Here is a 100,495-nt window from a genome sequence, read left to right as displayed (position 1 = left end):
AGATCCCCACCCCGAACACCACCGTCACGATCAACCTGGCAAACGACGGCTCACGACTGACGATCCCACCGATCGCGGCAACCCTCATCGCCGCCTGAATGACTCACAACAGGTTGACAATCACCGCCGATGCCGATTCGGAGTAGCGGATCTGGAGGGGAGCGGCCGGCCGAGCGGGATCGGTCAGACGGTCGCGCGGAACCTCCGCAGCCGCAGGCTGTTGGCCACCACGAACACCGAGGAGAACGCCATCGCTGCGCCCGCGATCATCGGGTTGAGCAGCCCGGCCGCGGCCAGCGGGAGCGCCGCGACGTTGTAGGCGAACGCCCAGAACAGGTTGCCCCGGATGGTGCCGAGCGTGCTCCGCGAGAGCCGGATCGCGTCGGCCGCCGAGCGTAGATCGCCGCGGACCAGCGTGAGGTCGGAGGCCTCGATCGCCGCGTCGGTGCCGGTGCCGATCGCGAGGCCCAGGTCGGCGGTGGCGAGGGCGGCAGCGTCATTGACGCCGTCGCCGACCATCGCCACCACGCGCCCCTCTGCCTGCAGCCGGCGGACCACATCGACCTTGTCGGCGGGCATGACTTCGGAGATCACCGTCTGGGGGCCCGGGTCGATGCCGACCTCGCCGGCCACCGACGCGGCCACCGCCGCGTTGTCCCCGGTGAGCAGGATCGGGGTGAGACCCAGCTCGCGGAACTTCTCGATGGCCTCGGCGGAGGAGTCCTTGATCTGGTCGGCCACCACGAGGACCCCGCGGGCCTTCCCGCCCCAGCCCACCGCGACAGCGGTCTGGCCAGCCCGGGCGGCCTCGGCCAGGGCCGTCTCGAGCTCCTGCGCCAGCGGCATGTTCCGCTCAGCCAGTAGGGCGGGACGGCCCACGACGACCACCTCGTCGTCGTCGGCCCCGGAGGAACCATCGACAGCGGGCTCCGCGGCCGCGCGCCCGGGACCAGCGACAACGCGCCCCGACACCCCCAGACCCTCGTGGTTGGCGAAGTCCGCTACGGCCGGCAGGTCGCCGACCTCCTCGCGCGCACCGGCGGCGATGGCGCGGGCGATGGGGTGCTCGGAGGCGTCCTCCACGGCCCCGGCGCGGCGCAGCACCTCGGCTCGATCCTCACCGGTCGCGACAGTCGTAGAGACCAACGCGTGCCGACCGGTGGTGACGGTGCCGGTCTTGTCCAGGACGATCGTGTCGACCTTGCGGGTGGACTCCAGGACCTCGGGGCCCTTGATGAGGATGCCCAGCTGCGCGCCGCGGCCGGTGCCGACCATCAGCGCCATCGGCGTGGCCAGGCCGAGCGCACACGGGCAGGCGATGATGAGCACCGCCACGGCCGCGGTGAACGCCAGGGCGGCGCCGCCGCCGGCGAGCATCCAGAACGCGAAGGTCGCCACGGCCAGCACCAGGACGACGGGGACGAAAATCCCGGAGATACGGTCGGCGAGGCGCTGTGCGGCGGCCTTGCCGGACTGGGCGTCCTCCACCATCTGCGCCATCTGCGCGAGCTGGGTGTCGGAGCCGACGCGGGTGGCGCGCACGGTCAGGCGGCCGCTGGCATTGACGGTGCCGCCCACCACGGCGTCGCCGGGACCGACCTCGGCGGGCACGGACTCGCCGGTGACCATCGAGGTGTCGACCGCGGAGGCACCGTCGACGATCTCGCCATCGGTGGCGATCTTCTCGCCGGGGCGGACGACGAACTCGTCGTCGACCTGCAGATCCTCCACCGGGATGCGGGTCTCCACACGCCCGCCATCAACACCCCCGCGCAGAACGGCGACGTCCTTGGCGCCCAGCTCGAGCAGCGACCGCAATGCGGCGCCTGCCGTGCGCTTGGACCGCGCCTCGAAGTAGCGGCCCAGCAGGATGAAGGTGGTCACGCCGGCCGCGGCCTCGAGGTAGATGTCGCCGGCGCCGTCACTGGGCGAGAGGCTGAACTCGAACCCGTGGGTCATCCCGGGCATGCCCGCGTGGCCGAAGAACAGGGCGTACAGCGACCAGAGGAACGCCGCGGACGTGCCCAGGGACACGAGCGTGTCCATGGTGAACGCACCGTGGCGCAGGTTGATCGCGGCGGCGCGGTGGAACGGCCACGCGCCCCACACGATGACCGGGGCGGCCAGCGTCAGCGACAGCCACTGCCAGTTGGTGAACTGCAGCGCCGGGACCATGGCCATCGCGATCACGGGGATCGACAGGACGGCGGAGATGATGACACGCTGGCGCAGCTCGTCGACCCGGTCGGGCGCGGCGGTGTCGTCGGTGGCGTTGCCGGCGTGGCCGGTCGACTGCCCGGCGTCGGCCGCGGAACCGTCAGCGCCGGGCGCGGACGTGCGGGGCTGAGTGTTCCGGGGACGCGGCAGCTGTGCGTGGTACCCGGCCTGCTCGACCGTGTCCAGCAGCAGCTGCGGCTGCAGCCCCTCGGGGATCCGGACGCGCGCCTTCTCGGTGGCGTAGTTGACCTCGGCGGTGACGTCGTCGAGCTTGTTGAGTTTGCGCTCGATCCGGTTGGCGCATGAGGCGCAGGTCATTCCCTCGATCTGCAGCTCGACGAATGTGGTCCCGGCGGGGGCCGCCGTGTCCCGGCTGTCGGTGGTGGTCATGGTGTGCTCACTCCTGCGCTGTGACTGTGTACCCGGCCTCGTCCACGGCGGCGCGGACCGCCGCGGGATCGACCGGGTCGGAGGAGACGACGACGAGGCGACCCGACTCCAGATCGACCTCGACCTCGGTGACTCCCGAGATTTCCGAGACCTCCTCCGTCACGGAGGCGACGCAGTGGCCGCAGGTCATGCCGGAGACGGTGTAGGTGGCAGTGGCGGACATGGTGTTCTCCTCGTTCGGGTGGTGGGTGTGCGGTGACTTTTTGGGGCCCGCGATCGGTTGGCGCGGTGATCAGGACCTGACCAGGCGGGCGATGGCGGCGTTGGCCTCGGCGAGCTTGGCCTCGGCTTCCCCCGGGCTGCCGTTCTCGATGGCCCCGGCGACACAGTGTCCGAGGTGCTCCTCGAGCAGGCTCAGCGAGACGGACTGTAGGGCCCGGGTCATGGCGGAGACCTGCGTGAGGATGTCGATGCAGTACTTGTCCTCCTCGACCATCCGTTGCAGCCCGCGGGCTTGTCCCTCGATGCGGCGCAGCCGCTTGAGGTGGTCCTCCTTGTGCGGGGTGTATCCATGCTCGGCCATGCCGCATACGGTACCCCCCTAGGGTAGGTGCCGCAAGAGTCGATCGCGTTCTCCGACGAGCGCTCCGACCCCCGGCACCGGTTTTCAATCCGGCCCCTGCTGTTTATGGTCGGGACAGCGTCACTTCCGATGTCGATCTGGAAGGAAATGCCATGCCGAAGACAGACAGCGACGGGAACGCGAAGGACAGCGAGCTGCCCTCGACGCTGCAGCGAAGCGACCAGAAGGCCAAGGACACCTTCGCCAAGGCCTACGACTCGGCGCAGGAGGAGTACAGCGACGAGTCCCGTGTCGCGCGGACCGCCTGGAGCGCCGTCAAGCACACGCACGAGAAGGTGGGCGACCACTGGGAGCCCAAGGACGGCAAGGGGCCCTCGGATTCACGCTCGGAGAGCGGCGGCCCGAACCCCTCCGGAGAGTCGAAGGGCGGGGTGGACGCCAACGCCAGCAAGGACCACCTCTACGAGCAGGCGCAGCGGCTCGACATCGAGGGCCGCTCCGACATGACGAAGGACGAGCTCGTGGAGGCCCTGCGCAAGGCCAACGACCGGAAGACGAGGGAGAGCCGAGACGACTCGTGAGCCCGGCAGGAGGAGGACCGCCCCACCCCTGCCCCACCGAGGATGTGACCACAGGATGAACCACGACAGTGACCGGAAATCTCTCTCTCGCCGGCTCGGTGGCGCTGGGCACGGGGGTCATGATCGGCGCCGGCATCTTCGCGCTGGTCGGCCAGGTCGGCGAGCTGGCCGGCGGGTGGATGCCGTGGGCGTTTCTCGCCGGCGCGGTGGTCGTGCTGTTCAGCACGCACTCGTACATCCGGTACTCGGCGACCAACCCGTCGTCCGGCGGAATCGCCATGCTGCTCAAGGCCGCGTACGGCCCCAGCGTGGTTGCCGGCTCGCTCTCCCTGTTCATGTACGTGTCGATGATCCTCGCCGAGTCCCTCCTCGGCAGGACCTTCGGCACCTACCTCCTGCGCGCCTTCGACGTCAGCGACCCGGGCATATGGGTTCCGGTCCTCGCCGTTCTCGCCATCGCCTCCGCCGCCGCCGTGAACCTGGTGGGCAACCGACTGGTGGAACGCTCGGCCATGATCACCGCCGCGGTCAAGATCGGCGGGATCGCCGCGCTGGCCATCGCCGGGATCCTCGCCACCGGCGTGGGGTCACTGTCCCGGCTGGTCGACGCCGGGGACCGCACTCCGCCGGATCACGGGTGGGCCGGATTCCTGGCCGCCGTGGCGTTGACGATCCTCGCCTACAAGGGCTTCACCACGATCACCAATCACGGCGCCGACCTGCGCAGGCCCGAACGCAACCTCGGCAGGTCCATCCTCATCTCCATCGCCCTGTGCACGGTGCTCTACCTCCTGATCGTCGTCGCGGTCAGTGGGAGCCTGAGCGTGCCGCAGATCGTCGAGGCCCGTGACTACGCGCTCGCGGAAGCGGCCGCGCCGCTCTTCGGCCCGTGGGGAGTGCGCCTCACCGTGATCGTGGCGGTCGTGGCGACCCTGTCGGGACTCATCGCGAGCCTGTTCTCCGTCTCGAAGCTCTACGACATGCTCCGGGACATGGGGCAGGCCCCGGGGCTGCCGGGCCGGGAAGGCCATCAGTCGCTCTACATCACCGCGGGCCTGGCGATCCTCATGGCCGCCTTCTTCGACCTGTCCAGGATCGCGGCCCTCGGCGCGATCCTCTACCTGACGATGGACATCGCCATTCACCTGGGCGTCATCCGCCGACTCCGCGACGAGGTCGACGCCACCGTGTGGATCCCGTGCGTCGCCATCGTGCTCGACCTGGCCGTACTGGTCCCCTTCGTCGCCCTCAAGGCGGGGTCGGATCCGCTGACCATCACCCTGACGGCGGGCGTCGCCCTCGCGATCTTCGCCGCGCAGTGGATCACCGTCAGGCGCCGCGGCGACGACGATCGCGAGGGGGACGAGCACGAACACGCCGGGGCGTGAACGGCGCGCCCGTCAGTCGCGGTCGCGGTGCCTCGCCTCCGCACGGTCGGGAAGCAGATACTCGGCCGACACGGCGGCCGCCGCGGAACCCACGATCACCAGCACGAATCCGACGATGGCGACGTACGGCCCATAGGCGACCGACGCCTCGGCGGACAGCCCCGACAGGATCGGGTCCGCCGCCCCCGTGGAGCCGTACAGCACCCACATGAACGCGAGGTGGGCGATGAGGACCAGCCCCGCCGTCACGGCGTTGAGGATCGCGAAAATGCCGAGCCGGGCCACGAGCGTGACCACGGTGAGGAAGGACAGCGCCACCAGGCCGAGGAAGTTCACCGGGGTGATCTCCCTGAGCCCCAGCACCTCGGGCAGCACGAGGCCGGAGAGCGACTGCCCGCCGCCGGTCACCCACGGCAGGTAGAGGCTGAGCAGGGCGATCGCCAGACCGACGAAGGCGACCGGGGCGCCGATGCGGCTCTGGATGATCGGGATCGCCTTCTTCCTCCTGGCCGGCGCGCCGTCCGTGGAGGCCACCGGCTCGGGAGCGTGGGTCGCGTGAGCAGCCATGATGATCGCCCTTCCGTGTTGCCCCACACGCGGTATGTGAGGTACATCACAGAGTATGTTGATATGACACCTTTTGCTACCCCTGCGGCTATGAGTTCTCTGAGTTTCCGGCCCGCCGCACCAGACGGATCGGCTGCCCGTCCTTCGGGAACGGCAACGACTTCATGTCCATCGGGGCCGTGTAGTCCGGGTCGACGTGCCACTCGAAGGTGCGCAGCAGGTGATGCAGCACGAGTGAGACCTCGGCGCCGGCGAAGTGCATGCCGATGCACTTGTGCACGCCGCCGCCGAACGGCTGCCACGCCTGGCGGTGAACCTTGTCCTCCCGGCGCTCGTCGGAGAACCGGCCGGGGTCGAAGACCTCCGGATCGGGCCAGTACTGCTCGAGGTGGTGGGTGAAGTAGGGAGCGACCGCCACCATCGTCCCCGCCGGGATGAAGTGCCCCAGCACCTCGGTGTCCTTGACGGCCGTGCGCGCGATCGTCGGCACCGGCGACACCAGGCGCAGCGACTCCTTCATCACCAGGTCCAGCGACCGCAACTGCGAGAGCTGTTCATAGCTGATCGTGTCGCCCGGAATCGCCAGGGACTCCTCGCGACACCGCTGCTGCCACTCCGGGTGCTGGCCCAGGTACTGCATCATCGTCGAGATGGTGATGGTGGACGTGTCGTGCGCGGCCATGAGCAGGAAGATCATGTGGTTGATGACGTCGTCGTCGCTGAACCGCTCGCCGTCGACCTCCACCCGGCACAGCACGGAGAACAAATCGTCGCCGTCGCCCGCCCGCCTGGCCGGCAGGTACTCGCGGAGGAACTCCTCCACCCGACGTCGGCCGACCAGGCCGCGGTGCCAACGCCCGCCCGGGACGGGGTACCGCACGAGCGCGGTCGCCGCCTGGACACAGTCGATGAACGCGGCGTTGACCTGATCGAGACGCGCCTGGCTGGCGCCGGGGGCGCCGCCCATGAAGACCTCCACCGCGAGGTTCAGCGTCAACCGCTTGAGCCGGGGATAGACCTCCACGCGCTCCCCCGGCTGCCACTGCTCGACGGCGGTGCGGACCGCCGGGTCGATCGCTGCCGCGTACCTGGCGAGGCGGTCGGAGGTGAACGCCTCCTGCATGAGGCGGCGGTGGGCCATGTGCTCGTCGAAGTCCAGGAGCATCAGGCCGCGGTCGAAGAACGGCCCGATGAGGAACTGCCACGCCTCGCCGTTGGCGAACGCCTTGTCCCGGTTCTGGAGGACCACTCCCGACGCCTCCGGCCCGAGCAGCGCCACGATCCTCGTCCCGAACGCGCGGAACCACGAGACCGGCCCGTACCGGTGGTAGCGCTTCTCCCACAGCCGCATGGGATCCCGCAGGTAGTCCAGACCGTGACCGAGGAGCGGTAGACCACCGTCTCCCGGGACCGGAGCCAGCCCACTGTCCGTCGGTGCCTTCGCCAGCGTTCGTGTCACGAGCATCCCCTGACCTCCGGGTGGAGACGTCCGTTCGCGACGGCCCCACCACCTGTCTGACAGACGGTCCTGTCAGTTTGGAACGAGTTTGAATCAGACAGGGGGCCCTGTCAAGATTGAGGGATGAACGCGACCCCGCGCCGCTACCGAGGCGTCAGCGCGGAGGAGCGGCGCGCATCCCGCCGGCGCCAACTCCTCGACGCGGCCCTGGAGCTCGTCGGCACCCGCGGTGTCGAGCGGACGACGATGACGGCGATCTGCGCGGAGGCCGGCCTGACGGAGCGCTACTTCTACGAGAGCTTCACCGCCCGTGACCAGCTGCTCCTCGCCCTCGTCGACGAGATCGCCGACCAGGTCCGTACCGCCGTCCTGGCCGCACTCTCCGACACCGAGGGCGACGCCGCGGCCAGGGCCCACGCCGCCCTGGCCGCCTTCGCGGCACTACTCACCGACGACCCCCGCAAGGGACGGGTCGCGATCATCGAGTCGGCCACCGTCCCGACCCTCCGCCAGCGCCGCCACGAGCTGTACCGCGACTTCGCGGCCCTCGTCGTGACCCAGGCCCGGACACTGTTCGGGGACCGCGCCCTGCCCACCCCCCGGGACGAGATCAGCGCCCGCCTCCTGGTGGGCGGCCTGGGTGAGCTCATCACCGCCTGGCTCCAATCCGAGACCAGCGCGAGCATCGACGACATCGTCGACGAGGCGACCCGGTGGTTCACCGTGGGCATGCACGCCTGACCCGCCGGCCGACCACAGTCGACGACTTCCCCGCCGCTACGCCGCCCACCGGGCACGGAACACGTCCCGGGGCAGCGGATCCGTCCACCTCCCCGTGGCGGCGAGATCCGCGGTGAGTCGGCCGATCTCGTCCGCGGCCATGACACCCCGCTCTCCCTCGACCGCCAGAACGGTGCGGTCGTCCACACGGTCGATGTAGGGGTGGTTGGTACTGGTGGCGCACACCAGACACGGGCGCGTGTGCGCCCGCCCCAGGCGGACGCCGGGCAGGAGATCGGTCAACACCGCCAGCGCGTCGTCGACGTCCGCGGAGGCGCCGCCGGTCCGCACCCAGGACGCGATCTCCTCGGCGGAGCCCAGGGGCGTCTCGCGCACACTGCTGCCGGCGACCTTGAGGTACCAGCGACCGTCCGGGTACCGAACCGGCGACATCACCACTCCGCCGAACTGCTGCGCGCCGTCGCGATGCTTGAGATACATCGTCGCGGGCAGGTCGATCCCGCCCGGATCGTCGACCTCCACCAGCACGACGGTCGCCCCGAGGGTGAACAGCTGCAGTGGCCGCGGCAGCAGGCCGGAGGCGTTGACGGCGGCGCCGAGCGCGAGCACGATCGACCGACCTCGCAGTCGCACTCCCCCGGCCGTGACGACCACCTTGTCGTTGTCGTTGTGGTTGTTGTCGTCGTTGTTGTCGTCGTCATCGCCGCTGTCATCGCCACCCCCCGCGCCGCCCTCGAGCGCGACCACCTCGTCCCGGACGAGTACCGCCCCCGCCGCCGACGCGGCGGCCAGTTCGGCACGGACCAGCGCCCGCGGGTTGACGATCATCCCGCCGGGTTGCACCACGCCCACGTGGCCCGGTTCGAACCGCACCGCGGGGTACCGCCGACGTAGGCCCTCCTCGTCGAGGAGGTGCACGTCGACGCCCAAGTCGCGGGCGTTGGCGGCCAGGACGTCGCGGTCGAACCACTCCCCGGCCGCGTCACCGGCGGCGTCGGCGGGGTTGACCGAGAGGCACTCGACGCCGGTCGTGAACTCGACCCCCGTGCGGCGCGTGAGCTCGGGGAACCGGCGGATCGACCGCGTGGTGAGCATCCCGGTGACCACGGGGATCTCGAGAACGTGGCACATCCGACCCTGGTCATAGTGCCCGGCCCACGTGCCCTGATGGTCGGCGAAGCCCGCGGGCTCCTCGGGGCCGATCACCAGGACGGAATCCCCCCGCTCGGCCAGGTGCCGGGCGGTCGCGGCGCCGATCGGCCCGGCGCCGATGACGATGTGGTCGTAGGTGGGATCGGCGGTCATGGGTCCCCTGGACGGTCGCTGAGCGGGTGGACTGATGCTGCGAGTGCATCACACTTAAGTCATCACAGTGTGCACTTAGGGCGAGGTAGTCTCAACGAAATCCACCAGACCGGATCCGGGGGCGCGAACGTGGAGCAGGAACCGCCGACCCGGCCGCCCGCGCCGAGACCGGAACGGCGCCGGGTTCGCGAGGGCGGCCGGAGCGACCGCGTCCGTCGCACCGTCGGGGAGGCGGTCCTGTCGCTCCTCGCCGAGGGGCGGTGGCAGTTCTCGATGTGGAGGTCGCCGAACGGGCGGACGTGAACCGACGGACCCTGTACCGGTGGTGGCCGACCACCACCGACCTCGTGGCCGAGGCCCTCGACCAGCATGTCCTCCGGGTTCCCGTGCCGACGTCCGGGGACTGGGAGGGCGACGTGCGGGACTTCGCCCACGCCCTGGCCGCGTTCGCGGCCGACCCGGTGGAGCTCGCCACGGGCGCGCTCCTCGCCACTCGGTCACATCCCGAGCTCGCCGACGTGGTCACCGCGCGCTACCAACCCGCCCTGGACGCCTGGCGGCAGATGGCGTCGCTGGCGAGCGCGCGCGGTGACCTCAACCCCGACCTCGATCCGGACACCGTCGTGACCACGCTCGTGGCACCGCTACTCCTGACGCCGCTCATGAGCGGCCGCCCGCTGCCCCCGGACGCCGTGGACCGGGTGGTCGACGTGATTCTCGCCGCCACCCGGCCGCGGTGACCAACCGCGCTGACGGGCGACGCACGACCGGAGTGCCCGCCGCACACAGCATTCACTTAGACTCTGCTCAACTTCGTGAGCCAGAACACAATCAGTCCGGGGGGACCGTGCCACTTCGTCGAACCGCGATGCGCGCAGCCGCATTCGCCACCGCCATCGCCACCACCGTCGCCGGAGGGGCCCTGGTCGCCCCCGCCGCCGGAGCGCAGGGATCGTCCAACGACCCGGCGCCCGCCTTCTACCAGCCGCCGGCGGACCTGCCCGAGACCTCCGGCGAGCTCATCAAGACCGAGCCGTTCCCGCTGGCCGGAGCGATCCCGCCGATCCCCGGCGCCGAACCGATCTCCGACGGCGCCGGTCCGCTGTCCACCGACGCGCAGCGCATCATGTACACCTCCGTCGGGTCGCGCGGCCAGGCGATCGCGGTCACCGGCGCCTACCTGCAGCCGCGCGCACCGTGGACCGGGCCCGGTTCGCGTCCGCTGGCGGTCGTCGCGCCGGGCACCCAGGGCCAGGCCGACCACTGCGCGCCGTCCAAGACGTTCCAGACCCTGGCCGGGGTGCGCACCGACCCGCCGGGCGTCGGGTTCGGGTACGAGCTCATCCAGGCGTACGCCCTGCTCGCCCGCGGGTACGCCGTCGCGATGACCGACTACGAGGGCCTCGGCACGCCGGGCCTGCACTCGTACATCAATCGCGAGTCCCAGGCCCGTGCCGTCCTCGACCTCGCGCGCGTCGCGGCGTCGGTGCCGGGCGCCGACATCGCCCCGGACGCCCGCACGGTCTTCACCGGCTACTCCCAGGGCGGTGGCGCCGTCGCCGCGGCCGCCGAACTGCACCCGCAGTACGCGCCGGAGGTCAACCTCGTCGGCACCGCCGCGGGCTCTCCGCCGGCCGATCTGCTGGCCACCCTCGAGCAGGTCGACGGGACCGCGATCGCCGGCGTGATCGGCTACTCGCTCAACAGCCTGCTCGACGCCTACCCGGAGATGGGCCCGCTGATCGACCCGTACTTCAACGACCGGGGCCGGGCCATGCTCGCCACCACCGCCGACCAGTGCATCGGCGAGACCGCCGTCCAGTTCTTCCAGCAGCGCACCACCGCCTACACGGTCTCGGGCCGGTCGGCCGGCGACATCGTGCGCTCCGAGCCGGTACTCACGGGATTCCTCGAGCGTCAGCGGATCGGCCGGCTCGCGCCCACCACACCCGTGCGCGTCCTCTCGCCCGTGAACGACGACGTCGTCCCCGGCCACCAGTCCCAGCAGCTCGGTCGCGACTGGTGCGCGCAGGGCGTCACCGTGGAGATGGTCATCGACCCGATGCCCCCAGTCGCACCCGGCCTGGTGATCGGTCACGCCGCACCCATGCTCACCGGCCTGGAGGGCACTCTGCGGTATCTCGATGACCGCGTGGGCGGCGTCCCGGCGCCGAGCAACTGCGGGACGTACTGAGGCCGACTGCTCCGTGGGCCCGGCCCGCCGGGCCCGGCGTCGACAAGGCAGTTCCGCACACATTCGCCGAGAGGCAGGTGTGCGGAACGCTCTTGTCGATGCGCCCCACCGCGCACCCCCACCCTTGCGCAAGCAGGTTGCGCAATCCGGTTGTAGACTCGCCGGAGTGACACCCGCCGACCCGCCCGCTGGACCACCCGCAGACCTGACCGCTACCCCGCCGCCCGACATCGCCGCCCTGGCCGACGACCTCCGCCACGCGCTGCGCCCCCTGTGGCGACGGTTCAACTCCCACCGGACGTTGTCGATGGGCAAAGTCGGGATCCTGTCCCACCTGGAGCAGCGCGGGCCGCTGGCCGCGACCGACCTGGCCGGCCTCGAGCGGATCAGCCACCAGGCCGTCGCCAACGCCGTCCGTGAGCTCCGCGACCTGGGCCTCGTCTCCCGCAGCCCGGACCCCGCCGACGGCCGACGCACCCTCGTCACCATCACCACAGACGGGTGCGAGCAGCTCCGCACCGAGCGCGCCGCGGGCCAGGACTGGCTGGCCCACGCGATCGCCGACCACCTCGATGACGCCGAGCGCGACCGTCTCGCGGCCGCGGTCCCCCTGCTCCGCCGCCTCGACTCCGAGGACGCCCGGTGACCCCTCACCGGCGCCCGGCGCCCCGCTGGTTCGTCCAGGCCCTGGTCTACGCCGCCCTGACCAGCTCGATCGTCAGTTCCCTCGGCATGCTGCTGGTGCCGTCGGTCTCCGCGGAGTTCGGCATCCCCGTGAGCACGGCGCAGTGGATGCTCACGGCCAACCTGCTCGTCGGCGCGGTCGCGACCCCGATCATGGGCCGCCTCGCCGACGGCCCCCATACCCGGAAACTGCTGCTGACCAGCCTCGGTGTGATCTTCCTCGGCTCGATCATCGCCACCGTCGCGCCGAACTTCACCGTCTTCCTCGTCGGCCGCGCACTACAGGGACTGCTCTACGGCACGGTGCCCATCACCATCGCCCTGGCGCGCCGACACCTCACCTACACCGCATCGCAGCCCACCATCTCGACCCTCTCGGTCACGGTGTCGGTGGGGATGGGACTGGGTTACCCGCTCACCGGCATCCTCGCGGCGACGTTCGACCTGCGGGCCGCGTTCGCCTTCGCGGCGCTGTTCGTGGCCACCGCGGCGTTCGGCGTCTGGCGCTTCATCCCCGCGGGCCCCGATCCGCTCGCGCCCCGCACGCCGTTCGACATCGGCGGGGCTCTACTGCTGGGCGGCGGGCTGGCCGCGCTGCTCCTGTGGATCTCCGAGGGGCAGACCTGGGGTTGGGGGTCCGCGACGGCGCTCGTCGTCCTCGTGGTCGCGCTGAACACGCTGCTCTTCTGGATCGTGCACAGCATCCGCACCCTTCATCCCCTGGTCAACCTCCGCGTGGTCCGCCGGCCGGAGGTCCTGCTGGCCAACGCCACCGCGATCGGCCTGGGCACCGCGATGTACATCGGACTGTCCATCGCGAGCCTCGTGGCACAGGCACCCGCCGACACCGGCTTCGGCCTGGCGGTGCCGCTGATGTGGGCGGGCTTCATGATGGCGCCGCTGTCGGTGGGCAGCCTCATCGCCAACCGCACGGTCCGTGCTCTGTCCCGCCGCTACGACATGGCGGTGTTCCTCCCCGTCGGCGCGGCCGTGATGACGGTGGCGTCGGTGCTGTTGTGGTTGCGGCACGGCGACTTCTGGACGCTGGCGATCGGCATGTTCCTCTTCGGCGCCGGGATCGGCTCGGGTTACGCCGCGATGCCCGCGCTCATCGCCCGCAGTGTGGCAGTGGACCAGCTTGGCAGCGCGGTGAGCTTCAACCAGGTGCTGCGCACGGTCGGTGGTGCGGTCGGCGCGGCCCTGTCGGCCGCCGTCCTCGCCGCGCACCCCTCCGACTCCGCGTACTCGACCGACGAGGGCATCACCATGGCGTTCGGCGTGGGTGTGATCTGCTGCGCGACAGTGATGCTCGCGTTGGTGCTCCACGCCGTCACAGGCCGACGACGACGACGAGCCCAGCAGTAGCCCCGGCGTCCCGCATTATGCGCGCGATCGCACTCGGGCATGCGCGTCGGAATCGACCGCCCCCGCGGGTCGGAGTCAGGCCCAGGGGGTCGTGGCCTGGAGCACCGCTTCCTGCAACGCGCTGGTACGCAGTGCCGTGACGGTCTGGTACTCGGGGTCGGCGACCATCTCGCTGAACGCGGCGCGGCTGGGGTATCGGACCAGCAGAACGGCATCCCAGTCCTGGCCGGTCTCGGCGACCAGGGCTGTGGAACCGTCACCGGCGTAGAGAACCTCAGCGCCGTAGCGGGGGAGGAACGTCTCGTTCAGCGCCGCGGCGTACTTCGCGTAGTCCTCACGCCCGCCATCGGCGAACCGGAGCAGGTTCAGCATCACCACCGGGCCGCCGGGGTCGTCGGCGAGGAAGCGCTTGAGGTCTCTTCCTCGGGGATCGATAGCCATCAGGCGAGTATCTCCTCCAGTCCCGCCACGGTGGCGCGAACGGCCAACCTCACTTCTTCTGCCGACGGCTTCCGCCGTGCCAGTCCTCCTGCGTGCCGACCGTGTCTGCGTCGACTCCGAACGCGGCGAGCTGCGGCTTCTCGCGCAGGCTGCGCTTGAGCTCGGCGAAACCCGGGAAGCGGGCGAGCCCCACCACGTGGTCCCAGAGCTCGGCTGCCGAGTCCTCGTGTGGCAGCCGGCTGATCACGGGTCCGAAGAAGGCGACGCCGGTCGGTGGTTCGAAGTGGATGATGGGCGTGCCCACGTCCTTGCCCGTCAGCGAGAGCGCCTCGTCGGTCTCCCGGCGGATTTCGGCGTCCCACGACTCGTCATCGACGGCGTCCGCGAGCTCGATCGGTAGACCAGCGTCGGCGAGAACCAGCTCTGCGAACTCGCTCGTCCCGCGCCGCTCACGCTCTTCGCCTTCGCTGCGGTCGTCGCCGGCGTCCGGAGCGGTGTCGAAGATGCGCGCCCCGAAGGCGGCGTACAACGGCGCCATCGCCGCCCGGCCGTGCTCGGCTCGCGCTCGCGCCGCCACTCTCAGGAGCCGCAGCCCGGCGGTGTGGCCGGCCTCGTACTCAGGGGGGAAGTGCGCGTCGTAGTCGACACCGGCGTTGACCAGGCGCAACGAGATGAACCGCCAGTCGACCGTGTAGTCGCGCTGCGCCTGCACCTGGCGCACCCACTTGCTGGTCATCCAGGCGAAGGGGCAGACCGGGTCGAAGTAGAAGTTGATGTCGGCGTCCATGCGCCCACCCTAGCCAGGTGTTCCGGCCGCGCAGCCCGCTGGCGCATAGCATGGTGCAAACCCGGTGACCAGGAGGTCTCTGCATGACCGACACACCCGACCATCGCGAACAGAACCGGGGCGACGGGCGTGGGCTCCGCCGCCCGCAGGCGATCGTGTTCGATGTCAACGAGACCCTGTCCGACACCACGGCGATGGCGGCCCGGTTCTCCGACGTCGGGGCACCCGGCTCGATGTATCCCCTGTGGTTCGCCGACCTCCTGCGCGACGGCTTCGCCCTCACCGCCGCAGGCGCCGCTCGCCCGTTCGCTGACATCGGCACCGGGCTCCTGCAGGTCATGCTGTCGGAGGTGGAGCTCGACCGACCTCTCGACGAGGCGATCGAGCACATCATGAGCGGGTTCGTCGGACTCGACCCCCATCCCGACGTCGCCGACGGCGTCACGGCGTTGACGGAGCTGGGGATCCGATTGGTCACCCTCAGCAACGGCTCGACACAGGTCGCCGAGAAGCTCCTCACGTCAGCCGGTGTACGACGCGACTTCGACTTGCTGCTGTCGGTCGACTCCGCCGGCGCGTGGAAACCAGCCGCCCCTGCCTACGAGTTCGCACTCGAACAGTGTGCCGTTGCCCCCTCGGACGCCATGCTCGTAGCCGTCCATCCCTGGGACATCGACGGCGCCCACCGGATCGGTATGCGAACGGCATGGATCAACCGCACCCACGGCGTGTACCCGCAGCACTTCACCAGGCCAGACCTCGAGGTCACGGACATCACGCAGTTGGCCCGCCGCCTCAGTTGAGTAGAAACCCCCCGGTCCGCGGCTCGGACTGACGAAACAGGCTACGCCGGGGCCGGCTTTACTCCGGCAACCCTCTTGTCGCGTGTGGCCCTCTTGATGCGTGGGACGAACGCATCGATCTCATCTTGGAAGAACGGCAGGTAGAGGCACAGCATCACCCCGCCGTAGATCGACAATTCCACGAACAGACTGAATCCATCGGTGACAAACACAACGAGTCCCAGATGGAAACAGAGGCCGCTGATCAGCGCGATCCAGCGCGTGTGCGCACACCACAATCCGACTGCCAGGAAAGCCTCTATCACGATGGAGGCAATTGATACCGCCATCAGGAACGCCGGTGCAGGATCGACGCCGATGAAAGTCCGCCACAGACCATGCTGGACCATGGACGAATACAGCTCCGAACCCGAGAGGTAGGTCTCGTTGATCTTTGTGAGCGCGGCGAAGGCATAGACGATGGTGAGTTGGAGTTTCAACAACTGGGGAACATTGACACCCAGGACAAAGATCGCGCAAATAACGATCATCAAATAGGTGTGATGATTGTAGAAATCCAGTGCAGTGATGAACACGAGGAAACCGATCAGCATCGCCATCGCGGCTCGGCGGACTCCTCTCCCGAGGATGAAAAAGACTGCGGCAAACACCATGACCGCGCCCAACGGAAGTGCGACTGCGGCATGATCCGCAAGGCCGATCCCACCATCTGTGGAGATCGACCCCCTCGCCGTCAATTGGAGAGCCTTGACCGCGGCGAGCACGCCGAAGGCAAAGCGGAAGACCGTCAACACGGGTAGACCCTCTCGTGTCTCAACAAGCCGTCTTCCACCCCGGATCGAGCAACCGACATCAGGTCGGGATTCTGTTCGCACAGCATCCGGGGCACATCGTCGCTGTAGGCGATGGCCCGGGTTATCCGCGGCAGATCGTCGAGGCTGAGGTCCCGCTCCGAGCCGTCGGCGGCCGCTCCGGTGTATCCACCGGGGTCGACGGCGCTGAACATCTGCCAACTGAAGGGTAATTCGACTGTGGGCATCGATCCCTCGCCGGACCATCGCACGGTCAGCAGCAGAGCTGGGAGCGCGAACTGAACTGCCACGAATGCCGCTACCAGCACCTTCGTCAGCCCGGACATGACGACGAATCGAGAGACAGAACCTGGCGACGCGCTCACCAGCTGATGCGCTCCGGGCGGGCGTCGGCGAGGATCTCCGCCCGGTCGTCCGCCAGCAGGAAACCCTCGGCGATGAGCCGGTCGGTGGCCTCCTCATAGGCCTGTAGATACTCGTCCCGGCCCGACCACCGCTGACGCAACTGCTCCTCGGCCACCTCCTCCGTGCGTCCGAGGAGCATGCAGAACGGCGCGGACTGCGGGTACGGGGAGCCGACCAGCTTCTCCACCGGCGCCTCCACGGCCGGAGTCCGCACGCCACCGCGGCCGATGCCCAGATCGCCGGGGACCACCTCGTCGTCGTCGAGCTCGACCGGCGGTGCGGCAGGCGGTCGCGCCCCGCCGGCCACCCACGACACCAGGTGACGCAACGCGGCCCGCACGACGAACACCTGCTGGCCACTGTTGATGGCACCACCGCAGTCGACCAGGCCCGCCAGCTCTCCCAACTGGTAGGCGTCCGCGTGGGCCTGGCCTGCGATCTCCCAGGTGACGATGGACTTCGAGTCGGGCTGGCGCGAGCGGGCCGAGTCGAGCAACCCACCGAGGTCGCCCTCGGCCTGGACCACGAACACGGGGGTGTCGAGGTCGTCGCGCAGGAGCATGGTGGACGAGCGGACGGCGGTGGCGATGCCGGCCGCGCAGCCCCGGTCGTCGAACGGCAACGCGCCGCCGCCGCGGCTGTGCAGCAGGAAGCCGTCGAACACGCCGACCAGCGGGTGCACACCGTCGATGTAGGAGGTCAGGGCGATGGCCGACTGCGACTCCCCGATCGCGATCACCGTCTCCGGCACCAGCCCGGCCAGCGGGCCGTCCTCGCGGGCGTCGCGGCAGAAGCGGCCCACCTGGGTGACGATGTCGTAGGAATACGCATCCCCCGGGTGGTGGAGATCGCCGTAGCGCTCAGCCCGCTGCGCCCGCAGGCCGACGGTCTGCCCGCCCATCCCCACGGCCGCGTCGCCGCCCTCGACACCGATGAACTGCGCCGACACCCCGACCCACGCGTGGCCGGCGCGCACGATCTCGTCGGCGAGGTAGGTGTACTCCGGCGCGGCGTCCTGGCCGCCGCTGACGTTGAGCCACTCCACCAGCACCACGCCGCTGAACCGGGCGGCGTCGGGCCGACGGACCAGGACGCGGGTGGCGAACGGCGCCGAATCGGCCTGAGCCAGGCTCACCCGCCCGTCGGTGGGCAGCTCGCCGACCGAGTAGGACACCGCCTCACCGGCCGCCGCCCACTCCGACTCCGTGAAGCCCGCCGCGGCGAGATCCGGGCCCGGGCGGGCGGCCATGGGCGGCGCGATCCGCCCCTCGGTGAGTTCGGTGAACGTCGGCGTCTGGACTGGCTGCATGATCCCGATTCTCTCCCGACCGACGCCCGATCCGGATCCCTTTCGCGTCGCTACCCGCCGTCCGCGGCCGCGTCGTCGCCCGGCGAGGTGGACGTGGGCACCTGGGTGGGCGTGGAGGACGCCGGGGTGGTGGCGGTGGTCCTCGAGGTGCTCGCCGGCGATGACGTGGACTCCTCCGACGGCGACCCGGTCCGCGTACTCGAGCGAGCCGGGGAGGTCGGGGCGGGGGACGAGGTCGTCGCGCGAGGCGCGGGCGTGGACGCGACCGTCGGTGCCCCCGGCGCCGCCGGGGCGCTCCGGTCCCGCGGCGTGCAGTCCCCCAGGTGCTTGCTCGCCATCCACGCGGGGGCGCCCAGGGCGATCGCCTCGTCCGGACACGTCCCCAGGTAGATCGACACGTCCCCGACCCTGCGCCACCTGCCGTCCGAATACGCGACCCAGTAGGGGTCGCCCGACACCGCGCTGGCCATGACCGCCCACCCGGACCCGCAGTCGATGATCCGCGCGCCGCTGTTCGGGTAGAACAGGTCGGAGTTGATCACCCCGGCGTCGCACTCCGGTCCCGACACCTCGAGCAGCCCGGTGATCTCCGGCGCGGAGGAGCGGGGCATGAGTCGCGACATGCGGGGCGATGAGGGCGAGGTCGCAGGGGAGGACGTCGTGGCGTCGGTGGCCACCGGTTCCGAGCGGTCGCCTCCGGGGCGGACCAGCGCCACCACGCCGAATGCCACCACGAGCACGGCGGCGAGCGCCGCCACGGCAGCGATCAGCGTTCTCGAGGCAGCGAACTTGGGCAGTCCGGTCATCGCGCGTCTCCTGCACGTTCGGAGCCACACATTGTGAGGTCGTCTTTACTATATAAAGGGCCGCCGAGGGGGGCAACCGCTGTCACCCGCCCCACCTGCGCCGCCGCCGTCTCGCACCCCAGGGAAAAGCCGGACGATCCCCGGTGGCGGGCGTTCCTCGTCGTCGTCGCCCCTCTCCTCGGTACGGTGAGCCCGCGCCCATCCCCTCGCCCCACAGGAGGTCCCGTGACCGGTCAGGACGCCCCCACCCACGTGTTCGACGAGGCGGTCGCGCTGGAGCCGATCGGCGAGAACCGCTTCCGCGGGCGCACCCACGCCGCGTGGGCCAACATGGTCGGGCCGTTCGGCGGCATCACCGCGGCCACCATGCTGGGCGCGATCCTGCAGCACCCCGAGAAGCACGGCGACCCGCTCGCGCTGACCCTCAACTACGCCGGGCCCGTCGCCGAGGGCGAGTTCCAGATCGAGGCCCGCCCCGCCCGCACCAACCGCTCCAACCAGCACTGGTGGGTGGAGATGCGCCAGGGCGACGAGGTCGTCACCACCGCCACCGCGATCACCGGCCTGCGCCGCGAGACGTGGTCGGAGACCGAGACCGCCCCGCCGGCCGTCCCCGCGCCGGAGGAGCTCACCGCCGCGGCGTCGGACCGCGGCGTGCGGTGGGTCGACAACTACGACATGCGGTTCGTCACCGGCGGGTGGGACGACGTGGCCTCCGGTGAGGAGCAACCGGAGTCGACGACGACGATGTGGATCCGCGACGTCCAGCCCCGCGGACTCGACCATCTCGCACTGACGTCCCTGTGTGATTCGTTCTTCCCGAGGTCGTTCCTCCGGCTCGGTCGGCCGGTCCCGGCGGGCACGGTGACGTTGACGATCCACTTCCTGGCCACCGCCGACGAGATCGCCGCCCAGGGCACGGACTTCCTGCTCGGCAGCGTGCACTCGCACCGGTTCCACGGCAACTACCACGACGAAGCCGCGCGCCTGTGGAGCCGCGACGGCACGCTGCTGGCCACGGGCACGCAGCTTATGTATTTCAAGAACTGAGCATTTCAAGAACTGAGTTCTTCGAGAGCTGGAGGGGGAGCACCCATGTCCTCGACCCGACACCGCAGTACCCACGAGGTCCTCAACCAGGCGCCGCCCCGCGTGGACGTGGACGAGTACGCCCTCAACCCGGCACTGCAGGAGGCCGTCGCGGTGTTCTCGCCGCACGCCCGCGTCGAGAGGTTCCACGAGATCGGCCGCCACGTGGGCACCGAGCAGTACCAACACGACGCGGAGCTGGCCAACACCCTCACGCCGGTGCACCGCGCGCACGACCGGTGGGGCAACCGGGTCGACGAGATCGAGTTCCACCCCGCCTACCACCGGATAATGGAGTACTCGGTGTCCCGCGGGCTGCACACCTCGGCGTGGGCCGACCCGGGGCCGGGGGCGAACGTCGAGCGGGCCGTGGGGTTCATGCTGGTGTCGCAGATCGAGGCCGGCCACGGGTGCCCGCTGTCGATGACGCACGCGGTGGTCCCGTCGCTGCGGTTGAGCCCCGAGCTGGCCGCCGAGTGGGAGCCGGCGCTGCTGTCGACGGTGTACGACCCCGAGCTGCGCGACCCCGCCACCAAGTCGGGCGTGCTGTTCGGGATGGCCATGACCGAGAAGCAAGGCGGCTCGGACGTCCGCGCCAACACCACCACCGCCGAGCCCGTCGGTGACGGTGACTGCCACGTCCTGCGCGGGCACAAGTGGTTCTGCTCGGCCCCGCAGTCGGACGCGTTCCTCGTCCTGGCGCAGGCGCCGGCCGGCCTGAGCTGCTTCCTCGTCCCGCGGGTCCTGCCCGGCGGCGAGCAGAACCCGTTCCTCGTGCAGCGTCTCAAGGACAAGCTGGGCAACAAGTCCAACGCGTCCTCGGAGGTGGAGTTCGACGGCACCCTCGGCTGGATGGTCGGCGAACCCGGCCGCGGCGTGCGCACGATCATTGAGATGGTCGGCCGGACCCGCCTGGACTGCGTGCTCGGCGCGGCGGCGGGCATGCGCCAGGGCGTGGCCGAGGCGGCGTGGCACGCCCGACACCGGGCCGCGTTCGGCGCGACGCTGATCGACCAGCCCGCGATGGCCGCGGTCCTGGCGGACCTGCAGCTCGAGGCGGAGGCCGCGACGTGGACCGCGCTGCGCCTGGCCTCGGCGTACGACGACGACGAGTTCGCCCCCTACCGCCGGCTCGCCACCGCGGTCGCCAAGTACTGGATCTGCAAGCGCGGGCCGAACCACGCCTACGAGTCGCTGGAGTGTCTCGGCGGCAACGGGTACACCGAGTCGTTCCCGCTCGCCCGCCGCTACCGGGAGCAGCCGGTCCTCGCGGTGTGGGAGGGCTCGGGCAACGTCATCGCGCTCGACGTGCTGCGGGCGATGGCCCGCGAGCCGGAGTCCGTGGCCGCGTTCGACGCCGAACTGGCCGCGCAGCTGGGCGGTCACGAGCTGTACGACCGGCACGTCGAGCGGGTGCGCGCGCTGATCGGCCGCGCGGCCGCCGACCCGGGCGCCGCCCCCGGGATCGCCCGCCGTCTGGTGGAGGCGATGGCCCTGGCCCAGCAGGGCGCGGTCCTGCTCGCCCACGCACCGGCCCCGGTCGCGGAGGCGTTCTGCCTGGCCCGGCTCGGCGACGACCGCTCGGCCGAGTACGGCGCCCTGCCCGACGGCGTGGACATCGACGCACTGGTCGCTCGAGCCTGAGTCGGGCGGGGGCTGCCGGCCGGCGGTGTCACGGCCGGCGGGACTGCCGGCTGGCCGAGCCGCCGCCAGGGGGGCGGGTGAAAGAAACGACACCGCCGGTTTCGGTGATCGCGTGACAACTAGTGACGGCTGTCACACACTGGGGTCACCCGACAACGAGGTGCCTGATGTCCATCCCTGGTGATCCGCGGGAGAGGGTCTACCGACCCGGCCCGGCCCCACTGCGCTCCAAGCTGCCGGTCCTCGGCGGCACGCTCGAATACGTCCACAGCCCGTTGGCGACCATGGCCCGCCGCTATCGCGATCACGGCCCCGTCTCCGACCTGAACTTCCTCGGCGCCACGTGGACCGCCCTGATCGGCCCCGACGCCTGCCAGGCCGCCCTGCAGAACGCGGACAAGGCGTTCGCCAGCGGCCCCGGCTGGGGATACCTGGTGGGGCCGTTCTTCAACCGCGGGCTGATGCTGCTCGACTTCGAGGAGCACCACCACTACCGGCACATCATGCAGGAGGCGTTCACCCGTCCCCGGCTCGAGGGCTACACCCGCAGGCTCGCCCCGTTGGTCGACGAGGGCATCGGCGCCTGGGCCCCGGACCGGGCGTTCCAGATCTATCCCGCGCTCAAGACGCACACCCTCGACCTGGCGACCGAGGTGTTCATGGGAGGTGCCGAATACGCGGCCCCCGGGGAGCTCGACAAGGTCAACACGGCATTCGTCGACTGCGTCCAGGCCGCGAACGGCTATGTTCGTTCCACCGCGGTGCCGTTCACCAAGTGGGGCCGAGCGGCCCGGGGGCGCCGGCTGCTCGAGGAGTTCCTGCGCCGCCACCTGCCGGCCCGGCGCGCCAACCCGGGAGAGGACCTGTTCTCCGCCCTGTGCCAGGTGGCGGACGCCTCCGGCGGGATCGACGACGACGACATCATCAACCAGATGATCTTCCTGCTCATGGCCGCGCACGACACCACCACCAGCACGGTGACGTCGATGGTCTACGAGCTCGGCCGCGACGTCCAGTGGCAGGAGCGGCTCCGCCGGCAGTGCCAGGACCTGGGTCCGAACCCCACCATGGCCGAGCTGGAGGAGCTGCCCGATCTGGCGTTGGTGATGAAGGAGTCGCTACGCCTGCACCCGCCGGTGCCGGTGATGGCACGCAAGACGGTCAAGGACACCGAGATCCTGGGCGTGGAGATCCCGGCCGGGCGGCTCACCTCGATCATGCCGCTGTACTCGCACCACATGCCCGAGTACTGGACGGACCCGGAGATCTTCGACCCCGAACGCTTCTCCGACGAGCGGCGGGAGGACAAGTCGCACCGCTTCGCGTGGGAGCCGTTCGGCGGCGGGGTGCACAAGTGCCTCGGCATGATCTTCGCCAACCTCGAGTCGAAGCTGGTGCTCAGTGCACTGCTACGCCACTTCGAGTGGTCGGTCCCGCTGGACTACGTCCCGCCCATGAAGAACGACTCGCTGCCCTACCCCGCGGACGGACTGCCCGTCTCGCTGCGGCCGCTGGCCCGCGTCGCCGCGAACTGACCCCGCCGCCCGCCCGGCCTCCGCCGTCCAGAGGATTTCGCCTGTATCGCCCGAGTGGGTCTGAGCGAAATCCTCTGCTCGGCGATGATGCCGCGGCGGGGGGCTCGGCGATGATGCCGCGGCGGGGGGCTCGGCGATGATGCCGCGGCGGGGGGCGGGACGGCCGGCGGGACGGCCAGCGTGGCGGCCGGCACCGAGCAGCAAGTAGCGCAGAAGCAAGGGCCCGGGGGCGGTCATACCGCAATCCCGGACCCTCCGCTGGCCGACGACGCGTTCCCGCGTTCGACCTTCCGCCGGCCTAGTTCTCCAAGGCGTTGACCACGGTGAGGTCGCCGTCGGAATGCGAGACGCGGATGCGCTTCTTGTCGAGCTTGCCGACCGAGGTCTTGGGGATCTCGTCGACGAACGCGAACTTCTCCGGCACCTGCCACTTGGCCATCCGCTCGGCCAGGTGATCGCGCAGCTCCTCGACGCTCGGATCGGGCACACCGTCCTTGACCACGATCGTGGCCAGCGGCCGCTCGTCCCACTTGGGATCCGGGATGCCGATCACCGCGGCCTCGGCGACGGACGGGTGCTCGAGCAGGTAGTTCTCGACCTCGACGGACGAGATCCACTCGCCACCGGACTTGATGATGTCCTTGGCGCGGTCGGTGAGCTGGAGGAAGCCCTCCGGCTTGATGTAGCCCACGTCGCCGGTGCGCAGCCAGCCATCGTCGAACTGATCCGAGTCCTCCACCTTGTAGTAGCTCCCGGTGATCCACGGTCCACGGACCTGCAGCTCGCCGACGGACTCCCCGTCCCAGGGCAGCTCCGTGCCGGCATCGTCGACGATCCGGGCCTCGACGCCGGCGAGCAGCCGCCCCTGGGTGAGACGCAGCTTGAACTGCTCGTCCTCCGGCAGGGACGCCTTCGGCCGGGACAGCGTGCCGATGGGCGAGGTCTCGGTCATGCCCCACGCATGGGTGATATTGATCCCGTACTTGTCCCGGAACTTGCGGATCAGTTCCGCCGGGCAGGAGCTGCCGCCCACGACGACGGAGCGGAAGCTCGACATGTCGATGGGATGGTCGACCGAGTACGCGTCGACCGCCATCCAGATGGTGGGCACGGCGGCCGCGAGGGTCGGGCGCTCACTGGCGATCATCGCCGCGAGCGGCTCCGGCTGCAGGAAACGCTCCGGCATGAGCAGCGACGCCCCCACCATGAACGCGGCGTACGGCAGGCCCCACGACATGGCGTGGAACATCGGCACGATCGCCAGCACGTTGTCGTCGACCGAGATGTCCATGCCGTCCGACATGCACACCTGCATCGAGTGCAGGTAGATCGAGCGATGCGAGTAGACGACGCCCTTCGGGTCGCCCGTGGTGCCCGAGGTGTAACACATCGCGGCGCCGTCGTTCTCGTCCACCTCGGGCCACTCGAACTCCGTGGGCTGCGCGGCGAGGAGCGCCTCGTAGTCGTGCACCCGGATCCCCTCGGGGGCCTCCAGGTTCGCGGCGCCCCCACCGGTGACGAGGACATGCTCGACCGTGGAGAACCGCGGCAGCAACGGCTGCAGCAGCGGGATCAGGGTCGGGTCGACGATGATGACCTTGTCCTCGGCGTGATTGGCCACGAACTCGAGCTGATCCGGGAACAGGCGGATGTTCAGGGGGTGCAGCACCGCGCCCATCGACGGGATCGCCAGGTACGCCTCCATGTGCTCGGAGTTGTTCCACTGGAACGTCGCGACCCGCTGGTCACCGTCAACCCCGAGAGAACGCAGCGCATGGGCCAACTGTGCGGCGCGCTTGCCCAGGTCCCCGAAGGAGATCTTCCGTGGGCCCTGATCGGTCCAGGTGGTGATGACCGCATCGGAGTGGACGGTCGAGCCGAACTGCAGGATCGTGCTGATTTTCAGCTGCTCCGGCATCATCGTGCTGCGCATGGGGGCTCCTTGATCGAGGGGTGGCGTCTGTCACTCTCGGGACGAGACTACCTGCCGTCCACGACCTCCCCGGTCGATGTGCGACTACCCGTCGAGGTCGTCGAAGACGGCCTGGACGGTCCGCATCGCCGAGAGGGCCGCCGGCGCACCGCAGTACCCCGACGCGTGGATGACCGCCTCGGTGATCTCCTCGCGGGTCAACCCGTTGGTCAGCCCGCCGCGCACGTGCCCCGCCAGCTCGGCGTCCGCGCGCAGTGCCACGAGCATCCCGATGTTGAGCAGGCTGCGGTCCCGGCGGCCCAACCCGGGCCGGTTCCAGATGTTGCCCCACACGTTCTCGGTGACCACGTGCTGGATCGCCTCCGACGCCGTCCCGGCAGCCCGGTCCATGGCCCGGTCGACGAAGGCGTCGCTCATCACCTCGCGCCTGGTCGCGAAACCCTGCTCGCGCAGATCCGCGGCCGAAGGCCCCTCGCCTGCAGAACTCGTCGTCGTCGTCATCTCCACGGTCCTCTCCCACTGCCGACAGGTCTTGTGTCCATCCTCCCCGGACCTACGCCACCACCTCCGCGCGCCCTCGGCCCGCCCCGGCCAGACGCGGGGACGGCTCGGACGGGGGCGGCGCCGGAGGCACGCAGATGGGCGGACGCGGCGGCGGGTGGGATACCCTCGACAGGTCCGGCCACCAGCGTCGGACCCCGCGGCAACTCGGCGGAAGTCGGTGCGAATCCGACGCTGTCCCGCAACTGTGATCCCGTCTCAGGACGGGCGAGCCAGGTCGGCCGGTTCCGCGGCAGCCGTACGTACTGACCTCGGACGAAGGACGGTCGCGTGCAGCGGCCCAGGCCGCGGCCCGAGCTGTTTTCGTCCTCCGAATCACGGAGGATGCCATGCACCATCCACGAGCCCGCCGGGCACGAGCCCGCTCACTGCTGCTCGCCCCCCTGGCCGCCCTGGCGCTGGTCGCCACCGCGTGCAGCGGCACCGGCGGCGACGAGCCGGCCCCGGCCGACCAGACCTCCGCCGCGGCCGACGAGCCGCAGGCGATCGTCTCGCTGGCCCCCACCACCACCGAGATGCTCTACGCCGTCGGCGCCGGGGACAGCGTCGTGGCGGTCGACGAGCGGTCCGACTTCCCCACCGACGCCCCGGTCACCGACCTGTCCGGGTACACGCCCAACCTCGAGGCGATCCTGGCGTACGCCCCGGACCTCGTCGTGCTCACCGACGACACCGGGGACATCGTGGCCGGCCTCGAACGCTCCGGCGTCGAGGTGCTGCAGCTGCCCGCCGCGCAGACCCTCGACGACACCTACACCCAGCTCGAGCAGGTCGGGGCGGCCACCGGGCACATCGGCGAGGCCGCCGAACTCGTGTCGCGGATGCGTGGCGAGATCGACGAGATCGTCGCCTCGGTGCCGGATCGCGAGACGCCGCTGACGTACTTCCACGAGCTCGACGACACCTACTACACCGTCACCGACGACACCTACGTCGGCGAGATCTACTCCCTGCTCGGCCTGACCTCGATCGCCACCGGCGACGACCCCTACCCGCAGCTGTCCGAGGAACTCATCCTCGAGGCCGACCCGGACCTGGTGTTCCTCGCCGACGGCCAGTGCTGCGGCGTCACCCCCGAGGTCGTGGCCGAGCGGCCGGGCTGGGACGGACTCACCGCGGTGCGCGCGGGGCGCGTCCATGTGGTGGACGAGGACCTGTCCAGCCGGTGGGGCCCGCGGGTGGTCGACTTCATGCGCGAGGTCGCTGAGATCGTCACCGCGGTGCCCGATGCCGCGCCGGAGACCGCGGGGAGCCCCGCGAACCAGCCCGCCTCGTGACCCGCCCGTCGCCCCGCCACGCCCTGGTGCTGGGCGGGGCGACGCTGTTGCTGGCCGCGGCGGTCCTGCTCGGCACCCTCATCGGCCCGGCCGGCCTCACCCCGGGCGGCGTGGTGCTCGAGCTGGTGGGCCGGCTGCCGCTGGTCGACATCGACTCCGGGTTCACCGAGCGTCAGCAGGTCATCCTGTGGGAGATCCGCATCCCGCGCGTGGTGCTGGGCGCGATCGTCGGCGCGATGCTCGCGATCGCCGGGGCCACCTACCAGGGCGTGTTCCGCAACCCGCTCGCCGACCCGTACCTGCTGGGCGTGTCCAGCGGGGCGGGGCTGGGTGCCACCCTGGCGATCGTCGTGGGCGGCGCGATGGGCTCGGCGATGGTGCCGCCCGCCGCGTTCGCCGGGGGCATGATCGCCGTGCTGGCCACCTACACCCTGGGCCGCAGTGTGGGCGGCGGACGCAGCGAGGTCGTCATCATCCTCGCCGGCGTCGCCGTGGCGGCGTTCGCCAGCGCCATCCAGACGTTCTTCATGCAGCGCCACGACGAGACCCTGCGGCAGGTGTACTCGTGGATGCTCGGCCGGCTCACCACCAGCGGCTGGACCGACGTGCGGACCGTGCTGCCGTACGTGATCGTGGCGGTGGCGGTGATCGCCCTGTTCCGGCGCACCCTCGACGTGATGGCGGTCGGCGACGCCGAGGCCGCGACGCTGGGGATCGCCCCGGCGCGGGTGCGCCTGGTCCTCATCAGCGTGGCCACCCTCGGCACGGCGGCGGTGGTGTCCGTGTCGGGCCTGATCGGGTTCGTGGGCATCGTCATCCCGCACGCCGTGCGGATGCTCATCGGGCCCGGGCACCGGCTGCTGCTGCCGGTGTCGCTGCTGGTAGGCGCGGCGTTCCTCATCCTGGCCGACGTGGTCGCCCGCACCGCGATGAGCCCGGCCGAGCTGCCCATCGGCGTGGTCACCGCCGCGATCGGCGCCCCGTTCTTCCTCATCGTCCTGCGCCGCAGCAGGGGGCACATATGACCACCACGCCACCCACGTCACCCACACCACCCGCGGCGGCCGCGTCGGCCGCGCCAGTCGCTCTGGCCTGCCGCGACCTGCACGTCACCCGGGACCGCACGGCCATCCTCCACGGCATCGACCTCGCCGTGGACGCCGGATCGTGGGTATCCCTGGTGGGCCCCAACGGCTCCGGCAAGACGACCCTGCTGTTCGCACTCGCCGGGCTCATCCCCGCCGCCGGCCACATCGAGGTCGACGGGCTGACCCCGCGCCGCGCGGGTCGCCGCAGGGTGGCACGGACCGTGGCGATGATGCCGCAGCGCCCGGTCGTCCCCGAGGGGGTCACGGCGCGCGAACTCATCGGGCTCGGCCGCACCCCGCACATCGGCCGGTTCGGCACCGAGACCGCCGACGACCACGAGGTCGTCGACCGCGTCATCGACCGCCTGGACCTGCACGACCTGGCCTCGCGCACCGCCACGACGCTGTCCGGCGGCGAGCTGCAGCGGGTGGTGTTGGGCCGCTCGCTGGCCCAGGAACCGCGGGTACTGCTACTCGACGAGCCCACCAGCGCGCTAGACATCGGCCACCAGCAGCAGGTGCTCGACCTGGTGGACTCCATGCGCCGCGAGACCGGCCTGACCGTCGTGGCGGCGATGCACGACCTCACCTCGGCCGCCCACTACGGGCAGCGGCTGGTGCTGCTCGACCGGGGCCGCGTGGTGGCCGACGGCCGGCCCGAGGAGGTCCTCACCGTCGAGCGGCTGGCGCAGGTCTACGACGCGCGGGTGGAGGTCCTCGACCGCCGCGACGGCCGCGCCGTGTTGCCGCTGCGCGAGGCGGGGCCGGACCCCGCGCCCGGGTCGGCGCCCGGCGCGGCGCCGGGGGCGGGCGTCTGATGGAGGTCGTCCTGCTGGGGACCGGCGCCGCGGACGGCTGGCCCAACCCGTTCTGTCGGTGCCCGTCGTGCGAGGAGGCACGCCGGCTCGGCGTGGTGCGCGGCCAGACCTCCGCGCTTGTCGACGACGAGCTGCTGATCGAGTGCGGACCGGAGGCGCCCGGCTCGGCCGTGCGGCTCGGACGGTCTCTGGCGGCGGTGGGACATCTGCTCGTCACGCACGCCCACGCCGACCATCTCGGACCCCAGGTCCTGCTCTTCCGCTCGTGGGTCCCCGACGCCGGCGAGCTGGAGGTGGTCGGCCCCCCGGACGCGCTCGACGCGTGTCGGCCCTGGGTGGGCCCCGACGACCCGGTGCGCTTCGTCCCCGTCACCGCCGGCGACCGGCTCAGGGTGGGCGCGTACGACGTACGTGTGCTGCCCGCCCGGCACCGCGTGTTCCGTGACGGCGACGCGGTGCTCTACGACGTGACCGGGCCCGGCGGCGCCCGCCTGCTGTGGGCGAGCGACACCGGGCCGTGGGACGACGAGTGGTTCACCGCGCTGCGCGGCGCCCGCTACGACGCGGTCTTTCTCGAGGAGACGCTGGGCGACCGCGAGGAGATCTCCCCAGCCCACCTGGGCCTGGACCGGTTCGGGGCGATGCTCCGGCGACTCCGCGACGTCGGGGCGGTCGACGAGCGGACCGACGTGGTGGCCGTGCACCTGGGCCACCACAACCCGCCGCCCGACGAGCTGGCCGCGCGCCTGTGCGAGCACGGCGCGCGGGCCGGCGTCGACGGCGAGGTGATCAACCTCCGGACCGGGTGCTAGCTGGGGTCTCCGCGATGACCATCCGCACCAGACCCGCGAGGGTCGAGCCCATGAGGACGACGAGCCCCACGATGAGGACGGCCGATCCCGTGTCGGCGAAGGTCTGCAGCACGATCCCGAGGTAGACCACCGCCACGCCGGCCAGGACCCACACCATCAGCCGTTCGCCCTCCCGGTAGAGGCGTTGGGCGTTGGACTCGGTGATCTTCCCCGGGTAGTTGAGCACGTTGGGTGTGGTCGACAGCCGGGCGAGGAGAGTGCCGACGACCAGCATGATCCCGGCGAGCCAGAGCAGGCTGGACCTGCTGCCGAAATCGTCCGGCTCGCCGGTGAAGTCGAAATGCGTCGGCACCACCTCCGGCAGGGAGGGGTAGCGCCAGAGGACGAAGGCCGTCAGCACCACAATCCCGAGCAGCGACGCAGTACGCAGACCGCGGGTCACCGGTCCGGTCGCGTAGTCGGGGACGGGGCGGGTCCTGGCCATTGCGCCGAGGCTACCCAGGTGCTGGTCCGGGCTCTGTGTCGGAGTCGCGGGATACTCTCGCGGGAGTAGGTGGGATCCACCTACTGAGTCCTCACCGCCCGCCCATTCCGCACATTTTCGGAGGTAGCCGTGACCAGCCACTCTGCGTCGTCACCCCGCCCCCACTCGCCGGGAGAGAAATCCCGCGCCCTGGATGCCCGGACCGAAGCCGACGCCGGGATCGCGCTCGCCCGGTTCGAGGCGCTGCACCGGACTCGCGACGGCCACCGCCGTCGCCTGTCGCTCCAACCGCTGGGCGCCGATCCCACCGCTGCCGCGCCCGCGGGCTGGGCCCGGGACCGGTCGGGCATGCTCGTCGCTGCCGGGTCCACAGCCCAGCCCATGACCCGCACGCAGACCCTGCAGGATCGTCAGAAATTGCTGTGGCAGGCGGTGGCGAAGATCGTCGGCGCCGTGTTCTCGGCAGCGATCGGCGTGGGTATCGGCGGGGCCATCCTGTCGGGAATGGCGGGCTGAACCATGGGTTCCAGGGGGAGTATCGGCTGTTTCGGCGTGGTGGGGCTGCTCATCGTGGTGTCGATGATCATCAGCCTCATCGTCTTTCTCGTGGGGACGGCGGCTGCGCTGGCCGGGCTCGCCGGTGCCGGGTGGCTGTTGTGGTCCGCATTCTCGGATCTGAGCAGGCGCAGTCGGCTCGGCTCCGGATCCGACCCGCTGCAGGCCAGCGGCGCGCGGGCCCACGACATCGCGGCGGCCTCCCACACCGAGGCCCGCGAAGCGCTGTCCTCCACACTGGCCTCGTGGCACCAGCTCACCGTCACCCGGGCCATCGGCACCCCGCTCCAGGGCAGGTTCGACCGGCTCGAGCACCAGGCCTTGGCGGATCCGGCGTTCCAGGACCTGCTACTGCGCGCCGAGACCACCCACGCCGAGTCGGTGATCGCCACACCCACCACTGCGCCAGAACTCGCCCGTCAGACGGTGGAGATGGACCAGCTCACCGTCGAGATCCGCGAGGCCGTGCACAGGATGGGCCGCGGCTAGACCTACTCGGTCGGCGCCCACTCGCCGCTGGCTCCCCGTTCGAGGAGATCAAACGCGTCGTCGAGGAGAGCCGCCATGTCGGTCTCCGACTGCGGCCCCGCCGACGGGCTGGCGGCGGACGCGTCGTCGTCGCTTCGCCCGTCACCCGCGCCCGCCAGCGGCTGACACCGACCGTGGCGGGTCACGGACGCACCCACCGCCAGACAGAGGTCCACCATCACCCGCACCCGGAACCCGCTCGAGCGGGGAGCGCGGCGCTGCACCGCCTCGTAGAGCGGATCCAGAATGCTCTCGGCGTGAGCGCGCGCCTCGCTGCCCAGCAGCAACCCGATCTGCTCACCCACGAGCAGGAGGTTCTCGGCAGCGGACACGTCGTCGCCCGAGCGGGCGTGGAGCTCGTCGAAGACCGAGCGCAGCACCGCCAGCGGCGACATTCCCTCCGGCGCCTGCTCGACCTGCTCGACCCACTCGTCCACCTGCTCACGCAGGAAGTGCACAAGCGCGTCCTCGCGGTGCGGAAAATAGTTGTGGAACGTCCGCGTGGACACCCCGGCCCGGCCCGCGATGGCCGACACCGTGGCCCCCTCGGCGCCCTCGGACACCAGGAGTTCCACGGCGGCCACCGCGAGCCGGCTGCGGGTGTCGGCCTTCTTGCGCTCGCGCAGGCTAGGCATCGACGCGGACCTTCTCACCACCGTCGGCGGATGCCACGGCGGAGCTCTCCTGCTGCCCGGTTTCCAATGCGGAGCCCTCCACGTCAACGGTCGGGAGGATCTTGTCCAACCACCGCGGCAGGCCCCAGGCGCGCTCGCCGAGGAGGAACATCACCGCGGGGATGATCGTCATGCGGACGACGAAGGCGTCGAACAGCACGGCGACCGCCAGGGCGAAGCCCATCACCTTGATGAACTGCTCGTCGATCAGCATGAACGCGGCGAAGACGCTGATCATGATCAGGGCCGCCGCGGTGACCACGCGGGCGCCGTGCTTGAAGCCGTTGGCCACCGCGTTGTGGGCGGTCTTGCCGTGGACCCAACCCTCACGCATGCGCGAGACCAGGAAGACCTGGTAGTCCATGGCGAGGCCGAACACGATGCCGATGAGCATGATGGGCAGGAAGCTGATGACCGGCTGCGGATCGGAGATGATGCCCAGCCAGCCCTCCTGCCAGATCGCGACCGTGATGCCGAAGGTCGCCGCCACCGACAGGCCGAAGCCCAGGGCGGCGATCAGCGGCACCCAGATCGACCGGAACACCAGCATGAGCAGGACGAACGCGAGCGCGAGGACGATACCGATGTACGGCAGCAGCACCTCGGTCAGTCGCTCGGAGATGTCCTCGTAGATCGGGGTGACGCCGGTGACCGAGTAGGTTCCCCCGGTCTCCTGCTCGAAGCCCTCGACTCCGGACCGGATCTCCTCCAGGGCGTCCGCGGCCCGCTCGTCGATGGCGCCGTACTCGGGGGTGATGAGCACCTGGGCTGCGTCGCCGGCCTCGTTGGTCTCGATGATCTGGGCGTTCTCCACCCCGTCGAACGCCTGGATCCGATCCACCGCGGTGGCCCACGCCGCCGGTCGCTCCTCCTCCGGCACCTGCAGGGTGTCGACGAGCGCGATCATCGGGGCGTTGCGGCCCGGGCCGAACGCCTCCTCCGTCATGTCGTAGGCGACGCGGTTCGGGGTGTCCGGGGCCATCGTGCCGTCGGACGGCATGGCCAGCCGCAGCTGCGCGGCCGGAATGGCCAGCAGGAGGAGCAGCAGGACGCCGGCGCCCGCGAAGAGCACGGGACGGGCACGGACCCTGCGGACCCATGCCAGGCCCATCGTCGGCTTCTCGTCCTCCGGGTCGGGCGCCTTGACGCCCTTGACGCGGGCGGCGAACAGCTTGGTGCCGACCGCGCCGAGAATGGCGGGCAGCAGCGTGATCGCGACCAGCACAGCGATCGCCACCGTCGCGGCGGCGGACAACGCCATTGCGGTGAGGAACGGGATGTTGATGATCGACAGCGCAGCGAGGGCGATGAGGACGGTCAGACCGGCGAACACGACGGCGGATCCGGCCTTGCCGACCGCGAGTCCGGCGAGGTGTGCGCGCGTCTTCGCGTCGATCGACTTGAGCTTTTCCGCGAGTTCCGCGGGCTCGAGGTCGTTGCCGCCGATGCGCTTGACCAGCTCGGTGCGGAATCGCGACACGATGAACAGCGCGTAGTCGATGCCCACCGCCAGGCCGATCATGGAGGCCAGGGTCGGCGTCATGGTGTTGATCGTGTCCGTGAAGGCGGTGGCGGCGAAGATACCGCCGATGCCGATCCCGACACCGATGACGCCCGTGAGCAGCGGCATGCCGGCGGCGATGAGCGAGCCGAAGGTGACCAGGAGGATCACGGCGGCGACCGCGATGCCGATGATCTCGCCGACGGCGCTGATCTCGGACATCTGGAAGGCGTTGCCGGAGTAGGCGATCGTCAGGTCGCCCTCGTGCTCGGCGACGACGTCTGCGAAGGCCTCGCGGTCCTCGGCCTGCACGTCCATCGTGCTCTCGGCGTCGAAGCGCACCTCGACCGTGCCCGTGGTCTCATCCGGGCTGAGCGGGCTCAGGGCCGCGATGTCGGCCGCGATCTGCTCCTCGGCGATACCCTGCTCGGCCTTGGCCGCGGTCAGCTGCTCCGCCAACCCCTCTGCCGCGATCACCGGGCTGACCAGCGAGTCGGTCCCGGTCAGGAAGTCCAATTCTCGGACGTCCGAGAGGAAGGCCTCGACGTCCTCGGACACCGCCGGGTCGGTGAGGGTGCTGCCCTCGGGCGCCCCGATGACGACGGTCCCCGTGGGGGCGTCGAGTTGGCTACCCGCCCCGGCGAATCTCTCCTGCATCTCCTCCTGTGTCTCGATGGACTCCAGTCCCGGGATCGAGAAGGTGGTGCTGGTCTGCTGCGTCAACGTGGCGGCGGCCGTGCCGACACCGATGATCAACAGCATCCAGGCTGCGATGAACCGCCATCTGAACAGATAGGCGGACCGCCCGATGCGGTAGAGGAATGACGCCATGCGCTGGCTCCTGGTGCGTAGGTGCTTTTCGCGAACCCTCGCAGTTTTGCACGGCGTCTGCACGATTGCACAACCCGTGCAAACTTTTGTGGCGCACGACACCTTCGACCATCCCGCCGGCCGCCAGCGCTGGCGTTTCGCTATACCCCTCGGGGTGTCTTGTACATACCCCTCGGGGTATGTATTGTCGTGGCACACCCCGAAACGGGAACCCGATCGACAAGGAGAGCACCATGCTTCTCGAGCGCATCTACGACGAGGACCTCGCACAGGCCGGCTACTTCATCGGCTGCCAGGCCAAGAACGAGGCGATGGTGGTGGACGCCCGCCGCGACGTCCGTGAGTACCTGGACCTGGCCGCGCGCCACGGCATGACGATCACAGGCGTCACCGAGACCCACATCCACGCCGACTACCTGTCCGGCACCCGCGAGCTCGCGGAGGCCACCGGGGCGACCATCTACGTCTCCGGCGAGGGCGGCGACGACTGGCAGTACGGGTTCGAAGCGGAGCGCCTGCACCACGGTGACCAGCTCACGCTGGGCAACATCACCGTCGAGGCCGTGCACACCCCGGGCCACACCCCGGAGCACCTGTCGTTCCTCATCACCGACGGCGCCTTCGCGGACAGCCCCGGATACATGCTCACCGGCGACTTCGTCTTCTCCGGGGACCTCGGCCGACCGGATCTGCTCGACGAGGCCGCGGGCGGGGTCGACACCCGCTTCGAGGGCGCCAAGCAGATCTTTCGCAGCCTGAAGGAGTCCTTCGTCACCCTTCCGGATCACGTCCAGGTCTTCCCCGGACACGGTTCGGGCAGCGCCTGTGGCAAGGCCCTCGGCGCGCTGCCGTCGACCAGCGTCGGCTACGAGCGCCGCTTCGCATGGTGGGCCGGGTATGTCGAGCGTGACGACGAGCAGGGCTTCATCGACGAGATGCTCGACGGACAGCCGGACGCGCACGCCTACTTCGGCCGCATGAAGCGGCAGAACAAGGAGGGCCCGGCGGTGCTCGGTGCCCTGGCCCCGCTCCGCGAGTTCGGCGCCACCGAGCTGGCCGGCGCCCTCGAGGCGAACGAGGTCGTCGTCGTCGACACCCGTGGCCAGGACGAGGTCCACGCCGGCACCGTCCCCGGGGCGCTCAACATCCCCGGCGTCGACAAGGCTGCGTCCTTCGGCGCCTGGGTCTACGACCCCGAGCGCGAGAACACGCCCCTGGTGGTCCTGGCCGAGGACGTCGAGATTGCCGAGGCGCTGCGCGATCACCTACTGCGGGTCGGCATCGACACGGTCACCGGGTACACGACCACCTTCGAGGGTCTGCCGATGACGACCCCCGAGATGATCGGGCCGGACGAGCTCGCCTCGTTCGACGCCGCGATGGTGCTGGACGTGCGCAACAAGACCGAGCACTCCGACGGCCACATCCCGGGCTCCGAGCAGCTCAGCGGCGGCCGGGCGCTGTGGAACCTCGACCGGCTCCCGACCGACGGACCGATCGTGACCTACTGCCAGAGCGGCGTCCGCAACTCGGTCGCGGCCAGCGCCCTGCGTCGCGCCGGTTACCGCGTGGTCGAGCTCGAGGGCAGCTACGCCGCCTGGTCCGAGCGCAACCTCGCGACCGTCTGACCGGTCGCGCCCACACCCGGGGGCCGGACACCCGTCCGGCCCCCGGGTCCGGTGGCGCCCGGCGCCACCACCCCGACACCCCCACACACCCCGAACAGTCGAAGGACATCGCTTCACCCATGCTTTCCACGCTGACGAACGCCCCGACCATCGCTCCCGCCGATCTGCGAGAGGCGATGGACTCGGATACCCCGCCCACCGTCATCGACGTGCGCTCCGGGGCCGAGTTCTCCTCGGTGCACATCCGCGGCTCCTACAACGTGCCGCTGCCCCTGCTCGCCGAGCACGGTGAGGAGTTCGCCACCCGCCTGCCCGGCCAGGTCGTCCTCATCTGCCAGTCCGGAAACCGAGCCCGCCAGGCGAACGAGCGGCTCGAGTCCGTGGGCGTCGACCCCGACTCGGTGACCGTGCTCGACGGCGGCATCGCCGGCTACGAGGCCGCCGGCGGCGAGGTCATCCGCGGCAAGGGCGCCTGGGCGATGGACCGGCAGGTCCGCATGGTCGCCGGCTCGCTCGTCCTGGCCGGCGTCACCGCCTCCAAGGTCGTCTCCCCCAAGTTCGCCTACCTCGCCGGCGCCATCGGAGCCGGGCTGACCTACTCCGCGGCGAGCAACTCCTGCGCCATGGCCGCGGGCCTGTCGAAGATGCCGTGGAACCGTTCGGCCGACGAGCCGGGCCTCGGCGCCGTCCTGGACTCGCTGCCCACCCGCTCCTGACCGATCCCACCCCGGCGCCCCCGCCGGAGAAAGGCACCTGACATGGAGATCACCACGATCATCGTCGTGGCCCTGGCCGTCCTGGTCGGACTGTCCCTGGGCCTGCTCGGCGGGGGCGGATCCATCCTGGTCGTCCCACTGCTCACCTACATCGGTGGGCTCGACCCCAAGGAGGCGATCGCGACCTCCCTGTTCGTCGTGGGCGCCACCTCACTGGTCAGCCTCGTCGGCCACGCCCGCAAGGGCAACGTCCAGTGGCGTACTGGACTGATCTTCGGCGCCGCCGGCATGGTGGGCGCGTTCCTCGGCGGACTGGCCGGCGGTTACATCCCCGGCACCGTCCTCATGGTCGCCTTCGCGATCATGATGATCGCCACCGCCGGCGCCATGATCAAGGGACGCAAGGACCGCGACGGGCAGAGCAACGATCACCACCACCCGCTGTGGCGGATCCTGCTCGACGGCCTCGTCGTGGGCGCCGCGACCGGTCTGGTCGGCGCGGGCGGCGGCTTCCTCGTCGTCCCGGCCCTCGTCCTCCTGGCGGGCCTGCCGATGACCGCCGCCGTGGGCACCTCGCTGCTGGTCATCGCCATGAAGTCCTTCGCCGGGCTCGGTGGCTACCTCACCTCGGTGTCCCTGGACTGGCCGCTCGTCGCCGCGGTCACCGCCGCCGCCATCGCCGGCTCCTTCGTCGGTATCAGCCTCACCTCCGTGGTCCCCGAGAAGGCGCTGCGCAAGGGCTTCGGGTTCTTCGTCCTGATCATGGGCGCCTTCGTCCTGTCCCAGGAGCTACCCTTCCCCGCCGCGCCGATCATCGGTGGCATCGTCGTGGTCCTGGCAGCCGCCGCCGCGATCTGCGCGTTCGGGTTCAGGGAACGCTGCCCTCTCCGGACCCCGCAACCGGCCGCCGCCAGCGTGGCCTGACACCGGCCCGGCCCGACGCCGGAAGACGATCCACCCCGACCGCACGGCCCCCGGCCGTGCGGTCGGGGTCGTTGGCCGAGGCGCCGCGGCGGTAGGTCCTGCGGTCGCAGCTGTTGGCCGTGCCGGCGCGGCGGTCGGCCGACGCGCCGGTTGCCCTCCCACCGCGCCTCGCGCACGATGCGCGGCATGGATTCCACACTGCTCTGGGACGGTTGGGAACCGATCGTCCACTCCGTCGTCATGGTCGTCTGCGGCTTCGTCGCCCTCGTCCTGATGCTCCGCGTGTCCGGCCCCCGCACGATGGCCAAGATGACCCCCCTCGACTTCATCGTCGCCGTCACCATCGGGTCGGCGTTCGGCCGCACCCTCACCGCCACCTCGGTCCCCCTGGCCCAGACGGTCCTCGTCCTGGCACTCCTCGTGGGGCTCCAGTGGCTCTTCGCCGCCGCCCGCGCCAGGTCGTCACGGGTGCGTACCCTTCTCGACCACCCGCCTGTCCTCCTCTACTACCAGGGCCAGATGCAGCACCGGGCGCTCCGACGTCACAAGCTCCTCGAGGAGGACGTCCACACCGCCGCGCGGCAGTCCGGGAAGGGTTCACTCGCGGATGTCGCGGCCGTGATCCTCCAGCAGGACGGCAGCCTGGGCGCGATCGGCGACGCGGATCTCGGTGACGCCTCCAGCCTGCTCCCCTACACCGGTCGACCTGACAAGCGACATACAGACACATAAGAGAAATCTGTCAAACCGGTCGCGTGATGTCCATCACATGGCTAACGTTTGGCCCCCGGATACCCGAGGGGGCACAGATGGACCAGTTCAACCGGCGGAGATTCCTCGCCAGGGCATCGATGTTCGGGGCGTTCGTCAGCGCCGGAATCGCCCTACCCGGAGTGGTACCCCCGTCATCGGGCCTGGGCGGCACGGCGAACGCGCAGACCGGGAGCAACGCCTTCGACGCGGTCGAGGCGTTCTCCCTCGACACCATGCGCGGACTGTGCGTCATGGTCATGCCCGGCCCGGACGACTGGTCACGGCAGCAGGGCACGCCGCGGACGGATCCCGGCCCCATCGAGGTCGGTGGCGGCGAGTTCATGAAGGACCTGTTCGACAACTACCTCGGTATGGGCGACCAACTCGCCCGACCGCTGGCGCTCGGGATCGCCCAGGCGCTGTCCGACCTGGGGATCCAGACCGGCCCCTTCCTCGGGCTGAGCGAACCCGACGGGCGGCGCATCGACCAGGTCCTGGGCTACGTCTACAGCGACCGGGTGCTCCCGCTCTCACTCCCCGTGGCGCTCCTGCTCAACACCGGCGCGCTACTCGCCGCCCCGCCCGCGATCGCCGGTCCGCTGGGGTCGCCGTTCTCGCGGCTGTCGATCACCGACAAGCTGCGGGTCCTGGAGGGGATCGAGGGGTCCGTTCCGCAGCTGGTCTCGATCATCGACGGCGCGCTCCCGGTCCCGCTGCGCGGCACCGCGTCCGGGTTCCTGAAGTTCGCCGGCGGCATCCTCCTCGAGGGAACGGCCTTCGGCGTGTACTCCGAACAGCACAACTACAACCCCGTGACCAGGACCGTCGAGCCACGGCCGGTCCCGTGGGACCTCACCGGATATCGACCGGACGGCCTCGTGGACGGCCACCCGGAGCTCCTCGGCTACTACCAGAATCGGACGGAGGTGCCGGCGGATGCGTGATGTCATCGTCATCGGCGCGGGAGGAGGCGGCCCGGTGGTCGCCGCGGAACTGGCGGGACGCGGCCTGGACGTGCTCGTCCTGGAGGGCGGCCCACGCCAGGCCGACCCGTCCACCGAGTGGTCGCACGCGGAGAACGACGCCAACAACCCCAACAACGGGTTCCTGCGTTTCGGCCCGGAGGACCGGTCCAAGCCGGCGTGGTTCCGGGAATGGACCACCAACATGTTCGTCTGGCAGCTGTCCGGCGTCGGCGGGACCACCCAGCACTACTACGGCAACAGCCCGCGCCCCATGCCCGGCGTCTTCCGCGGCTACACGGGAGCGGACGCCGCGGAGTACGACACCGGTCACCTCTTCCCGTTCACCTACGACGAGCTCGTCCCGTACCTCGAATGGGTCGAGGCGACGCTGCCCATCGAGACCGCCGCGATGGGGACCAAGGAGGCGCTGACCTTCCGGGGCTGCGAGAACTACGGCCTTCCCCTGCAGACATCCAGGAACATCACCCGCAACGCCTACCGGCCGCAGCAGAACGCGATCCTCCAGCCCGGGGGCACCGCCGGCCGGACGGACGACTCCAACCTGCTGACGTTCCCGCAGGCGACCGGCTGCACCTTCTGCGGTCACTGCTTCCAGGGGTGCTACCTGCCCCGGCAGGCCCCGCGGAACCAGTTCGCCAAACGCTCGACCGACAACAGTTACGTCCCGCTCGGCCTGTCCGCCGATGCCGTCCGCCCCGGTGGCCGCGCCTTCGAGCTGCTCGCCAACAGCTTCGTCCAGTCGATCCGCCATGAGCAGGAGGGTGCACACACTGTCGCCCGAGGCGTGACGTGGCGTGACAACGCCACCGGGGAGATCTTCTCCGAGGACGCCCGGGTGGTGGTGCTCGCCGGTGGCGCCACCGAGAGCCCCCGACTGTGGTTCAACAGCGGACTCCCCAATCCCAACGACTGGGTGGGACGGGGGCACACCGACCACTTCTTCGACTGGGTGGTGGGCAGCTTCGACGAGTACACGGGGAACTCCAAGGGCGCCAACTCCTCGGCGCGGATGGACTTCCCCGGACGCGGCGGGATCGAGAACGTCGGTCTGGGTCCGGCGATCCAGGCCTTCTCCCTCTCTCTGTCCGATTCGGGCGCCCGCGGGTACTACGACAACGGCCGCGGGTTCACCGGCCCCTGGGACGGACCGGCGGGTCGCCTGGTGGGCAACGAGCTCAAGGACCTGATGATGGGCGGGATCGACAACCTGCTCAACTTCCTCGTGATCACCGACGACCACGTCGAGGCGGGCAACCGCGTCACCCCGTCCCTGTTCCCCGCCGACGAGAACGGCGCGCCCGCCAAGATCGACGTCTCGCTGCGCCGACGCACGCCACGGACCCTCGAGAACCGGGAATTCATGGTCCGACGCGCTGCCGAGATCATGCGCGCGGCCGGGGCGAAGAAGGTCTACCGGATGGACTGGGCGCCCCTGCTGCTGCACGTGCACTCGTCGATGCGGATGGGTGAGTCCGACCAGAACTCGGTGCTCGACTCCAACGCGGAGGCCCGGTGGGTCAAGCGGCTGTTCATCGCCGACAACTCGGCGCTGGCCAACTCGCTCGGCGGACCCAACCCCACGCTGACGACCCAGGCGCTCGCGACCCGCACCGCGGAGAAGATCTTCCAGATGTACTTCGACGGGGACCCGTGGGTTGCCGGGGAGGCGCCGGTCGTGAGCACCGACCCCCGCATCTCGGCCCGGATGCAGCAACTCGGGCTGTAGGGCGGGCCTCGATCGCCGTACCGGCCGGTGGAAGCCGTGATAATTTCTGCTTATCTACCGTCGAGGTGAGCGAAAGGCTTCCATGTGCACTCGAGCCCTCTGGTCTCCGTCCCCTGACACCGTCCTGACCGGGCGGACCATGGACTACGAGGTCGATCTGGCGACGAACCTGTGGGCGTTCCCGCGAGGGATGCAGCGCGACGGCTGCGTGGACGACTCCCTGACGTGGACCTCGAGGTACGGCAGTGTCGTGGCCGCCGCGTACGACCAGGCCAGTGCGGACGGGCTCAACGAGGCCGGGCTGGCCGGTCACCTCCTCTGGCTGGCGGAATCCGACTACGGCCGAGCGTGACGCCGGGCGCCCGGCGCTCAGTGCGGCGGTGTGGGTGCAGTACATGTTGGACAACTTCGCCACCGTGGCGGAGGCCGTCGACTGGATGCGCAACTCCCGGGTCCAGGTCAGGACGTCGGGCGATCCGGGCACGGGGCGGGCCGTCACGGTCCACCTCGCGTTGGATGACAGCACCGGGGACTCGGCGATAGTGGAGTACATCGACGGCGAGCCCCACATCTGGCACGACCGGGCGTACACCGTGATGACCAACTCCCCGCCCTTCGCCGAGCAACTCGAGCGACTCCGCGAGATCAGGGGCTTCGGGGGCGAGCGGCCGCTGCCCGGCGGCTCGGACGCCGACGAGCGTTTCGCGCGCACCGCCTACTACCTCGACCGCCTCCCCGCCCCGGACGACCGGACCCTGGCCGTGGCCGAGATGCTCAGCGTGATCCGCAACGCCTCGCAGCCGTTCCGTGTGGCGGATCCGGATCAGCCGAACGCCTCCACCACCCTGTGGCGGACCGTCACCGACCTGTCCGACGGGGTGTACGTCTACGAGAGCACGCGCCGACCCAACATCGTGTGGGTGCGTCTGGATCATCTCGATCTGAGTGAGGGCGCGCCGGCCCGCCGTCTCGACCTGGTGGCGGACACCGGCCTGGAGGGCGGGTTGACCGGGGAGGTCAGCGGGCGGTTCGAGGCCCATGAGCCGATGGAATTCCTGCACGCGACCTGATCGCCTGCATCGGGCCGGTCGGGGCCGAGGGCCGGCCAGCTCTGTCGGTATCTAGAAGACGCTGATCCCCAGCCGGCGCCGGACCCTCAGGTCCGCGATGTTCAGGGCGTAGTATGCCCGGAGTGGTCGCGGGAAGACCTTCTCCAGCACCGAGGTGAGCGCGAGCACCATCCGTCGGCGGCGCAGGTCGCCGGGGGTGATCTCCCAGTGCATCTCGTCGCGGATGCGCCGGGGCACCGCGAACTTGGTCATGGACAGGTTCCACGGTCCGACCGTCTTGTGGGCCAGGGTGCCGAGCTGCTTCATCCGGACCTCGAGCACCCGGAAGTCGGCGAGCTTCTGCAGGTACTCGCGGACGGTGTCGTCGATCTCCACCGCCTCGAGCCCGTCGGCGAAGCGCTTCTCGTACTCGGCCCAGGTGGCCGGCCATCGCGCCTCGGGGACGTTGAGCGTCGTCCCCAGGGGTCGCGCCATCTCGATGATGCGGTCCAGCTGGGCCTCGGTGAGCGGGCCGTGCATCATCTGCCACTGGTCGGTGTAGTACCGCACCAGACACAGCGCCACCCAGAGCTGGGATCCGGCGTCATTGGCGTTGTAGCGCACGGGGCTGGACGGGGTGGAGGTCACCCGGGCGTGGATCCGGTGGACGGCCTCGTGGAAGAACCGGCGGTCGGAGTCGGAGCCGAGGGTGGCCACGGCGAGGTACTGGGCCGTGGTGCGTGCCCGCTTGATCGGGCGGAGGTCGCCGCGACCGCGATCCACCCTGCTCTCGACGACCCCGTGTCCCACGGCCGGGTTGGCCAACTGCATGACCACGTTGGCGACCGGGAGCCAGAAGGCCAGGTGGGTCGAGATGTCGGGCAGGTGCCGGATCGGCCGGGCCCGGCCTGACGCGATGTCGGTCCGCGTGCGTGCGGTCATCCCCACTCCCCGTTCTCTTGATCACATATATTTTACATCGGACCCGCCCGCCCGTCAGCCCCCCTCGCCGCGCGCGGAAACATGCAAGGATAGGGTCACCTAACTAACCCAGGTCGAAGGAGAACGCCGTGACTCGCCCCCAGGCCCGCCCTCCGCTCACCCTCACGGTGCTGCGCACGGAGCCGGTTACCGCGCACCTCGTGCGGGTCGTCCTCGGCGGGGACGGCTTCGACTCGTTCGCCGCCCGCGCGGAGACGGACAGCTACGTCAAGCTCGAACTGCCCCACGCCGGGGAGACGGTCGTGCGCACGTACACCGTCCGGCGGGTCGACGCGGACGCGCGCGAGATCTGGATCGACTTCGTCGTCCACGGTGACGAGGGTGTCGCCGGTCCGTGGGCCCGGTCCGTCGCACCCGGCGCCCTGGTCGCGGTGCGCGGCCCCGGCGGCGGGTACCGGCCGGACCCGGAGGCGGATTTCCACCTGTTGGCAGGTGACGAGACCGCTGTGCCGGCGATTGCGGCGGCGTTGGAGTCGCTACCGGAGAACGCTGTGGGTGCCGTGTTCCTCGAGGTGTCCGACGACGACGACGAAATCCTGATCACCGCGCCGGCGGGCGTGGAAGTCACCTGGGTGCACCGCGGAACCTCCTCGGCGGACGCCGGCCCCGGGATGATCGACGGCGAGGCACCGCTGATCGACGCGGTCCGGGGCATGCCGTGGCCGGACGGGGACGTGCAGGCGTTCGTCCACGGCGAGGCCGAGACGGTGATGAAGCACCTGCGCCCCTATCTGCGCACCGAGCGCGGCATCCCCGCCGCGCGGGCGTCGATCTCGGGATACTGGCGGCGTGGGCGCTCGGAGGAGGGCTTCCGCACCTGGAAGCGGCAGCTGGCGGAATCGGAGGAGGCGCCGCAGCAGCCCGTGAGGTGAGTCCGGGCTCACCATGCCCGGGCGACCCGGTAACCTCATGTGCCAGCACCGTTCGCATCCGGCCCCTCGCGTGAACACCGTGAGGCCCAGAAGGCACAGACAAGGGCATGGCATATGGCATTCTCACGCGCGAAGCTCATCACCGGACTGGTCGCCACCTCGGCACTCGTCCTCGCAGGTTGCTCGAGCGGTGGTGAGGACGACGCCGCCGGTGGTGGCGGCGAGTCCTACCGCATCGGCATCAACCAGCTCGTCCAGCACCCGGCCCTCGATTCCGCCACGGCCGGCTTCAAGGAGGCCTTCTCCGAGGCCGGCGTCGAGGTCGAGTTCGACGAGCAGAACGCCAACGGCGAGCAGGGCACCGCGCTGACCATCGCCCAGCAGTTCGCGGCCGACGACCTGGACCTGGCCCTGGCCGTGGCCACCCCGGCCGCGCAGGCGATGGCGCAGAACATCACCGACGTGCCGCTGCTGTTCACCGCGGTGACCGACCCGGTCTCGGCGGAGCTGGTGGACTCGATGGAGGAGCCGGGCGCCAACGTCACGGGCACCTCGGACGCCGCCCCGATCGACAAGCAGCTCGAACTGCTCAAGGAGATCGTCCCGGACGCCGAGCGCATCGGCATCGTCTACGCCTCCGGCGAGGTCAACTCGCAGGTCCAGGTGGATCAGGCCCGTGAGGCCGCGGGCCCGCTGGGCCTGGAGATCGAGACCCAGACCGTCACCACGGTCAACGAGATCCAGCAGGCCGTCGAGGCCCTCGGTGACGTCGACGCGATCTACGTCCCCACGGACAACATGGTCGTCTCGGGCATCGCCTCGCTGGTCCAGGTCGCCGAGAGCAAGCAGATCCCGGTGATCGCCGCGGAGTCGGGCACGGTCGAGGGCGGCGCCGTCGCCACCCTCGGCATCGACTACACCGAGCTGGGCCGCCAGACCGGCGAGATGGCCCTGCGCATCCTTCGCGACGGCGAGGACCCGGCCACCATGCCCGTGGAGACCGCCACCGAGTTCACCTACGTGGTCAACGAGGACGCCGCCGAGCGTCAGGGCGTGACGATCCCCGAGGACATCCTCGCCGAGGCTGAGAAGAAGTGATCGGGACCGTCGAGGTAGGCCTCATCTACGGGGTCATGGCGCTGGGGGTCTACCTGACCTTCCGCGTGCTCAACTTCCCCGACCTCACCGTCGACGGCAGTTTCACCACGGGCGCCGCGACGGCGGCCATGGGCATTCTCGCCGGCTGGAATCCGGTGCTCGCGACCCTCGCGGGTTTCGGCACCGGGTTCCTCGCCGGCACGGTCACGGGGCTGCTGCACACCAAGGGCAAGATCGACGGCCTCCTCGCCGGTATCCTCACGATGATCGCGCTGTGGTCCGTCAACCTGCGGATCATGGACGGCGCGAACATCCCGCTGCTGCGCAGCGACACCGTGTTCACGCCCCTGAAGGACGCCGACCTGCTGGGCGAGTGGCCCGGGGTGGCCATCCTCGCGGTCGTGGTCCTGCTGCTCGGGTTGATCGTCCTGTGGTTCCTCACCACCGACCTCGGCCTGTCCATCCGTGCCACGGGCGACAACGGCCCCATGATCTCCTCGTTCGGCGTCTCGACCGACTTCACCAAGACCCTCACACTGGCCCTGTCGAACGGGTTCGTGGGCATGTGCGGCGCGCTCATCGCCCAGTACCGCGGTTTCGCCGACATCTCGATGGGCATCGGCCTCATCCTCGTCGGCCTGGCCTCGGTGATCATCGGGCAGGCCATCCTCGGCCAGCGCAAGCTGCTGCTCGCGGTGCTCGCCGTGATCCTGGGCGCCCTGCTCTACCAGCTCATCATCTTCGCGGCCCTCCGCGTCGGCCTGGATCCCAACGACATGAAGGCCGTCACGGCCATCCTCGTCGTGGTCGCGCTGCTGCTGCCCCGCTGGAAGGGCGCGGGCGGACGCTTCGGACGCAAACCCACCACCCCGGTCGCCGCCAACGAACGTGCTGCGGCGGGAACCGGGACCGCCGTCGGCGCGGGACCCGAGTCCGCCGGCGCCGCCGCGACCGGCACCAAGGAGGCGTGACGATGCTGACCGTCACCGGAGTGTCCAAGACGTTCTTCCCCGGCACCGTCAACGAGCGCCGGGCGCTGCACGACCTCAGTCTCACGCTCGCCGAGGGCGACTTCGTCACGGTGATCGGTTCCAACGGCGCCGGCAAGTCGACACTGCTCAACGCCGTCTCCGGGCGGTTGCTCGCCGACAGCGGGAACATCGAGATCGACGGCACCAACGTCAACCGCCTGCCGCAGCACCGGCGCGCCAAGTACGTCGGCCGCGTCTTCCAGGACCCGCTCGCCGGGACCGCGCCCAATCTCACGATCGAGGAGAACCTGTCGCTCGCGTTGCTGCGCGGTCGCCGGCGGGGCCTCGGCCCGGGCCTGAGCAAGAAGCGCCGCGGCCGGTTCGCCGAGCAGCTCTCCATGCTGGAGCTCGGCCTCGAGGACCGGCTCACCGCCAAGGTCGGCCTGCTCTCGGGCGGACAGCGGCAGGCGCTGTCCCTGCTCATGGCCGGGTTCACCCAGCCGCGCATCATGCTGCTCGACGAGCACACGGCGGCGCTCGACCCGCAGCGTGCGGAGTTGGTCACCACGATCACCGAGCGCATCGTCCGCGAGGGCGGTCTGACCACTCTCATGGTCACGCACAACATGGAGCAAGCCATCCGCCTGGGCAACCGGCTCATCATGATGCACGAGGGCCGGATCGTCTACGAGGCCGACGCCGCGACCAAGTCCGCGCTCACCGTGCAGGACCTGCTGCGCGAGTTCACCAACATCAAGGGCGCGACCCTGTCGGACCAGGCCTTCCTCGGCTGACCCGCCCCGCGCCGCCGGGCGGGCCCCGCGCCGGCGGCGGCCCGACCAGGCCCCGCTGGCCGCCACCCCGACCGGGCCCCGCCGCCGACCGCCCGACCGCCCGTCGAGCAGAGGAATTCGCACACCCGCTTCTCGGGCGATACGCGCGAGATCCTCTTCTCGGCGCGCGTGGTGCTGTGGGCAGGGGTGCGACTCAGCGCTCGACGGCGGCAGCCGCCTCCCAGCCGTCGCCCTGTCGGCGCACCAACCCCATCTGCTCGAACTTCTCGAACCAGCCCGGGGCCGGCCAGTCACCCCAGCGCTCGGCGTAGTGGGCGCCGTTGCGCAGCAGGTCGGCGAGGTGGTCGACCGGCGGATCGGCGACCGGGTGCCACCGGTGGTAGGCATGGGCGCCGGCCACGAGCAGCACCGGCACGCGCCGGTACAGCACCCTGCGACCGAAGTCGGTGTCCTCGGCGCCGTAACCGGTGAAGGCCTCGTCGAACCCGCCGAAGTCCTCGCGTAGGCGCGCCCACAGCGCCGGGCGCAGGGCGAACGACAGGGACCAGAACATCCCGAACTCGTCCGGCTCCAGCGCGCGGGTGCCCCGGGCCGGGAACGGGCGTGCCGGGTGCGGGTCGGTGAAGGCCGGCAACTCGGCAGGGTCAGGGGCGCCGGCGGACTCGGGCAGGTAGGTGACCGGGCCCAGGCCCACGGCGCCGTCGGGCAGTTCGGAGTAGTACCACCCCAGGTCGGGGCCCGGCATGCAGTCGACATCGAGGAAGACGATCAGCTTCGCGCCCAGCTCGGCCGCTCTGTCGCCTCCGAGGTTGCGGCTCCGGGCGACGGGCAGGTCGGGGCCGGCCTCCAGCTCCACGACCTCGACGCCGTCAGCGGAGAGTTGTCCGGCCAGGTCGGCACTGCCCGGCCGCTCGGGCAGGACCACGACGTGCCGGGCGCCGGGCAGGTGCTGGGCCATCGCCCGACGTTGTGAGCGCAGGTGGTCGGCGCGACCGGGCGTGCAGACGGTCACCACCGCGATCGACGCGGCGGCGGTCACAGCGCGGCCTCCGCCGCGTGACGGGCCCCGTGGTCCGCACCGTTGCCTGCCGCGTGACGGGCCGCGTGACGGGCCCCGTGGCCCACCCCGTGGCCCACCCCGTGGCCTTCCGGCTTGTGACCCGCGGCGACCGCGGTGAGCACGCCGGCCAGGCGGGCGGCCGCGCCGTCGACCTCCCACGCCTCCCGCAGGCCCGACCCGGAGCCCGGGGTCGAGCGGGCGCGCTCGAGCGTGCGCCGGATCGAGTCGACCAGCTGCTCGACCGGGTCGTCGCGGCCCACGACCTCCGCCAGCCCCAGCGTCCGGAGGGTGCCGGCGGTGGCGTCCTGCTCGCCGAAGGGGCGTTCCTCTGGAGTCACGACGACGTGGGCGTCGGCGGCGGCGAGGTCGGCTATCGAACTCTGCCCGGCGGCGGTGATCACCACGTCGGCCCGGCACAACTCGTCCCACGGGTCGGCCACCCAGCGTCCGTCCGGCCCACCGAGCGAGATCCACTCGACGTCGCCGAGTAGCCCGGGAACGGCGTCCCAGCGGGCGTCGTGGCCGGCACCACCGGAGCCCCGCAGATGCAGGATCCTCGGCCGACCACCGCACCGGGCGCCCGGGTCGGGAGCGCGGTCGGCGAAGCGCGAGACCCCGCCGACGGGCACCAGCGGGCGGTCCGCCCCGGCGGGGACCGGCGCACCGGCGGCGCGCGGCCACCCGGCGACCAGGGCCGAACACACCCCGTGCGCGAGGACGTGCGGGGCGTCGTCGCGGCGCCCCGGCAGGACGGTGGTGACCACGGGAGTCCCGGTCAACCGCGCGGCCAGGGTCACCTCGACGGAGATGTCGCTCCAGAACACGTCCGGCGCGGTCCGGTCGATCCACCCGGCGATCATCGCCATGCGCTGACGGAGTCCGGTCTGCCCCAGCGGCACCCAGTGCAGCCTGCCCCCGGCGGTCGGGTCCGCCACCGGCCCGGCCTCGTCGTAGTCCAGTGGGAGCGGGAGGACCCGGATCCGCCCGGGGTCGGGATTGGCGTCGTCGCGGATGCGGGCGGAGGTGAGGACGGTGACCTCGTCGTCCAGGTCGGCGGCGACCGAGAGCGCCCGCTGCACGTGGCCGTTGCCCTGGTGGTGGGCGTAGATCCCGATCACGACGCGGCGACCACCAGCAGCCCGCGCAGGCGGGCCTCGAGCTGGTCGATGCGAGCGTCGTGGGAGAACGCGGCGGCGGCGGCGCGGGCGGTCGCGGCGCGGTTCAGCGTCAACGCGGCGGGGATGCCGGCCGCGAGGGCGGACGCGGGGTCGCGACCCGGTTCGACCAGCACCACGCCGGGTTGGCCGCTGAGGATCTCCCGGATGCCGCCACGCGCCAGGGCCACGACCGGGGTACCGCAGGCCAGCGCCTCGACGGCGGTGAGCCCGAACGGTTCCTCCCAGCACGGGGTCACCAGTGCGACCGCGGCCGAGACGACGAGCGGGACGAGCGCGTCCCGACCGAGCGGACCGTGGTAGCGCACGCTGTCGCCGGCGTCGCGCAACCGGGGCGCGAGCACCCTCTCCATGTACCGGTCGTCGCCGACCCGGCCGGCCAGGTCGAGCCGGAGCCCGGTGCGCCGGGCCGCCTCGACCGCCAGGTGCGGGCCCTTCTCCGGAACGATCCGGCCGGTCCACACGGCGCGGGGACGGTCGGTGGGCCGGAGGCCGACCCGGGAGGTGCGCCCGGCGACCGGTCGGGCCGCAGCGGCGGTAGCGGCGGTAGCGGCGGTACCGGCGGCGGCGGGCCGGAAGGCGGAACGGGCGGCAGTCCGCCCGCCGGCGCCTGCCCGGGGGCGCCAGATCTGCAGGTCGACCCCGTTGGGCAGCACCTCGGCACCGTGGGGCACTCGCCAGGACCCCAGGACGGAGCGACTCACGGCGAGCACCCTGCCGGTCGCCGACCCCAGCCGGTCGAACGCCTCCTGCATGGGCGCCAGCTGCGGGCAGTGCAGGGTCGTGATCATGGGCGTGGCCATCTCGGCCGCGCGGACGAGCGGGACGTGCGACAGGCTGTGGTTGAGCACCACGTCGAACCCGGACACCGCCACGTGGTCCATGAGTCGCTCGAACTCCGCGGCGTCGGCCTCGTACCCGCCGGGCGGGTAGTAGCTGTCGCCGCGTCCGGTGGCGGCGGCCAGGGTGGTGAACTCGTGGCGCCGGTCGTGACCCTCGCTGCCGGCGGCGGCGTAGAGCGTGACGCGGTGTCCCCGTGCGCGCAGGGCCCGCACCTCCTTGGCCACCACGACCTCGAGCCCACCGGCGTACGGCTCCCGGATGGGGAACCGCGACGGGCCGATCACCGCGATGTCGAGTAGATCCTCGTTGCGGGCGTCCACGGGCCCCCTCTCGTCTCGTCGCCCCCGGCGGGTGCGGAGGATGTCGGAACCTCTGATAATGGCCCCCCGGGGGGCCCTCCGCCACCGCTGGCCACCCCCGACGCTCACCAGCCGCCGAGCACCCTCTCGAGCCGCACCCCCGCGCCGTCGTCGTCGATGCCCCGGACGCCGGCGTGCGACGCCGTGACCGCGGTCGGCTCGGGTGGCTGCTCGCCCCAGTGGAGTTCGCGTGCGAGCGCCCGCGAGCTGCGGACCTCCGCGAGGCTGTAGCCCTCGTCGTCGTCCAGGGTCACGCTCCCCACCGGTGGGCACAGCGCGCGCAGGCGCCGCGGGTCGAGCGCCCCCGGCGCACAGGGACGGAGGATGTCGACGAGGACGGGGGGACGACGACGAGGGCCCGCGCCCGGCGTACCGGGCCGCCACCACTGACCGCGCGTCCCGAGGGTCACCCGGGGGTCATCGGCGAAGAGTCGGGCGACCACGGCGGCGTCGGGTGTGGCGGGGTCGACGGTCACGGCCACGTCGCCCCAGGCGAGCAGGGAGAGGCAGGTCGCGGCGGTGGAGCCGGTCCCGGCGAACTCGGGGCTGCCGGCGTGGACGTGGACCGCGACCGACGGCAGGGCGAAGATCCCGGCGGCCGGCCGGGTGAGCGGCGAGGCGATGAGGCCGGCCAGGAGGGCGGACTCGGCGTTCTTCTGGGCGAGTTTGCGCGCGAGTCGGTCGGACTCGTCGCGGTGATCGTCCGCCTGACCGCCGTCCGCGTGACCGCTGTCGGTGTGGCCGCCGTCCGCCTGACCGGCGTCGGTGTGGTCGGCGTCGGCGCGGCCGGCCCAGTCGGGGCCGTCGTGCCAGGCCACCGCGTCGGGCAGGTAGCGCAGGCGGCCGCCGGCCTGTTCGCAGCGCCACGCCAGGTCCCAGTCCTCGCCGCCGTAGCCGACGATGTCCGGGTCGAACCCGCCGGCGAGGTCGTAGAGGCGGCGGTGCAGGCCGCACGCCGCGGACAACACCCCCCGCCACAGGTCCTCGCCGCGGGTGAGGTCCGCCGTGTCCGCGTAGAACGCCGCAGGCCAGGCGGGGTCGGGGAGGATCTCGGCCGGTTCGACGGTCGGCTCGGCCCCGGTCCGGGTGACGGCAAACCGGCCGTACCGCCGGCGGCCCACTGCGAGCAGGTCCGGGTGGCCGTCCAGCGCGGCGCACATCGTCGCCACGAAGTCGGGCCCCGGGACGGTGTCGCCGTCGAGGAACAGCAGGAGGTCGCCGTCGCCCGCGCAGGCGCCGAGGTGGCGTGCGGCCGAGGCGCGGAAGCCTAGATCGTCCTGGCGCACGACCGTGACCTCGGGCGGGACCACCGGCGCGGCGCGAGAGCCGTCGTCGGAGACGATGACGCGCACGGTCCGTCGGGGGTCGCTCTGGTGGCGCAGCGCCGTGAGGATCCGGTCGAGCATCGGCTGGTCCTCGTAGAACGGGATCACCACGTCGACACTCTTGGGGACGTCACTGTTCGGGGTGCCTGTCATGCGAGCCATCCCTCCCACGCCCGGCGGTACGCCCGGCCGAGGTCGGCCATCCCCGACGGCGCCGCCTCGCGACGGGTGGGGGACGGGTCGTCGAGGAGTCGTCGCAGGTCGCCGACGAGATCCGCCCCGTCGGTGATCAGCAGGGAGCCGGGATGCCGGCGCTCCATCTCGCGGGTGTAGTCCGAGTCGTAGACCAGGGGGCGTCGCCCGGCCGCGGCCCAGGTGTTGAGCGACCCCGACGCCGACACGTTCCGGAACAGGGCGACGGGCACGGTGACCTCGCCGAGGACGCGGGCGAGGTCGTCGTCGTCGATCCGACCAGTCACCTCCGCGCCGCCACCGGCGGCCCGGACGGTCTCCAGCGCGGCGTGGACGTAGTCGTCGTGCCCCTCGGCGGGCGTCCCCAACAGGCGTAGTGACACGGCCTCGTCGCCGGCGTCGGCGAGCGCGGCGACGGCGTCGGCCACCACGTCGACGGCCTTGCCCGGGTGCAGGAATCCGAACACGCCCACCGACCGGGCGTCGGGGGTCAGGTCGGCGGGCGGCGCCAGGTCGGGGACGGGCAGCGGGATCACCGCGTCGACGGCGATGTCGGCCGCCGCGCAGAGGTGGCGCTCGTGCTCGGAGCTCACCACGACGAGCCCCGCCGCCCCCGCGATGCGCTGGTAGGCCCGCGTGCGCCGCCGACACCGCTCGGCGCCCTCCGCAGGCTGGGGGACGTCATGCAGGGTGACCGCGATGCGGCGGCCGCGCGCCAGGTCCTCCACGGTCATCGCGGCGTCGTCAGCGGTGGCGCCGAAGAGGGAATCGGTGATGTGCAGGTGGACCGGCACGCCGGGTCGGGCGTCGAGTACCTCGCGTACCCCGGCGACGTTCGCGACCTCGAGCACCTCCGTCCCGGCCGCGCGGGCGCACTCCACCGCGAACCGGGTCACCCCGTGTTCGGGCGGCCCCAGGGCGAGTGTGATCGGTGCGATCGTCAGCGGCGCGCGCTGCTCGCCGGCATGCCCTCTGCTCACCTCAGCCCCAGCATCTCGATGCGGGCGGCGTGCCGACGCAGGCCCTCCTCCACCACTCCGGGCGTGGCCGCGTACCAGTCGAGGTGGGCGTCGATGATCTCGCGGCTGGGCACCGGGACGCCGTCGACCAACCACTCTCCCGAGCGGGCGCCCCCGGCGACATCACCCGTCTCCACGCCGAGCGCCCGTGCGACGGTCGACTCCACCGGCGCGCGCGTGCCGCCGAGGGGCTCGCGGTCGCCGATGCGGGGCGGGTCGGTGAGCAGGCCTGCGGGCAGGCGCTCGATGATGCGGTCGAACACCGTGGCCAGCGTGTGCCGGTCGGGGTGGTTGATGGTGTGCCAGCGCGGGGCACCCTCGAGGAGGTCCGAGGCGACCAGCGTCCCGTGGGCCTGCTCGCGCACGCGCAGCGCCTCCACCGACTCGGTGGCCGAGGCCCGCGCCTGCTCGGGGGTCGGAGCGGCGTCGAGAACGCTCAGGTCGCCGGTCGCGGCGGCGACGATCGCCCGCAGGTCGTGGTACGGCGCGATCGGCGGGACCAGGGAGCGGTCGTGGGGTGGGCGGACCAGCACCTGGTACGGATGCAGTCCGGCGTACCGCAGGACGGGGGTCAGCACGACCGTGGCCGAGGCCGGCAGGCGCGCGGCGAGCTGGCGGTGTCCGAGCGGCAGGTCGCGGTAGTCGTCGCGAACGGGTTGGACGATCAGCACGTCCGTACGGGCGAGGTCCGTCTCCAGGCCCGGCAGGTCGTCGGCCGTCATCTCGTATACCGGCCGCACGTCCACCACCCGGACCTCCGCGGAGGTCCGGAGCAGGTCGCGGTAGACGTCCGCCTGGCAGTTGCCGATCACCATGACGGTCGGGAGGTCGGGGGTGCTCACCGGGCCGAGCGTATGCAGGGGCCCAGGTGGCGGCAACCGGCGGGCGTGGCACGGTGGCGGGGTGAACACTGGCTCCTCTCCGACCCCGCCGCCGGTCCGGGTGCGCTCCGTGCCGGCCGGGCACGACTACGTCCGCCACGCCATCTCGCCCGCGGCCGACGTCTCGGTGCTCGCGGACCCCGTGTTGGATCCGGCCGAGCCCGCCCGCTGGTGGCCGCACCCGGCGCTCGAGGCCGCCGACCGTCCCGAGGTCCTCGACGGGGCCGACGTCGTGCATGTGCACTTCGGTTACGAGCACCGCTCCCCCGGGCAGATCGCGGAGTTCGTGGCGGCGTTGCGGTCGCGGGGCCTGCCGCTGGTGGTCACCGTGCATGACCTGACCAACCCGCACGAGCCCGACCCCGCCGCCCATCTCGAGCGCACCGGCCACCTCGTGCGGGGCGCCGCCGCGGTGATCACGCTGACCCGCGGCGCCGCCGCGGAGATCCGCGAACGGTGGGGCGCCCGCGCGCAGGTCCTCCCGCATCCCCGGCTCATGGCCGCGGAGGTCACCGAGCCGTACCGGCTCGCGCGGCTCGATCGCTCCGGAGGCAGGCGCATGGTCGGTGTGGTGCTGGGCTCGCTGCGCGCGGGAGTCGCCGGCGAGGAACTCCTGGCCCCACTGGTCACCGCGCTGTCCGAGGGTGCCCACCTGACGGTGATGGTTCGCGCGGACGCCCTGGCCGCCGCGCGCGATCCGGAGCATCCCCGCCACGCGGCCGCGACCGCGCTCGACCGGCTCGACGCCCATCCGGACGTCGAGGTCCGGGCCCACGACCACCTGGCCGACGACGAACTGTGCGCGGCCCTGGCCGGATTCGACGCGCTCGTCCTGCCCCACCGCCACGGCACCCATTCCGGCTGGCTGGAGCTGTGCCGCGATCTGGGGCTGCCGCCGGTCATCCCGCGGATCGGGTACCTGGCCGAGCAGTGGGACCCCGGCGTGCTCGGATCGGGGTCGGCCGGATCGGGCACGGCCGTCTACGACCCGGGCCACCCCACCGCCGACGACCTGCGCCGGGCGCTGATGGCCGCCCTCGACGGCCCGCCGGTCCCGGCGCGCGCTCCCGCGTCCGAGGACGCCGCGGTCGCCGCCGCCCACGCCCGGATCTACCGACACGTGCTCTCCGCTGCGGCCGAGAGGTAGTGCAGCGGGGCGGACCCGGTCGGGTCGTCAGGCCTCCTGGCGACGGACCATCTCGCCGATCCACTCCGGCGCGTACGGCGAGGTGCAGTTCGGCGGCGTCGGGTAGTCACGCAGCACACCCAGGCGCTCGCCGATCTCCAGTGCGCGCGCCCGCAGATCCGGATGCTGGATCCCGATCTGGGCCAGGCACGTGTTCATCTCCCACTGCAGCCGTTCGTGGGCGCCGGCCATCTCGGCCTCGATCACGTCCAGCAGCGCGGGCAGGTCCAGCCCCTCGGGCTTCTTGGCCACCCGGTCGGCGGTGAGCGCCCAGCCGGCGGAGGCGACCACCGGGTCGGCGTCGTCCAACCACGCCACGCGCAGGTCCTCGGCGTGCGGGCCCTTCATCACGACGTAGCCGACCAGCCAGTCGTGGACCTTCCGGGTGCGGGCCTCGCGCAGCATCGTGTCCAGCTCGGTGGCCGAGAACTCCTTGGGCCGGCAGACGAGCAACGCGAGCAGCCTCGCCGCCGAGTCGCCCGTGTCCCACAACTCCAGCGCCAGCGGATGGTTCTTCTTCACCCGCTTGGCGACCGCCCGGAGCGAGGTGAGGTTGACCGCGTGGTCGTCGCCGTGCCGCTCGTTGACCTCCAGGATCCGTGCGTCCTCGAGTTCCGCGAGTTCGGCCATCACCTCGTCGCGGGTCGGCGTTGTCGTCGTCGTCATCATCGTCTCCTCGTCCGTCCCTGGCGGCACCGTGCGCGCCTCGCGGTGCTTCCCGTCCGCACCGCGTCGGCGCCCCGCCCGCACCTATACTCGCCGGGTGCGCCTGTGGAGCATCGATCCCGTCCTGCTCGACCGCGCCGCGCTGGTCGCCGGGTGGCGCGAGGGGCTCCTGGCCCAGAAGGTACTCCGCGGGCTGACCAAGGGCTATCGCAGTCATCCGCAGCTCGAGCGCTTCCGCACGCTCCCCGACCCGGTCGCGGGGGTCGCCACCTGGCTGCACGGGCTGGCCGACGCCGCCGACGCGCGCGGCTACCGCTTCGACCGCACGCGCGTCGTTCTGTCGCCCGGGGTCGAGCGCCTGCCGCTCACCGACGGGCAGCTCGCGCTGGAGTGGGCGCACCTGCGGGCCAAGGTGGCCGAGCGCGACCCCGCGTGGTTGGACCGCCTCGTCGCACCGCGCCCGCACCCGATGTTCGACCTGGTCCCGGGGCCGGTAGCCGCCTGGGAACGCGCACCCCTACCGGAGGCCTGACATGCCGAGACCGTCCGCCCGCGTGCCCTTGCCCGTGCTCGTCGCCCCCGCCGCGGTCTCCACGGCGCTGGCATTGTGGCCGATCCGCCGACCGTTCGCCGCCGCGACCGCCGGCTGGGTGTGGAGCCTGCCCGCGCAGGAACTCCCGCTGCACGTCGGGGCGCTGGTCGGGGCCGCGACCGCGCCTGCGCTGGCCGGTCGGGGCGGTCGGGCCGCGCGTCCCTCCGATCGCGTGGGGGTCGGCATCGCTACGCTGACCTGGGCGGGTCTGGGTCTCGTACTGTCGCGGCACCTCGCCGCGGCCGCCGCCCTCGACCGCGCGCTGGCCGAGGGACTGGGCGACGGGCTGGGCGACGGGCCGGGCGAGGGGCTGGGCGAGGGGGAGACGACGAGCCCGTCGGCCCTCCACCGCACGCCGTGGCCGAGAGTGCTGTTCCGCCCGTGGCCGCTGCGGCCGCGCGGGGTGCGGGCCCGCCGGGGCATGGTCTACGGACCGGATCCGAAGACCAACCGCTTCGATCTCTACACCCGTACCGGCTCGTCGCGGGCCGGCGGTGGCAACGCCAGCGGCGGCAACAGCGGCAGCAGCGACATCAGCGGCAGTGGCGCCGGCGACGTCCGCGGTGTGCTCGTCCACATCCACGGTGGGCACTTCCGGGCGGGCGGCCCGAGCCGGGAGTCGCGGGCGATGCTGTTCGACCACGCCGCGCGCGGGTGGGCGGCGATCAGCACCACCTACCACCTCTCGCCGACCCCGGAATCGGGGTTCCCGCAGCACCTGGTCGACGTCAAGCGGCTCCTGCGGTGGATCCGCACCGAGGGCCCGGCGCACGGGATCAGGGCCGACGCGCCGATCGTGGTGGCGGGCAGTTCGGCCGGGGCACACCTCGCGATGATGACCGCCCTGACCGGGGGAGATCCCCGCTTCCAGCCGGGATTCGAGGACGCCGACACCACGGTCGCCGGCGCGATCGGGTTGTACGGCTACTACGGTCGCCTGGGCCTCGAGACCCGGGACGTCTCCGACCCCGTGCGCCACGCGGCCTCCGGCGCCCCGCCGGTGGCGATCATCCACGGCACCCACGACACCTACACGCCGGTGAAGGGGTCACGCCGACTCGTACGGCACCTGCGCGCCGGGTCGCCGAACCCCGTCGTCTACGCCGAGCTCCCCGGTGCCCAACACGGGTTCGACGCGGTGCGCTCGCCGCGCTACCTGGCGGTCGTCGACGCGGTCTCGAGATTCACCGACCGACTCGCCTGATGTCGGCAGCAAGCACGCCTTGGCGGGCGTAGTGTCGCCCTCAGCCGACGGAACCCCATCACCGAGGAGCCCCGATGCCACTGTCCGGCGAGTACGAGCCCAGCCCGAGCGAGTGGGTGCGGATGCAGGTCGAGACGTACGAGCAGACCGACGGCGAGGAGGGCGGTGACCTCGCGGGCATCCCCGTGGTGATCGTGACCACCGTCGGCCGGAAGTCCGGCAAGCTGCGCAAGACCCCGCTGATGCGCGTCGAGCACGAGGGGTCGTACGCGGCCGTCGCCTCGCAGGGCGGCGCTCCCACCCACCCGGTCTGGTACTGGAACATGAAGGCCGATCCCCACGTGGAGGTCCGCGACAGGGACCGGGTCGGCGACTACACGGCCCGCGAGCTCAGCGGCGCCGAGCGCGACCGGTGGTGGGAGCGGTCGGTCGCCGTGTACCCCGATTATCGCGACTACCAGCAGAACACCGACCGGACCATCCCGGTGTTCGTCTTGGAGCCGCGCGATTAGGCTCAGCGCGGGGAATTCCAGAGCGGAACACTCCGCGATACACCAGGAGGGCGCCGGATGAGCCGAATCGCTCTCGTCCTCGGATGCGGGGGCACGATCGGCGGGGCCTGGATGATCGCCGCCCTCCACGCGCTCACCGAGCAGACGGGATTCGACCCCCGGGAGGCGGACGTCCTCCTGGGGACCTCGGCGGGCGCCGAGCTGGTGACCATGCTCGCCGGCGGCATCGGGGTCGACGAACTGGTCGATATGCAGCGCGGGCAGGCCTGCGACATGCGGCTCCGCGAACACATCGCCTCCACCCCGCCCGGGCGGCCGCCGCTGCCCCGGCTCCCGCTGCTCAACCCCGGTCTGCTCCGCACACGGTCCGGGCTGGGCGCCCTCACCGGTATCGCCCCCACCGGTCGCGGCGACGCCAGCTGGTTGCAGCGACTGGCCGAGGGCTTCGAGGTGGGCGCCTGGCTCCCCCACACCGGTGCCCGGATCGTCGCCTACGACGTCCTCGCCGGGGAGCGCGTCCTGTTCGGCGCCCCGGGCTCGCCGATGGCCACCGTCGGCGAGGCGTTGCGCGCCTCCTGGGCGACCCCCGGGTGGATGCCACCGGTGCCCGTCGGTGACCGGATCTTCGTCGACGGCGGCATGGGTTCCACCGCGTCCGTGGACCTGATCGGGCCGGAGGACGCCGACCTCGTGTTCGTCCTCGCCCCGATGGCCTCGGCGCCCGGCGTCCGCGTCCCCGGCCGGGGCGGCGGGATCGAGTACCGGCTGATCCGCCGCCCGATGTCCACCCAGCTGCACGACGAGGTCGCGAGCGTCCGCGCCCGGGGTACGACCGTCGTCCCGATCCTGCCCACCGCCGTCGACCTCGCCGGCCTGGGCGCCCACTTCATGAACGCCTCCCGGCGGGAGGCGGCGTTCGAGTCGTCCATGGTGACCGCGCCGGACACGGTCCGCAACGCGCTGGCGGACAACGCGGTCGACGTGTGAGTCCGGGTCGATCGCGCGAGTGGCGCGAGCCGCGCGTGGTGATCGTCGGAGCCGGGGTCGCCGGCATCACTGCCCTGCACGTCTTCCGCGAGCGGGGCTTCACCGACGTCACCGTGCTGGAGAAGGGCTCCGACGTCGGCGGGGTCTGGTACTGGAACCGCTACCCGGGCCTGACGTGCGACGTGCCCTCCCAGCTCTACCAGTTCCGGTTCGCGCCGAAGCCCGACTGGTCACACGTGTGGGCCGACGGTCCCCAGATCCAGCGCTACCACCGCCGGGTCGTCGACGACCTCGGCCTGGCCGGGCACATCCGGACCGACACCGAGGTGGCCGCCGCCCGCTGGGACGAGGGCACCGCGACGTGGGAGCTGACCCTCGCCGCCCGGGGCGGGGGCGACGGAGGCGGTGGCGACAGCGACGACGGGCGCGGTCACGACGACGACGACGGCGACGACGGCGACGACGACGACGACGACGACGAGACCATCACCGCGGACGTCGTCGTGTTCGCGACCGGGGTCCTGCACCACCCGGCGATCCCCGACATCCCCGGACTGGCGGACTTCCGCGGGGAGGTCGTCCACACCGCACGCTGGCCCGACGGGCTCGACACGACCGGTCGCCGCGTCGCAGTCCTCGGCACCGGCTCGACCGGCGTCCAGGTGGTGTCCGCCCTCGTCGGTGAAGCGGGATCGGTCACGCACTACGCCCGCACGCCCCAGTGGATCCTGTGGGCCCCGATGCGGATGCGCCAGCTCGTCGTCGTCGGCTCGGTACTGCGGCGGTTCCCCACCGCCCACCGCGCGCTGTACGCCGCGCTGCAGTGGGGATCCGGCGTCCTCGCCGACATCACCACCAGACCGTCGTGGCGGCGACGCGCGGTCCAGGCCTACGCGCGACTCTCCCTCCGGGCGCAGGTCCGGGACCCCGACCTCCGCGCCCGGCTCACGCCGGACGACGAGCCGCTGTGCAAGCGGCAAGTGGTCTCGGGGACGTACTACCGCGCCATCCAGCGCAGCGACGCCGAGCTCGTCACCGACGCGATCGCGCAGGTCACCCCGGACGGGATCCGCACCGCGGACGGCGCCGAGCGTCCCGCCGACGTGATCGTGCTGGCGACCGGCTTCCACGCACACGACTACATGCGCCCCATGGAGGTCGTCGGACGCGACGGGCGCACCCTCGAGCGCGAGTGGGCCGACGGCCCGCGCGCCTATCGGATGACCGCCATCCCGGGCTTTCCCAACGCGTTCACCGTGCTGGGCCCCAACTCCCCCACCGGCTCGATCTCACTGCAGCACACCGCCGAACTCACCGCCCGGTACATCGCCCACTGGCTCGAACTCCTCCGCGACGGCGCGATCCGGTCGGTGGAGGTGACCGAGGAGGCGACCGCCGAGTTCAACGACGACGTCGCCGGGGCGATGGGGCCGACGGTCTGGAACACCGGCTGCCACTCCTGGTACTTCCACGACGGCGGCACGATCGACCTGTTCCCCTTCGACCGGGCGCGACTGGCCGAGCTCATGGGGGAACCGGACCACTCGCACTTCCGGGTGGGCTGAGGGCGCTTTCCCGGGCGGGCCGCTGGCGGCGCGACGGTCAGTGCGTCGGGCGACGGTCAGCGGGCGGCCCGCCTGTTGACCGGCCGGGTCCCGTCGCCCAGATCCGGTCGGGGCAGGCGCCGGCCCGGGTCGGCCAGACCGACGACGTGGCCGTCCGCCGACAACCGCGTCATCGCCTCGAGCAGCATCCGGCGCGCGCTGGCGTTGACCGAGGACACGCGGCTGAGGTCCAGGGTCACCTCGCTCGGCCCCTCGGGGATCTCGGCGAGGCGTCGCAGGACCTGTTCGGCGCTGGCGAACGTCATGGGGCCCTGCAGCCGGAAGGTGCGGCGCCCGGAGATCTCGTCGAACCGCACCGAGCGGACGGCCTCCACGTCCGTGACGGTGGTGTTCATCAGGTGCAACTCGAGGTCGTGGGACAGCCGCTCGAAGGTGCGCACCCCCTCCACGCTGTGGCCGTGCTCGTCGAGCCGCGGGGAGAACACCCCGAGCCCGACCTGCCCGGGCAGGGCACCGAAGATCCCGCCCGACACCCCGCTCTTGGCGGGGATCCCCACGGTGGACATCCAGTCCCCCGCAGCGTCGTACATGCCGCAGGTGGCCATCACAGCGAGCACCTGCCGGGCGACCGGCGCCGACACCACGCGCTCCTTGGTGACCGGGTTGATGCCGCCCGTCGCCAGCGTCACCGCCATCACCGCCAGGTCGCGCACGGTCACCCGGTAGGCGCACTGCCGGGTGTAGCCGCGCACCACCCCGTCGGGGTCGTCCTCGATGATCCCGCCGGCCCGCACCAGGTTGGCCATGGCCCGGTTACGGAACGCGGTGCGCAACTCGGAGTCCAACACCGCGCTGTCGACCTCGAGTGGTCGACCCGCGAACGCCGAGAGCCCCTCGAGGATGGTCTGGTCACGCTCGGTCTCGGTGGCGCCCTCCGGCCCGACCAGGGTGTGCGTGGTGATGGCCCCGATGTTGATCATCGGGTTGCGCGGCCGGCCCGTCTCGCGGTCCAGGGAGATCTGATTGAACGCGTCCCCGGACGGCTCCACCTCGACCTTCTCCAGGACCGCCTCGATTCCCCGGTCCCGCAGGGCGAGCGCGTAGACGAACGGCTTGCTAATCGACTGGATGGTGAACTCGGCATCCGCGTCCCCGGCGGTGTAGACGACGCCGTCCATCGTGCAGGCGGCCACCGCGAACCGGTCGGGGTCCACGGCCGCGAGCTCGGGGATGTAGTCGGCGAGCCGGCCGGCGTCGCCGTTCGAGCAGGCGTCGCGGATCTCGAGCAGATAGTCAGGTACCGGCGTCTTCACGCCACCAGCGTGTCATGCCGGAGGGCCCGGGGCGGCGTGTGCACCGCCCCGGGCCCTCCGGCACCGCGAACCGGTCGTGGTCAGTGATCGTGGTGGTCATCCGCCTTGGTCGGGTGGACGGTCCCGTGCTCGTGCTCCGGCGGACCGTACAGCGAGTACACCTTGAGGTCGTCCTCACCGATGTTGGTGACGTTGTGCCAGCTCCCGGCGGGCACGAGGATGACCCAGTCGTCGGAGACCTCGCGCACGAAGTCGAGCTGATCCTTCGCGGGGCCCATCTCGACCCGACCCTTCCCGGCCTCGACGCGCAGGAACTGGTCGTGGTCGTCGTGGACCTCGAGACCGATGTCGTCCCCGGGCTTGATGCTCATGACGGTGAGCTGCATGTGCGATCCCGTCCACAGCGTGGTGCGGTAGTTGTCGTTGGCGAGGGTGGCGTCCTCGATGTCGACGACGAACGGGTTCGGACCCTGATCGGTGGGGCTCATCGATGCTCCTGCTTCTTCGTAGACGGGTGTACGCGGTGGCCGGCGGCCAGCGTTCCGTCTCGAGTTTCGACGACTCCCGGGACGCTCGCAAGCAAGGGCATCCTCCCGAGGCGCGGCCCGGGCGACATGTCCCCATCCCGTCACGGGGCCACAACGATCAGGCCACGAGGGTTCACGTACCCCCTGCGCAGTGCGGACACTGACGAGCAACCCCGACGAAAGGAAGCTTGATGAAGCGGACGATCGCAGTGACGGGAGCCATCGGTCTCGCGGTGTTCATGGGAGCGTGCGGCACCGACGATGACGGTGGCACGACCACGGCCGACGAGACCACCACCGAGATGACGACGGAGGAGACCACCACCGACGAGACCACGACCGAGCAGACCACCACCGAGGAGACCGGCGCTGCGGCGGAGGGCGACATCGTCGACACCGCGAACGCCGCGGGCGACTTCACCACCCTCACCCAGGCCATCGAGGCCGCGGGCCTGACGGAGACCCTCAAGGGACCCGGCCCGTTCACGGTCTTCGCCCCCACGGACGAGGCGTTCGACGCCCTGCCCGAGGGGACGCTGGACGAACTGCTGGCCGACCCCACGGGCGACCTGGCGCAGATCCTGCAGTACCACGTGATCGAGGGCGAGGTCCCGGCCGCCGACGTGCTCGAGATGGACGGCCAGACGGTCGCGACCCTCCAGGGCGGGGAGCTCACGGTCGAGGTGGAGGGCGAGAACGTCGCCCTCGTCGATGGGAACGGCACCCGCATCAACGTCGTCCAGACCGACGTGGACGCCACCAACGGCGTCATCCACGTCCTCGACGGAGTCCTGATGCCGCCCGCCTGACCCGCCGGTGACACTCGCTGCGCCCCGACCCGGTCCTTCCCCGACCGGCCGGGGCGCGGCTCGTGTCAGGCGGGCGTGCAAGCTGGACGTGTCAGCTGCGCGCGCCAGCCGGTCGGGTCAGCGGGGCGTGTCGTACCTCTTGAGGTCACTGGTGGCCGGGCCCTCGATGAGCTCGCCACACGCCGAGAAGCGGGACCCGTGCCAGGGGCAGTCCCACGACCGCTCCACGTCGTTCCACGTCAGCGCGGCTCCCATGTGGGGGCACAGCAGGCCGACGCGGCAGGTCTCGCCGTCGTCGCCCGTCGCCTCCCCCATCGGTCGGATACTCGGCCGTGGCTTGCGCACCATCGCCTGCGCCGCGGTGGCCGCGAGCTGGACGGGCACGTCCGCGAACAGTGGCACGGCGTTCTTCGCGATGCCCGTGATGCTGGGCTTACCGAACGACACCCGCGGGTCCACGCCCTCGAGCCGGTCGACCATGATCCCGGCCGCCGCCGGCGCGCCCGTGAGGCCCCACTTGCTGTAGCCGCCCGCGAAGTGCACGCGCCCCCTGCCCCACGGCAGGGGCCCGGACTTGGGCAGCATCGTCACCGGGTGGAAATCCTGCGCGGACCAGCCGTGGGTCATCGTCGCGCCGGGGAAGTACTTCTCCGCGTACTCCCGCAGCGAATCGATCTTGGACGCGGTCCCCGTGGCGGTGCCGGTGCGGTGACCGTTGCCGCCGACGAACAGCACCTCACCGCCGGGCGAGGGCACCGTCCGCAGCGAGCGGACCGGGCTCTCGACCGAGCCGTACATCCCCTCCGGCAGGCCGCCGGAGTACTCGAACGCGCAGAGATAGGACCGCTCCGGTTCCATCGTCGCCACGGTCGGGCCTCGGTCCAGGGCCGGGGACGCGGTCGCCAGCACGACGTCGCGGGCGGTCATCGTGCCCGGATGCGCGGTGACCTCGACGAACGCGGCCTCGCCGGTCCCCTGCGCTGTGAGTCCGGTGACACGGGCGTGCTCCACGATCCGCACACCGAGCGCCGTGGCCGCCCGGACCAACGCCGCGAGCGACTCCACCGGGTCGATCTGCATCTGATCCGGCAGTTCCACGGCCGACCGGGCCGGGAACGGGACGTCGATCGCGTCGTACCAGCGGGCGGGCAGGCCCAGGTCGACGAGGGTCTTCATCTCCTTGCGCAGGGTCGACGTGCCCATCCGCCCTTTGGAGAACGTCACCGCACGCCGACGCTGGGAGTCGACGCCGTGGGTCTCGCAGAAGTCGGCCCACCAGTCGAGTCCGTAGCGGTTGGCGTCGGCGTACGCACGCGCCGTCTCCAGCCCGTGCTTGGAGCGGATTCCCGACAGCCGGGTGCCCTGCAGGACCGAGACCTTGGCCGTGGTGGCACCGCTGGCCCCCGCGCCCACCGTGTGGGCCTCCAGGACCACGACCGACTTCCCGCGCGCGGCGGCCATCAGTGCCGTGATCAGGCCGGTGAACCCGGCGCCCGCGATCACCAGGTCGACGTGCTCGCCGTCCGGGAACTCGGCCGCCGGGGGATCGATCGTCGTGCGTCGCCAGAATGATGTGCCCATCGTGCGTCTCCTGGAGGGTGCTCGCCGGGGATGTCGCTGGCGCTCACTGTAAGACCGGTCACGTCCCCTCGCATCCGCTCCTCCGGCCGCCGGTCTCCCCACCGGCGGCCGGCCGGGCTACTTCGCCGTGAACCCGGCGTCCACCGGCAGGGCGACGCCGGTGATGTGACGACCCGACTCCTCCACGAGGTAGGTCACGGCCCGCGAGATGTCGATGGGCTCGAGCATCGGCACGGGCAGGGCGTTGCCCATCGTGTGGCCCTCGGGGTTGTTCGCGAACCACCTGGCCATCTCGTCGTGCGCCACCATCGCCGTCAGGACGCCGGCCGGGTGGATCGTGTTGATGCGGATGTTGTGCGGCGCGAGCCAGATCATGAAGCTGCGCATGAGCCCCACCACCCCGTGCTTGCTGGCGGTGTACCCCGTGGCCGCGCCTGACCCGTCGCCTCCCCGCCCGGACAAGCCGTTGGTCGACGAGATGAGGACGATCGACCCGCCCTCGCCGCGCTCGATCATCAGCGGGGCGATGGCGTGGACCGTGTTCCACACCCCCACGAGGTTCACCATGATGGTGTCCAGGAACGCCTGCTGGGCGTCCGGCTCCTCGCCGCGCTGGGAGTTGATCCCCGCGTTGGCCACCACGATGTCCGGGACGCCGAACCGCTCCCGGCAGGCGTCGACCGCCGCCGCGACGTCCGCCGGCTCGCGCACGTCGCCCGTCACCGCGACGATCTCGCCGCCGACCGCCTCGACCTCGGCGACCGTCTGCTGCAGGTCGTCGGCGGTTGCCAGCCCGTAGGGGACGGTGTCGATGTCCTCGCAGATGTCGAGCGCGAGGATCCGCGCCCCCCGCCGGGCGAGCTCCACGGCGTGACTGCGCCCCTGCCCCCTCGCCGCGCCGGTGATGAAGGCGACCCTGCCCGCCAGTGACTGTTCCTGACCCATGTGTGAACCGCTTTCCGATGGGATGAGTTGACTACCGTCAGGATTCAAGCACCGTCGGGGTCCGAGTGGTCGGCGTTCCTCCCGATCCGAGCCGCTCCAGCACCCGTCGGAGCTCCACCGCGAAGTCGGCCGCGTCGCGCGAGGAGAGCCGCGCGTAGCTCAGCACCAGGCCGGACACCGCGTGCTGCGCGGACTGCCCGCTGAGCGACCGCGTGCGCCACCCGGCCCGCTCGAGCGCGCGCACCACCTCGTCGTCGTCATACCCGGGCAGCACCACGCACAGGTGCAGGCCCGCCTCCACGCCCGTGACCTCGAGGTCCGGGCGTTCCCGGCGCAGCGCCGCCACCAGCCGGGAACGGCGGTCGCTGTACACGCGGGCCGCCCGCGCCAGGTGCCGGTCCATCGCGCCCGAGGTGATGAACGCGGCCAGCGCCTCGGCGGGCAGCGTCGACGGGCCCCGCCGGTGGACCGCGAGCCAGCGTTCGACCTCGCGGCGCATCGCCGTCGGCGGCAGGCACCACGCCACGCGCAAGTCCGGGGCCACGGACTTGGACGAGGTGCCCACGTAGGCGACGTGATCGGTGGCGGCGGGGAGGCTGACCAGCGCGGGCAGGGGGGCGACGCCGTAGCGGAATTCGCCGTCGTAGTCGTCCTCGATCACCAGCGACTCGGTCCGACGCGCCCACTCCACGAGCGCGACCCGGCGGTCCACACTCATGCGGTGCCCCAGCGGGAACTGGTGCGCGGGCGTGGTGAAGACGATCGCCGGCTCCGACCCCAGCCGCGCCGCGTCGAGGCCGCCGGGCTCCGCCGGATGAAACCGCACCTCCAGGCCCTGCTCGCGGGCCATGAGCACCGCGCCGCGGTACCCGGGGTCCTCCGTGTGGAACCGCACGGCTCCGCCCCCGGCCGGTCCCTGCTGCCCGGCGACGAACGCCGCGCACAGGGCCGCGATCGCCGACCGCGAGCTGTCGAACAGCAGCGGGTCGCCCGCGGCGATCCCCCGATGCCGGCGGAGGTGGTCGGCCACCGCGACGCGCAACGCCGGGCTCGGCTCCTCCCACGGGTTCAGGCCCGCCAGGCCCTGCGCCGCGGCGGCGCGCACCGCCGACCGCCAGGCGCGATCGTCGATGAGGGAGGCGTCGGGGATCCCGGGACGGAGATCGCGCGGCGACCGGCCGCGGCGCGGTGCGGATGGGGCCGGCGCCGGGGGCGCGGGTGACGCAGTGGTCGCCGCCGGAACCTCCGGTGACGAGGTGCGGGTGCCCTGCCGCATGAGTGGCGACGACGACGAGGTTCGGCTGATTCCGCGCGTCCGCGCCCCGGCCCGTGCAGCCTGACCGGCTCCGGCGGCGACCCGGGTGCCCGACCCCTGGGTGGAGACGATGAAGCCGGCCGCCGACAGTTCGTCGAAGGCGCGGACCACGGTCCCGCGGGAGAGTCCGGTCTGCTCGGCGAGCGCGCGCGTGGAGGGCAGCCGGTCGCCGTCGGCCACGGATCCGCCGGCGACCAGGTCGATGATCGCGTCCGCCAGCTCCGCAGCCCCCGACACCCGCCCCACCACCAGGGATCCGGGGCGTGCGGTACGGGCCATGGGGTGAGCGTAGGCCACGACACCGCGAAGTGGTCTCACGCATCTGCGCGAAATGGACCTCCCGGGGGCGCCACTTTCGGGGTGGGATGGGTCCCATGACGACCTACCGCCAGTCCCGACGACTCCGCGACGTGCGCTACGACGTGCGTGGCCCGATCCTCACCGAGGCGATGCGCCTCGAGGCCGAGGGACACGACATCCTGCGACTCAACCTGGGCAACATGCACCCCTTCGGGCTCACCGCCCGGCCGGAGCTCGTCGACGCGGTGGCGGCGGGGCTCGCCGCCGGGCAGGCCTACTCCGACTCCCGCGGCATCCCCGCCGCCCGCGAGGCCGTGGCGGACTACTACCGCCGACACGGGATCGGTGGCGTCTCGCCCGAGAACGTCTTCCTCGGCAACGGCGTGAGCGAACTCATCACGCTGGTCCTGCAGGCCATGGTCGACCCCGGCGACGAGATCCTGGTCCCGGCCCCGGACTACCCCACCTGGACCGGCGCCGTGAACCTCACCGGGGGCGTGCCCGTGCATTACCTCGCCGACGAGTCCGACGGGTGGAACCCGTCGCTCGAGGACATCGAATCCAGGGTCACCCCGCGGACCACCGCCCTGGTGATGATCAACCCCAACAACCCCACAGGCGCGGTGTACAGCGAGGACACCGTCCGGGGGATGGCCGACATCGCGCGCCGCCACGGGCTCGTCCTGCTGTCCGACGAGATCTACGAGAAGGTCCTCTTCGGCGACGCCCGCCACCACCACGCCGCGCGGGCGGCCGGCGACGACGTGCTGTGCCTGACCTTCGGCGGACTGTCCAAGGCGTACCGCGTGTGCGGCTACCGGGCCGGCTGGGTGGTCGCGACCGGCCCGATCGCCCACGCCACCGACCTGCTGGAGGGGCTGACCCTGTTGTCCAACATGCGGGTCTGCCCCGGCGTCCCCGCACAGCACGCGATCCCCGTCGCCCTGGCCGAGGACTCACCGTGGGGCCACGACGTGGTGGACCCGGACGGCCGACTCGAGCGGCAGCTGGCCCGGACCACCGAGCGCCTCAACGCGATCCCCGGTGTGAGCTGCGTGGCGCCGCGGGGCGCGCTGTACTGCTTCCCGCGCCTGGACCGCGAGATGTTCGGCATCTCCAGCGACGAGCAGTTCGCCCTGGACCTCCTTCGCTCCGAGCACGTGCTGGTCACCCACGGCACCGGCTTCAACTGGCCCGAACCCGACCACTTCCGCATCGTGTGCCTGCCGGAGGCGCCGGTGCTCGACCGGGCGCTCGACGCGATCGCCCGGCACCTGGACCGCCTCCGGTTGGCCGCAGCGTGACCAGCCGGGGTCAGCCTGAACTGTATCGGGGACCGCCAGGAGCGGTATCACGTTGGTATCATCGCGGCATGGCTATGACACTTCGGCTGAACGACGACGACGAGCGCCTCCTCGCCGCACTCGCCGAGGCCGAGGGCGTCAGCAAGCACGAAGCCACGCTCCGAGCGATCCGGTTCGCAGCCGAGCGCACCGCGCATCGCGAGCAGGTTCGGCGGGCCTCCGCGGACAACCGTCAGCGCTACGCGGATTTGCTGGACCGCCTCGGTCGATGACCCACTACCTCGACGTCGAGGACCTCATGGCCCTGGTCGACGATCTCGGCGTGGGGCCCGTACGCGACGTCGGCCTCCTCGACTCTGCCGCCCATCGCCCCTCGTCGTGGATCCTCGGCCAGGAATCCTACGAAGGACTCGACCTCAAGGCCGCCGTACTGCTGCATGCCATCGTCGCGAATCTTCCGCTCGTGGACGGGAACAAGCGACTCGGGTGGCTCGCGGTCGCCGTGTTCTACCAGATCAACGGTGTCATCCTCGACGCTCCGGACGACCCCGCCCACGACCTCGTCATCTCGGTGGCCGACGGGTCCGACGACCCGTCCACTGTCGCGACGAGCCTGGCCGAATGGACGCGCCCGGCTCGCTGACCCGTCTCGACGAGAAGACAGTTCCGCGCACGTCGCCCGAGTGGCGGGTGTGCGGAACTGTCTTCTCCATAAGCCGGCCGCGCCGAGATGAACGCGGCCCGCCGTGGATCAGTTCTGAAGCGCGGGCTTGATGTGGTTCCAGCCGGGCGTGATGTAGTCGACGAACGTCTGCCATCCGTGGAGACCCTCGTCGCCGTAGTCCACGCGATGCGCGATGCCGTGGCGGTCGAGTTCGCGGGAGAAGCTCGTGGCCCCCTCGATGACCCCCTTCTCCAGCACCAGGCCCTGCAGCATGTCGAAGTAGTCATCGCCGTAGTTCCGGAGATCCCCTTCGGAGATCGCCAAGCCCCCGGTCGCGAAGTACACCGCGGTGCCCTCGAGACCCTCCACGTGGGAGATCGTGTCGTGGTACTTCCACAGATCGCTGCCGCGTGGGCCCCACATATTGGCGGAATCGCCGCCACGCCCATCCACCGAGCCACGCACCGACTGGTAGCCCAGCTCATCGGTGGTCGAGTAGTAACCGGAGAGCGCCATGACGCCGTCATAGAGCTTCGGGTACCTGGCCGCCAGGTGCATTGCCGCCTGCGCACCCATCGACGCGCCGGCGATACCGTTCTTGCCGTTGTGCTTCGTCTCCCGGGTCGCCAGTTCCGCCTCGACGAGGCCGGGCAGCTCTTTGGTGAGGAACGTTTCCCACTTGTTGTACCCGAAGATCTCGTCCTCGCTCTGCCAGTCGGACCAGTAGGTGGAGGGCCCGCCGGTGGGCGTCACCAGGTGGACGTTCTCGTCCGCCATGCGAGAGGGCAGGTTCCCGGCCCGCTTCCAACCCGAGTTGCCTTCGACCGAGTCGACCCCGTCCAGGAGGTACAACACGGGTGCCGGCCCCTCGTCCCTGACGCGGGACGGGAGCACCTCGAGCACGATCTCACGCTGCATGGCAGCGGACGTGACGAGCCAATGCTCGTACTCTCCGTGCTGGGTGATGCTGCGGAGCTCGACCGCGTCGATCGACTCGTCGCGCTCTCGCGGCCGATTGGGGAGCTCCACGTATGACCCGGTGCCGCCGAGCGGGATGTTGGTGGAACCGGCCGACCCGAGCGACCCGAGTGTCGAGCCCAGCGGAAGGGACCCGGCCGCCGAGCCGATCAGCTCGACCTCTTCGAGCCCCAGCGACGAGGTGTCGATATCGCCGCCGATCTGGGCGGAGACGGGCGCGGTGAATCCGACGGCCATCGCGGCCGCGAGGGCGGAGGCGGTGGCGCGGCGACGGAGACGAACGTTCATCGGGTTCCCTTCATCATGAATGTGGCCGAGGTGGTTGTGGCCGGGGTACGCAGAAGCGGTCCCGCGCCCCGGTGTGGGAGCGCAGGACCGCTTCTTGAGGTGGTCGATCAGGAACCGGTGGACCCGGAGGAGCCCAGGGAACCGGTCGATCCCGCGGAGCCGGCCGAACCCAGCGAACCGGACGAGTCGGAGTCGTCGTCCGTCCCGGGATCGACATCTTCGCCGTACAGGGCGGGCTTGATGTAGTCCCAACCGGACTTGAAGTTCTTGAGGAAGTTCGGCCAGTTGTGGAAACCGGTCTCGGCGTAGTCGACCTTGTGCTCGACGCCCGCGCGGTTCAGGGCCTTCTCGAATGCCTTCGATCCCTCGAGCACGCCCATCTCGAGCACCTGACCGAGGATCATGCTCATGAAGTCCAATCCGCCGCCGCCGCTGTAGTTGGCGAAGTCGTCAGGACCGGCGACGTTGTTGCCGGCGGAGAAGTACACGGCCGTGTCCTTCAAGTCCTCGGCGTGGGAGACGGTGTCGTGCCGCTTCCATTGCGCACTGCGGTGCGGGCCCCACATGTTCTCGACGTCGCCGCCCCGCGTCTCGATCGTGCCGCGGATGGTCTGGTAGCCCAGCGCGTCCATGGTCGAGTAGTACCCACTGAAGGACATCACGCCCTGGTAGACCTCGGGGTGGGTGGCCGCGAGGTGCATGGCCGCCTGACCGCCCATGGAGATTCCGCCGATGGCGCTCTTACCGTTGGTCTCCAGCTCCTGCTCCGCGAGCCCCTGCTTGACGATGCCTGGCAGCTCCTGCGTGAGGAACGTCTCCCACTTGTTGTAGCCGAGTTCGGGGTCGGCCTCGTTCCAGTCGGCGTAGTACGAGGCGTACGCGCCGGTCGGCATGACCACGTGGACGTTATCCTCGCGCACTCGGTCGTGGATGTGGGCCTGGTGGTTCCAGCCCGAGTTGTACTCGGGGGCGTCGACACCGTCAAGCATGTAGAGCACGGGCGCGGGGCCCGCATCGGTGACGCGCGAGGGCACGACCTCCAGGATGACCTCGCGCTTCATCGCCGCGGAAGTGACCAGCCAGTACTGGTACTCACCGACAGTCTTCTCGACCTCGATGAACTCGGACTTCGTGATTTCGTCGACCACCGGGCGGGGCTTGTTCGGCAGCGGATTGGACGAACCCGCGCCGTCCAGCGGGAAGTCGGCGGACCCGACCGACCCGAGCAGGCCGGTGGCCGACCCGAGCGGAACCGAGCCAGCGGCTTCCATGATGGCCTCGAGGTCCTCGAGACCGAGGGTCGACGGGTCGATGAGTGTCGACGGGTCGAGGCTGTCGGTCTGGGCCAGCGCGGGGCTGGCCGTTCCGAGGGTCAGGGCGATGGCGAGGGCGCCGGCGGTGGCGGCCGCGGCGCGGCGGAGTCCGAAGGACATGAAGCTCCATATGTTGTGAGTAGTGGCTTATGGAGCTTAATCGATTCTCAGCTGAGATCGTTACTCGCGCGGCGTCGGTCACTACCCCCTCAGTGCCGCCTCGACCGCCTCCCGCAGGTCCTCGGGCTTCCGGTTGGGTCCGAACCTGTCGATCACGTGGCCGTCGCGGCCCACGAGGAACTTGGTGAAGTTCCATTTGATCCGGCCGCCGAGCACCCCGGACTTCTCGGACTTGAGCCACTCGTAGAGCGGGTGAGCATCCGAGCCGTTGACCTCGATCTTGGAGAACAGCGGGAACTCCACGCCGAAGTTGCGCTCGCAGAACGCGCCGATCTCCTCGTCGGTGCCCGGCTCCTGGTGCGCGAACTGGTCACACGGGAACCCGAGCACCACGAAGCCCTCGTCGCGGAACTCCTCGTACAGCTTCTGCAGCCCCTTGTACTGGGGTGTGAACCCACACTTGCTCGCGGTGTTGACCACCAGGACGACCTGCCCGGCGTAGTCGGACAAGTCCTTCCCGCTCCCGTCGAGCAGGCTCGCCTGGAAATCCGCGAGAGTGGTCTGGTCGTGGTGCATGGGCACTCCTCGTCGTCGTCGTCGTCCCGACCCCGGTCGGCCGGCTCACCCCGTCATTGTCACCGTTCTCAGGCGCCGCGTGCGGGCGTACTCTGGCAGACCCGCGTGAGGAGTCCGCCGTGAGCCGATTGATCTACACCGCCTTCGTCTCGCTCGACGGCGTCGTCGAGGCCCCCGGCGGCGAGCCCGGGTACCGCAACACCGGCTGGACCTTCGCGGTGGAGTTCCTCGAGGAGGTCTACAGCCTCAAGGCCCGCGAGCAGGACGAGGCGGGCGCGATGATGCTCGGCCGCGTCAGCTACCAGGCCTTCTCCGCCGTGTGGCCGCAGATGACCGACGAGTTCCCCCGTTACAACGCCATGCCGAAGTACGTGGTGTCCACAACGTTGGTCGAGGGTGACCTCGTCGAGGGATGGGGGACGACGACGATCCTGCGCACGCTCGACGAGGTGGCCGCGGTGAAGGAGGCCGAACCGGCGCCGATCCTCGTGCACGGGTCGGCGACGCTGGCCCGGAACCTCTCCGACGCCGGGCTCATCGACCGCTATCACCTGCTGGTGTTCCCGTTCATCCTCGGCGCCGGCAAGCGCATGTGGAGCGACACCGACAAGCCCCGGCAGAAGCTGGAGTTGGTCGAGAGCGAAGCGTACCCCAACGGTGTGCAGAAGCTGATCTACGACGTCGGCGGATTCGACCCGGGCGTCTGAGATCTAGCGGGCCGCGCCGCGGGAGACCTCGGGCATCGTCACCGCCGACACCGCGCCGATCACCCCGAGCACCGCGAGGAAAACCAGCGCCCACTGCACGCCGATGACGGCGAGCGCCGAACTGATCCCGCCCACCACCAGCAGGATGATCCCCATGGCCGTGTTGCCCACTGCCACGTAGGTCGTCCGGAGGTCACCCTCGGCCACGTCCACCACGTAGGTCTTGCGTCCGACGCGGACGCCGGAGTGCAGCAGCGTGAGCAGGAAGTAGGCCCCGACGAAGACCGTGGCCCCGAGTGCCGACCCGCCGTCGAAGCCCGGGATCGAGACCGCGAGCACCAACGCGACCGCCACCGCCGATGCGGCCGTGGCGGCGCCCGCCATGAGCAGTCGGCTCGACCGGTCGGCCAGGCGCCCAAAGACGCGCCCCCCGATCAGTGACGCCACTCCCGAGGCGAGGATGAACCCGCCCAACCCGGCCAGCGCCCCGGTGCCCGAGGCGACCGACATCGACACGATGAACGGCGGGCTCAGCGAGGACACCAACAGCAGGCCGCGGACGGTGACGAACTTGCGGAACGTGGCGTCGTCCCGGAACAGTCGCGCCGCGTCCGCGAACCACGTCGACGACTCCTCCAATGCACCGCCGGCGGCCGCGCCGTGGTCCTTCGCCGCGCCGTGGTCCTTCGCCGCGCCGTGGTCTTTCGTCGCGCCAGGGTCCTTGCCACCCCGGCGGGAGCGCCCGTCGCCGGCCGGCTCGACCACGCGGGAGTACGTCGACGCCGAGAGCAGCCACAGCACCGCGCCCGCCACCAGCAGGAACGCCAGTTCGGTGCTGTCGAGGTCGCCGCCGCCGAGGATCCGGATGGCCAGGCCGAGGGTGATCGCGACCAACCCCGCCGCCGACGTGGCCAACCCGATGATCTGGCCGCGCTCCCCCGACGGGATGGTTCGGCCCTGCACGTCCTTCGACGCGATCGAACACAGGCAGCGGCCCAGCGAGAACACCACGAGTGCGACCAGGATGCCGACGCCCGCCGCCGTCCCGTACCCGAGGGCGGCGATCGCGGCCATCACCGCCACCGATGCCGCCTGCACCAGCGCGCCCGTGACGAACACCCACTTGCGTTGGCGCACCCGCACCACCAGCGGGGTGAGGAACGCCTGCGGCAGCATCGACCCGGACTCCCGGATCGGCACCAGCAGACCCACCAGCGCCGCCGGCACCCCGAGCACGTGGAACAGCCACGGCAGCACGGTCGACGCGTTGACCGTCTGGTCACCCGAGGACTGCAGCGTGTTGGCGGCCACGAGCCGCAGCCCGTTGCGCGGGAGTTCGCGGCGGACGACGTCGGGGAGGTCGCGTTCGGCGTCGGCATCGCGGGTGACGAGGCGAGAATAGAAGCGGTCGGCGGTGGTCACCATTCAAGAGGGTAGCGGCCCGCCGGCCGGGGCATCCGGGCCCCTTCGCGGCCTCGGACAGACGACGACCGGCGCCGGGGGATCACCCCGGCGCCGGTCGTGTGCTCTCTGCGCGCGTCCGCCCGGATCAGGCAAGCGGACGCGCCCGGATCAGGCGAGCGGGCCGCCGCAGTTCGGCCACGCGCCCGGGCCCTGGCCCGCGAGCACGCGTTCGCCGATCTGGATCTGCTGCTCGCGCGTGGCCTGGTCGGCCGTCGCGGCGAACTCGCCGCCGCCGTACCCGCTCCACGTCTGGGCCGCGAACTGCAGGCCGCCGTAGTAGCCGTTGCCGGTGTTGATGTGCCAGTCGCCACCGGACTCACACTGCGCGACCTGGTCCCACGCGCTCGGCGGGGCCGCGTTCGCCGCCGGAGCGGCCAGTGACGCGCCCCCGGCGGCGATACCGCCGGCCATGATCGCGCCGGTCAGGGTTCGTACGAGCTTCTTCTGCATCTGCGTGACCTCCTGTGGGTCTCGTGTCGTGCGTCGACCTCTTGTCGTGGCGGCCGACCCTACGAACTGACCGGCGGGCCCCCGCAACCCCCTCCGCGGGTCCGGGGCCGGGGTCGACCAGCACATGGGGGCACGGCGGGGACGGATCATTGCTGGTCACCGCACCGGTTCGGCGGGATCGACGCCAGGCGGACCGGTCGCGTGAGAAGGCTCACCTCGTCGTCGTCGCCCCGCGGGATCTCCGCACTCGTGCACGGCCACCGTGCGGCCGTCGATGTCCACCCGGTGGTCGGTCATGTCGACGAGCCTAGGGGTGCCTGGACATCCGGCGGGGCGCCGCTCATCCACTTCCACGGCACACCGGGATCGCGGCTCGAGGCGGACTTCGGGGCCAGGCTCGCCGAACGGGCCGGCGTCCGCGTGATCGGATTCGACCGACCCGGGTACGGCCGGTCGGACGCAGGGCCGATCAGCCTGGCCGGCGTCACACGTGATGTAGAGGCGATCGCCGATGCCCTGGGCCTCGGGAGGTTCGCGGTGTCGGCATGGTCGGGCGGCGGGGCGTTCGCGCTGGCCACCGCCGCCGCGCTGCCAGGGCGGGTGCTGCGGGTCGGGGTCTCCGGTGGTCTCGCGCCGTACGAGGGCAGGCCGGGCGCACGGGAGTCACTCACGCCGAACGACCTCGACGCGCTGTCGCACCTGCCCGACGACCCGGCCCGGGCGGCGGAGGTGTTCCGCACCGGCAACTCCGACTTCCTCGACGCGATGCTCTCGGTCCGCGACGACGAGGCGGCGCCCTGGGTCGACTGGATGTTCGCGGCCAGCGACCCGGCCGTGGTCGCGGACCCCGACGCCCGACACGCCCTGTTCGTCAACTTCCGCGAGGCGCTCCGCCGGGGCGCCGACGCGATCGCGTGGGACAACGTCGCGTTTGTGGGACCCTGGGGTTTCCGGGTCGAGGACATCGCCGCGCCGGTGCTGCTCTGGTACGGCGACGACGACGAGATCGCCCCACCCGACCACGGGCGATGGCTCGCCGCGCATCTGGGCTCGGCCCACCTGACGGTCTACGAGGGCCAGGGGCACCTGCTGCCGCTGGCCCACTGGGACGAGATGCTGCGCGCGCTGACCGCGCCGGCGTGAGCTCGCCCGCTCGGTCTCGTCGGCGTGAGGTCGCCCGGGTGAGCTCGCCCGCTCGGTCTCGCCCGCTCGAGTTCGCCCGCTCGAGTTCGCCCGCTCGAGTTCACGGGAGAGATGGCCGTGCACTCCCGCCGCCCGGCGAACATACTGGCCGCATGAGTGACTACACGAAGGGCGACCACGTCGAGTGGAACTCCGAGGCCGGGATGGTGCGCGGCGTGATCCGCGAGATCCACACCGAGGACGTCGAGTTCAAGGGGCGCATGCGGCGCTGCAGCACGGACGAACCGCAGTACGAGATCGAGAGCGACAAGACCGGCCACCTGGCCATGCACAAGGGCTCTGCACTACGGAAGATCGACTAGTCGGGGCCGGCGCGCGCGGGGGGGCCGGCGCGCGCGGGGGGCCGGCGCGCGCAGAGGCAGGAGCAGCGGCGGGAGGCTGCGTGGCGCTACGATCTGCCCCTCCGGATGCGAACCGCCCGCGGGGCTCCGGGCGCGGTTCGGGATCCGGAGGGTGGATCGTTGGTCGAGAGCGGCGGGTCAGCCGGAGACGGCGGAGGCGAGGTTGGACAGCGAATCCTCCATCTGCTGCTCCGACACCAGCGGGAACGACACCTTCTTGAGCACGTCCTTGTCCGTGACCTTGGACCAGTCGTAGGTGTGACGCACCAGTGTGGAGTCCGGGCCCTGCGCCTCGAGCTCCCAGACCCACTCCCAGCCCTTGGGGTCGGTGCCGGCGGGTGCGGGCTGCCACGCCAGGATCTTGTCCTTGCCGTAGCCGGTCACGTGGTTGTCCATGCGGTACTCACCGCCCATGTGCTCGCCCTCCATGTCCATGGAGAAGACGTCGCCGACCTGCTGGATGCGGTCGGACTTGTAGTCGCCCCGGACGAAGCCCGACCCGTCGAGACGGGCGTGGTTCTCCGGGTTGGAGAGGAACTCGAAGATCTCGGCCGCCGAGTGGTCGATCACGCGCTCGACGGTGATGGCAGTGGAATTACTCATGACCCCACCGTGCACCCCGGGACAGCGGAACGCATCCGGTCGGTCGTCCGCTCCGAATTCACCGTGGATTCACCCCGATAGCCCTAGCCCGACCGATGCGGGTGCCAGGATGGGATATCGATTCGAAGGTCCTAGATTGGGAGTGGTCGCTGTGTCGAGGTCTGTTGGTCGCCGGGCAGTTCTGGCGTCGGTCGCGGTGTTCGCGGCCGGCGCCCTCGGATTGGCGGGCTGTTCCGAGCCCGCCACCACGGGCTCCGGCGAGACGTCCGACTCCGCGGCCGCGTCCGGGGAGGTCACCCTGTACACCTCGGAACCCCAGGCCAAGATCGACGAGATCATCTCCGCGTTCAACGAGGAGCAGCCGGACATCGAGGTGAAGGTCTTCCGAGCGGGCACCGGCGACCTCAAGGCCCGCATCGAGGCGGAGCGGAGCACCGGCGCGGTGGCCGCCGACATCCTGCTCGCCGCCGACGTCCCGACGTTCGAGCAGTACAAGGACCAGGACCTCTTCCAGGAGTTCGAGCCGAGCGAGGCCGACGCCATCGAGGACGTCGCCGTCGACCCGGACGGGTTCTACGTCGGCACCCGCATCATCCCCACCGTGATCGCCTACAACACAGGCGACGTCACGGACCCGCCCACGTCCTGGGCCGAGCTGGCCGAACCGGAGTACCTCGACCGGATCATCCTGCCCAACCCGGACGTCTCCGGTGCGGCCGCCTTCAACGCCGCGGCGTGGAGCCTGCAGCCCGACCTCGGCGAGGAGTGGATCAACCGGCTCGGCGCCAACAATCCCCAGGTGGCCGAGTCGAACGGCCCCGTCTCGCAGGCCGTCGCCGAGGGATCCAAGCCCGTCGGCATCGTGGTGGACTACCTGGTCCGCGATCTCGCCGCGCAGGGCTCGCCCATCGCCGTGAGCTACCCGAGCGAGGGCGTCCCCTACATCACCCAGCCCGGCGCGGTCTTCGCCGACGCCCCGAACCCCGAGGCCGCCAAGCTCTTCCTCGACTTCATCGTGTCCCAGAAGGGCCAGCAGATCGCGGTCGAGCAGAACTACCTGCCCGTCCGTGACGACGCCGGGACCCCCGAGGGCGCCCCGGCGCTCACCGACATCACGCTGTTCGACCAGGACCTCGAGGCGATCGCCGCCTCCCAGGACGAGGCCGTGGCCGCCTTCAACGCCGCCGTCCGGTAGGTGACGCTCCCCCTCCGGCTGGCACTGTGGGCGTCCCTCGCGGGCGTCATGGTCGTGCCCCTGGCCCTGGTCATCTCCCTGGGGCTGGGGGCCAACCACCTCCCTGAACTCATCGACCAGGGCCTGCTCCGCGCCACCGCCAACAGTCTCGTCAGCTCGCTGCTCTCGGCGATCGGGGCGGTCATCATCGGCACGCTGATGGCGTTCCTGCTCGACCGCACCGACCTGCCCGGTCGCGGCGCGCTCCGACTGTTGCTGCTCACCCCGCTGTTCATCCCGCCGTTCATCGGCGCCATCGCGTGGAGCGGCCTGCTCACCGACGGCGGCCTGGTGGACCGGGTGCTGGGGTTCTCCCCGTGGAACTTCTACGGCGGGCCCGGGGTGGTCTTCCTCCTCACCCTGCACGCCTACCCGATGGCCTACTTCGTGGTGGCCGCGGCGCTGCGCAGGATCCCCGCCGAACTGGAGGAGGCGAGCCGCCTCTCCGGTGCCCGGCCGTCGCGGACGCAGGTCGACATCACGCTGCCGCTGATCCGCCCGGCCATGGCGGCGGCGTTCACCCTGACCTTCGTCAGCGGGATCGGCGACTTCGGCATCCCCGTCATCGTCGGCCTCCCGGCCGGCTACGAGACGCTCTCCACCATGGTCTACCGGTTCCTCGAGTCGGGTTCCGTGGCCTCACCGCTGCAGACCGTCTCCCAGATCGGGGTGGTGCTGCTCCTGCTCGGCGTCCTGGGCACGCTGCTGGACCGGCAGGTCACCAAGGGGTCCGTGGAGTTCGGCGGCACCGGACGTCCCGCCGACCCCCAGGCCCTCGGCCGTGCGCGCGTCCCGCTCGGGGTGATCGCGTGGGTCGTCAGCGTGGTGGTGACCCTCGCCCCGCTCGTCGGGCTGGCCGTCCGGGCGCTCCTGCCCGCCCCGGGGGTCCCGCTCACCCTCGAGACCGCGACCCTGGACAACTTCCGCCGCGCGCTCACCGCCTCCACCACCATCGACGGCGTGACCAACTCCGTGGTGCTCGCGCTCGGCGCGGCCCTGGTCTGCGGCGTCCTCGGCCTGCTCGTCGCGCTGTTCACCACGCGGTTGGCCGGTCGGGACCGGGAGCCGATGCTCCTGTCGGTGCTCCTCCCGCAGGCCGTGCCGGGCCTCGTGATCGCCACCGGGTGGCTCATCCTCGGCCGCTACACCGGGCTGTTCAACACCCGCTGGGTCATCCTCGGCGCGTACGTCACGGCGTTCACCGCGATCGTCGTCCAGACCGTCCGCGGACCGCTCGCGGGGATCCACTCGTCGATGGAGGAGGCCGCGCGGATCGGCGGGGCGAAGGCACTGCGCTCCCGCCTCGACACCAGCGTGCGCCTGGCGTTGCCGTCGGTCGGGATCGGCATGATCATGGTCGCGGTGACGGCGGTCCGCGAACTCACGCTCTCGGTCCTGCTCGTCGCGCCCGGCACCCAGACCCTCGGCGTGGTGATCTTCCAGTACCAGCGGGCGGGGGACTACAACGCCTCCTCCGCCCTGTCCGTGGTCCTCATGGTGGTGGGCCTGCTGGTCCTGGCCGCCTTCGGCGCCCGTTACAGCCGACCCGCCACCGGGTCCGAATCCGCACCCAGGAGTATCCGTGCCTGAACTCGTCGCCCACGGCGTCGGCGTCCGCTTCGGCGAGACCGTCGCCCTCGACAACCTCGACGTGCGGGTGGACTCCGGCCGGATCCTCGCGCTCGTGGGGCCGTCCGGGTCCGGCAAGTCCACCTTCCTGCGCGCCATCGCCGGATTCGAACGCCCCACCGCGGGAACGATCCGGGTCGGCGACAGGACCCTGGTCGGCGACGGCATCCACCTCCCGCCCGAGGAGCGGGGTCTCGGCATGGTCTTCCAGCACCACGCCGTGTGGCCGCACCTCAGCGTGGAGGACAACGTCGCCTACCCCCTGCGGCGTGCGAAGGTCCCGGCCGCCCGGCGGCGTCGACTCGTCGCGGAGGCACTCGAGACCGTCGAACTGGGCGACTTCGCCCGTCGTCGCCCCGACACCCTGTCCGGCGGCCAGCGGCAGCGGGTCTCGCTCGCCCGGGCGATCGTCGCGCGGCCGGGGGTGCTGCTCCTCGACGAGGCCCTGTCCGCACTCGACGAACCCCTCCGCGCATCCCTCCGACTCATGCTCCGCCGACTGGCCGCCGAGCACGACCTCACGATGGTCCACGTGACCCACGACCGCGGTGAGGCACTGGCGATCGGGGACGAGGTGGCCGTCCTCCACCGGGGCCGGCTGGTGCAGTGCGACGTGCCCGACCAGCTCGACGCCGCGCCGAACAGCGCGTTCGTCGCGGGCTTCCTGCACGATGCCACGCTCGTCGACGGGACCGTCTCCGGTGACGGGTTCCGGTCCGACACCGGCGGGATCACCCTGCGCCCCGACGCGCTGACCGGCCCCGCCGGATCCGTGACGGGCCCGGCGACGCTCGCCCTCCTGCCGGCCGGGCTCGCCCTGTCCACTCCGGGCGACGGGGGTGGGACCGCGGCCGGCTCAGGAGTGGGGCCTGGGGCCGGGGCCGGTCCGGCGGTCGGGGCCGGGCCCGACCGGATCGGCGCGGAGTTCGTCACCTCGCTGTACGGCCGTAGCGGTCGGACCGTCATCTGCCGGCACGAGGACATCGAGCTGCGGGTCCTCGTGCCGCCGGGCACCGCCGTGCCGACGCGGGTGGGCGAGGCCGTGGGGATCGACGTACGCCGCGGGTTCGTCTACCCACGGGACTGAGACCCGGACCCAAGCCCGCACGATCCACCTATCGGAAGACGATCCACCTACGGAGGTCCGTAGGTGACGCGCAATCCGATAGGTGGATTTCGGCGGGGGCCGGGCTCGGTCGCACTGGGCCGGGCTCGGTCACAGTGGGCCCGTCCCCGTCCCCGTCCGCGCTCAGCGGCCGCGCGCCACGACCCTGCCGATGAGGCGCGTCGAGCCCAGGAAGGGCACGCGGGTGAAGCGCTTGGAGTACCAGAAGAACGTCGCCAGGGCGTCGGGCGTGATCACCACGCGCCGGGCCTCGATGCCACGCACCGACCGCCTCGCGATGATCTCCGACGTCAACCGCGTCCGCGACAGCAACTTGCGTGCCATCTCGTCCGCCCGCGCGTCCTCACCGGACAGGGAGTCCGCCAACCCGGACCGGAAGAACTGCGGGCAGATCACCGACGTCGACACCCCGCGGGGCCGCAGCTCGGCGTCCAGGGTCTCCCCCAACGCCACCGCCGCGGCCTTGGTCGCGTTGTAGGCGCCCATCTGGGGTGCATGCACCAGCCCGGCGGCGGAAGCGGTGATGACCAGTCGACCACCCCGACCCAGCTTGGGGGCGAGCGCCCGGCAGCCGCGCACGACGCCGAGCAGGTTGATGTCCACGATCCGCTGCCACGCCTCCATCGAGGTGGAGCCGAGCGCACCGCCGATCGCGATCCCCGCGTTGTTGACGAGGATGTCCAGCGACTCGATCTCCTCCGCGGCGGCCCGCCAGTCGTCATCCGAGGTGACGTCGACCCGGCGGTACGTCCACCGCCCCACCAGTTCCTGCACGGCGGGCGGGGGCTCGGCGTGGAGGTCCGTGAGGATCACCTCGTCCCCGAGTGCCAGGTACTCCCTGGCCAGCGCCAGCCCCAACCCCGACGCGGCACCGGTGATGAACACGCGCCTGCCACCACCGTCGGCGACCGCCCGCCCGGACCGTTCGGCACTCTTCCGTGGGAGAAATCGGCTCATGCGGTGGCCACCTCGTCGTCGTAGTCGTCTTGGTGATCCCGTGCGTCCTCGACCTGCCCACCGTCGGGGCCGACGCCGGCGGCCCCGGGTCCACGGCGGGCGCCGGTGAGCTCCACGCGGTCCCCGAACGCCATCTCGCGGCGCTGGTCGCCGAAGGCCAGCTCGGGGATCTCCACCAGGAAGTTCTGGACGTAACGCCACGGCCGGGTCGTGCCCTGCTTGGGGAACTTGTGGCCGTCGCGCTGGATGTACCCGGCGTCGAAGTCCAGCAGGAGCTGGTCGGCCGGCCCGGCAGGAAGGCGCGGCGCGTACACCGACTCGCCCGCCTTCCACAGCTTGACCATGTACCGGGAGACCAGGTCCGCGCGCAGTGTCCAGGACGAGTTGATGTAGCCGACCGTGAAGCTGAAGTTGGGCACGCCCGCCAGCATCATGCCGCGGTAGGTCGCCAACCTCGGGACGTCCAGCGCCTCGCCGTCGATACTCAGCGTGCCGCCGCCGAACGCCTCGAGCCGCAGGCCGGTGGCGGAGATGATGACGTCGGCCTCGATCTCCTCGCCCGACCGCAGGCGGATCCCGGCGGGCGTGAACCGGTCGATGTGCCCGGTGACCACCCGTGCGCCACCACGCTGGATCGCCCGGAAGATGTCCCCGTCGGGGGCCTTGCACACGCGCTGGTCCCACGGCCGGTACGGCGGCGTGAAGTGCTCGTCGATCTGCTCGGACGAGATGTAGCGCCTCTGCATGAGCCGCAGCCCCGCCTTGAACAGCCAGGGCAGCCGCTGTGCGATGACGAACTGGGCCGTGTCCCGCGCACCGTGGTTGAGGCGCGCCGCCCGGTAGCTCCACGGAGCGGGCAGCAGTCGGCGCCACACCGCGCTGATGAGGTCCTTCTCCGGCAGCGGGCCGACATAACTGGGGGTGCGCTGGAGCATGGTCACGTCCGCGCCCAGCTCGGCGAGCGCCGGCACCAGCGTCACGGCCGTCGCGCCCGACCCGATCACCACGAACTTCCGGCCGGTGTAGTCGAGGTCGGCGGGCCACTGCTGGGGGTGGATGATCTCGCCGCGGAAGTCCTCCTCCCCGGGGAACTCGGGGCGGAACCCCTCGGCGTGCGAGTAGTAGCCGGAGCCGAAGTGCACGCGCCGCGCCCACACAATGCGTTCGCGGTCGTCGGTGACGCAGGTGATCCGGTAGAGCTGGTGGTCACTGCGCCAGTCCGCGTCGGCGACCCACGAGCGCAGGTGCAGGCGGTCCAGCGCGCCGGCCTCGCGGGCCGTGTCGCGGAGGTACTCCTTGATCTCCGCGCCGCTGCCGAGGGTCGAGGCGTGTGGCCAGGGCCGGAACGGGAACCCGAAGGTCGCCATGTCCGAGTCCGAGCGGATGCCGGGGTAGCGGAACGTGTGCCACGTGCCCCCCAGGTCGTCATGGGCGTCGTGTATCTCCCATCGCCAGTCGGGGAACGCCTCGTGCACGTGGTGGGCCAGGTCGATGCCGGACAGGCCCGCCCCGACGATCAGCAGGTCCAGCGGGTCTCCGGGCGTTGCGCCCGGGCCGTCCGGACGCTCGGTGGAATTGATCATGACCGGTACGGTATCCGCCGACGGCACCGCAGGCTTGCCGAAATGCGCCAATAAGTTGCTCGATCGCGCCAAGTGCCGCAGGGTGGTCCCATGGCGTTCATCCGATCGGCCGGCCTGCGCGGGGTCCGGCAGGTGGTCACCGAGCTCGGCGGCGACCCCGACGACCTCGCCCGCCGGTCCGGCCTCCCCGCCGGCGCGCTCGACAGTGACGAGATCCTGGTGGAGGACCTGTCGATCGCCCTCCTGCTGGAGACCGCGGCCGCGGAGCTCCGGTGCCCCGACCTGGGACTGCGCGTCGCCGGGCACCAGGATCTCGACATGCTCGGCCCGGTCGCCGTGGCCGTGAAGAACGCCCGGACCACCACGCAGGCGCTCGAGATGACCTCCAAGTACCTGTTCTTCCACTCCCGCTCCATCGAGATCACCGTGGTGCCCGATCCGCGCGACGAGGCCGACATACTGGGGGTGCGGTTCGGCTACCGGGACCCCGGGCAGCTCATCCCGCCGCAGACGGTGGATCTCGTCCTGCTTTTCCTCCACCGCGCCATGCGCAGTGTGCTCGGCGGGGACTACGGCCTGGTGTCCGTCGACCTGCCCAACCCGCTCAACACCGACGCCGCACGGTACGAATCGCTCTTCGGCGCGCCGGTCACGCCGTCGACCGCGGCCGCGGTGCTGCGCGTGCCGGCCGCACTCCTGGGCCGCACCATCTCGGGCGGCGACGAGGCGGTCCAGCAACTCGCGCTGCGGTACCTGGACCAGCACATCCCCGAGGACCGGCGGAGCATGACCGAACGGACGCGCGCGGTCCTGCACCAGTCCCTCGACACCGGCACCTCGTCGCTGCCCCAGGTCGCGAGGTTGCTCTCGGTCTCCCCCCGCACGCTGCAACGCGGGCTGGCCGGGGAGGGCACGAGTTTCGCGACCCTGCGGGACGAGGTCCGCCGCGACATCGCTGTGCGCCTGCTCACCACCACGGAGATCCCGCTGGCCCAGATCGCCTCGGCGCTGGCCCTCGGCGACGCCACGACGTTCAGCCAGTACGCGAGGCGATGGTGGGGGATGACCGCGCGCGAGTTCCGGCACGGGCACACGACCCCGCCCGGAGTGGGACAATCGCGCACATGAGCGACACCCCCGCGTCCGACCCGTTGGCGATGTTGCGTTCCGGGCGAAGCCTCCCGGACGGCACCTCGATGGACGACCCCATCCGGGAGCAGATCCTCGACGCGGCGTCCGCACAGTTCGAGAGCGTGGGGATCGCCCGGTCCACGATGAACGACATCACCCGGCGGGCCGGGCTGGCGCGGATGACGCTGTACCGGCGCTTCGCCAACAAGCAGGAACTGGTCGAGGCCACGCTGCTGCGCGAAGCCGCCTGGTTCCTCGCCGACCTGCAGCGGGAGATCGACGCCCACGCCACGGTGGAGGACAAGCTCACCGAGGGCTTCGCGTTCACCGTCGAGACGCTCCGCGACCACGACCTGCTCAACCGTCTGCTGGAGACCGAGCCGGAGGCGACCGTCCCGCACTTCACGGTGCAGGGGGCGCCGCTCATCACCGCCGCCGCACACTTCCTGGCCGCCGAGATCTCGCGGACCGTCCCCGACTCCCGCCCCTACGAGGAACTGCTCGTCGGGGCCGAGCTCACGGTCCGCCTCGTCATCTCGTTCGTCCTCACGCCGTCGACCGCCATCGATCTGGACGACCCCGAGGTCTCCCGGGCGTTCGCACGCACCCACCTGGGCCCGCTGCTCGGCGGTGGACTCGCCGAGGGCTGACCCGCACCGCCGTGCAGAGCCCCGCCGTGCAGAGCCCCGCCGCGCAGATCTGAACCGAACCTCATGAATGGTTGACGAATCGCCTCTGCGTGTCTAGCGTCAGGTACAAATAGATCGCGGATGTCACTCTGTCACCGTCGATTCTCAGTCCACGCTCCCGATCCACGAGTCGGGAACCGGAAGGATGAGCCATGACCGCTGTCGCCCCCTCCCCGTCGGCCACCACCGAGGAGTACGAGGACACGCTCCGGCGCCTGTCGCACGCCTCGGTCCACCGCAGCTTCGACGCCTTCAAGGACATCCCGTGGGACGACCCGGACTTCGCGGTGGACCCCACCGACGAGCGCTGGATCCTGCCCGCCGGGATCGACCCGCTCGGCGGCCACCCGTGGTACCTGGGGCTGCCCCGGGAGAAGCAGATCGCGATCGGCCTGTGGCGTCAGGCCAACATCATGAAGGTCGGCCTGCAGTTCGAGAACATCCTCATCCGCGGGATCATGCAGTACGTCTTCAAGAGCCAGAACGGCGCCGCGGAGTTCCGGTACCTCACCCACGAGGCCACCGAGGAGTGCCACCACACCCAGATGTTCCAGCAGGGCGTGAACCGCATCGGCGCCGACGTGCCCGGCATGCCGCGGTGGATCCGGCGGCTGTCCCCGATCATCCCGCTCGCCGCGGGCCCGTTCCCGGTGGCGTTCTTCATCGGCGTCCTGGCCGGTGAGGAACCCATCGACCACACCCAGAAGCAGGTCCTGCGCAACTCGGACACCCTGCCGCCGGTCCTGTCCCGGATCATGGAGATCCACGTGGCCGAGGAGGCCCGGCACATCTCGTTCGCGCACACCTACGTGGCGCGCAACGCCCCCAAGCTGAGCCGCGGCCAGGCGATGACCGTCTCATTGGCCTTCCCCGTGATCATGCGGGTGCTGTGCGACGCGATCCTCAAGCCCACCAAGGAGTTCCGCGAGACGTTCGACATCCCGGATGAGGTCGTCCGCGAGTTGTACTGGGACAGCCCCGAGTCGCAGCGGTTCCTGTCGGACCTGTTCGGCGACGTACGCAAGCTCGCCGAGGACTCGGGCCTGATGAACCCGGCCGCGCGGCGGGTGTGGAAGGCCCTGAAGATCGACGGGCGCCCCTCCCGGTACCGCGGCGAGCCGCCCGTGGCGTTCCGCGACTAGGCCGCCGACATGCCCCACGTCGTCACTCAGGCCTGCTGCGCGGACGCCTCGTGCGTCCACGCCTGCCCGGTCAACTGCATCCACCCGACCCCCGACGAGCCCGACTTCGCCACCGCCGAGATGCTCTACATCGACCCGGTGTCCTGCGTGGACTGCGGGGCGTGCGTGGGGGCGTGCCCGGTCGGGGCGATCGTCCCGCACACCGCGTTGGCGCCCGAGCAGCAGGACTTCCTCGGGATCAACGAGGCACTGACCGGGGACGACCGGCCGAGCAGGCCCCAGGCCCGCGTCCCCACGATCGTCCGCCTCGGGCCCACCCGGACGACCCTGCGGGTCGCGGTCGTGGGAGCCGGCCCCGCCGCGCTGTACGCGGCGGACGAGCTCCTCCGCCAGCCCGGCGTGGAGGTGACGGTGTTCGATCGGCTCCCCGTCCCCCACGGGCTCGCCCGACATGGGGTGGCGCCCGACCACACCAGCACCCGCGCGGTCGCGGACCTGTTCACCGCGATCGAGGAGCAGCCCGGGTTCGGCTACCGGCTCGGCGTGCACGTCGGCGAGGACATCACCGCCGAGGAGTTGGCGGCCCACCACCATGCGGTGGTGTACGCGACCGGGGCCGGGACGGACCGCCCCCTGGACATCCCGGGGGTCGACCTGCCGGGGAGCACGTCGGCCACGCGGGTCGTCGGGTGGTACAACGACCATCCCGACCACGCCGACGCCGACGTCCCGCTGGATCACGAGCGGGCGGTGATCGTCGGCAACGGCAACGTGGCACTGGACGTCGCCCGGATCCTGGCCACCGACCCGGAGCGGCTCGCGGGCACCTCCATCGCCCGCCACGCCCTCGAGGCGCTGCGGGGAAGCCGGGTCCGTGAGGTCGTGGTTCTCGGCCGTCGCGGCCCCGAGCACGCGGCGTTCACCCTGCCCGAGCTGGTCGGTCTCGACGCACGTGAGGACATCGACCTGCGCGTCGACGCCCCCGACGGCATCGACCCGGACGCCGCGACCACCAGACAGGGCCGCCTGAAGCTGGAACTCCTGGCCCGGATCGCCGACCGGCCGAGCCGCGGGACCGCGGAGACGACCCCTCGTCGCCGGATCATCCTGCGTTTCGCGACCGCGCCCGTGGAGGTCGTGGGCACCGCGCGGACCGAGGGCCTGCGGGTGGTGCGCACGGAACCGGTCACCGACCCCGACGGCCGGGTGCGCGCCGTGCCCCGCCCGGGCTCCGAGGAGACCCTCGCGGCGGGCCTGGTCCTGGGCTCGGTGGGCTACCGCGGCGTGGCGGTGCCCGGGGTGCCGTTCGACCCCGCGTCCGCGACCATCCCCAGCCGCGAGGGCCGCGTCCTCGACGCCGCCGACGGCCGCGAGGTGCCCGGGCTCTACGTGGTCGGGTGGATCAAGCGGGGTCCGCGCGGGTTCATCGGCTCCAACAAGACGTGTGCGCGCGAGACGGTCAACTCTCTGCTCGCCGACGCGAACGAGGGTCGCCTACCCACTCCGGGCCCGGCCGCGCGGTTCGAGGAGTTGCTCCGGAGCCGCCGTCCGGTCCCGGCGACCGTCTAGCCGTACCGAACCGTCTGGCTGTACCGAACCGTCCAGCTGTACCGCACCGTCTGGGTGTACCGAACCGCTCAGGCGGCCTGGTCGGCCGCGACCTGATCCGCGATGACCCTCGCGAGCCGCGCCAGCGGGGAGGCACCGTCGACGTCGGCTTCGTACAGCGCGGCGTACGCCGCGTCGCGATAGGTCAGGAGGGTGTCGGTGACGTCGTCGAGCTGACGGAGCAGATGGGGTGACCACAGTCCGGGATGCTCCACGACGTGCAGACGCAGGGCGACCCGGGTGCGGGAGTCGGGGAGGTTCTCGATCAGCTCGTCGTAGACCTGGACGGGCGTCAGGTCCGAGTCCCTCACGGCGCCGCGGAGCAGGTTCGACGGCTGCACGCCGCTCAGCGGATCGCCCGGCACGGACACCCAGTGGGTGCGCTCGGGGATCGGTCCGCGGCGCGGTCCCGCCACGCCCTGCCCGCCCGGATCGGACGTGCCGGCGAGCCAGCGGTCGCGCGGTCGGAACGGGTCGGCGACCAACCCCACGGCGGCGACCCGGTCGAGATCCTCCGGGTGGGCGTCCATCCAGTCGTGGATCACCCGGGTGCCGCAGCACGCCCCGATGAGCACGAGGTCGTCGGACGGGTGGAGATGGACGAGGCGGTTGAGGTCGGCCACCCCGGCCGCGGACGCCGATTCCCAGGTGTGCGACCGCCGGGGTCGACCCGACCCGGGTGCCGGCCACTGCACCCGCACGGCCTCCCGGGCGCCCGTCCATTAAGTGAGGTCGTCGACGAACCGTCCGAGGACGGCCGAGGTCTGACGGTACCCGCCGTCGCTGTCCGCGATGAGTAGTCGCACGTGGTGGCCTTCCGCCCGTCTCACGGCCCGGCCGTAAGATTGATGTGACAACCTCATTGTCGTACGAACGGCTGACAAACAGCCCCCACGGAAGATAAATGTTTCGTATCAATACGCGCGTACTGCTGGGGGAGTCGCGTCAGGTGCCGCAGTAGGTGACGTGCGGTGCGGCCTCGGGAGGGGCGGGACGTTCGTAGCGCTCGTAACCGGCGCGCCGGGTGTAGGGGTCGGTGACGACGACGAGGAGTTCGGACAGCGGCCCCATGTCCCCTGCCGTGGCCGCGTCGAGGGCCTCCTCGACGAGATGATTGCGCGGGATGTAGATCGGGTTGACCCGGTCCATCGATCCCCGGTCGGGTCGACGGGCCCGCCATGTCGTCAACCAGCCGTCCGCGAGCGCTCCGACCAGCTCGCGCACCGGCTGATCATCCCCGTCCGCGGCCGCCCCGAGCGCGCGGAAGAAACCGGTGTAGTCGGCCCGCGTCGCACTGAGCAACCGGGACAGCTCGTCGATGAGGTCGGTCGCCTCGGTGTCCCCGACCTCGTCCGGCAGGCCGATCTTGGCGCGCATCCCGGCCGTCCACGCCCGCTGGTAGTGCTCCGGGAACGTGCCCAGCATCTCGGTGAGGAGTCGGACCGCCTCGTCCTGGTCGGGGTCGACCAGCGGGACGAGGGTCTCGGCGAACCGGGCGAGGTTCCACTGCAGTACGGGCGGCTGGTTGGCGTAGGCGTAGCGGCCGCCGGTGTCGATGGAGCTGAAGACCGTGGCCGGGTCGAACTCGTCCATGAAGGCGCACGGCCCGTAGTCGATGGTCTCGCCCGAGATGGTGGTGTTGTCCGTGTTCATGACGCCGTGGATGAACCCCAGGAGCATCCAGCGGGCCACGAGCCCGGCCTGGTCGCGGAGCACGGAGGCGAACAGCTCCAGGTACGGGTTCTCCGCGTGGGCGGCGTGCGGGTGATGCCGGGCGATGGCATGGTCGGCCAGCCGACGCAGCAGCTCGTCGTCGTCGACCGATCGCGCGAACTGGAACGTCCCCACCCTCAGGTGGCTCGCGGCGACGCGCGCCAGCACCGCGCCCGGCAGCGGCGACTCGCGGTGGACGGTGTTCCCGGTGGCCACCACGGCGAGCGAGCGGGTGGTGGGCACGCCGAGCGCGTGCATCGCCTCGCTGATGACGTACTCGCGGAGCATGGGGCCGACCGCGGCCAGGCCGTCGCCGCCGCGGGCGAACGGCGTGCGCCCCGAACCCTTGAGGTGCAGGTCACGGCCATCGGGCAGCTCCCCCATCAGCAGGGCGCGCCCGTCCCCGAGCCGGGGCGAGTAGCCGCCGAACTGGTGGCCGGCATAGGCCTGGGCGACCGGCGTGGCCCCGTCCGGCACGTGGTTGCCCGTCAGCACCCGCACGCCCTCCTCGCCACGCAGGTAGTCGGCGTCCAGGCCGAGCTCGTCGACCAGCGCGTCGTTGAGCACGAGTAGCCGCGGCCCGGTCGCCTCCGCGGCCTTCCACGGCACGCCCAGTTCCGGCAACTCGCTCGCGTACCGGGTTCCGAGAGTGAGGGGGCGTGCGGTGTCCGTGGTCATGGCCCCGACGATACGGACGAGCCGCCGGGCGGGTCGGCGCGTGGACCGGGCTCACCGGGTCCGGCCCGGTCCTCTCCCGCACCATCGCGATCGGCGATCCTCTCCAGGAGCCACGAGGCGAGCGTCGCCGTGACCACGCCCAGCAGGGCGATCCCGCCGAACATGAGCCCCACCGCGATCGTGCGTCCCACCGGGGTCACCGGCGAGTAGTCGCCGTACCCCACGGACGTCACCGTCACGGTCGCCCACCACAGGGACTCACCCCATGTCTGGATCGACGCCCCCGGTGCCCCACGTTCCGCGTTCAACACCGCGAGCGAGGACACCACGAGCAGGACCGCCGTCCACCCCGCGGCGTAGGTGATCGCCTGACCGCGCACCACCGGGCCCGCCGACCGCCTCATCCCCCCGAGCAGGGTCACCAGCCGGAGCAGTCGCAGCGGTCGCAGGACCGGCAGAGCGATGACCGCGAGGTCGTACCAGTGCCTGAGCAACCACGGTCCGCTCCGCCAACGCCAACCTGACCACGAAGTCCACGGCGAACAGAACCCAGGTCCCCGCCATCACGATCCGGGTGACCACTGCCACCGGACCCCCGGGTTGTCCGACCACCATCACCGCGTAGGCGACCAGGAAAGCCAGAGCGGCGCCGATCAGGGGCCACTCCGCCAGCTCCTTCCACCGTGTCTCCGTCACCCGTCGATGATCCCCCCGGGCGCGGCGCGGTGGCCTCGGACACGCGTGATGGCCTCAGAAGTACTGTGACCCGCCGTCAGAAGTACTGCGACCCGCCGTCGATGCTGATGTGCTCCGCGGTGATGAACGTCGACTCGTCGGAGGCCAGGAACGCGACGACGTTCGAGATCTCCTCCGGCTCCGCCCACGTCTGCTCGAGGAACGTCGTGCCCATGAGGTTGAGCGGGGGGTTCGACTCGCCGACCGCCTCCAACGTGCTCACCATGTCTCCACCGCCCATCGGGGTGGCCACGCCGCCGGGGTGGATGCTGTTGACCCGGACGTTCTTCGGGCCGAGCTCCGCCGCGAACGCCCGGGTCATCCCGACCAGCGCGTGCTTGGACGTCGTGTAGTGGATCATGAACGGCTGGATCTTCTTGCCCGCGTATGAACTGGTGAGGATGATCGAGCCGCCGCCGGCGTCGATCACGTGGTGGGCCGTCGCCATGACCGTGTTCCACACGCCGGTGACGTTGGTGTCGATGGTCGCGGCGAAATCCTCGGGACTGATGGCGTCCCAGACCTGCGGGGTGCAGATGCCGGCATTGGCCACCACCACGTCGAGGCGACCGAGTTCCGCCACCGCGTCGTCGACGATCTTCTTCATCCCCTCGAGGTCGCGGACGTCTCCGACGGACAGGAGCGCGCGACGCCCCTGCTCCTCGACCAACCGACGGGTCTCGTCCAGGTCCTCCGGGGTGGCCGGGTCGTAGGGGACCGGCCCCGGCAGTGGTCCCGCGAGGTCGAGTCCGATGATGTCGGCGCCCTCGGCGGCCAGGCGGACGGCGTGCGTCCTGCCCTGCCCGCGCGCGACCCCCGTGATGAACGCGACCTTGCCCTCGAGTCGTCCCGCCATGTCTCGTCCCACCATGTCGAACTCCGTCCTCGCTGCAGTCTGCGGCTCACCATAGGGTCGACTGTCCCGAGAAGTGGGCGGATCGGGGACTATTCGCGCGCCCGCCGGATAGGTTCGGGAGGACACCGTAAGCCGCACTTCCGGAACCGAGGTCGCCCAATGTCCGCAAATGCTGTGGGATTCGCCCTTCTCATCCTCGGACTGGCGTTGTTGATCGGGAAGATCATCCGCGTCAAGGTCGGGATCGTGCAGTCCCTGTTCCTCCCCAGCTCCATCGTCGGTGGTGCACTGCTCCTCCTGCTCGGGCCGGAGGTCCTGGGCAGGTTCACCGGGCCGTGGGGCGAGAACGGGCTCTTCACCGAACCGATGGTGGAGGTGTGGTCCTCCCTCCCGGGCCTGCTCATCAGCGTCATCTTCGCGACGATGTTCCTCGGCCAGGACCTGCCGCGCCCCTCCCGGGCCGTCAAGCTCGTCGGTCCGCAGCTCTCCCTCGGCGTGGCCCTGGGCTCCGGGCAGTACGTCGTCGGACTGTTGCTGGCCGCCCTGATCCTCGTGCCCCTGCTCGGCGCCTCCCCCATGACGGGCGCCCTCATCGAGATCGGCTTCGAGGGCGGTCACGGAACCGCGGCCGGCATGCGGGGCGTGTTCGAGGAACTCGGGTTCACGGTGGGGGCCGACCTCGCCGTCGGCATGGCCACGGTGGGCATCGTCGGTGGCATCGTGCTCGGCATCGCCCTGATCAACTGGGGCGCCCGCACCGGCAGGACCGAGCTCATCAGCGGCAGCGCCAAGATGTCCATCAGCGAGCAGAAGGGCCTGTTCCGCGAGGACGAGTACTACTCGGCGGGCAAGATGACCTCCCGCCCGTCGTCGGTGGAGCCGCTGTCCCTCCACGTCGCGCTGGTGACCCTGGCGATCCTCATCGGTCTGGGGATCCTCGAGGGGCTGCGATGGATCGAGCAGGCCACCTACGCGTCGGTCATGCTCGACGAGAACACCCCGCTGGAGATCTTCGCCTACGTACCGCTGTTCCCCATCGCCCTGCTCGGCGGCGTCATCGTCCAGGCGGTCGCGACCAAGGCCGGGGTGGCCCACGTCATCGACCCGCAGATCATGCTGCGGATCCAGGGCTGGGCGCTCGACTTCCTCATCGTCGCGGCGATCGGCACCCTGTCCCTGCAGGCGATCGGCGAGAACATCGGCGCCTTCACGATCCTCGCCGTGGCCGGCATCCTGGTCAACGTCGGCATCTTCCTGTGGTTGGCACCGCGGATCATCGGCCGCTACTGGTTCGAGCGCGGCATCGGAGACTTCGGCCAGTCGATGGGCGTCACCGCCACCGGCCTCATCCTCATGCGCATCGTCGACCCCGATGCCCAGAGCCCCGCGTTCGAGGCGTTCGGCTACAAGCAACTCGTCTTCGAACCGTTCTTCGGCGGCGGACTCGTCACCGCGATGGCCGTACCGATCATCTTCCTCACCGGCGTCTGGCCGCTGTTCATCACCATGCTGGTCGTCTTCCTCGTCGCCGTCCTGTCCGGACTGCTCTACTTCCGTCCCAGGGAGATGAAGGAGCGGGCCGAGTGGAAGAAGGCCGGTAAACCGGAGGACGAATCCGACACCGCCACCGCGAGCTGACCACGGCGACCGCCCATGCCCACGCCGTCGTCGCCCGCCCCCGCCGCCGGGCCCGTACCTGACCCCGCACCCGATCCGACCGCCGGGCGACGCCTGGTGCTCTCGGGATTCCTCTTCGGGTGCGGGATCGCCGGCTCGGTCATCGACCTGTTCGTCTTCCACCTGCTCCTGCAGTGGCACCACTTCTACGACCTGTCCACCACGACGACGGCGCTGGTCGCCGACGGCCTGTTCCACGGAGCGACCTGGCTGATCACCGTGTGGGGACTGTTCATGTTCGCGGACGTCCGCCAGCAGATCGTCGTCCCGTGGACCCGCTGGGCCGGGGCGGTCCTCACCGGCATCGGGTTCTTCCAACTGGTCGACGGGATCGTGTTCCACAAGCTCCTCGGCATCCACCAGATCCGCTACGGCGTGGACCTGCTCGTCTACGACCTGGTGTGGATCCTCTCCGCGATCATCCTGCTGACGATCGGCCTGGTCATGCTGCGCCGGACCAGGAACGCGCCGCTCACATCCCCCGTGGTTCGGCGGCCCCGGAGCTGATCGACGGTGGGCACCGGACACGCGCACGACGGTCACGACGCCACGCCGGGGGGCGCCGGCGCGATCGGCACCACGCCGGGAGACCACGCGACCTCCGTCGCCGCCGAGTGGTGGATCCTCGAGTCCGTCGGACCGGCCGTCCTCGCCCTGGCCCTGACCGCGTACCTCCTCGGTGTGTACCGGCACCGTGGCCGCGGACCGTGGCCCGGATGGCGCACCACCGTCTGGATCGCCGGACTGACCAGCGTGGGCGTCGGCTGGGCCGGCCCGCTCGCCGAGGCGGCCCGCCACGACTTCACGGCCCACATGGCCACCCACCTGCTCGTGGGCATGATCGGGCCGCTGCTCCTCGTGCTGGCGGCCCCGGTCACCCTGGCCCTGCGGACGCTCCCGACTGCGGGCGCACGCACCGTGTCCGCCGTCCTGCGCTCTCGGCCCGCACGGGTGGTCACCCACCCGGTCGTCGCCGCCGTCCTCAACGGCGGCGGGGTGTGGCTCCTCTACGCGACCGAACTCTTCGAGCTCATGCACCGGTCGATGGCCCTGCACCTGCTGGTCCACGTCCACGTCCTGCTCGCCGGGATCGCGTTCACCGTGGCGATGATCGGCCCGGACCCCAACCCGCACCGCGCCTCCCTGCGCGTCCGCGCGACCGTGCTGGTGGTGTTCATCGCCGCCCACTCGATCCTCGCCAAGTGGCTCTACGCGCACCCGCCCGCCGGCGTGGACCCGGTCGACGCCCGCGCCGGCGCGCAGCTCATGTACTACGGGGGCGACGTCGTCGACCTGGCGATCCTCATCCTGTTGTTCGCCGGGTGGTACCCCGGCTCGCGCTTCCGGGCCCAGCTGTTGCCCGGTAACCCCGCCCGGGAACGCCGCGAACGCCGTATCCCTCGCGCCGGGCAGCGCCTAGGATAAGAAAAATCCGATCCGGGAGGTACGCCGTGGCCACGAAGAAGCGCTGGAACGACCTGACCGACACGCAGAAGACGGTCCTACTCACGCTCATCTCGGTGCAGGTGTCACTCGCCGCGACCGCGTGGGCGGACCTCGCCTCCCGGCCCGCGGCGAAGGTGCAGGGCTCCAAGGGCAAGTGGGCCGCGATCATCGCGATCAACTTCATCGGGCCGATCCTCTACTTCACCCGCGGGCGGCGGTAGTGACCACCCGGTCACGGGCCGGCCTGGCCGCCGGTGTCCTCCTCGTCGTCGTCCTCACCCTCGGCGCGTGCGCGGCCGGACCCAACGTCGACGTCGCCCCCACCGGCGCGGGGTTCCTCCTCGGCCTGTGGCACGGGATCATCCTCCCCGTCACCTTCGTCATCTCCCTGTTCACCGACACCGTGACGATCTACGAGGTGAACAACAACGGCAACTGGTACGACTTCGGCTTCGTCGTGGGACTGGCCCTGTTCTCCGGCCCGGCCCTCGCCGGCGGCCGGGGGCGGCGGGGATGACGCGCGTCCTGGTGACCGGAGGCGTCCGATCCGGCAAGTCCCGGCACGCGGTGCGACTGCTCGACGGTAAGGATGCGGTGACGTTCGTCGCGCCGGGCCGCCCCGCCGACGAGCTCGACGACCCCGACTGGGCCGCACGCGTCGACCACCACCGGGCACACCGGCCCGCGGGGTGGCGCACCCTCGAGTCCCCCGACGTGGCCTCCGCGCTCCGCCACGCCCCCGGCCCGGTCCTCGTCGACTGCCTGGGCACCTGGCTCACCGCCACCGTCGACGATCTCGGACTGTGGGACGCCCCCGCCGACGAGGCGCGCGCCGCCGTCGACGAGCGGACCGACGCCCTCTGCGCCGCCCTCACCGCCCGCGACGACGTGGTGCTGGTGACCAACGAGGTCGGCTCCGGGGTCGTGCCCCCGTACCGCTCGGGCGGCGTGTTCCGGGACCTGCTGGGGGCGCTCAACCAGTCCGTCGCCGAATGCTGCGACGAGGTGCACCTGGTGGTGTGCGGGCGGGTCCTCACGCTGTGACCGGACACGCGACGACCGGTCTGAGCGCGTTCCCGCTCACACCGATGAGCGACGACCGGGTCGACGAGGGCGCCTACGCGGCGATCATCGAGCGACTGGTGCGCGCGGGGGTCGACTCGATCGGTGCGCTCGGTTCCACCGGTTCGTATGCCTACTTCGACCGCGAGGAGCGGCGCCGGGTCGCCGAGGCGACCGTCCGACACGCGGCGGGGGTTCCGGTGATCGTCGGGATCAGTGCCCTGCGGACCTCCCACGCGCAGGCCCTCGCCCACGACGCGCAGGCGGCCGGCGCCTCGGCGGTGATGCTCGCGCCCATGAGCTACCAGCCGCTCACCGACGACGACGTGATGGGCCTGTACACGGACGTCGCCGGTGAACTCTCCGTGCCACTGGTGGTCTACGACAACCCCGGCACCACCCGTTTCGGATTCACGCCCGAGCTCTACCTGCGACTGGTCGAATTCCCGCAGGTGGCCTCGATCAAGATCCCGCCGCCGCCGGCGGAGCCCGCAGCGGCGCGTGAGCACCTCGCCCGACTGCGCTCCGCGGTGCCCGAACGTGTGGGCCTGGGGGTCTCCGGCGACCCCTCGGCCGCGGCGGCACTGCTCGCGGGCTGCGACAGCTGGTACTCGGTGCTGGCCGGCACCGTCCCGGGCCCCGCCCTGGCGATCGCGCGGGCGGCGCTGTCCGGTCGGGCCGAGGAGGCGTTGGCCGAGTCCGCCGGGCTGGCGCCGCTCTGGGAACTCTTCTCCGCGCACGGCAGCCTGCGGGTGGTCGCGGCCGTCGCCGAGATCCTCGGGCTGGCCTCGGAGAACTGTCTGCCCCGGCCCGTGCTCGGGCTCACCGGTGCCGACCGGACGTCCGTAGAGACGGTGGTCACAGCCCTTTCGCTGGGGAAATAACCGCACACTCATGCCTACGCCTCCATACTTGGACCATCCGCCCCCACCCCCGCCCCTCGCCGTGCGCCGCCCCCGGAGGACCCCGTGAGCACCGACCAGCTGACAGAGAAATCCGACGAGCCCGCCGCGCCCTCACCCGTGACCGTCGCCGCCCGCGGGTCGCCACGGCGGCGCGACGGCTCCCCGTCACGGCGGTGATCGTCGCCGCCCTGTTCGTCACCGGCGTGGCGTTCGAGGCCCTGTGGCGCAGCGCCCGCGACGCCACCTGGTTCCCCGACGTCGCCTACGGCGTGCCCGCGCTCGAGGGGGGCCGCTGGTGGACACTCGTGACCGGGCCCTGGCTCGGTCTCACCCCGCTACAGCACGTTTCTCTGCTGGTGCTGGTGGCGGCGGGCATCGGGATGGGCGAGTGGCGCCTGGGCCCGGTGCGAACGGCGCTGACCGCGGCCGGCGGGCAGCTCATCGGCGTGCTCGGGGCGGTCGCCGTGATCGTCCCCGGCGACGCGGTGGGCTGGGAGTGGGCCACGGAGCTGTCGGTGGTGCTAGACGTCGGCTGCTCGACCGCGGTGATCGCCGTGCTCGCCGCCGCCACGGCCACCCTTGTCTCGCCCTGGCGACTGCGCGCGCGGGCGCTGCTCTACGGCTATGTGATCGTGTCGTTCCTGTTCGTCGGGAGCCTGGCCGACCTCACCCACCTCGTCGCGTTCGTGGTGTTCCTCGCCGTCGGCGAGCGGTTCTTCTCCGGCACCGAGCACGGCCTGCGGCCCCGGACCAGGCGGGAGACCCGGCTCGTGGTGTCGGCGGGCATGTGGTTCATCGCCGCGGTCCACGTGGTGGTGTACTTCCTGCCCTCCGACGGCCCCCTCGGGCCCACCGAGGCCGAGGACGTGAACCTGGTCGGCATGCTCCTGTCCGTCCTCATCGCCGCGGCCACGGCGGAGCTGCTGCGCCGTGGCTACCGGGCAGCGTGGGGCGTGGCTCTCGCCTATGCCCTGGTCACCGCGGTGGTCACCCTCGTCGTGACGGTCCTGGTCGTCGCCGCGGACTTCGAGTCCCTCGGCGCCGTCACCCTCGGTACCGGTCTGCTCTGGGTGGGCGAGGCCGTGCTGCTGGTGGTGGGCCGGGGCGCGTTCGGCGTGCGCGTGCGGCGACGGGTGACCGGGTCGCGCGTCCACTCGGACGACGTGGTGGAGCGCGTCCGTGAGCTCATCCGGCGCCACGGCGGCAGCACGATGTCGTGGATGATCACGTGGCAGCCGATGAACTACTTCTTCGGCGCGGGGACCACCACCGCGGGTCCCGACTCGGCGGGCGTCGTGGGGTACCGGATGCACGTCGGCACCATCATCGCGCTGGCCGACCCCGTCGCCGACCCCGCCGACCGCGACGTGCTCCTTAGTTCGTTCGTCGACTTCGCCGAGGCGCAGGCCGCCGTCCCGTGCCTGTTCTCGGTATCCGGGGAGACGGCCGACCGGATGCGCGCGCACGGGTGGCGGGCGCTGCAGATCGCCGAGGACACCATCATGGATCTGCCCGACCTGGCTTTCACGGGCAAGAAGTGGCAGAAGATCCGGTCCGCGATGAACAAGGCGGACAAGAGTGGCACCACCTACGTCTCGGGACTGCTGCGCGAGCAACCCGCGGCGGTGCTGGCGCAGGTGCGGGAGATCTCCGAGCAGTGGGTCGGAGACAAGGAGCTGCCGGAGATGGGTTTCACGCTCGGCACGGTCGAGGAGGCGCTCGACGACGACGTCCGCATCGCGCTGGCCGTGGACTCCGGCGGGGTGGTCCAGGCGGCGCTGTCCTGGCTGCCGGTCTACCGCGGCGAGCCCGACGGTGGCGTGCGCGGCTGGACCCTGGATCTCATGCGCAAGCGCAACGGCCCCGGCGCGAACAACATGGTCGAGTTCCTCATCGCCCGCTCCGCGCTGGAGTTCAGGGACGAGGGCGCCGACTACGTCTCGTTGTCCGGTGCCCCGTTGGCGCGTAGTGGCGACGACGACGAGGTGGCCGTCCTCGACCGCGGACTCGATCTGCTGGGTCAGGCACTCGAGCCCTACTACGGGTTCCGGTCGCTCCACCAGTTCAAGTCGAAGTTCAATCCGAGGATCGAGCCCGTCTACCTGTGTTTCCGCGACGAGGCGGACCTGCCGCGGATCGGGGTGGCGATCGGCCGGGCGTACCTGCCGGGAGCGACGACCCGCCAGCTCGCGGCCCTGGCCCGCTCGGGCCCCTCGGAGACCGTCGACGTCTGACGTCCCGGGGCGGGACGCACCACTCCGCCCCGGACCTCCCGGCATCCGCTCCCGCGCCTGGCGTCTCGCTCCCGAGCCTGGCGCCTTGCCCACCGGCCCGCCCTGCATCCGCTCCCGCGCCTGGCGTCTCGCGTGCCCCGGCGGGCAGGCGAGAGTTCATCGTGACGGGCGGGAGTGACCGAGGGACCGTGAGGGCCGCGGTGGGCCGGGGGTCTCCGTCCGGGCTCAGCTCACTCGCCGTGGCGCGCGAGGCGCCGTGCCAGATGCTCGCGCAGGTCCTCGAGGTGCCGTTCCGCGGCGGTCTCGTCGTACATCGACGTGTCCGCCATCGAGTACCCGTGTGGGGCACCTGGGTAAACGTCCTGGTCCAGGGGCACACCGGATTCCCGAGCCAGGGACGCGATGACGTCCATCCCTTCGCGCGGCATCGACGGGTCGTCGTCGGCATGACGCAGGAGGACTGCGGCCCGGGTGGTCGCGAGACTCAGGTGGGGACTGTCGCTCTCGTCCGTCGCCAACCCGCCGCCGTGGAATCCCCCGACGGTGGCGATGCGGTCCGGGTGGTCCCCGCCCGCGCGCAACGCGAGTCGCGCCCCCATGCAGTAGCCGATGACCCCCGCGTCGCCGGTGACCCCGGGCAGTGCCAGCAGCGCGTCCAGGTACGCGGCAGTGTCCGATCGTGACAGGTCCGAGGTGAGCCCCTCCATCAGGGGGAAGACCTTCGCGACGTAGCCGTCCCGCTCGCCCGGTTCGCGCAGGTCGACGGTCGGGGCCAGGTCCTCGACGGTTCCGGAGCGGTAGAAGACGTTCGGTGCCAGGACGACGTAACCCCAGCTCGCGATGCGGTCCATCATCATGCGGATCTGCGGCCTCAGACCGAAGATGTCCGGGAACAGCAGCACGCCCGGCACGTCATGCTCGGCGCTCTCGGGCCGTGAGACGAACGCCTCCGCGGTGCCGTCCGCCGTGTCGATGGTCAGGTCCACGGTCATGTCGCCACGCAGGTCCACAGTCGAATCCCTTCCGTCGTCACCGAC

General features: G+C 71.2%; 100 protein-coding genes and 1 riboswitch. Of the genes, 57 read left to right on the top strand and 43 right to left on the bottom strand.

Going from position 1 to position 100,495, the window contains the following annotated elements:
- Window positions 1-183: 183 nt before the first annotated feature.
- The 3 genes from AC3DEV_RS11490 to AC3DEV_RS11480 form a co-directional block, all read right to left on the bottom strand.
- On the bottom strand, window positions 184-2,607 hold the full coding sequence (locus AC3DEV_RS11490) for a heavy metal translocating P-type ATPase (protein WP_488372192.1): 2,424 nt from the start codon (window positions 2,605-2,607) through the stop codon (window positions 184-186).
- Between the two features lie 7 nt (window positions 2,608-2,614).
- Window positions 2,615-2,830 (bottom strand): heavy-metal-associated domain-containing protein, encoded by a 216-nt coding sequence (locus AC3DEV_RS11485; RefSeq protein WP_007633030.1) that lies wholly within the window; start codon window positions 2,828-2,830, stop codon window positions 2,615-2,617.
- Between the two features lie 69 nt (window positions 2,831-2,899).
- Window positions 2,900-3,190 carry a metal-sensitive transcriptional regulator gene (locus AC3DEV_RS11480; RefSeq protein WP_119193345.1) on the bottom strand — a complete coding sequence of 97 codons (291 nt, stop codon included), beginning with the start codon at window positions 3,188-3,190 and terminating at the stop codon, window positions 2,900-2,902.
- 152 nt (window positions 3,191-3,342) lie between these two features.
- Here AC3DEV_RS11480 and AC3DEV_RS11475 point away from each other — a divergent pair, with 152 nt between their 5' ends.
- Window positions 3,343-3,771 (top strand): ChaB family protein, encoded by a 429-nt coding sequence (locus AC3DEV_RS11475; RefSeq protein WP_488372191.1) that lies wholly within the window; start codon window positions 3,343-3,345, stop codon window positions 3,769-3,771.
- Window positions 3,772-3,839: 68 nt separating this feature from the next.
- Complete coding sequence (locus AC3DEV_RS11470) at window positions 3,840-5,159, top strand: APC family permease (RefSeq protein ID WP_488372190.1); 1,320 nt, start codon at window positions 3,840-3,842, stop codon at window positions 5,157-5,159.
- Window positions 5,160-5,171: 12 nt separating this feature from the next.
- On the opposite strand, the gene AC3DEV_RS11465 is transcribed toward AC3DEV_RS11470, so the two are convergent.
- Both AC3DEV_RS11465 and AC3DEV_RS11460 read right to left on the bottom strand, forming a co-directional pair.
- Window positions 5,172-5,726: a hypothetical protein gene (locus tag AC3DEV_RS11465; RefSeq protein WP_488372189.1), complete on the bottom strand. Its 555-nt coding sequence runs from the start codon at window positions 5,724-5,726 to the stop codon at window positions 5,172-5,174.
- Window positions 5,727-5,814: 88 nt separating this feature from the next.
- A complete protein-coding gene (locus AC3DEV_RS11460; protein WP_488372197.1) occupies window positions 5,815-7,185 on the bottom strand; it encodes a cytochrome P450 in 1,371 nt (456 codons plus the stop codon).
- Between the two features lie 123 nt (window positions 7,186-7,308).
- Here AC3DEV_RS11460 and AC3DEV_RS11455 point away from each other — a divergent pair, with 123 nt between their 5' ends.
- Window positions 7,309-7,926 carry a TetR/AcrR family transcriptional regulator gene (locus tag AC3DEV_RS11455; RefSeq protein ID WP_163376124.1) on the top strand — a complete coding sequence of 206 codons (618 nt, stop codon included), beginning with the start codon at window positions 7,309-7,311 and terminating at the stop codon, window positions 7,924-7,926.
- 36 nt (window positions 7,927-7,962) lie between these two features.
- On the opposite strand, the gene AC3DEV_RS11450 is transcribed toward AC3DEV_RS11455, so the two are convergent.
- Window positions 7,963-9,231: an NAD(P)/FAD-dependent oxidoreductase gene (locus tag AC3DEV_RS11450; protein ID WP_488372188.1), complete on the bottom strand. Its 1,269-nt coding sequence runs from the start codon at window positions 9,229-9,231 to the stop codon at window positions 7,963-7,965.
- Between the two features lie 260 nt (window positions 9,232-9,491).
- Here AC3DEV_RS11450 and AC3DEV_RS11445 point away from each other — a divergent pair, with 260 nt between their 5' ends.
- The 4 genes from AC3DEV_RS11445 (at window position 9,492) to AC3DEV_RS11430 (ending at window position 13,474) form a co-directional block, all read left to right on the top strand.
- Window positions 9,492-9,971, top strand: coding sequence for a TetR/AcrR family transcriptional regulator (locus tag AC3DEV_RS11445; RefSeq protein ID WP_488372187.1), 480 nt, complete (start codon window positions 9,492-9,494; stop codon window positions 9,969-9,971).
- Window positions 9,972-10,099: 128 nt separating this feature from the next.
- Window positions 10,100-11,425: a lipase family protein gene (locus AC3DEV_RS11440; protein ID WP_488372186.1), complete on the top strand. Its 1,326-nt coding sequence runs from the start codon at window positions 10,100-10,102 to the stop codon at window positions 11,423-11,425.
- Window positions 11,426-11,591: 166 nt separating this feature from the next.
- A complete protein-coding gene (locus AC3DEV_RS11435) occupies window positions 11,592-12,071 on the top strand; it encodes a MarR family winged helix-turn-helix transcriptional regulator (RefSeq protein WP_488372185.1) in 480 nt (159 codons plus the stop codon).
- Entirely contained in the window at window positions 12,068-13,474 is a 1,407-nt protein-coding gene (locus AC3DEV_RS11430; protein WP_488372184.1) for an MFS transporter, read from the top strand. The genes AC3DEV_RS11435 and AC3DEV_RS11430 overlap by 4 nt, the downstream gene beginning before the upstream one ends.
- A 75-nt stretch (window positions 13,475-13,549) precedes the next feature.
- Here AC3DEV_RS11430 and AC3DEV_RS11425 read toward each other — a convergent pair whose 3' ends face one another.
- Together AC3DEV_RS11425 and AC3DEV_RS11420 are read right to left on the bottom strand one after the other, a co-directional pair.
- Complete coding sequence (locus AC3DEV_RS11425; protein WP_488372183.1) at window positions 13,550-13,915, bottom strand: DUF1330 domain-containing protein; 366 nt, start codon at window positions 13,913-13,915, stop codon at window positions 13,550-13,552.
- A 49-nt stretch (window positions 13,916-13,964) separates the two neighbouring features.
- Window positions 13,965-14,702, bottom strand: a complete 738-nt coding sequence (locus AC3DEV_RS11420; protein WP_488372182.1) for a mycothiol-dependent nitroreductase Rv2466c family protein — start codon at window positions 14,700-14,702, stop codon at window positions 13,965-13,967.
- Between the two features lie 83 nt (window positions 14,703-14,785).
- Here AC3DEV_RS11420 and AC3DEV_RS11415 point away from each other — a divergent pair, with 83 nt between their 5' ends.
- A complete protein-coding gene (locus tag AC3DEV_RS11415) occupies window positions 14,786-15,505 on the top strand; it encodes a haloacid dehalogenase type II (RefSeq protein WP_488372181.1) in 720 nt (239 codons plus the stop codon).
- A gap of 41 nt (window positions 15,506-15,546) precedes the next feature.
- On the opposite strand, the gene AC3DEV_RS11410 is transcribed toward AC3DEV_RS11415, so the two are convergent.
- Genes AC3DEV_RS11410 through AC3DEV_RS11395 form a run of 4 tightly spaced genes read right to left on the bottom strand, consistent with a single transcriptional unit; the run spans window position 15,547 to window position 18,837 of the window.
- The gene (locus AC3DEV_RS11410) at window positions 15,547-16,299 is read right to left on the bottom strand and encodes an HTTM domain-containing protein (protein WP_488372180.1); all 753 of its coding nucleotides are present in this window, start codon (window positions 16,297-16,299) and stop codon (window positions 15,547-15,549) included.
- Window positions 16,293-16,643, bottom strand: coding sequence for a hypothetical protein (locus tag AC3DEV_RS11405; RefSeq protein ID WP_488372179.1), 351 nt, complete (start codon window positions 16,641-16,643; stop codon window positions 16,293-16,295). The genes AC3DEV_RS11410 and AC3DEV_RS11405 overlap by 7 nt, the downstream gene beginning before the upstream one ends.
- 35 nt (window positions 16,644-16,678) lie before the next feature.
- On the bottom strand, window positions 16,679-18,031 hold the full coding sequence (locus AC3DEV_RS11400; RefSeq protein WP_488372178.1) for an alpha/beta hydrolase domain-containing protein: 1,353 nt from the start codon (window positions 18,029-18,031) through the stop codon (window positions 16,679-16,681).
- 50 nt (window positions 18,032-18,081) lie between these two features.
- Window positions 18,082-18,837: a hypothetical protein gene (locus AC3DEV_RS11395; RefSeq protein WP_488372177.1), complete on the bottom strand. Its 756-nt coding sequence runs from the start codon at window positions 18,835-18,837 to the stop codon at window positions 18,082-18,084.
- A gap of 225 nt (window positions 18,838-19,062) precedes the next feature.
- Here AC3DEV_RS11395 and AC3DEV_RS11390 point away from each other — a divergent pair, with 225 nt between their 5' ends.
- From AC3DEV_RS11390 to AC3DEV_RS11380, 3 genes are all read left to right on the top strand, one after another.
- Window positions 19,063-19,887 carry an acyl-CoA thioesterase gene (locus AC3DEV_RS11390; RefSeq protein ID WP_488372176.1) on the top strand — a complete coding sequence of 275 codons (825 nt, stop codon included), beginning with the start codon at window positions 19,063-19,065 and terminating at the stop codon, window positions 19,885-19,887.
- A 45-nt stretch (window positions 19,888-19,932) separates the two neighbouring features.
- Window positions 19,933-21,570 (top strand): acyl-CoA dehydrogenase family protein, encoded by a 1,638-nt coding sequence (locus AC3DEV_RS11385; protein ID WP_488372175.1) that lies wholly within the window; start codon window positions 19,933-19,935, stop codon window positions 21,568-21,570.
- A gap of 167 nt (window positions 21,571-21,737) precedes the next feature.
- On the top strand, window positions 21,738-23,105 hold the full coding sequence (locus AC3DEV_RS11380; protein WP_206475072.1) for a cytochrome P450: 1,368 nt from the start codon (window positions 21,738-21,740) through the stop codon (window positions 23,103-23,105).
- A 298-nt stretch (window positions 23,106-23,403) separates the two neighbouring features.
- Here AC3DEV_RS11380 and AC3DEV_RS11375 read toward each other — a convergent pair whose 3' ends face one another.
- Together AC3DEV_RS11375 and AC3DEV_RS11370 are read right to left on the bottom strand one after the other, a co-directional pair.
- On the bottom strand, window positions 23,404-25,038 hold the full coding sequence (locus AC3DEV_RS11375) for a long-chain fatty acid--CoA ligase (RefSeq protein WP_472982077.1): 1,635 nt from the start codon (window positions 25,036-25,038) through the stop codon (window positions 23,404-23,406).
- A gap of 84 nt (window positions 25,039-25,122) precedes the next feature.
- A complete protein-coding gene (locus AC3DEV_RS11370; protein ID WP_325769507.1) occupies window positions 25,123-25,539 on the bottom strand; it encodes a carboxymuconolactone decarboxylase family protein in 417 nt (138 codons plus the stop codon).
- 161 nt (window positions 25,540-25,700) lie between these two features.
- A riboswitch (cobalamin riboswitch) is annotated at window positions 25,701-25,839 on the top strand.
- 89 nt (window positions 25,840-25,928) lie between these two features.
- Between AC3DEV_RS11370 and AC3DEV_RS11365 the strand changes: the two genes are divergently transcribed.
- Genes AC3DEV_RS11365 through AC3DEV_RS11350 form a run of 4 tightly spaced genes read left to right on the top strand, consistent with a single transcriptional unit; the run spans window position 25,929 to window position 29,594 of the window.
- Entirely contained in the window at window positions 25,929-26,876 is a 948-nt protein-coding gene (locus AC3DEV_RS11365) for an ABC transporter substrate-binding protein (RefSeq protein WP_488372173.1), read from the top strand.
- Window positions 26,873-27,901, top strand: coding sequence for a FecCD family ABC transporter permease (locus AC3DEV_RS11360; protein WP_488372172.1), 1,029 nt, complete (start codon window positions 26,873-26,875; stop codon window positions 27,899-27,901). The genes AC3DEV_RS11365 and AC3DEV_RS11360 overlap by 4 nt, the downstream gene beginning before the upstream one ends.
- Window positions 27,898-28,782, top strand: coding sequence for an ABC transporter ATP-binding protein (locus AC3DEV_RS11355; RefSeq protein WP_488372171.1), 885 nt, complete (start codon window positions 27,898-27,900; stop codon window positions 28,780-28,782). Before AC3DEV_RS11360 ends, AC3DEV_RS11355 begins: the two co-directional genes overlap by 4 nt.
- Window positions 28,782-29,594, top strand: coding sequence for an MBL fold metallo-hydrolase (locus AC3DEV_RS11350; protein WP_488372170.1), 813 nt, complete (start codon window positions 28,782-28,784; stop codon window positions 29,592-29,594). Before AC3DEV_RS11355 ends, AC3DEV_RS11350 begins: the two co-directional genes overlap by 1 nt.
- On the opposite strand, the gene AC3DEV_RS11345 is transcribed toward AC3DEV_RS11350, so the two are convergent.
- A complete protein-coding gene (locus AC3DEV_RS11345; protein WP_488372169.1) occupies window positions 29,572-30,078 on the bottom strand; it encodes a DUF1648 domain-containing protein in 507 nt (168 codons plus the stop codon). The genes AC3DEV_RS11350 and AC3DEV_RS11345 overlap by 23 nt on opposite strands.
- 129 nt (window positions 30,079-30,207) lie before the next feature.
- On the opposite strand from AC3DEV_RS11345, the gene AC3DEV_RS11340 reads away from it, so the two are divergent.
- On the top strand, window positions 30,208-30,594 hold the full coding sequence (locus tag AC3DEV_RS11340; protein WP_472982072.1) for a hypothetical protein: 387 nt from the start codon (window positions 30,208-30,210) through the stop codon (window positions 30,592-30,594).
- A 3-nt stretch (window positions 30,595-30,597) separates the two neighbouring features.
- The gene (locus AC3DEV_RS11335; RefSeq protein WP_335672604.1) at window positions 30,598-31,122 is read left to right on the top strand and encodes a hypothetical protein; all 525 of its coding nucleotides are present in this window, start codon (window positions 30,598-30,600) and stop codon (window positions 31,120-31,122) included.
- A gap of 2 nt (window positions 31,123-31,124) precedes the next feature.
- Here AC3DEV_RS11335 and AC3DEV_RS11330 read toward each other — a convergent pair whose 3' ends face one another.
- A complete protein-coding gene (locus AC3DEV_RS11330) occupies window positions 31,125-31,796 on the bottom strand; it encodes a TetR/AcrR family transcriptional regulator (protein ID WP_472982071.1) in 672 nt (223 codons plus the stop codon).
- Window positions 31,789-34,167, bottom strand: a complete 2,379-nt coding sequence (locus AC3DEV_RS11325; protein WP_488372168.1) for an MMPL family transporter — start codon at window positions 34,165-34,167, stop codon at window positions 31,789-31,791. Before AC3DEV_RS11325 ends, AC3DEV_RS11330 begins: the two co-directional genes overlap by 8 nt.
- A 233-nt stretch (window positions 34,168-34,400) precedes the next feature.
- On the opposite strand from AC3DEV_RS11325, the gene AC3DEV_RS11320 reads away from it, so the two are divergent.
- The 8 genes from AC3DEV_RS11320 (at window position 34,401) to AC3DEV_RS11285 (ending at window position 41,970) form a co-directional block, all read left to right on the top strand.
- Window positions 34,401-35,795, top strand: a complete 1,395-nt coding sequence (locus AC3DEV_RS11320; RefSeq protein ID WP_488372167.1) for a rhodanese-like domain-containing protein — start codon at window positions 34,401-34,403, stop codon at window positions 35,793-35,795.
- Between the two features lie 119 nt (window positions 35,796-35,914).
- Window positions 35,915-36,511, top strand: coding sequence for a rhodanese-like domain-containing protein (locus AC3DEV_RS11315; RefSeq protein WP_256820156.1), 597 nt, complete (start codon window positions 35,915-35,917; stop codon window positions 36,509-36,511).
- A gap of 42 nt (window positions 36,512-36,553) precedes the next feature.
- Complete coding sequence (locus AC3DEV_RS11310; protein WP_488372166.1) at window positions 36,554-37,435, top strand: sulfite exporter TauE/SafE family protein; 882 nt, start codon at window positions 36,554-36,556, stop codon at window positions 37,433-37,435.
- Between the two features lie 186 nt (window positions 37,436-37,621).
- Window positions 37,622-38,167, top strand: a complete 546-nt coding sequence (locus AC3DEV_RS11305) for a DUF421 domain-containing protein (RefSeq protein ID WP_271799761.1) — start codon at window positions 37,622-37,624, stop codon at window positions 38,165-38,167.
- A 77-nt stretch (window positions 38,168-38,244) separates the two neighbouring features.
- Window positions 38,245-39,132 (top strand): hypothetical protein, encoded by an 888-nt coding sequence (locus AC3DEV_RS11300; protein WP_488372165.1) that lies wholly within the window; start codon window positions 38,245-38,247, stop codon window positions 39,130-39,132.
- Window positions 39,125-40,900 (top strand): GMC oxidoreductase, encoded by a 1,776-nt coding sequence (locus AC3DEV_RS11295; protein WP_271799763.1) that lies wholly within the window; start codon window positions 39,125-39,127, stop codon window positions 40,898-40,900. The genes AC3DEV_RS11300 and AC3DEV_RS11295 overlap by 8 nt, the downstream gene beginning before the upstream one ends.
- A gap of 82 nt (window positions 40,901-40,982) precedes the next feature.
- The gene (locus AC3DEV_RS11290) at window positions 40,983-41,252 is read left to right on the top strand and encodes a linear amide C-N hydrolase (protein ID WP_488372164.1); all 270 of its coding nucleotides are present in this window, start codon (window positions 40,983-40,985) and stop codon (window positions 41,250-41,252) included.
- A gap of 43 nt (window positions 41,253-41,295) precedes the next feature.
- A complete protein-coding gene (locus AC3DEV_RS11285; RefSeq protein WP_488372163.1) occupies window positions 41,296-41,970 on the top strand; it encodes a linear amide C-N hydrolase in 675 nt (224 codons plus the stop codon).
- A gap of 51 nt (window positions 41,971-42,021) precedes the next feature.
- Here AC3DEV_RS11285 and AC3DEV_RS11280 read toward each other — a convergent pair whose 3' ends face one another.
- Entirely contained in the window at window positions 42,022-42,891 is an 870-nt protein-coding gene (locus tag AC3DEV_RS11280) for an oxygenase MpaB family protein (RefSeq protein WP_488372162.1), read from the bottom strand.
- Between the two features lie 128 nt (window positions 42,892-43,019).
- Between AC3DEV_RS11280 and AC3DEV_RS11275 the strand changes: the two genes are divergently transcribed.
- From AC3DEV_RS11275 to AC3DEV_RS11260, 4 genes are all read left to right on the top strand, one after another.
- Window positions 43,020-43,823, top strand: a complete 804-nt coding sequence (locus AC3DEV_RS11275; RefSeq protein ID WP_488372161.1) for a siderophore-interacting protein — start codon at window positions 43,020-43,022, stop codon at window positions 43,821-43,823.
- Between the two features lie 114 nt (window positions 43,824-43,937).
- Window positions 43,938-44,921 carry an ABC transporter substrate-binding protein gene (locus AC3DEV_RS11270; protein WP_256820164.1) on the top strand — a complete coding sequence of 328 codons (984 nt, stop codon included), beginning with the start codon at window positions 43,938-43,940 and terminating at the stop codon, window positions 44,919-44,921.
- Window positions 44,918-45,892, top strand: a complete 975-nt coding sequence (locus AC3DEV_RS11265; RefSeq protein WP_182634041.1) for an ABC transporter permease — start codon at window positions 44,918-44,920, stop codon at window positions 45,890-45,892. Before AC3DEV_RS11270 ends, AC3DEV_RS11265 begins: the two co-directional genes overlap by 4 nt.
- A 2-nt stretch (window positions 45,893-45,894) precedes the next feature.
- Window positions 45,895-46,686: an ABC transporter ATP-binding protein gene (locus AC3DEV_RS11260; protein WP_067712961.1), complete on the top strand. Its 792-nt coding sequence runs from the start codon at window positions 45,895-45,897 to the stop codon at window positions 46,684-46,686.
- Between the two features lie 193 nt (window positions 46,687-46,879).
- Here AC3DEV_RS11260 and AC3DEV_RS11255 read toward each other — a convergent pair whose 3' ends face one another.
- From AC3DEV_RS11255 to AC3DEV_RS11230, 6 genes are all read right to left on the bottom strand, one after another.
- Window positions 46,880-47,725 carry a glycosyltransferase family 2 protein gene (locus AC3DEV_RS11255; protein ID WP_488372160.1) on the bottom strand — a complete coding sequence of 282 codons (846 nt, stop codon included), beginning with the start codon at window positions 47,723-47,725 and terminating at the stop codon, window positions 46,880-46,882.
- Window positions 47,722-48,864, bottom strand: a complete 1,143-nt coding sequence (locus tag AC3DEV_RS11250) for a glycosyltransferase (RefSeq protein WP_488372159.1) — start codon at window positions 48,862-48,864, stop codon at window positions 47,722-47,724. Before AC3DEV_RS11250 ends, AC3DEV_RS11255 begins: the two co-directional genes overlap by 4 nt.
- Window positions 48,861-50,084, bottom strand: a complete 1,224-nt coding sequence (locus tag AC3DEV_RS11245) for a glycosyltransferase (RefSeq protein ID WP_488372158.1) — start codon at window positions 50,082-50,084, stop codon at window positions 48,861-48,863. The genes AC3DEV_RS11250 and AC3DEV_RS11245 overlap by 4 nt, the downstream gene beginning before the upstream one ends.
- A 104-nt stretch (window positions 50,085-50,188) precedes the next feature.
- Window positions 50,189-51,601 (bottom strand): glycosyltransferase family 2 protein, encoded by a 1,413-nt coding sequence (locus AC3DEV_RS11240; RefSeq protein ID WP_488372157.1) that lies wholly within the window; start codon window positions 51,599-51,601, stop codon window positions 50,189-50,191.
- A complete protein-coding gene (locus AC3DEV_RS11235) occupies window positions 51,598-52,620 on the bottom strand; it encodes a glycosyltransferase family protein (protein ID WP_488372156.1) in 1,023 nt (340 codons plus the stop codon). Before AC3DEV_RS11235 ends, AC3DEV_RS11240 begins: the two co-directional genes overlap by 4 nt.
- Window positions 52,617-53,501, bottom strand: coding sequence for a WcbI family polysaccharide biosynthesis putative acetyltransferase (locus AC3DEV_RS11230; RefSeq protein WP_488372155.1), 885 nt, complete (start codon window positions 53,499-53,501; stop codon window positions 52,617-52,619). The genes AC3DEV_RS11235 and AC3DEV_RS11230 overlap by 4 nt, the downstream gene beginning before the upstream one ends.
- Before the next feature lie 61 nt (window positions 53,502-53,562).
- Between AC3DEV_RS11230 and AC3DEV_RS11225 the strand changes: the two genes are divergently transcribed.
- Complete coding sequence (locus AC3DEV_RS11225) at window positions 53,563-54,687, top strand: glycosyltransferase (protein WP_241504410.1); 1,125 nt, start codon at window positions 53,563-53,565, stop codon at window positions 54,685-54,687.
- Between the two features lie 27 nt (window positions 54,688-54,714).
- On the opposite strand, the gene AC3DEV_RS11220 is transcribed toward AC3DEV_RS11225, so the two are convergent.
- On the bottom strand, window positions 54,715-55,392 hold the full coding sequence (locus tag AC3DEV_RS11220; protein ID WP_488372154.1) for a DNA alkylation repair protein: 678 nt from the start codon (window positions 55,390-55,392) through the stop codon (window positions 54,715-54,717).
- 97 nt (window positions 55,393-55,489) lie between these two features.
- Here AC3DEV_RS11220 and AC3DEV_RS11215 point away from each other — a divergent pair, with 97 nt between their 5' ends.
- From AC3DEV_RS11215 to AC3DEV_RS11195, 5 genes are all read left to right on the top strand, one after another.
- Window positions 55,490-55,924, top strand: coding sequence for a pyrimidine dimer DNA glycosylase/endonuclease V (locus AC3DEV_RS11215; RefSeq protein ID WP_488372153.1), 435 nt, complete (start codon window positions 55,490-55,492; stop codon window positions 55,922-55,924).
- A 1-nt stretch (window position 55,925) separates the two neighbouring features.
- Window positions 55,926-57,188, top strand: coding sequence for an alpha/beta hydrolase (locus tag AC3DEV_RS11210; RefSeq protein ID WP_488372152.1), 1,263 nt, complete (start codon window positions 55,926-55,928; stop codon window positions 57,186-57,188).
- Between the two features lie 74 nt (window positions 57,189-57,262).
- On the top strand, window positions 57,263-57,700 hold the full coding sequence (locus AC3DEV_RS11205; RefSeq protein ID WP_488372151.1) for a nitroreductase family deazaflavin-dependent oxidoreductase: 438 nt from the start codon (window positions 57,263-57,265) through the stop codon (window positions 57,698-57,700).
- 57 nt (window positions 57,701-57,757) lie between these two features.
- Window positions 57,758-58,687: a patatin-like phospholipase family protein gene (locus AC3DEV_RS11200; protein WP_488372150.1), complete on the top strand. Its 930-nt coding sequence runs from the start codon at window positions 57,758-57,760 to the stop codon at window positions 58,685-58,687.
- On the top strand, window positions 58,684-60,252 hold the full coding sequence (locus AC3DEV_RS11195; RefSeq protein WP_488372149.1) for a flavin-containing monooxygenase: 1,569 nt from the start codon (window positions 58,684-58,686) through the stop codon (window positions 60,250-60,252). Before AC3DEV_RS11200 ends, AC3DEV_RS11195 begins: the two co-directional genes overlap by 4 nt.
- A 56-nt stretch (window positions 60,253-60,308) precedes the next feature.
- Here AC3DEV_RS11195 and AC3DEV_RS11190 read toward each other — a convergent pair whose 3' ends face one another.
- Both AC3DEV_RS11190 and AC3DEV_RS11185 read right to left on the bottom strand, forming a co-directional pair.
- Window positions 60,309-61,565, bottom strand: coding sequence for a glutaminase (locus AC3DEV_RS11190; RefSeq protein WP_488372148.1), 1,257 nt, complete (start codon window positions 61,563-61,565; stop codon window positions 60,309-60,311).
- An 80-nt stretch (window positions 61,566-61,645) separates the two neighbouring features.
- Window positions 61,646-62,053, bottom strand: a complete 408-nt coding sequence (locus AC3DEV_RS11185; protein ID WP_067712996.1) for a cupin domain-containing protein — start codon at window positions 62,051-62,053, stop codon at window positions 61,646-61,648.
- Between the two features lie 230 nt (window positions 62,054-62,283).
- Between AC3DEV_RS11185 and AC3DEV_RS11180 the strand changes: the two genes are divergently transcribed.
- Entirely contained in the window at window positions 62,284-62,901 is a 618-nt protein-coding gene (locus tag AC3DEV_RS11180; protein WP_488372147.1) for a fasciclin domain-containing protein, read from the top strand.
- 117 nt (window positions 62,902-63,018) lie between these two features.
- Here AC3DEV_RS11180 and AC3DEV_RS11175 read toward each other — a convergent pair whose 3' ends face one another.
- The 3 genes from AC3DEV_RS11175 to AC3DEV_RS11165 all read right to left on the bottom strand — a co-directional run bounded on the left by AC3DEV_RS11175 (window position 63,019) and on the right by AC3DEV_RS11165 (window position 67,021).
- A complete protein-coding gene (locus tag AC3DEV_RS11175; protein ID WP_488372146.1) occupies window positions 63,019-64,482 on the bottom strand; it encodes an FAD-dependent oxidoreductase in 1,464 nt (487 codons plus the stop codon).
- Between the two features lie 117 nt (window positions 64,483-64,599).
- Complete coding sequence (locus tag AC3DEV_RS11170; protein ID WP_488372145.1) at window positions 64,600-65,427, bottom strand: mycofactocin-coupled SDR family oxidoreductase; 828 nt, start codon at window positions 65,425-65,427, stop codon at window positions 64,600-64,602.
- A gap of 37 nt (window positions 65,428-65,464) precedes the next feature.
- Window positions 65,465-67,021, bottom strand: a complete 1,557-nt coding sequence (locus AC3DEV_RS11165; RefSeq protein WP_488372144.1) for an aminotransferase-like domain-containing protein — start codon at window positions 67,019-67,021, stop codon at window positions 65,465-65,467.
- Window positions 67,022-67,116: 95 nt separating this feature from the next.
- Between AC3DEV_RS11165 and AC3DEV_RS11160 the strand changes: the two genes are divergently transcribed.
- The 3 genes from AC3DEV_RS11160 to AC3DEV_RS11150 all read left to right on the top strand — a co-directional run bounded on the left by AC3DEV_RS11160 (window position 67,117) and on the right by AC3DEV_RS11150 (window position 68,989).
- On the top strand, window positions 67,117-68,346 hold the full coding sequence (locus AC3DEV_RS11160; protein ID WP_488372143.1) for a pyridoxal phosphate-dependent aminotransferase: 1,230 nt from the start codon (window positions 67,117-67,119) through the stop codon (window positions 68,344-68,346).
- A gap of 68 nt (window positions 68,347-68,414) precedes the next feature.
- A complete protein-coding gene (locus tag AC3DEV_RS11155) occupies window positions 68,415-68,618 on the top strand; it encodes a CopG family transcriptional regulator (RefSeq protein WP_260485986.1) in 204 nt (67 codons plus the stop codon).
- Window positions 68,615-68,989, top strand: coding sequence for a type II toxin-antitoxin system death-on-curing family toxin (locus AC3DEV_RS11150; RefSeq protein ID WP_488372142.1), 375 nt, complete (start codon window positions 68,615-68,617; stop codon window positions 68,987-68,989). Before AC3DEV_RS11155 ends, AC3DEV_RS11150 begins: the two co-directional genes overlap by 4 nt.
- Window positions 68,990-69,097: 108 nt before the next feature.
- On the opposite strand, the gene AC3DEV_RS11145 is transcribed toward AC3DEV_RS11150, so the two are convergent.
- The 3 genes from AC3DEV_RS11145 to AC3DEV_RS11135 form a co-directional block, all read right to left on the bottom strand.
- Window positions 69,098-70,276 carry an alpha/beta hydrolase gene (locus AC3DEV_RS11145; protein WP_488372141.1) on the bottom strand — a complete coding sequence of 393 codons (1,179 nt, stop codon included), beginning with the start codon at window positions 70,274-70,276 and terminating at the stop codon, window positions 69,098-69,100.
- Between the two features lie 107 nt (window positions 70,277-70,383).
- Window positions 70,384-71,709: an alpha/beta hydrolase gene (locus AC3DEV_RS11140; RefSeq protein WP_488372140.1), complete on the bottom strand. Its 1,326-nt coding sequence runs from the start codon at window positions 71,707-71,709 to the stop codon at window positions 70,384-70,386.
- A gap of 81 nt (window positions 71,710-71,790) precedes the next feature.
- Window positions 71,791-72,285, bottom strand: coding sequence for a glutathione peroxidase (locus tag AC3DEV_RS11135; protein WP_488372139.1), 495 nt, complete (start codon window positions 72,283-72,285; stop codon window positions 71,791-71,793).
- A 119-nt stretch (window positions 72,286-72,404) separates the two neighbouring features.
- Between AC3DEV_RS11135 and AC3DEV_RS11130 the strand changes: the two genes are divergently transcribed.
- Window positions 72,405-72,992, top strand: coding sequence for a dihydrofolate reductase family protein (locus AC3DEV_RS11130; protein ID WP_488372138.1), 588 nt, complete (start codon window positions 72,405-72,407; stop codon window positions 72,990-72,992).
- A 3-nt stretch (window positions 72,993-72,995) separates the two neighbouring features.
- On the opposite strand, the gene AC3DEV_RS11125 is transcribed toward AC3DEV_RS11130, so the two are convergent.
- Together AC3DEV_RS11125 and AC3DEV_RS11120 are read right to left on the bottom strand one after the other, a co-directional pair.
- Window positions 72,996-74,414: an MFS transporter gene (locus AC3DEV_RS11125; protein ID WP_488372137.1), complete on the bottom strand. Its 1,419-nt coding sequence runs from the start codon at window positions 74,412-74,414 to the stop codon at window positions 72,996-72,998.
- 150 nt (window positions 74,415-74,564) lie between these two features.
- Window positions 74,565-74,906 (bottom strand): transglycosylase family protein, encoded by a 342-nt coding sequence (locus AC3DEV_RS11120; protein ID WP_067713017.1) that lies wholly within the window; start codon window positions 74,904-74,906, stop codon window positions 74,565-74,567.
- Between the two features lie 201 nt (window positions 74,907-75,107).
- On the opposite strand from AC3DEV_RS11120, the gene AC3DEV_RS11115 reads away from it, so the two are divergent.
- Both AC3DEV_RS11115 and AC3DEV_RS11110 read left to right on the top strand, forming a co-directional pair.
- A complete protein-coding gene (locus AC3DEV_RS11115; protein ID WP_488372136.1) occupies window positions 75,108-76,049 on the top strand; it encodes an alpha/beta fold hydrolase in 942 nt (313 codons plus the stop codon).
- 152 nt (window positions 76,050-76,201) lie between these two features.
- A complete protein-coding gene (locus AC3DEV_RS11110; protein WP_067713023.1) occupies window positions 76,202-76,411 on the top strand; it encodes a hypervirulence associated TUDOR domain-containing protein in 210 nt (69 codons plus the stop codon).
- Between the two features lie 177 nt (window positions 76,412-76,588).
- Here AC3DEV_RS11110 and AC3DEV_RS11105 read toward each other — a convergent pair whose 3' ends face one another.
- On the bottom strand, window positions 76,589-77,053 hold the full coding sequence (locus tag AC3DEV_RS11105) for an SRPBCC family protein (RefSeq protein ID WP_159148539.1): 465 nt from the start codon (window positions 77,051-77,053) through the stop codon (window positions 76,589-76,591).
- Window positions 77,054-77,204: 151 nt separating this feature from the next.
- Here AC3DEV_RS11105 and AC3DEV_RS11100 point away from each other — a divergent pair, with 151 nt between their 5' ends.
- The 3 genes from AC3DEV_RS11100 to AC3DEV_RS11090 are packed head-to-tail and all read left to right on the top strand — an operon-like array spanning window position 77,205 to window position 81,003.
- Complete coding sequence (locus AC3DEV_RS11100; RefSeq protein WP_259822885.1) at window positions 77,205-78,248, top strand: ABC transporter substrate-binding protein; 1,044 nt, start codon at window positions 77,205-77,207, stop codon at window positions 78,246-78,248.
- 48 nt (window positions 78,249-78,296) lie between these two features.
- Entirely contained in the window at window positions 78,297-79,877 is a 1,581-nt protein-coding gene (locus tag AC3DEV_RS11095) for an ABC transporter permease (RefSeq protein ID WP_363424934.1), read from the top strand.
- Complete coding sequence (locus tag AC3DEV_RS11090) at window positions 79,870-81,003, top strand: ABC transporter ATP-binding protein (RefSeq protein ID WP_488372135.1); 1,134 nt, start codon at window positions 79,870-79,872, stop codon at window positions 81,001-81,003. The genes AC3DEV_RS11095 and AC3DEV_RS11090 overlap by 8 nt, the downstream gene beginning before the upstream one ends.
- A gap of 162 nt (window positions 81,004-81,165) precedes the next feature.
- Here AC3DEV_RS11090 and AC3DEV_RS11085 read toward each other — a convergent pair whose 3' ends face one another.
- Complete coding sequence (locus AC3DEV_RS11085) at window positions 81,166-81,999, bottom strand: SDR family NAD(P)-dependent oxidoreductase (RefSeq protein ID WP_488372134.1); 834 nt, start codon at window positions 81,997-81,999, stop codon at window positions 81,166-81,168.
- Window positions 81,996-83,582: a flavin-containing monooxygenase gene (locus AC3DEV_RS11080; RefSeq protein ID WP_488372133.1), complete on the bottom strand. Its 1,587-nt coding sequence runs from the start codon at window positions 83,580-83,582 to the stop codon at window positions 81,996-81,998. The genes AC3DEV_RS11085 and AC3DEV_RS11080 overlap by 4 nt, the downstream gene beginning before the upstream one ends.
- 90 nt (window positions 83,583-83,672) lie before the next feature.
- Between AC3DEV_RS11080 and AC3DEV_RS11075 the strand changes: the two genes are divergently transcribed.
- The 4 genes from AC3DEV_RS11075 (at window position 83,673) to AC3DEV_RS11060 (ending at window position 88,113) form a co-directional block, all read left to right on the top strand.
- On the top strand, window positions 83,673-84,710 hold the full coding sequence (locus AC3DEV_RS11075) for an AraC family transcriptional regulator (RefSeq protein ID WP_206474034.1): 1,038 nt from the start codon (window positions 83,673-83,675) through the stop codon (window positions 84,708-84,710).
- The gene (locus tag AC3DEV_RS11070) at window positions 84,707-85,363 is read left to right on the top strand and encodes a TetR/AcrR family transcriptional regulator (protein WP_120285539.1); all 657 of its coding nucleotides are present in this window, start codon (window positions 84,707-84,709) and stop codon (window positions 85,361-85,363) included. Before AC3DEV_RS11075 ends, AC3DEV_RS11070 begins: the two co-directional genes overlap by 4 nt.
- Window positions 85,364-85,554: 191 nt before the next feature.
- Window positions 85,555-86,544 carry an AurF N-oxygenase family protein gene (locus AC3DEV_RS11065; protein ID WP_253002737.1) on the top strand — a complete coding sequence of 330 codons (990 nt, stop codon included), beginning with the start codon at window positions 85,555-85,557 and terminating at the stop codon, window positions 86,542-86,544.
- Window positions 86,545-86,553: 9 nt separating this feature from the next.
- Entirely contained in the window at window positions 86,554-88,113 is a 1,560-nt protein-coding gene (locus AC3DEV_RS11060) for an FAD-dependent oxidoreductase (RefSeq protein ID WP_488372132.1), read from the top strand.
- A gap of 68 nt (window positions 88,114-88,181) precedes the next feature.
- On the opposite strand, the gene AC3DEV_RS11055 is transcribed toward AC3DEV_RS11060, so the two are convergent.
- From AC3DEV_RS11055 to AC3DEV_RS11040, 4 genes are all read right to left on the bottom strand, one after another.
- Window positions 88,182-88,847: a hypothetical protein gene (locus AC3DEV_RS11055; RefSeq protein ID WP_488372131.1), complete on the bottom strand. Its 666-nt coding sequence runs from the start codon at window positions 88,845-88,847 to the stop codon at window positions 88,182-88,184.
- A 250-nt stretch (window positions 88,848-89,097) separates the two neighbouring features.
- On the bottom strand, window positions 89,098-90,543 hold the full coding sequence (locus AC3DEV_RS11050; protein WP_488372130.1) for a protein adenylyltransferase SelO: 1,446 nt from the start codon (window positions 90,541-90,543) through the stop codon (window positions 89,098-89,100).
- Entirely contained in the window at window positions 90,540-91,037 is a 498-nt protein-coding gene (locus AC3DEV_RS11045) for a potassium channel family protein (protein WP_488372129.1), read from the bottom strand. Before AC3DEV_RS11045 ends, AC3DEV_RS11050 begins: the two co-directional genes overlap by 4 nt.
- A gap of 278 nt (window positions 91,038-91,315) precedes the next feature.
- Window positions 91,316-92,149 (bottom strand): mycofactocin-coupled SDR family oxidoreductase, encoded by an 834-nt coding sequence (locus AC3DEV_RS11040; protein WP_488372128.1) that lies wholly within the window; start codon window positions 92,147-92,149, stop codon window positions 91,316-91,318.
- 144 nt (window positions 92,150-92,293) lie between these two features.
- Between AC3DEV_RS11040 and AC3DEV_RS11035 the strand changes: the two genes are divergently transcribed.
- The 8 genes from AC3DEV_RS11035 to AC3DEV_RS11000 all read left to right on the top strand — a co-directional run bounded on the left by AC3DEV_RS11035 (window position 92,294) and on the right by AC3DEV_RS11000 (window position 99,458).
- A complete protein-coding gene (locus AC3DEV_RS11035) occupies window positions 92,294-93,772 on the top strand; it encodes a sodium/glutamate symporter (RefSeq protein WP_488372127.1) in 1,479 nt (492 codons plus the stop codon).
- A 15-nt stretch (window positions 93,773-93,787) separates the two neighbouring features.
- A complete protein-coding gene (locus AC3DEV_RS11030) occupies window positions 93,788-94,318 on the top strand; it encodes a DUF2243 domain-containing protein (protein WP_488372126.1) in 531 nt (176 codons plus the stop codon).
- Between the two features lie 6 nt (window positions 94,319-94,324).
- Complete coding sequence (locus tag AC3DEV_RS11025; protein WP_488372125.1) at window positions 94,325-95,236, top strand: cytochrome c oxidase assembly protein; 912 nt, start codon at window positions 94,325-94,327, stop codon at window positions 95,234-95,236.
- 26 nt (window positions 95,237-95,262) lie between these two features.
- On the top strand, window positions 95,263-95,478 hold the full coding sequence (locus AC3DEV_RS11020) for a hypothetical protein (protein WP_067713058.1): 216 nt from the start codon (window positions 95,263-95,265) through the stop codon (window positions 95,476-95,478).
- Window positions 95,478-95,774: a hypothetical protein gene (locus AC3DEV_RS11015; protein WP_120285547.1), complete on the top strand. Its 297-nt coding sequence runs from the start codon at window positions 95,478-95,480 to the stop codon at window positions 95,772-95,774. Before AC3DEV_RS11020 ends, AC3DEV_RS11015 begins: the two co-directional genes overlap by 1 nt.
- Window positions 95,771-96,301, top strand: a complete 531-nt coding sequence (locus AC3DEV_RS11010) for a bifunctional adenosylcobinamide kinase/adenosylcobinamide-phosphate guanylyltransferase (protein ID WP_488372124.1) — start codon at window positions 95,771-95,773, stop codon at window positions 96,299-96,301. Before AC3DEV_RS11015 ends, AC3DEV_RS11010 begins: the two co-directional genes overlap by 4 nt.
- The gene (locus tag AC3DEV_RS11005; RefSeq protein ID WP_488372123.1) at window positions 96,250-97,203 is read left to right on the top strand and encodes a dihydrodipicolinate synthase family protein; all 954 of its coding nucleotides are present in this window, start codon (window positions 96,250-96,252) and stop codon (window positions 97,201-97,203) included. Before AC3DEV_RS11010 ends, AC3DEV_RS11005 begins: the two co-directional genes overlap by 52 nt.
- A gap of 194 nt (window positions 97,204-97,397) precedes the next feature.
- The gene (locus AC3DEV_RS11000; protein ID WP_488372122.1) at window positions 97,398-99,458 is read left to right on the top strand and encodes a bifunctional lysylphosphatidylglycerol flippase/synthetase MprF; all 2,061 of its coding nucleotides are present in this window, start codon (window positions 97,398-97,400) and stop codon (window positions 99,456-99,458) included.
- 230 nt (window positions 99,459-99,688) lie between these two features.
- Here the strand turns inward: AC3DEV_RS11000 and AC3DEV_RS10995 are convergent, their stop codons facing one another.
- Window positions 99,689-100,468, bottom strand: coding sequence for a dienelactone hydrolase family protein (locus AC3DEV_RS10995; RefSeq protein ID WP_488372121.1), 780 nt, complete (start codon window positions 100,466-100,468; stop codon window positions 99,689-99,691).
- Window positions 100,469-100,495: the final 27 nt, after the last annotated feature.

This window comes from Dietzia sp. IBK-p2-15D (genome assembly GCF_057773105.1).
This window is presented reverse-complemented; position numbering and strand designations above follow the sequence as displayed.

What these genes read in the sequence shown, in the direction of transcription:
- AC3DEV_RS11030 (WP_488372126.1), top strand. Translation starts at nt 93,788, where the DNA reads ATGCCCACGCCGTCGTCGCCCGCCCCCGCCGCCGGGCCCGTACCTGAC.
- AC3DEV_RS11385 (WP_488372175.1), top strand. Translation starts at nt 19,933, where the DNA reads ATGTCCTCGACCCGACACCGCAGTACCCACGAGGTCCTCAACCAGGCG.
- AC3DEV_RS11480 (WP_119193345.1), bottom strand. Translation starts at nt 3,190, where the DNA reads ATGGCCGAGCATGGATACACCCCGCACAAGGAGGACCACCTCAAGCGG.
- AC3DEV_RS11120 (WP_067713017.1), bottom strand. Translation starts at nt 74,906, where the DNA reads ATGCAGAAGAAGCTCGTACGAACCCTGACCGGCGCGATCATGGCCGGC.
- AC3DEV_RS11295 (WP_271799763.1), top strand. Translation starts at nt 39,125, where the DNA reads ATGCGTGATGTCATCGTCATCGGCGCGGGAGGAGGCGGCCCGGTGGTC.
- AC3DEV_RS11475 (WP_488372191.1), top strand. Translation starts at nt 3,343, where the DNA reads ATGCCGAAGACAGACAGCGACGGGAACGCGAAGGACAGCGAGCTGCCC.
- AC3DEV_RS11370 (WP_325769507.1), bottom strand. Translation starts at nt 25,539, where the DNA reads ATGACGACGACGACGAGTTCTGCAGGCGAGGGGCCTTCGGCCGCGGAT.
- AC3DEV_RS11355 (WP_488372171.1), top strand. Translation starts at nt 27,898, where the DNA reads ATGACCACCACGCCACCCACGTCACCCACACCACCCGCGGCGGCCGCG.
- AC3DEV_RS11155 (WP_260485986.1), top strand. Translation starts at nt 68,415, where the DNA reads ATGGCTATGACACTTCGGCTGAACGACGACGACGAGCGCCTCCTCGCC.
- AC3DEV_RS11320 (WP_488372167.1), top strand. Translation starts at nt 34,401, where the DNA reads ATGCTTCTCGAGCGCATCTACGACGAGGACCTCGCACAGGCCGGCTAC.
- AC3DEV_RS11325 (WP_488372168.1), bottom strand. Translation starts at nt 34,167, where the DNA reads ATGGCGTCATTCCTCTACCGCATCGGGCGGTCCGCCTATCTGTTCAGA.
- AC3DEV_RS11465 (WP_488372189.1), bottom strand. Translation starts at nt 5,726, where the DNA reads ATGGCTGCTCACGCGACCCACGCTCCCGAGCCGGTGGCCTCCACGGAC.
- AC3DEV_RS11105 (WP_159148539.1), bottom strand. Translation starts at nt 77,053, where the DNA reads ATGAGTAATTCCACTGCCATCACCGTCGAGCGCGTGATCGACCACTCG.
- AC3DEV_RS11485 (WP_007633030.1), bottom strand. Translation starts at nt 2,830, where the DNA reads ATGTCCGCCACTGCCACCTACACCGTCTCCGGCATGACCTGCGGCCAC.
- AC3DEV_RS11170 (WP_488372145.1), bottom strand. Translation starts at nt 65,427, where the DNA reads ATGGGTCAGGAACAGTCACTGGCGGGCAGGGTCGCCTTCATCACCGGC.
- AC3DEV_RS11050 (WP_488372130.1), bottom strand. Translation starts at nt 90,543, where the DNA reads ATGACCACGGACACCGCACGCCCCCTCACTCTCGGAACCCGGTACGCG.
- AC3DEV_RS11240 (WP_488372157.1), bottom strand. Translation starts at nt 51,601, where the DNA reads ATGACAGGCACCCCGAACAGTGACGTCCCCAAGAGTGTCGACGTGGTG.
- AC3DEV_RS11345 (WP_488372169.1), bottom strand. Translation starts at nt 30,078, where the DNA reads ATGGCCAGGACCCGCCCCGTCCCCGACTACGCGACCGGACCGGTGACC.
- AC3DEV_RS11200 (WP_488372150.1), top strand. Translation starts at nt 57,758, where the DNA reads ATGAGCCGAATCGCTCTCGTCCTCGGATGCGGGGGCACGATCGGCGGG.
- AC3DEV_RS11095 (WP_363424934.1), top strand. Translation starts at nt 78,297, where the DNA reads ATGGTCGTGCCCCTGGCCCTGGTCATCTCCCTGGGGCTGGGGGCCAAC.
- AC3DEV_RS11450 (WP_488372188.1), bottom strand. Translation starts at nt 9,231, where the DNA reads ATGACCGCCGATCCCACCTACGACCACATCGTCATCGGCGCCGGGCCG.
- AC3DEV_RS11005 (WP_488372123.1), top strand. Translation starts at nt 96,250, where the DNA reads ATGCTGCGACGAGGTGCACCTGGTGGTGTGCGGGCGGGTCCTCACGCT.
- AC3DEV_RS11305 (WP_271799761.1), top strand. Translation starts at nt 37,622, where the DNA reads ATGGATTCCACACTGCTCTGGGACGGTTGGGAACCGATCGTCCACTCC.
- AC3DEV_RS11315 (WP_256820156.1), top strand. Translation starts at nt 35,915, where the DNA reads ATGCTTTCCACGCTGACGAACGCCCCGACCATCGCTCCCGCCGATCTG.
- AC3DEV_RS11175 (WP_488372146.1), bottom strand. Translation starts at nt 64,482, where the DNA reads ATGGGCACATCATTCTGGCGACGCACGACGATCGATCCCCCGGCGGCC.
- AC3DEV_RS11260 (WP_067712961.1), top strand. Translation starts at nt 45,895, where the DNA reads ATGCTGACCGTCACCGGAGTGTCCAAGACGTTCTTCCCCGGCACCGTC.
- AC3DEV_RS11065 (WP_253002737.1), top strand. Translation starts at nt 85,555, where the DNA reads ATGACCGCTGTCGCCCCCTCCCCGTCGGCCACCACCGAGGAGTACGAG.
- AC3DEV_RS11285 (WP_488372163.1), top strand. Translation starts at nt 41,296, where the DNA reads ATGTTGGACAACTTCGCCACCGTGGCGGAGGCCGTCGACTGGATGCGC.
- AC3DEV_RS11395 (WP_488372177.1), bottom strand. Translation starts at nt 18,837, where the DNA reads ATGACCGGACTGCCCAAGTTCGCTGCCTCGAGAACGCTGATCGCTGCC.
- AC3DEV_RS11010 (WP_488372124.1), top strand. Translation starts at nt 95,771, where the DNA reads ATGACGCGCGTCCTGGTGACCGGAGGCGTCCGATCCGGCAAGTCCCGG.
- AC3DEV_RS11040 (WP_488372128.1), bottom strand. Translation starts at nt 92,149, where the DNA reads ATGGTGGGACGAGACATGGCGGGACGACTCGAGGGCAAGGTCGCGTTC.
- AC3DEV_RS11165 (WP_488372144.1), bottom strand. Translation starts at nt 67,021, where the DNA reads ATGGCCCGTACCGCACGCCCCGGATCCCTGGTGGTGGGGCGGGTGTCG.
- AC3DEV_RS11070 (WP_120285539.1), top strand. Translation starts at nt 84,707, where the DNA reads ATGAGCGACACCCCCGCGTCCGACCCGTTGGCGATGTTGCGTTCCGGG.
- AC3DEV_RS11035 (WP_488372127.1), top strand. Translation starts at nt 92,294, where the DNA reads ATGTCCGCAAATGCTGTGGGATTCGCCCTTCTCATCCTCGGACTGGCG.
- AC3DEV_RS11310 (WP_488372166.1), top strand. Translation starts at nt 36,554, where the DNA reads ATGGAGATCACCACGATCATCGTCGTGGCCCTGGCCGTCCTGGTCGGA.
- AC3DEV_RS11150 (WP_488372142.1), top strand. Translation starts at nt 68,615, where the DNA reads ATGACCCACTACCTCGACGTCGAGGACCTCATGGCCCTGGTCGACGAT.
- AC3DEV_RS11060 (WP_488372132.1), top strand. Translation starts at nt 86,554, where the DNA reads ATGCCCCACGTCGTCACTCAGGCCTGCTGCGCGGACGCCTCGTGCGTC.
- AC3DEV_RS11405 (WP_488372179.1), bottom strand. Translation starts at nt 16,643, where the DNA reads ATGTCCGGGCTGACGAAGGTGCTGGTAGCGGCATTCGTGGCAGTTCAG.
- AC3DEV_RS11300 (WP_488372165.1), top strand. Translation starts at nt 38,245, where the DNA reads ATGGACCAGTTCAACCGGCGGAGATTCCTCGCCAGGGCATCGATGTTC.
- AC3DEV_RS11180 (WP_488372147.1), top strand. Translation starts at nt 62,284, where the DNA reads ATGAAGCGGACGATCGCAGTGACGGGAGCCATCGGTCTCGCGGTGTTC.
- AC3DEV_RS11440 (WP_488372186.1), top strand. Translation starts at nt 10,100, where the DNA reads ATGCGCGCAGCCGCATTCGCCACCGCCATCGCCACCACCGTCGCCGGA.
- AC3DEV_RS11420 (WP_488372182.1), bottom strand. Translation starts at nt 14,702, where the DNA reads ATGGACGCCGACATCAACTTCTACTTCGACCCGGTCTGCCCCTTCGCC.
- AC3DEV_RS11110 (WP_067713023.1), top strand. Translation starts at nt 76,202, where the DNA reads ATGAGTGACTACACGAAGGGCGACCACGTCGAGTGGAACTCCGAGGCC.
- AC3DEV_RS11135 (WP_488372139.1), bottom strand. Translation starts at nt 72,285, where the DNA reads ATGCACCACGACCAGACCACTCTCGCGGATTTCCAGGCGAGCCTGCTC.
- AC3DEV_RS11335 (WP_335672604.1), top strand. Translation starts at nt 30,598, where the DNA reads ATGGGTTCCAGGGGGAGTATCGGCTGTTTCGGCGTGGTGGGGCTGCTC.
- AC3DEV_RS11205 (WP_488372151.1), top strand. Translation starts at nt 57,263, where the DNA reads ATGCCACTGTCCGGCGAGTACGAGCCCAGCCCGAGCGAGTGGGTGCGG.
- AC3DEV_RS11290 (WP_488372164.1), top strand. Translation starts at nt 40,983, where the DNA reads ATGTGCACTCGAGCCCTCTGGTCTCCGTCCCCTGACACCGTCCTGACC.
- AC3DEV_RS11330 (WP_472982071.1), bottom strand. Translation starts at nt 31,796, where the DNA reads ATGCCTAGCCTGCGCGAGCGCAAGAAGGCCGACACCCGCAGCCGGCTC.
- AC3DEV_RS11075 (WP_206474034.1), top strand. Translation starts at nt 83,673, where the DNA reads ATGGCGTTCATCCGATCGGCCGGCCTGCGCGGGGTCCGGCAGGTGGTC.
- AC3DEV_RS11400 (WP_488372178.1), bottom strand. Translation starts at nt 18,031, where the DNA reads ATGCAGCCAGTCCAGACGCCGACGTTCACCGAACTCACCGAGGGGCGG.
- AC3DEV_RS11140 (WP_488372140.1), bottom strand. Translation starts at nt 71,709, where the DNA reads ATGTCCTTCGGACTCCGCCGCGCCGCGGCCGCCACCGCCGGCGCCCTC.
- AC3DEV_RS11350 (WP_488372170.1), top strand. Translation starts at nt 28,782, where the DNA reads ATGGAGGTCGTCCTGCTGGGGACCGGCGCCGCGGACGGCTGGCCCAAC.
- AC3DEV_RS11280 (WP_488372162.1), bottom strand. Translation starts at nt 42,891, where the DNA reads ATGACCGCACGCACGCGGACCGACATCGCGTCAGGCCGGGCCCGGCCG.
- AC3DEV_RS11375 (WP_472982077.1), bottom strand. Translation starts at nt 25,038, where the DNA reads ATGCGCAGCACGATGATGCCGGAGCAGCTGAAAATCAGCACGATCCTG.
- AC3DEV_RS11455 (WP_163376124.1), top strand. Translation starts at nt 7,309, where the DNA reads ATGAACGCGACCCCGCGCCGCTACCGAGGCGTCAGCGCGGAGGAGCGG.
- AC3DEV_RS11490 (WP_488372192.1), bottom strand. Translation starts at nt 2,607, where the DNA reads ATGACCACCACCGACAGCCGGGACACGGCGGCCCCCGCCGGGACCACA.
- AC3DEV_RS11365 (WP_488372173.1), top strand. Translation starts at nt 25,929, where the DNA reads ATGCACCATCCACGAGCCCGCCGGGCACGAGCCCGCTCACTGCTGCTC.
- AC3DEV_RS11085 (WP_488372134.1), bottom strand. Translation starts at nt 81,999, where the DNA reads ATGAGCCGATTTCTCCCACGGAAGAGTGCCGAACGGTCCGGGCGGGCG.
- AC3DEV_RS11425 (WP_488372183.1), bottom strand. Translation starts at nt 13,915, where the DNA reads ATGGCTATCGATCCCCGAGGAAGAGACCTCAAGCGCTTCCTCGCCGAC.
- AC3DEV_RS11185 (WP_067712996.1), bottom strand. Translation starts at nt 62,053, where the DNA reads ATGAGCCCCACCGATCAGGGTCCGAACCCGTTCGTCGTCGACATCGAG.
- AC3DEV_RS11145 (WP_488372141.1), bottom strand. Translation starts at nt 70,276, where the DNA reads ATGAACGTTCGTCTCCGTCGCCGCGCCACCGCCTCCGCCCTCGCGGCC.
- AC3DEV_RS11270 (WP_256820164.1), top strand. Translation starts at nt 43,938, where the DNA reads ATGGCATTCTCACGCGCGAAGCTCATCACCGGACTGGTCGCCACCTCG.
- AC3DEV_RS11210 (WP_488372152.1), top strand. Translation starts at nt 55,926, where the DNA reads ATGCCGAGACCGTCCGCCCGCGTGCCCTTGCCCGTGCTCGTCGCCCCC.
- AC3DEV_RS11220 (WP_488372154.1), bottom strand. Translation starts at nt 55,392, where the DNA reads ATGACGACGACGACAACGCCGACCCGCGACGAGGTGATGGCCGAACTC.
- AC3DEV_RS11380 (WP_206475072.1), top strand. Translation starts at nt 21,738, where the DNA reads ATGTCCATCCCTGGTGATCCGCGGGAGAGGGTCTACCGACCCGGCCCG.
- AC3DEV_RS11415 (WP_488372181.1), top strand. Translation starts at nt 14,786, where the DNA reads ATGACCGACACACCCGACCATCGCGAACAGAACCGGGGCGACGGGCGT.
- AC3DEV_RS11080 (WP_488372133.1), bottom strand. Translation starts at nt 83,582, where the DNA reads ATGATCAATTCCACCGAGCGTCCGGACGGCCCGGGCGCAACGCCCGGA.
- AC3DEV_RS11160 (WP_488372143.1), top strand. Translation starts at nt 67,117, where the DNA reads ATGACGACCTACCGCCAGTCCCGACGACTCCGCGACGTGCGCTACGAC.